The organism is Oceanobacillus aidingensis (assembly GCF_042654105.1).
Taxonomy (GTDB): domain Bacteria; phylum Bacillota; class Bacilli; order Bacillales; family Amphibacillaceae; genus Oceanobacillus; species Oceanobacillus oncorhynchi.
On the sequence record NZ_JBHSFT010000020.1, the window covers coordinates 57,246 to 172,588 of the forward strand.

102 protein-coding genes, 1 other RNA gene, 2 pseudogenes and 1 riboswitch (1 of these 106 only partly in view) are annotated in these 115,343 nt (G+C 40.6%); of the genes and pseudogenes, 19 read left to right on the forward strand and 86 right to left on the reverse strand.

All coding sequences use genetic code 11. The annotated features are described in order from the left end of the window. The 32 genes from ACFO3P_RS13460 to ACFO3P_RS13615 all read right to left on the reverse strand — a co-directional run. Positions 1-991, reverse strand: partial view of an SLC13 family permease gene (locus tag ACFO3P_RS13460; RefSeq protein ID WP_193063609.1) — the 5' portion only. 698 nt of this gene lie to the left of the window's left edge; the window shows 991 of its 1,689 coding nt (coding positions 1-991); it begins with the start codon at positions 989-991; its stop codon lies off the left edge, out of view. Positions 992-1,402: 411 nt separating this feature from the next. After that, a complete protein-coding gene (locus ACFO3P_RS13465; protein ID WP_193063607.1) occupies positions 1,403-2,104 on the reverse strand; it encodes a response regulator in 702 nt (233 codons plus the stop codon). Then, entirely contained in the window at positions 2,101-3,714 is a 1,614-nt protein-coding gene (locus ACFO3P_RS13470) for an ATP-binding protein (protein ID WP_193063605.1), read from the reverse strand. Before ACFO3P_RS13470 ends, ACFO3P_RS13465 begins: the two co-directional genes overlap by 4 nt. Before the next feature lie 330 nt (positions 3,715-4,044). After that, the gene (locus ACFO3P_RS13475; RefSeq protein ID WP_226894832.1) at positions 4,045-6,357 is read right to left on the reverse strand and encodes a polyprenyl synthetase family protein; all 2,313 of its coding nucleotides are present in this window, start codon (positions 6,355-6,357) and stop codon (positions 4,045-4,047) included. Positions 6,358-6,583: 226 nt separating this feature from the next. Continuing rightward, positions 6,584-9,220: a cation-translocating P-type ATPase gene (locus ACFO3P_RS13480; RefSeq protein WP_193063602.1), complete on the reverse strand. Its 2,637-nt coding sequence runs from the start codon at positions 9,218-9,220 to the stop codon at positions 6,584-6,586. A 387-nt stretch (positions 9,221-9,607) separates the two neighbouring features. Continuing rightward, positions 9,608-10,072 (reverse strand): anaerobic ribonucleoside-triphosphate reductase activating protein, encoded by a 465-nt coding sequence (gene nrdG / locus ACFO3P_RS13485; RefSeq protein ID WP_226894831.1) that lies wholly within the window; start codon positions 10,070-10,072, stop codon positions 9,608-9,610. Further along, positions 10,069-11,946, reverse strand: coding sequence for an anaerobic ribonucleoside triphosphate reductase (locus ACFO3P_RS13490; RefSeq protein WP_226894830.1), 1,878 nt, complete (start codon positions 11,944-11,946; stop codon positions 10,069-10,071). Before ACFO3P_RS13490 ends, nrdG begins: the two co-directional genes overlap by 4 nt. A 193-nt stretch (positions 11,947-12,139) precedes the next feature. After that, positions 12,140-12,754, reverse strand: coding sequence for a precorrin-2 dehydrogenase/sirohydrochlorin ferrochelatase family protein (locus ACFO3P_RS13495; protein ID WP_193063598.1), 615 nt, complete (start codon positions 12,752-12,754; stop codon positions 12,140-12,142). Beyond that, positions 12,754-13,530, reverse strand: coding sequence for a sirohydrochlorin chelatase (locus ACFO3P_RS13500; protein ID WP_193063596.1), 777 nt, complete (start codon positions 13,528-13,530; stop codon positions 12,754-12,756). The genes ACFO3P_RS13495 and ACFO3P_RS13500 overlap by 1 nt, the downstream gene beginning before the upstream one ends. An 84-nt stretch (positions 13,531-13,614) precedes the next feature. Further along, a complete protein-coding gene (cobA, locus tag ACFO3P_RS13505; protein ID WP_226894829.1) occupies positions 13,615-15,105 on the reverse strand; it encodes a uroporphyrinogen-III C-methyltransferase in 1,491 nt (496 codons plus the stop codon). A gap of 146 nt (positions 15,106-15,251) precedes the next feature. Then, positions 15,252-16,985 carry an assimilatory sulfite reductase (NADPH) hemoprotein subunit gene (gene cysI / locus ACFO3P_RS13510; RefSeq protein ID WP_193063594.1) on the reverse strand — a complete coding sequence of 578 codons (1,734 nt, stop codon included), beginning with the start codon at positions 16,983-16,985 and terminating at the stop codon, positions 15,252-15,254. A 20-nt stretch (positions 16,986-17,005) separates the two neighbouring features. Continuing rightward, positions 17,006-18,844, reverse strand: a complete 1,839-nt coding sequence (locus ACFO3P_RS13515) for an assimilatory sulfite reductase (NADPH) flavoprotein subunit (protein ID WP_193063592.1) — start codon at positions 18,842-18,844, stop codon at positions 17,006-17,008. Between the two features lie 82 nt (positions 18,845-18,926). Next, positions 18,927-19,535 carry an adenylyl-sulfate kinase gene (cysC, locus tag ACFO3P_RS13520; RefSeq protein WP_193063590.1) on the reverse strand — a complete coding sequence of 203 codons (609 nt, stop codon included), beginning with the start codon at positions 19,533-19,535 and terminating at the stop codon, positions 18,927-18,929. Positions 19,536-19,592: 57 nt separating this feature from the next. Further along, positions 19,593-20,669 (reverse strand): inorganic phosphate transporter, encoded by a 1,077-nt coding sequence (locus ACFO3P_RS13525; RefSeq protein WP_042530575.1) that lies wholly within the window; start codon positions 20,667-20,669, stop codon positions 19,593-19,595. Between the two features lie 28 nt (positions 20,670-20,697). Further along, positions 20,698-21,843, reverse strand: a complete 1,146-nt coding sequence (sat, locus tag ACFO3P_RS13530) for a sulfate adenylyltransferase (protein ID WP_193063588.1) — start codon at positions 21,841-21,843, stop codon at positions 20,698-20,700. 45 nt (positions 21,844-21,888) lie between these two features. Continuing rightward, complete coding sequence (locus ACFO3P_RS13535) at positions 21,889-22,602, reverse strand: phosphoadenylyl-sulfate reductase (RefSeq protein ID WP_193063586.1); 714 nt, start codon at positions 22,600-22,602, stop codon at positions 21,889-21,891. 116 nt (positions 22,603-22,718) lie between these two features. Next, positions 22,719-22,844 (reverse strand): YezD family protein, encoded by a 126-nt coding sequence (locus tag ACFO3P_RS13540; protein WP_226894844.1) that lies wholly within the window; start codon positions 22,842-22,844, stop codon positions 22,719-22,721. Between the two features lie 736 nt (positions 22,845-23,580). Next, positions 23,581-24,567 carry a TraB/GumN family protein gene (locus tag ACFO3P_RS13545; protein WP_193063585.1) on the reverse strand — a complete coding sequence of 329 codons (987 nt, stop codon included), beginning with the start codon at positions 24,565-24,567 and terminating at the stop codon, positions 23,581-23,583. Positions 24,568-24,840: 273 nt separating this feature from the next. Next, complete coding sequence (gene sufB / locus ACFO3P_RS13550; protein ID WP_193063583.1) at positions 24,841-26,238, reverse strand: Fe-S cluster assembly protein SufB; 1,398 nt, start codon at positions 26,236-26,238, stop codon at positions 24,841-24,843. Positions 26,239-26,276: 38 nt separating this feature from the next. Then, positions 26,277-26,705 carry a Fe-S cluster assembly sulfur transfer protein SufU gene (sufU, locus tag ACFO3P_RS13555; protein ID WP_042530566.1) on the reverse strand — a complete coding sequence of 143 codons (429 nt, stop codon included), beginning with the start codon at positions 26,703-26,705 and terminating at the stop codon, positions 26,277-26,279. Then, positions 26,692-27,915 carry a cysteine desulfurase gene (locus ACFO3P_RS13560; protein WP_212928770.1) on the reverse strand — a complete coding sequence of 408 codons (1,224 nt, stop codon included), beginning with the start codon at positions 27,913-27,915 and terminating at the stop codon, positions 26,692-26,694. Before ACFO3P_RS13560 ends, sufU begins: the two co-directional genes overlap by 14 nt. Further along, positions 27,915-29,225, reverse strand: a complete 1,311-nt coding sequence (gene sufD, locus ACFO3P_RS13565) for a Fe-S cluster assembly protein SufD (protein ID WP_042530562.1) — start codon at positions 29,223-29,225, stop codon at positions 27,915-27,917. The genes ACFO3P_RS13560 and sufD overlap by 1 nt, the downstream gene beginning before the upstream one ends. A gap of 17 nt (positions 29,226-29,242) precedes the next feature. Further along, positions 29,243-30,031 carry a Fe-S cluster assembly ATPase SufC gene (gene sufC / locus ACFO3P_RS13570; protein ID WP_042530560.1) on the reverse strand — a complete coding sequence of 263 codons (789 nt, stop codon included), beginning with the start codon at positions 30,029-30,031 and terminating at the stop codon, positions 29,243-29,245. A gap of 212 nt (positions 30,032-30,243) precedes the next feature. Continuing rightward, positions 30,244-30,396 (reverse strand): hypothetical protein, encoded by a 153-nt coding sequence (locus ACFO3P_RS13575; protein WP_175297017.1) that lies wholly within the window; start codon positions 30,394-30,396, stop codon positions 30,244-30,246. Positions 30,397-30,593: 197 nt separating this feature from the next. Beyond that, a complete protein-coding gene (locus ACFO3P_RS13580) occupies positions 30,594-31,451 on the reverse strand; it encodes a MetQ/NlpA family ABC transporter substrate-binding protein (RefSeq protein WP_193063579.1) in 858 nt (285 codons plus the stop codon). 61 nt (positions 31,452-31,512) lie between these two features. Beyond that, entirely contained in the window at positions 31,513-32,181 is a 669-nt protein-coding gene (locus tag ACFO3P_RS13585; protein ID WP_042530557.1) for a methionine ABC transporter permease, read from the reverse strand. Beyond that, entirely contained in the window at positions 32,174-33,196 is a 1,023-nt protein-coding gene (locus tag ACFO3P_RS13590) for a methionine ABC transporter ATP-binding protein (RefSeq protein ID WP_193063577.1), read from the reverse strand. Before ACFO3P_RS13590 ends, ACFO3P_RS13585 begins: the two co-directional genes overlap by 8 nt. 128 nt (positions 33,197-33,324) lie before the next feature. Beyond that, positions 33,325-33,424, reverse strand: a riboswitch (SAM riboswitch). Between the two features lie 140 nt (positions 33,425-33,564). After that, entirely contained in the window at positions 33,565-33,885 is a 321-nt protein-coding gene (locus tag ACFO3P_RS13595) for a thioredoxin family protein (RefSeq protein ID WP_374705738.1), read from the reverse strand. A gap of 144 nt (positions 33,886-34,029) precedes the next feature. After that, on the reverse strand, positions 34,030-34,395 hold the full coding sequence (locus ACFO3P_RS13600; protein WP_042530551.1) for a toprim domain-containing protein: 366 nt from the start codon (positions 34,393-34,395) through the stop codon (positions 34,030-34,032). Positions 34,396-34,609: 214 nt separating this feature from the next. Then, positions 34,610-34,990, reverse strand: a complete 381-nt coding sequence (gene gcvH / locus ACFO3P_RS13605) for a glycine cleavage system protein GcvH (RefSeq protein ID WP_042530549.1) — start codon at positions 34,988-34,990, stop codon at positions 34,610-34,612. 66 nt (positions 34,991-35,056) lie between these two features. Continuing rightward, positions 35,057-35,413 (reverse strand): arsenate reductase family protein, encoded by a 357-nt coding sequence (locus ACFO3P_RS13610; RefSeq protein ID WP_193063575.1) that lies wholly within the window; start codon positions 35,411-35,413, stop codon positions 35,057-35,059. Positions 35,414-35,432: 19 nt separating this feature from the next. After that, a complete protein-coding gene (locus ACFO3P_RS13615; protein WP_042530544.1) occupies positions 35,433-35,906 on the reverse strand; it encodes a DinB family protein in 474 nt (157 codons plus the stop codon). Positions 35,907-36,131: 225 nt separating this feature from the next. On the opposite strand from ACFO3P_RS13615, the gene ACFO3P_RS13620 reads away from it, so the two are divergent. Further along, positions 36,132-36,932 carry an ion transporter gene (locus tag ACFO3P_RS13620; RefSeq protein WP_193063574.1) on the forward strand — a complete coding sequence of 267 codons (801 nt, stop codon included), beginning with the start codon at positions 36,132-36,134 and terminating at the stop codon, positions 36,930-36,932. 59 nt (positions 36,933-36,991) lie between these two features. On the opposite strand, the gene ACFO3P_RS13625 is transcribed toward ACFO3P_RS13620, so the two are convergent. The 3 genes from ACFO3P_RS13625 to ACFO3P_RS13635 are packed head-to-tail and all read right to left on the reverse strand — an operon-like array spanning position 36,992 to position 42,395. Next, positions 36,992-38,776 (reverse strand): acyl-CoA dehydrogenase family protein, encoded by a 1,785-nt coding sequence (locus tag ACFO3P_RS13625; protein ID WP_193063572.1) that lies wholly within the window; start codon positions 38,774-38,776, stop codon positions 36,992-36,994. A 24-nt stretch (positions 38,777-38,800) separates the two neighbouring features. Further along, positions 38,801-39,976, reverse strand: a complete 1,176-nt coding sequence (locus tag ACFO3P_RS13630; protein WP_193063571.1) for an acetyl-CoA C-acetyltransferase — start codon at positions 39,974-39,976, stop codon at positions 38,801-38,803. A 25-nt stretch (positions 39,977-40,001) separates the two neighbouring features. After that, positions 40,002-42,395, reverse strand: coding sequence for a 3-hydroxyacyl-CoA dehydrogenase/enoyl-CoA hydratase family protein (locus ACFO3P_RS13635; protein ID WP_193063569.1), 2,394 nt, complete (start codon positions 42,393-42,395; stop codon positions 40,002-40,004). Between the two features lie 469 nt (positions 42,396-42,864). Here ACFO3P_RS13635 and ACFO3P_RS13640 point away from each other — a divergent pair, with 469 nt between their 5' ends. From ACFO3P_RS13640 to ACFO3P_RS13655, 4 genes are all read left to right on the forward strand, one after another. Then, positions 42,865-43,614 (forward strand): metal ABC transporter ATP-binding protein, encoded by a 750-nt coding sequence (locus ACFO3P_RS13640; protein WP_042530535.1) that lies wholly within the window; start codon positions 42,865-42,867, stop codon positions 43,612-43,614. 20 nt (positions 43,615-43,634) lie between these two features. Next, the gene (locus ACFO3P_RS13645) at positions 43,635-44,459 is read left to right on the forward strand and encodes a metal ABC transporter permease (protein ID WP_193063567.1); all 825 of its coding nucleotides are present in this window, start codon (positions 43,635-43,637) and stop codon (positions 44,457-44,459) included. Between the two features lie 15 nt (positions 44,460-44,474). Continuing rightward, on the forward strand, positions 44,475-44,888 hold the full coding sequence (locus tag ACFO3P_RS13650; RefSeq protein WP_042530531.1) for a Fur family transcriptional regulator: 414 nt from the start codon (positions 44,475-44,477) through the stop codon (positions 44,886-44,888). 174 nt (positions 44,889-45,062) lie between these two features. Beyond that, complete coding sequence (locus ACFO3P_RS13655) at positions 45,063-45,527, forward strand: SH3 domain-containing protein (protein ID WP_289584333.1); 465 nt, start codon at positions 45,063-45,065, stop codon at positions 45,525-45,527. Between the two features lie 173 nt (positions 45,528-45,700). On the opposite strand, the gene ACFO3P_RS13660 is transcribed toward ACFO3P_RS13655, so the two are convergent. The 4 genes from ACFO3P_RS13660 to ACFO3P_RS13675 form a co-directional block, all read right to left on the reverse strand. Further along, the gene (locus ACFO3P_RS13660) at positions 45,701-46,507 is read right to left on the reverse strand and encodes a VLRF1 family aeRF1-type release factor (protein WP_042530528.1); all 807 of its coding nucleotides are present in this window, start codon (positions 46,505-46,507) and stop codon (positions 45,701-45,703) included. Positions 46,508-46,689: 182 nt separating this feature from the next. Further along, positions 46,690-47,997, reverse strand: coding sequence for a hemolysin family protein (locus tag ACFO3P_RS13665; protein WP_175297016.1), 1,308 nt, complete (start codon positions 47,995-47,997; stop codon positions 46,690-46,692). 460 nt (positions 47,998-48,457) lie between these two features. Then, a complete protein-coding gene (locus ACFO3P_RS13670; RefSeq protein ID WP_193063563.1) occupies positions 48,458-49,963 on the reverse strand; it encodes a BCCT family transporter in 1,506 nt (501 codons plus the stop codon). Between the two features lie 321 nt (positions 49,964-50,284). Further along, entirely contained in the window at positions 50,285-51,829 is a 1,545-nt protein-coding gene (locus ACFO3P_RS13675; protein WP_193063561.1) for a C40 family peptidase, read from the reverse strand. A 413-nt stretch (positions 51,830-52,242) separates the two neighbouring features. Between ACFO3P_RS13675 and ACFO3P_RS13680 the strand changes: the two genes are divergently transcribed. Further along, complete coding sequence (locus ACFO3P_RS13680) at positions 52,243-53,253, forward strand: aromatic acid exporter family protein (protein WP_193063559.1); 1,011 nt, start codon at positions 52,243-52,245, stop codon at positions 53,251-53,253. An 85-nt stretch (positions 53,254-53,338) separates the two neighbouring features. Here ACFO3P_RS13680 and ACFO3P_RS13685 read toward each other — a convergent pair whose 3' ends face one another. The 4 genes from ACFO3P_RS13685 to ACFO3P_RS13700 all read right to left on the reverse strand — a co-directional run bounded on the left by ACFO3P_RS13685 (position 53,339) and on the right by ACFO3P_RS13700 (position 56,826). Further along, positions 53,339-54,472, reverse strand: a complete 1,134-nt coding sequence (locus tag ACFO3P_RS13685) for an Rpn family recombination-promoting nuclease/putative transposase (protein WP_193063557.1) — start codon at positions 54,470-54,472, stop codon at positions 53,339-53,341. A 115-nt stretch (positions 54,473-54,587) separates the two neighbouring features. Next, positions 54,588-55,202, reverse strand: coding sequence for a DedA family protein (locus tag ACFO3P_RS13690; RefSeq protein WP_193063672.1), 615 nt, complete (start codon positions 55,200-55,202; stop codon positions 54,588-54,590). A gap of 113 nt (positions 55,203-55,315) precedes the next feature. After that, the gene (locus tag ACFO3P_RS13695) at positions 55,316-56,251 is read right to left on the reverse strand and encodes an MsnO8 family LLM class oxidoreductase (RefSeq protein ID WP_193063555.1); all 936 of its coding nucleotides are present in this window, start codon (positions 56,249-56,251) and stop codon (positions 55,316-55,318) included. Continuing rightward, entirely contained in the window at positions 56,248-56,826 is a 579-nt protein-coding gene (locus ACFO3P_RS13700; RefSeq protein ID WP_042530516.1) for a DUF1836 domain-containing protein, read from the reverse strand. Before ACFO3P_RS13700 ends, ACFO3P_RS13695 begins: the two co-directional genes overlap by 4 nt. A gap of 186 nt (positions 56,827-57,012) precedes the next feature. Between ACFO3P_RS13700 and trhA the strand changes: the two genes are divergently transcribed. Continuing rightward, on the forward strand, positions 57,013-57,657 hold the full coding sequence (gene trhA / locus ACFO3P_RS13705) for a PAQR family membrane homeostasis protein TrhA (protein WP_042530514.1): 645 nt from the start codon (positions 57,013-57,015) through the stop codon (positions 57,655-57,657). 99 nt (positions 57,658-57,756) lie between these two features. Here the strand turns inward: trhA and ACFO3P_RS13710 are convergent, their stop codons facing one another. Both ACFO3P_RS13710 and ACFO3P_RS13715 read right to left on the reverse strand, forming a co-directional pair. After that, positions 57,757-58,353, reverse strand: a complete 597-nt coding sequence (locus ACFO3P_RS13710; RefSeq protein WP_042530512.1) for a TetR/AcrR family transcriptional regulator — start codon at positions 58,351-58,353, stop codon at positions 57,757-57,759. Between the two features lie 6 nt (positions 58,354-58,359). Then, positions 58,360-59,037, reverse strand: a complete 678-nt coding sequence (locus ACFO3P_RS13715) for a YqeB family protein (protein ID WP_193063552.1) — start codon at positions 59,035-59,037, stop codon at positions 58,360-58,362. 214 nt (positions 59,038-59,251) lie between these two features. On the opposite strand from ACFO3P_RS13715, the gene ACFO3P_RS13720 reads away from it, so the two are divergent. After that, a complete protein-coding gene (locus tag ACFO3P_RS13720; RefSeq protein WP_139089027.1) occupies positions 59,252-59,410 on the forward strand; it encodes a YfhE family protein in 159 nt (52 codons plus the stop codon). 537 nt (positions 59,411-59,947) lie between these two features. On the opposite strand, the gene ACFO3P_RS13725 is transcribed toward ACFO3P_RS13720, so the two are convergent. The 4 genes from ACFO3P_RS13725 to ACFO3P_RS13740 form a co-directional block, all read right to left on the reverse strand. Further along, a complete protein-coding gene (locus tag ACFO3P_RS13725) occupies positions 59,948-60,649 on the reverse strand; it encodes a hypothetical protein (RefSeq protein WP_042530506.1) in 702 nt (233 codons plus the stop codon). Positions 60,650-60,652: 3 nt separating this feature from the next. Then, a complete protein-coding gene (locus tag ACFO3P_RS13730) occupies positions 60,653-61,510 on the reverse strand; it encodes an ABC transporter ATP-binding protein (RefSeq protein ID WP_193063548.1) in 858 nt (285 codons plus the stop codon). Next, the gene (locus ACFO3P_RS13735) at positions 61,500-61,877 is read right to left on the reverse strand and encodes a GntR family transcriptional regulator (protein WP_042530501.1); all 378 of its coding nucleotides are present in this window, start codon (positions 61,875-61,877) and stop codon (positions 61,500-61,502) included. Before ACFO3P_RS13735 ends, ACFO3P_RS13730 begins: the two co-directional genes overlap by 11 nt. 238 nt (positions 61,878-62,115) lie before the next feature. Continuing rightward, positions 62,116-63,171 (reverse strand): M42 family metallopeptidase, encoded by a 1,056-nt coding sequence (locus ACFO3P_RS13740; protein WP_193063546.1) that lies wholly within the window; start codon positions 63,169-63,171, stop codon positions 62,116-62,118. 334 nt (positions 63,172-63,505) lie between these two features. On the opposite strand from ACFO3P_RS13740, the gene ACFO3P_RS13745 reads away from it, so the two are divergent. Both ACFO3P_RS13745 and ACFO3P_RS13750 read left to right on the forward strand, forming a co-directional pair. Beyond that, a complete protein-coding gene (locus ACFO3P_RS13745; protein WP_193063544.1) occupies positions 63,506-64,087 on the forward strand; it encodes a copper resistance CopC family protein in 582 nt (193 codons plus the stop codon). 3 nt (positions 64,088-64,090) lie between these two features. Beyond that, positions 64,091-65,191, forward strand: a complete 1,101-nt coding sequence (locus ACFO3P_RS13750) for a copper resistance D family protein (RefSeq protein ID WP_193063542.1) — start codon at positions 64,091-64,093, stop codon at positions 65,189-65,191. Between the two features lie 181 nt (positions 65,192-65,372). Here ACFO3P_RS13750 and ACFO3P_RS13755 read toward each other — a convergent pair whose 3' ends face one another. From ACFO3P_RS13755 to ACFO3P_RS13795, 9 genes and pseudogenes are all read right to left on the reverse strand, one after another. Beyond that, positions 65,373-66,686 carry a PcsB-like coiled-coil domain-containing protein gene (locus ACFO3P_RS13755; protein ID WP_193063540.1) on the reverse strand — a complete coding sequence of 438 codons (1,314 nt, stop codon included), beginning with the start codon at positions 66,684-66,686 and terminating at the stop codon, positions 65,373-65,375. A gap of 248 nt (positions 66,687-66,934) precedes the next feature. Beyond that, complete coding sequence (locus tag ACFO3P_RS13760; protein WP_289584334.1) at positions 66,935-68,626, reverse strand: DUF6044 family protein; 1,692 nt, start codon at positions 68,624-68,626, stop codon at positions 66,935-66,937. After that, positions 68,589-69,719, reverse strand: a complete 1,131-nt coding sequence (gene rffA, locus ACFO3P_RS13765) for a dTDP-4-amino-4,6-dideoxygalactose transaminase (RefSeq protein ID WP_042530487.1) — start codon at positions 69,717-69,719, stop codon at positions 68,589-68,591. The genes ACFO3P_RS13760 and rffA overlap by 38 nt, the downstream gene beginning before the upstream one ends. A 4-nt stretch (positions 69,720-69,723) precedes the next feature. After that, complete coding sequence (locus tag ACFO3P_RS13770) at positions 69,724-70,080, reverse strand: EamA family transporter (protein WP_042530485.1); 357 nt, start codon at positions 70,078-70,080, stop codon at positions 69,724-69,726. Between the two features lie 78 nt (positions 70,081-70,158). Continuing rightward, positions 70,159-70,839 (reverse strand): GNAT family N-acetyltransferase, encoded by a 681-nt coding sequence (locus ACFO3P_RS13775; protein WP_289584335.1) that lies wholly within the window; start codon positions 70,837-70,839, stop codon positions 70,159-70,161. Then, positions 70,836-71,822, reverse strand: coding sequence for a glycosyltransferase family 2 protein (locus tag ACFO3P_RS13780; protein ID WP_289584336.1), 987 nt, complete (start codon positions 71,820-71,822; stop codon positions 70,836-70,838). The genes ACFO3P_RS13775 and ACFO3P_RS13780 overlap by 4 nt, the downstream gene beginning before the upstream one ends. Next, positions 71,798-72,826 (reverse strand): dTDP-glucose 4,6-dehydratase, encoded by a 1,029-nt coding sequence (rfbB, locus tag ACFO3P_RS13785; RefSeq protein WP_289584337.1) that lies wholly within the window; start codon positions 72,824-72,826, stop codon positions 71,798-71,800. The genes ACFO3P_RS13780 and rfbB overlap by 25 nt, the downstream gene beginning before the upstream one ends. Further along, positions 72,819-73,751: a glucose-1-phosphate thymidylyltransferase RfbA gene (rfbA, locus tag ACFO3P_RS13790; protein WP_193063530.1), complete on the reverse strand. Its 933-nt coding sequence runs from the start codon at positions 73,749-73,751 to the stop codon at positions 72,819-72,821. The genes rfbB and rfbA overlap by 8 nt, the downstream gene beginning before the upstream one ends. 485 nt (positions 73,752-74,236) lie before the next feature. Next, positions 74,237-74,752 (reverse strand): annotated as a pseudogene (locus tag ACFO3P_RS13795) (IS200/IS605 family element RNA-guided endonuclease TnpB); the annotation flags it as partial. 51 nt (positions 74,753-74,803) lie between these two features. On the opposite strand from ACFO3P_RS13795, the gene ACFO3P_RS13800 reads away from it, so the two are divergent. Further along, a protein-coding gene (locus ACFO3P_RS13800; protein WP_289584339.1) for an IS3 family transposase occupies positions 74,804-76,374 on the forward strand; the annotation gives its coding sequence in 2 pieces (ribosomal slippage) (positions 74,804-75,467 and positions 75,467-76,374; 1,572 coding nt in all). Between the two features lie 20 nt (positions 76,375-76,394). On the opposite strand, the gene ACFO3P_RS13805 is transcribed toward ACFO3P_RS13800, so the two are convergent. From ACFO3P_RS13805 to ACFO3P_RS13905, 21 genes and pseudogenes are all read right to left on the reverse strand, one after another. Then, positions 76,395-76,490 carry a helix-turn-helix domain-containing protein gene (locus ACFO3P_RS13805; protein WP_212929572.1) on the reverse strand — a complete coding sequence of 32 codons (96 nt, stop codon included), beginning with the start codon at positions 76,488-76,490 and terminating at the stop codon, positions 76,395-76,397. Between the two features lie 231 nt (positions 76,491-76,721). Further along, complete coding sequence (locus ACFO3P_RS13810) at positions 76,722-77,534, reverse strand: formate/nitrite transporter family protein (RefSeq protein WP_042530469.1); 813 nt, start codon at positions 77,532-77,534, stop codon at positions 76,722-76,724. After that, positions 77,531-78,019 carry a precorrin-2 dehydrogenase/sirohydrochlorin ferrochelatase family protein gene (locus tag ACFO3P_RS13815; RefSeq protein WP_084612863.1) on the reverse strand — a complete coding sequence of 163 codons (489 nt, stop codon included), beginning with the start codon at positions 78,017-78,019 and terminating at the stop codon, positions 77,531-77,533. Before ACFO3P_RS13815 ends, ACFO3P_RS13810 begins: the two co-directional genes overlap by 4 nt. Next, a complete protein-coding gene (locus ACFO3P_RS13820; protein WP_289584340.1) occupies positions 77,937-78,728 on the reverse strand; it encodes a sirohydrochlorin chelatase in 792 nt (263 codons plus the stop codon). Before ACFO3P_RS13820 ends, ACFO3P_RS13815 begins: the two co-directional genes overlap by 83 nt. A 522-nt stretch (positions 78,729-79,250) precedes the next feature. Further along, positions 79,251-80,693 (reverse strand): SLC13 family permease, encoded by a 1,443-nt coding sequence (locus ACFO3P_RS13825; RefSeq protein WP_042530467.1) that lies wholly within the window; start codon positions 80,691-80,693, stop codon positions 79,251-79,253. 106 nt (positions 80,694-80,799) lie between these two features. Then, complete coding sequence (locus tag ACFO3P_RS13830) at positions 80,800-82,821, reverse strand: TRAP transporter permease (RefSeq protein WP_084612861.1); 2,022 nt, start codon at positions 82,819-82,821, stop codon at positions 80,800-80,802. 316 nt (positions 82,822-83,137) lie between these two features. Next, entirely contained in the window at positions 83,138-84,163 is a 1,026-nt protein-coding gene (locus ACFO3P_RS13835) for a TAXI family TRAP transporter solute-binding subunit (protein ID WP_042530465.1), read from the reverse strand. Positions 84,164-84,713: 550 nt separating this feature from the next. After that, positions 84,714-85,099: pseudogene (locus tag ACFO3P_RS13840) on the reverse strand (VOC family protein). Between the two features lie 83 nt (positions 85,100-85,182). Next, complete coding sequence (locus ACFO3P_RS13845; protein ID WP_193063523.1) at positions 85,183-85,746, reverse strand: Fe-S-containing hydro-lyase; 564 nt, start codon at positions 85,744-85,746, stop codon at positions 85,183-85,185. Between the two features lie 28 nt (positions 85,747-85,774). Then, a complete protein-coding gene (locus ACFO3P_RS13850) occupies positions 85,775-86,617 on the reverse strand; it encodes a fumarate hydratase (RefSeq protein ID WP_193063521.1) in 843 nt (280 codons plus the stop codon). A gap of 65 nt (positions 86,618-86,682) precedes the next feature. Next, the gene (locus ACFO3P_RS13855) at positions 86,683-88,032 is read right to left on the reverse strand and encodes an MmgE/PrpD family protein (protein WP_289584341.1); all 1,350 of its coding nucleotides are present in this window, start codon (positions 88,030-88,032) and stop codon (positions 86,683-86,685) included. Between the two features lie 53 nt (positions 88,033-88,085). Then, complete coding sequence (locus tag ACFO3P_RS13860) at positions 88,086-89,285, reverse strand: acyl-CoA dehydrogenase family protein (RefSeq protein WP_193063517.1); 1,200 nt, start codon at positions 89,283-89,285, stop codon at positions 88,086-88,088. Between the two features lie 65 nt (positions 89,286-89,350). Beyond that, complete coding sequence (locus ACFO3P_RS13865) at positions 89,351-89,878, reverse strand: MaoC family dehydratase (RefSeq protein WP_193063515.1); 528 nt, start codon at positions 89,876-89,878, stop codon at positions 89,351-89,353. An 18-nt stretch (positions 89,879-89,896) separates the two neighbouring features. Then, a complete protein-coding gene (locus ACFO3P_RS13870; RefSeq protein ID WP_193063513.1) occupies positions 89,897-91,048 on the reverse strand; it encodes a CaiB/BaiF CoA transferase family protein in 1,152 nt (383 codons plus the stop codon). 33 nt (positions 91,049-91,081) lie between these two features. Then, positions 91,082-91,933 carry an HpcH/HpaI aldolase/citrate lyase family protein gene (locus tag ACFO3P_RS13875; protein ID WP_193063511.1) on the reverse strand — a complete coding sequence of 284 codons (852 nt, stop codon included), beginning with the start codon at positions 91,931-91,933 and terminating at the stop codon, positions 91,082-91,084. A 395-nt stretch (positions 91,934-92,328) separates the two neighbouring features. Then, positions 92,329-93,453 carry a zinc-dependent alcohol dehydrogenase family protein gene (locus ACFO3P_RS13880; protein ID WP_042530449.1) on the reverse strand — a complete coding sequence of 375 codons (1,125 nt, stop codon included), beginning with the start codon at positions 93,451-93,453 and terminating at the stop codon, positions 92,329-92,331. A gap of 96 nt (positions 93,454-93,549) precedes the next feature. Continuing rightward, the gene (locus tag ACFO3P_RS13885) at positions 93,550-94,995 is read right to left on the reverse strand and encodes an aldehyde dehydrogenase family protein (protein ID WP_042530447.1); all 1,446 of its coding nucleotides are present in this window, start codon (positions 94,993-94,995) and stop codon (positions 93,550-93,552) included. A gap of 87 nt (positions 94,996-95,082) precedes the next feature. Continuing rightward, positions 95,083-95,916: an AhlS family quorum-quenching N-acyl homoserine lactonase gene (ahlS, locus tag ACFO3P_RS13890; protein ID WP_193063509.1), complete on the reverse strand. Its 834-nt coding sequence runs from the start codon at positions 95,914-95,916 to the stop codon at positions 95,083-95,085. A gap of 100 nt (positions 95,917-96,016) precedes the next feature. Continuing rightward, on the reverse strand, positions 96,017-96,916 hold the full coding sequence (locus ACFO3P_RS13895) for a zinc-binding dehydrogenase (RefSeq protein WP_354005202.1): 900 nt from the start codon (positions 96,914-96,916) through the stop codon (positions 96,017-96,019). Next, on the reverse strand, positions 96,868-97,134 hold the full coding sequence (locus ACFO3P_RS13900; RefSeq protein WP_264299290.1) for an alcohol dehydrogenase catalytic domain-containing protein: 267 nt from the start codon (positions 97,132-97,134) through the stop codon (positions 96,868-96,870). The genes ACFO3P_RS13895 and ACFO3P_RS13900 overlap by 49 nt, the downstream gene beginning before the upstream one ends. Before the next feature lie 309 nt (positions 97,135-97,443). Further along, on the reverse strand, positions 97,444-98,097 hold the full coding sequence (locus tag ACFO3P_RS13905) for a GntR family transcriptional regulator (RefSeq protein WP_042530443.1): 654 nt from the start codon (positions 98,095-98,097) through the stop codon (positions 97,444-97,446). Between the two features lie 299 nt (positions 98,098-98,396). Between ACFO3P_RS13905 and ACFO3P_RS13910 the strand changes: the two genes are divergently transcribed. Both ACFO3P_RS13910 and ACFO3P_RS13915 read left to right on the forward strand, forming a co-directional pair. Continuing rightward, on the forward strand, positions 98,397-99,326 hold the full coding sequence (locus tag ACFO3P_RS13910) for a DUF3592 domain-containing protein (RefSeq protein ID WP_042530441.1): 930 nt from the start codon (positions 98,397-98,399) through the stop codon (positions 99,324-99,326). Positions 99,327-99,552: 226 nt separating this feature from the next. Beyond that, positions 99,553-100,866, forward strand: a complete 1,314-nt coding sequence (locus ACFO3P_RS13915) for an LLM class flavin-dependent oxidoreductase (protein WP_193063671.1) — start codon at positions 99,553-99,555, stop codon at positions 100,864-100,866. A 284-nt stretch (positions 100,867-101,150) separates the two neighbouring features. Here the strand turns inward: ACFO3P_RS13915 and ssrA are convergent. The 5 genes from ssrA to secG form a co-directional block, all read right to left on the reverse strand. After that, positions 101,151-101,514, reverse strand: a transfer-messenger RNA (tmRNA) gene (ssrA, locus tag ACFO3P_RS13920). A gap of 152 nt (positions 101,515-101,666) precedes the next feature. Next, entirely contained in the window at positions 101,667-102,134 is a 468-nt protein-coding gene (gene smpB / locus ACFO3P_RS13925) for an SsrA-binding protein SmpB (RefSeq protein ID WP_040978930.1), read from the reverse strand. A 183-nt stretch (positions 102,135-102,317) separates the two neighbouring features. Further along, on the reverse strand, positions 102,318-104,585 hold the full coding sequence (gene rnr, locus ACFO3P_RS13930) for a ribonuclease R (protein WP_193063395.1): 2,268 nt from the start codon (positions 104,583-104,585) through the stop codon (positions 102,318-102,320). Positions 104,586-104,626: 41 nt separating this feature from the next. Then, positions 104,627-105,373: an alpha/beta hydrolase gene (locus tag ACFO3P_RS13935; protein ID WP_193063393.1), complete on the reverse strand. Its 747-nt coding sequence runs from the start codon at positions 105,371-105,373 to the stop codon at positions 104,627-104,629. Between the two features lie 149 nt (positions 105,374-105,522). After that, positions 105,523-105,759, reverse strand: coding sequence for a preprotein translocase subunit SecG (gene secG / locus ACFO3P_RS13940; protein WP_374705727.1), 237 nt, complete (start codon positions 105,757-105,759; stop codon positions 105,523-105,525). 225 nt (positions 105,760-105,984) lie between these two features. Here secG and ACFO3P_RS13945 point away from each other — a divergent pair, with 225 nt between their 5' ends. Both ACFO3P_RS13945 and ptsP read left to right on the forward strand, forming a co-directional pair. Then, positions 105,985-106,893, forward strand: a complete 909-nt coding sequence (locus ACFO3P_RS13945; protein WP_289584401.1) for an alpha/beta fold hydrolase — start codon at positions 105,985-105,987, stop codon at positions 106,891-106,893. A 123-nt stretch (positions 106,894-107,016) separates the two neighbouring features. After that, on the forward strand, positions 107,017-108,732 hold the full coding sequence (gene ptsP / locus ACFO3P_RS13950) for a phosphoenolpyruvate--protein phosphotransferase (RefSeq protein ID WP_193063389.1): 1,716 nt from the start codon (positions 107,017-107,019) through the stop codon (positions 108,730-108,732). A 53-nt stretch (positions 108,733-108,785) separates the two neighbouring features. On the opposite strand, the gene ACFO3P_RS13955 is transcribed toward ptsP, so the two are convergent. After that, a complete protein-coding gene (locus ACFO3P_RS13955; protein WP_042530430.1) occupies positions 108,786-109,196 on the reverse strand; it encodes a GNAT family N-acetyltransferase in 411 nt (136 codons plus the stop codon). Between the two features lie 161 nt (positions 109,197-109,357). Here ACFO3P_RS13955 and ACFO3P_RS13960 point away from each other — a divergent pair, with 161 nt between their 5' ends. The 4 genes from ACFO3P_RS13960 (at position 109,358) to ACFO3P_RS13975 (ending at position 114,658) form a co-directional block, all read left to right on the forward strand. Further along, the gene (locus ACFO3P_RS13960; RefSeq protein ID WP_244882334.1) at positions 109,358-110,131 is read left to right on the forward strand and encodes a class I SAM-dependent methyltransferase; all 774 of its coding nucleotides are present in this window, start codon (positions 109,358-109,360) and stop codon (positions 110,129-110,131) included. Between the two features lie 417 nt (positions 110,132-110,548). Continuing rightward, positions 110,549-111,865 carry an aspartate aminotransferase family protein gene (locus ACFO3P_RS13965; RefSeq protein ID WP_212928320.1) on the forward strand — a complete coding sequence of 439 codons (1,317 nt, stop codon included), beginning with the start codon at positions 110,549-110,551 and terminating at the stop codon, positions 111,863-111,865. Positions 111,866-111,893: 28 nt separating this feature from the next. Beyond that, a complete protein-coding gene (locus ACFO3P_RS13970; protein WP_289584402.1) occupies positions 111,894-113,267 on the forward strand; it encodes a YjiH family protein in 1,374 nt (457 codons plus the stop codon). A 32-nt stretch (positions 113,268-113,299) separates the two neighbouring features. Continuing rightward, entirely contained in the window at positions 113,300-114,658 is a 1,359-nt protein-coding gene (locus tag ACFO3P_RS13975; protein WP_289584403.1) for an FAD-binding oxidoreductase, read from the forward strand. A gap of 109 nt (positions 114,659-114,767) precedes the next feature. Here the strand turns inward: ACFO3P_RS13975 and ACFO3P_RS13980 are convergent, their stop codons facing one another. Further along, entirely contained in the window at positions 114,768-115,271 is a 504-nt protein-coding gene (locus ACFO3P_RS13980; RefSeq protein ID WP_289584404.1) for a hypothetical protein, read from the reverse strand. Positions 115,272-115,343 lie beyond the last annotated feature (72 nt).

Genomic DNA, 115,343 nt, shown 5'->3' on the forward strand with positions numbered 1-115,343 from the left:
CTGTTTTCCCCAGTTTACTTCGTTCACGCTGGATTAATTCTTTTCCGCCAGGCAGCTGCTTAATACTTGTTTTAAATGCAACCTTCCCTAAATATAACCATGTAAAGAAAAGCATAAAAACAACAACGGGAAAAGCAAACAGCATCCAGGTCGCAAAAGAAATATTTACACCAAATAATTCGTCCAGCTGCCCTGCCAGAATAATATTCGGAGGTGTTCCAATCAATGTTCCCAAACCGCCGATTGTTCCAGCGTAACCAATCCCAAAAATCAGGGATTTTTCAAACTTTGGTAATTCTTTTTCTTCCGGAGTTCCTTTTAACACACTTGCTACCTGTACTGTAATCGCCAGCCCCATTGGAACCATCATCATTACCGCAGCCGTATTGGAAACCCACATAGAAAGAAAACCGGTAGCTGCCATGAAACCAAGTAGAATTCGCTGTACACTTGTTCCAATTACCGCAATGATAAAAAGGGCAATACGCTTATGCAGATTCCACTTTTCCATGGCTGTGGCAATAAAAAATCCGCCTAAAAATAGAAAAATAATATCATTTCCATAGGCAGAAGCAACATCTCCGCCTTCCATCGCTCCCGTTATCGGGATTAATATCAATGGCAGGAGAGACGTAGCCGGGATAGGCAATGCCTCTGTGATCCACCATGTGGCTACCCATAATGTCGTAGCCAGAACAGCCTTTCCTTCGGCTGATAATCCTTCCGGCTGAAAAAATAGCATCGTTAAAACGAATAAAAGCGGTCCTAAAATTAAACCGACGATTTGTGCCCTGGAATAAGGTTTCTTTGGAGGTTCGTCTCCTGAATCTTCAGGCTGCCCCTGAACCGTGCTGTCCTTTGCAGAAGTTTGTTTATGTTTTTCAACATCTTTTTCAGTAACATTTTTATGGAGAGCAAAAATATTTAATAGACTTTTTGTGCGTTTATGCTGCCTCCAAAGTTCGTTCCATGCCGATGTTACATAGTTCATCGTTCATACCCCTCTCTGAAAACGCTTACCAAAAATGGTTATTCTTATTTTCGTCTATTTACTATGGTTTGTATATATTTTTTAACTAATCGAAACTAGAAATACGTGTTCAAAAAGTTCGATAAATAGGACCAGCCAGCTAAGAACGCGACGTCCTGTCGCAACGCCGACACTAGCACATCCTGTGCGTCGAAAGTTCAAGGCGACGAGCTATTTACGAACGGACTTTCACAGGATGTGATGACTTCTGTGTTGTCCACAGGACGTGGACGTTCTTAACAGAAGTTCTTTCGTGCTTTATAATACGTGAGTAACGGTCTTGGTGGGGCGAGTAATCGCAGACCCCATCGGAAATAGCTCGTCAACGTAGAAATTCGCCGTGTCATTTTTATTGGACTTTTTGAACATCCTCTAGAAATGACGAAAATTGTTTTTTCCTGTTTGCGAGAGTCTATACTGCTGCAGCGGACGTCCGAAGCTATGGTAAATCACATTTTTTTCAAGCAATCTTTTTTCCTCAAAAAAACGTAAATATTTACGCAGGGATACATGGGAAATGTTTGCATGAGCACTTAAATCTGCCGCTGACAGCCAATCCTCATGCTCCATCATGACCGTTAATATATTTCGACATGTTTCTTTCGTGATTCCTTTTGGCAGATCCTCCGGTTTTAACACAACAGGCTGTTCATGCGGGTGAAATAAACGATCCACTTCTGATTGATGCACCTTTCCTTCCGTCACTCTTATGGTTTGCTGATAACGTAGGAGGGACGCCTGGAAACGTTCGAAGGTAAATGGCTTCAGCAGATAATCTACGACTCCGTAGCGGTAACCAGTCTGTAACGATTGCTGATCATTGGCGGATGTGATTAAAATAACGTCCACATTTATTTCTTCTGAACGGATTTGTTTTAATACATCCAGCCCATTTTTCTGCTGTAAATAAATATCGAGTAAAATCAAATCAACATCTGGGCGCCTTGCCAGCTCAATACCCTCCTCGACCGTTTCTACACTCCCTGTACAGCAAAATCCATCAATTTTTTCAATATACTTCTGATGAAATTTAGCAATAAGCGGTTCATCTTCAATAATAGCTATCCGTATCATTGTGAATTATTCCCCTCTTTGTCGTTCCATTCATATGGCATCGTAATTTGTAAACAAACGCCTGCACCAATCTCAGATTGAATATGATAATTTCCATTGCCTGCTTTAACTGCATTAATCATAATCGTCATCCCGTAGCCGCGGTTCAATCCTTTTGTCGAATAGCCTTTTTCCAGGATAAAAGGTAAATCCTCGACATCAAATCCTTCTCCATTATCACGGATTTCATAGAATAACGCTCCGTCAAAAACATCAAAAATCAATGTGACCTTTTTTTCTTCCTGACCGACCATCGCCTCGACTGCATTTTCCAGGCTGTTTCCAATAATCGTTATCCAGCGGTCAACAGCTGTTGGATCAGAAAGGCTCGGCCATTTATTTTCCCCTTGTATATCCACATCAATTTGAAGCTGTTCCAGGCGCTCCAATTTGGTCAATAAATATCCTGCAATGGCTACATCATCAATATGAGCGGAAATAATCCCTGTTTCCCGCTGATAGATCATGGAAAGGCTATCTACATATTCCGCGAGCTCTTCATAGGATTCGGTATAGACCATTGCTCCGATAATATGAAGCTTATTCATAAACTCATGCGTCTGCATCCGTAACGTATGGGCATAGGACTCTACTCCAGAAAGCTTCTTCATCATGGCGTCCAGCTCATTTCGATCCCGGAAAGTGACAAGTGCCCCGACATTATGTTTATCCACTTGAAAGGAAACACTGTTCGTGATCATTTCTAACTCACCGAAGCGGACAGCTTTATCATAAACGGCCTTTTCCCCGTTTACGAATACTTCCAGTGACAGTTCAGGCCAGATCTCACTTATTTTTTGTCCAATAATATTCCCATGAAGCCCGGCGCGCTCCAGCATTATTTCCGCGGATGGATTCGCAATAATGATGTAACCGTCTGCATTAATAGCGATAACTCCTTCACTTACGCTGTCAAGCATTGCTTCCCGTTCCTCTATCAGATAGGCAATCTCCTGAGGCTCCAGGTTAAATAAGGTTTTCTTCAGCCTCCTTGCTAAAAGGTAAGAGCCTGCTAAACCGAGAAGAAGACTTACAGCTGTTCCGTAAATGGTTATCTTTACACTATCCCATACAGCCTGATTAATAACCTCTGTGGAAATCCCTACAGAAATAGCTCCGATCTGCATACCATCTTGATCATAAACCGGTTCAAAAGCGCGCATCGACGGTCCTAAAGTGCCAACTGCCTCAGACGTATAGCTTTTTCCTTCAAACACATCCTCAATATCCCCGCCGACAAAATGTTCTCCAATCCGCTCCGGAACAGGATGCATCAGCCGGATCCCTTCCATATTCATCAACACAATATATTGCAGATTATTATTCTCGCGAACCTCGGCTGCAATAGTGCGGAGCTCGTCATCTGCCTCCCCTTCTGCAAGCGCATCCGCAACGATAGGCATTCGGGCAAAATGACTTGCACTCAAGCTCGCTTTATCAGCAAGCGCTTCCTTTGTTCCTGTTGCTTGATTATATCCAATAAGCAGTCCTGTAACAAGCAGCGTCAGGCAGATTAATCCGCTGGTGAACAGCAGCATTTGAAGCATGAAGGGCATGTCTTTTTTCCGCATACCAGCTCGTCCTCCTCCCTGTTCAGTCAAACTGCTTCTTTTTTTACAATTGTATAATTTTTATTCATATCAAGGAGTGCAGCTTTGCCAGCACACTCCATAACTGTCCGTATATTTTAAAATAATAACACAGATTCCGTAGCTATATAAGTTGAAATAAAGATTTTAGCTTCTAGTAATCACTCCAACTTTTTATATACTCCCTCTTTTTACTAACATTTTTACCTGTTTTCTTTCTTATCCCTAAAAAAATCCAGATAACCTTCACATACAATAAAGCGTATGTAAAGACCATCCAGATTTACAAAATCGATAGTAATATGAACAAACTCAATGGTCACGCAAAATCAAATAATCTAACAGCTGATAAAAGAAAGCAATATCCGGCAGCGTTGCTAACTCTTTTCTGGCTGCCATATAATGTCTCCACATTTCCTTCTGCGCCTCTTCCTTGCCAAGGATGGACACAAAGGTCGAGCTGTTATTCCGCTCGTCTCTTCCCGGCTGTTTGCCCAACAGCTTCGCATCCCCTGTTATATCTAATAAATCATCTTTGATTTGAAAGGCAATGCCTGCGTGGTACGCGAAACGCTGGACTGCCTGTTTCCGCTCGTCCGATTCTCCAGCCATAATCATCGGCATCATCAGGGCCGCTTCAAAACCAAAGGAGGTCTTATAAACCGATAATTCTCTCAGCTCATCCAGCGTTAATTGCTTTCCTTTTGCCTGCAGATCCAAAAATTGTCCCTGACACATGTTTTGGGTGGTCCGGGTGGAATAAGCAATAAGCTCCAGCAGCCTGCCAGGTTCTTGATGTTTGATTACAGCCTGCTCTTCTACAGCGCGCTGTGTTAACCAAAGTCCAGTCAGCTCCGCCGTCGCATGATTATATTTCTCATGCAGCGTCTGCTTGCCTCTTCTTTCGGGTGCATTATCCTGTGACGGCAAATCATCAAAAATAAGCGAGGCGGTATGCATATATTCTATTGATTTTACTAAGGACAGGACCAAATGGTCTGGAAGACGAAGCCCTTCTTTTGCCAGAACCCACGTCATCATCGGGCGTAAACGCTTGGCATTGCCTGACAGGCTGTCGTTTGCCGCTTCTTCTAATGAATTTTTCGCTGACTCAAAGGGAAGCTGTTCTTCTACTTGTTCTTTGATTTCTTTCATTTTCGATACAAACTGGTTCTTTAATTGCTGATTTTGTTTTAATGTATCTAAAAATTGATCACGGATCCATTTATCAAAGAATGCTACGTTGTGCGTACGATGTACTGTTTTCTCTAAAGCTTTGTCAAAATTCGGATCAAAGGAAAACTGCTGCATCAATTTCTGATAGCGTTCTTTTCCCAATCTTGCCTTTAGCCGTTTTAAACCGTTTATTGCCCTGTCCAAAATAACATCTCTTATCTCCGGCTTTCCCGGATAGAGCTTATGAATAAAATAATAAATAACAGACCAATACATGGCAAAGGGATTGATTAAATTAGAATTCTGTTCACGATACGTCACAAAATACGTATACGGCGTGACATTCCTATTCGCCAGGTCTTCATCTAAATCTGTTAAATCATCCGCAAGCTGATTATACATCCCGTAATGAAACATATTTGCTTCGATGTTCTCGACCTCTGAAAAAGGCTTAAACGAACGGATAATCAGTCTGGAGGAAGCCGATTTTAAAATAACAGATGTATACAGGTCTTCATTGGTATACCTGTCATTATCCAAATGCTTTTGCCTGTCCAGTTCCTGTGCTTCGAAAAATAAATACGCATTTTCCAGGAAAAGCTGTCTATTCTCCTCCGGCTGGCAGGACTTTAAATAATGAAATGCTTCCGACAGCTCCTGATGCACAGCAGAAATGAATTCCCAATGATTCTTCTGCCAATCGTCAGCTTTTACTGGAAGCACCTCCCCTGTGAATAACGTCTGCCGGATAAAATAAGCGAAAGTCTTCTTCTCCGATGCCGTTAACATATCCGCATCCAGCACATCATCAATCAGCGGATAGGTCAATCCATAATAATATCCTGTACGAACAGCCTGATCTAACAGCTGCCTCCTCCGATCTTTGGACAGTTCTCCATCCAATTCTTCCAATTCATGCATAACGACACCAGCAATAATCTTCATTATTTTTCGTTTCGCTTCGTTTTTATCCAAACCATCCGGAAGTATCGCGGAGACACGTTTAAGTTTATCCGACACCCAGAAGAATACTTCTTCCAGCGATTCTTTTTGTGCCATTTGGTAAAGCTCTGTCAGATGGAACGGCACTCGCTGCTCCTTCTGATTCAAGTAATTTTTGACGCCTTCTGTGACAGCAGTTATTCTGTTCTGCATTGCTTCAGAGGTAATATCCCTTCCCAGGTCACGAAAATAAATGTACGAAATACTTCGATGCAAATAAGCATCAAGCTGGCCTGATTTCGCTAAATAAGAAATAAATAATTTGCTTGGCTGCTGCTTCCAATGATCTATATTTACCCATGTTTTCTTTTTATCTTGTTGATATTGATGAAGCGTCTCTATCAAGGCTGACGCAAAATTCTCTTCTTGTATTTGAGCCTGCAGCGTTTGAAAATATGCTTTTGCCTGCTCCTGCTTTGTCTGAAAATAATCTTTGTCCATCTGCATGTTCCGTCCTCATTTTTTTGTTAAGTAATTAAGTATACCACGATGTTCCGTACACAATAATGATGCAAGTAAAACTTAACAAAATCTTTACATTTGTTAAAAATATGCCGTTTACCTGACCTAAAAATCCCAAGTAAAACGGCATATTTTTTTAAGAGGTTATTCAAAAAGCCCGTTAAAAAATACTTTTTGAATACACACTTTAACTTATTTCTATTCATTTCGTTTATGCTCTATGAAAAATCTTTTTTGCTATTTCCATACAAACCACAGCGGCAGCTGCCAGTCCTGTTGCAATTCCCCATTCCTGGAAACCAAAGGAAGCAGGTATATTAAACACCTCTCTTGCAAAAGGAAGCAGCGTTATCCCATATAAAGCAAACCCGATTACAACTGCTCCTATCACATATTTATTAGAGAAGAAGCCAATTTTAATCGATGTCTGTGTATTCGAACGTGCAGCAAAGGTCTGCAGGGTACGTGACATAATCAACGTCGTAAATGCCATCGCCACACCCATTTCATTGGAATGGGACAAACCAATATAGAAAGAAATAACAACAGCAGCAGCAATTAAAATCCCTCTTGTCAAAACAGTCCGCAGCGTACCGCCGGCAAATATACCTTCGTTAACCGGACGCGGTTTCCGCTTCATCACGCCTGCCTCTGATTTTTCCACACCTAACGCAATTGCAGGCAGCGAGTCATTGACTAAATTAATAAACAAGAGCTGCAACGCTGTAAATGGATTCGGCAGATTGAAGATAACAGCATACAGAATCGCGAGGATGGCTCCAAGATTCCCGGCAAATAAATAACCGATTGCTTTTTTAATATTATCAAATACGGTTCTCCCGACCTGAACAGCATTAACAATAGATACAAAATTATCATCGGTCAGAATCATTGCCGACGAATCCTTGGATACATCCGTTCCGCTTCCCATCGCAATACCGATATCCGCCTGTTTTAAAGCAGGAGCGTCATTCACTCCGTCACCCGTCATGGCTGTTACAGCACCTCTTTGCTGCCAGGCTCGGACAATTCTTATTTTATTTTCAGGTGATACGCGGGCGTAAACGGAAATCTGCTCAATTTTGTCCTCTAATTCTTCCTCTGACATCTTATCGAGATCTTTTCCTGTGATTGCAATATCATCATTTTCCATTAAGCCGATATCCCGCCCAATTGCCTGGGCAGTAGTTTTATGATCGCCGGTAATCATAATGGTCCGGATCCCGGCTGCTTTTGCTTCTTCAATCGATCCGTACACCGCTTCCCTTGGCGGGTCCATCATCGCAGTCAGCCCGACTAACACAAAATCCCGCTCATCCTCATACGTAATATCTGTCTGATTATCAGGCAAGCGTTTATAACCATAAGCCAATACGCGCAGAGCCTGGTTGGAGAAGTCTTCATTGGCTCCTTCAAACCGCTCCAGCAAATCATCGGTCAATGGCTGTTCCTCACCATCGAGCAGCACATGACTTGCGCGATGAAACATTACATCTGGACCGCCCTTGGCAAATAACAGACGTTCCCCGTCCATATGGTGAACAGTGGACATCAGCTTGCGGTCAGAATCAAAGGGCAGTTCTGCTTCCCGTGGATATTTTTTTCGTAATTCCTGATAACTGTGCGCATGTTTATCCGCAAATTGAATTAAAGCAACCTCCGTCGGATCGCCAATCTCTTGGTTCTCCTGATTAATATACGAATCATTACAAAGGGCTGCAATATAGACAAGAAATCTCTCGGACTTATCCCATTCATCCGGATTCTCCGGTAAACGTTCATTTTTATGAAAAGGGATAAAATCATCGGTAACGGTCATTTTATTTTGGGTCAGTGTCCCTGTTTTGTCTGTACAAATAATCCGTGTAGATCCAAGCGTCTCTACAGCTGGCAGCTTACGAATAATGGCATGCTGCTTTGCCATTTTATTTGTGCCGACAGATAAGACAATAGTAACAATCGATTGCAAAGCCTCAGGGATAGCAGCAACTGCGATAGCTACCGAGAACATCAGCGCATTTAATAATGCAGTGGTTGTATCTGCCTCACTGTCGCCAAACCAGATACGAGCTGCCTGAACAGCAAAAATAGCAATACATAAAATCAAAATGCCGACACCGAGCTTCTTGCTGAAGCTGTTTAATTTCTGTTGTAACGGCGTTTCTTTCTGCTCTGCAGTAGAAAGCATATCGGCAATTTTACCGACCTCTGTTTGGTTTCCTGTACCGGTAACTACAAAGGTTCCCCGTCCATAAACAACCAAAGAGCTGCTGTACACCATATTTAGTCTGTCTCCTAAAGCAGCCTCGTCCTCAATGATATCGGTGTTCTTTTCTACCGCCTCCGATTCGCCGGTAAGCATTCCTTCATTTACTCGTAAAGAGCCGCTTTCCAGCATACGTCCATCCGCAGGTATATAGTCTCCCGCTTCTAAGTAGACAATATCACCGGGAACAAGCTCTTTGGCAGCGATTGTTTTTTCGGTTCCATCCCGCATCACATTCGCATCAGGGGCAGACATATCCCGTAATGCCTCCAGCGAGCTTTCCGCTTTTCTCGTCTGTACCACGCTGATTACCGAGTTAATCAGCAGAACCAAAAAGATAATAATGGATTCTACCCATTCTCCAATCAATATTTGTACTGCAGCCGCCGCTAACAGGACAATAACCATCGGATCTTTGAAGGTCTCTAAAAAAAGCTTCCACGTCGGTACTTTTTCTTTATCCGCTATCTCATTATATCCGTATTGATCCAGTCTGGATGCTGCTTCTTCGGTTGATAGCCCCTGTTGGGAAGCCTCTAATTCTTCCAAAACATCTGCAGCTTTTTTTTGATACATTTCCATTTTCAAAATCTCCCTGCTTGTTCATTTTTCAATTATAGAGTGCATTTATTGTTTATTTTGCATTCTTCAACACATTCCATCCCCATTTTCAAAATAATACAGCAATGAAAGGTTTTTCTTTATCTTGAGCTATTGCCTTTTTTCATTCGATTGAAACCTTATTACTGCAGAAAAGAAGGAATCTTTACAAAATCTTCATATTTATCTTTTAAAAATGATTTAACTTATCCTGCTGCTATGGAAGCTATTATATACTTCTTTTTCCTTTTATGCTTGCTTGGATATACTCTAATCTGCCAAAAGCCAATATAGACTTTGCAACAGTCAGTTTTTGCCCATCAAAAAAACTGACCTTGTCTCTGGTCAGTTTTTCTGCCGATGTTACTTCTACTCATTCCCCATCTCAATAATCCGCTGATTCCGGCTGCCACGAAAGGATAAGGTTAAATCCCGCTCAGCCAATATAAATGGTCCGTCCACCAGCACATCTACATAGTTAAGAAGCTCCAGCTGATGCGGATCTTTGTTCTCACGCAGCTCTTCGATCGTCCATCCAGTATACGCCCATATATTTTTCCCAAGCGCCTTCAATTGTCTGGCAATACTTGCTGCAGCCTGTGCCTGGTAAAATGGATCTCCGCCGCTTAACGTAATATCTGTCAATGGATTCCATGCCTCCTCGACAATCTGCTGCACATCCATCTCCTTGCCATTCCGTATATTCCAGGACCTTGGATTATGGCATCCCTTGCAGTAATGGGGACAGCCGGCAAAGAAAATAACCGTACGTAAGCCCTCTCCATCAACGACTGAATCATGATAAATGGATAAAATCCGTGCTGTTTCCATCATACATGCCTCACTCTGTCTCGTTCTTCCGATGCTTTTGCTGTATTCCATTTATCCATTGTTCCTACCAGATAGCCGGTAATACGGCGAATCCGGTCAAATTGTCTTTCATCCGCGATTTGACAGCTTGGACACTCGTTATCGATCGTTCCGGTATAGCCGCAGCTTTGACAGCGGTCGACCGGATGGTTTACACTGCCATAGCCAATCCCGCTTTCAGCCATGGTTTTCACAAGGGTGTCGATAGCTTTTATATTTTTGCTGACATCTCCGTCTACTTCAATATAAGTGATATGACCCGCATTGGTATATGGGTGATAGACAGCTTCCCGTTTTATTTTCTCCACAGCTCGAATCGGATAGTACACAGGAATATGAAACGAATTTGTATAATAATCTCTGTCTGTAATTCCGTCTCTTTTTCCAAAATCCTTGCAATCCTGCTTCACAAATCGGCCACTCAGCCCTTCTGCCGGTGTTGCAATCAGCGAATAATTCAAATCATAGTCTTCTGCAGCCTCGTCACATTTCTTCCGTAAAAAGGCAACAATCTCTTCTCCCAGCTCCTGCGCCTGTTCTGATTCTCCATGATGCTTACCTGTCAATGCTTTTAAACACTCCGCCAGGCCAATAAAACCAACACTTAAACTCCCCTGCTTCAATACCTCTTCCAATGTATCCTCTGGATTTAATTCGTCACTGCCTGTCCAGACGCCTTCTCCATGCAAAAAAGTGAAGTTATTCACAAGTTTATTTGCCTGAAATACATACCGTTCATACAATTGACGAATGACCATTTCCGTATAGACCTCTAATTTCGCCATAAATGCCTCGACGGTTGATGAGGTCAGCGCTATTTTCACTAAATTAATACTGGTAAAGGAGATATTGCCGCGCCCGAGACTATTTTCTTCTCCATGACGATTAGCCATAATACGCGTACGGCAGCCCATATAAGCTACTTCCGAATCCGGATTTCCTTCTTCATAATAAACGAAGTTGAATGGCGCATCGATAAAGCTGAAGTTTGGAAAAAGCCTTTTTGCTGTTGTTTCCAAAGCCAGCTGATACAAATCATAGTTTGGATCCGCTTTATAAAAATTAACGTCTTTTTTCATTTTAAAAATTTGAATCGGAAAAATTGGTGTCTCCCCTTTTCCTAAACCAGCCTGTGTAGCTAAAAGAAGATTTTTTATAATCAGTCTTCCTTCTCTGCTTGTATCTGTTCCATAATTGATTGACGTAAATGGAACCTGACCGCCGCTTCTGGAATGGAGGCTGTTCAAATTATGAATAAACGCTTCACAGGCCTGGTAGCATTCCCGGTCCGTTTCCTCCCAAGCTAACTTCTCCAATTCCTGTGGAGCAAGGGGAAGCTGATATTGCTGTAATCTATGCAGCCGCTTTTGATAGGACTTCTTCACAAACGGCGCTAAATCATAATCAAACGCCTGGAAGCTCTGTCCACCATGCTGCTGATTTTGGTTGCTTTGAAAAACGATTGCCGCTAATGCCATCGCACTCAGAATGCTTTGTGGGGAGCGCATATGTCCATGCCCTGTGTTAAACCCTTTTTCCAACAATTTTCCTAAAGGAATTTGGCAGCAGGTCGCTGTCCCCGTGGGCATATAATCTAAATCATGAATATGAATATAATTATCCTCCATTGCCTGCTTCGCTTCTCGGCTCAACATCTTTTCTTTCGCATAAAGTTTTGCACTTTCACTAGCAAACTTGTTCATCTGCCCGCATGGTGATTTCCCGTCCACATTGGCATTCTCCTGTATTAAATCCTGATTGGTGCTGGATACAATCTCTTGAAAATCCTGCATTAAATCTGCTTCTGTACTTTCAGGAGCAGTCATTACTTCCGCCATCTTCTATTCCTCCTTCTTCGTCTCCGCAAATACGTTTCAACGCACTCAAAAACTATATATAGTATGTTTAAAAACAAAGCAGAACTATATATAGTTCTATGGTAAAGGAGGTTAGAAAGAAGTTCAAATGGATATTTTATGACTTTTACCACTTTTTCTTCTCATTCTCTATCCCGATTATGAATTTTTTAAGTCATTTTTGAACCGTTTCAAGCATTTCTTCCAGAAGCTGCTGCCGGTTACCCTGCCGCAGGAATTCCTCTTCTGTAATTTTCTGCAGAATCTGCTTTTTTTGCTCGGGTGTTAAAGGCAGGGTGAGGATTCTTTTTCTTGCCTGATCAAGAAAGATAAGATCAGCTTCTATTTCTGCTGGCAGCTGATCCGCCAGCTTATTTTTTAACTGTTTTGCATAAATTGGACTCGCACCGCCGGTGGACAACGCAAGGCTTAGCGCTCCCCTTTGTAGAACAGCAGGAAAGGATACATCACTTTTCATGGCATCATTTGCAACATAAGCCAGCTGATGCGGCTGTTTGTTTTCATAAAGGGACACATTCAGTTCTTTCTTATCTGTCATCAATAAAAGAAATAGACAATTAAAATGTTCTCCCTCGTGAACCTCTCTTTCCTGCCACTTGATTTTTCCTTTTTGATAAAGCTGCTGCAAAAATGGATGAAGCTTCGGCGCAATGATAGTGATAGCAGCTCCAGCATCTAAAAAATGACGTATTTTTCTCGCTGCAACAGCTCCTCCGCCGACTGCAATGACGGTCTGATTCTTCACCTCTAAAAAAAGCGGCATGTGCATCAGCTGACTCTTCCTTTCAGCAATGTATTGACTCGATCGACTAGGACTGTAACGAGCTGATCATCAAATCCTAAGTACGGACAAAGAATAAATTGTTTATCTGTCCGTTCAGACAGTTCATCTAATTTCTGGCGCAGCTCCCTCATTAATACACCGGAGAATAGCAAATAGGGGACAACATACACCACCGAATTAGGACTTTTAAGCAATTGCTCCAGCCCCTCATCCAATGTAGGACGGGTTGCTGCCAGATAACATGTATTTACTTCATTTACCGGAGCTGCCTCCCATAATAAGCGTGCAATTTTGGCAAGGTCGCTATTGGCATCCGGATCACTGCTGCCCCGCCCGACAAGTAATACAGAAGCAGGTTCGCGTTCTTCATACACAGGCGGTTTACCGGTTTGCTTCAGTCCTCCCATTTCCAGGCGTTTGTTTAGTAAATCAATGATTGTCGGATCTACTCCCATCACCTTTCCATAGGTAAAGGTTACGTCTGGATAGCGTTTTTCTGCCTGCCCTATTTCTTTTGGGATATCCTGCTTTGCATGCCCAGCTGAAAGCAATAGAACCGGCACAACTGCAATCTGTGCTGCTCCCTGCCGGACACAGCTGTCGATGCCTGTTTGGATGGATGGTGAAGCAAGTTCAATAAAGCAGGTTTCCTGTATCTGAATCTGCGGATTTTTTTTCTTCGCTCTGTCTACAAAAGCCAGAAGCTCCTCATTCCCCCGTTGTACCCGGCTTCCATGCCCGATATATAAAATAGCCTGCATCCTGTATTCCCCTTCCTCTCATTCTCTTTCAAGTCTAGCAAATTTCTGCTTAATGAACGATATTAATTGTAAAACTTAAAAATTTTAAGAAAAGGCCGCTGCAGCCAGCGGAGCTTCTTTTTGCAAAAGAACTTCCTGCAGTGCTTCTTCGGTCGGTTCAGATAATACCTCCGAAACAGCATACCCTGCTTTGACAGCAGCCTGCTTTGATTTTTCTCCAAAACAAATCACGCGTGCATAGGTACTAATGTTTTCTGGCGTTTCTCCACAAGCTTGAAACCCTTCCGTCACTGTTTTCACAGAACGCGCATTAGGAAAAATGATCGTTTCGATACGCTCCTCCTCCTGAAGACGGCTGAACGTTTGCTCCGTCTGCTGCACACGAATAAAGCTATGCGTAGCAATGAAATCAGGCTCAAATACGAATGGATAACGCTGCTCTTTTCGATGGAAGCCTTCCGGGTCTCCTAATATTACCAGCGGGGAAGCGTCGGGGCTCCGTTCTGCTATTTCTTTTCCAAAACAATGATAGGATTCTATGGCCTTTACTGTTTTTTTAGAAATTCCATAGAATTCACCTTGAATCCTTCGAATATCGATTTTATTTGCCTGCAGAGACTCGAAGAAAATGTCCACACTTGCCGGTGATAAAAAAAGAAGATCCCGATTTGCCGGAATATCGGCTTTTTTCAACAGATGCTTTTTCTTTTGCATCCGCGGAAATTCAAAAACCTCTGCTCCCTGCTCCCGTAAATGCCGGGCCATTTCACTCGGTTCTTCACCAGCCCGCCCGAGAAGCAAATGCTGACTAAACAGCGGCTTGCTTTCAAACCAGCTTTCTCCTTTTTTCAGTGTGCTTACATCTCCTACTAAGATGATAGCTGGATTTTTAAACTGTGCCGCTTTTGCTTTCTGTACAATAGTTGCAAGATTTCCCTGCAGCGTTCTCTGTTTTCCGGTCGTGCCCCATTGAATTAATAAAACTGGCGTATCCGAAGACCGCCCATATGAGATGAGCTGTTCTGAAATGTAAGGCAGATTGCCCAATCCCATATAGAACGCAATGGTGTCGATCCCGTTCGCTAAAGCATGCCAGTCAATCAGCGGTTCACCTGAAGGCGACTTATCATGACCTGTAATAACAGCAAAGGATAAGCTATGCTCACGATGTGTAACAGGCACGCCCGCATAAGCAGCAGCTCCGATTCCCGCCGTTATCCCTGGAACAATCTCGTAAGGCACACCGGCCTGTTCCAGTGCAGCTGTCTCCTCGCCTACCCGGCCAAATACGCTTGGGTCGCCGCCTTTCAAACGCACAACATTCTTTCCTTCTAAGCCATGCTTTACTAATAACTCATTAATTGCTTCCTGACGCAGTATATGTTTTTTAGGCATTTTACCACAATATATAAATTCTGCTTGCGGTGAAGCATATTCCAGTAAGAGAGGGTTAACCAGCCTATCGTATAAAACAACTTCTGCCTGCTGCAAATACGTATAACCTTTTAAAGTCATTAACCCAATATCTCCAGGACCAGCTCCGACTAAGTACACACATCCTGGTTTTGTCATCATTCGTCACCCTCATTTCATCCATTTCTAAGCTTTTTCGTATCAAATCGGCTTTTCAAGTCAATAGCCCTGCTTTTCTTAAAGTTAAAGAAGAGCAGGGCGATAACCGCAGCCCTGTCTCTTCTTTAAAGTTTTCAACCTTAAAACGTTTAATCATGAAAGTTTACTCCAGAAGTAACAGCCTTCACATACTCTTTTCGAACTACAAAATCACCGAAGTGTTCGCCATCCAGACGTTCCTTTGCATAATGCCGAATAATCGGCTGCAGCGTTTCTAAAATTTCTTTTTCTCCAATGCTTTCCCGGTAAATCTTGCTTAAACGCTGTCCGGCAAATCCTGCTCCTAGATACATATTATATTTTCCTGGGGCTTTCCCAATAAAGCCAATTTCTCCTAATGCTGCTCGTGAGCATCCGTTCGGGCAGCCAGACATCCGAATGACAATTTCTTCATCACGTAGCCCTTCTTCTTCCAGCAGTGTTTCCAGTTTCTCAATCAAGGAAGGCAGATAACGCTCTGATTCAGCCATCGCCAAGCCGCAGGTCGGAAAAGCAACACAAGCCATGGAATTACGGCGTAATGCAGATTGCTCCTTTCCATCTGACAGTCCATACTGCTCGATAAGTGCGATGATTTCCTTTTTCTTCTGACTGGTGACATTTCCGATTACCAGGTTTTGGTTTGCCGTTAAACGGAAATCTCCGGTATGAATTTTGGCAATTTCCCGCAGTCCCGTCATCAGCTGATAGTCTTCTTTATCCTGAATACGTCCATTTTGAATAAAAAGCGTAAAATTCCAGCGATTCTTCGTCCCTTTCACCCAGCCATAGCGGTCGCCGTTATGGTCAAAATGAAAGTCGTGTGCTTCGTCCAGCTGCCAGCCTAAACGTTCCGTCAGCTCATTTTTAAGCCAATCAATCCCTCTGGCATCAATCGTATATTTAAAACGTGCGTATTTTCGTTCGGAACGGTTTCCATAATCCCGCTGGATGGTAATGATTTTTTCAGCAACATCCGTGATTTGGTCCGGCTTACAGAAACCAATCACTCTTCCCAGCTGCGGATACGTATTGGTATCGCCATGTGTCATGCCCATACCGCCGCCAACCGATACATTGAATCCTTGAAGCTGTCCATCCTCCAGAACAGCAATAAAACCTAAATCCTGCGAAAAGATATCTACATCATTGGATGGCGGAACTGCAATTCCAATCTTAAACTTTCTTGGCAGATAAACCGTTCCATACATTGGCTCTACTTCATCAGTTTCTTTAGAATCAACCACCTTATCCCCATCAAGCCAAATTTCATGGTACGCATTTGTGCGCGGAGATAAATAGTCACTCAATACTTTTGACCACTCGTGGACTTCTGCATGCACCTCCGATTGATCCGGGTTAGGATTACACATAACATTCCTGTTAACGTCTCCGCAGGCTGCAAGGGTATCCATCAAAGCATCATTAATCCCTTTGATACTTGCTTTCATATTCCACTTTAAAATGCCATGCATCTGAAACGCCTGTCTGGTAGTCAATTTAATCGTCTGATTCCCGTAGGTGTTAGCCAATTCATCAATAACCAGCCATTGCTCCGGTGTAGCAACTCCTCCGGGTACACGGACCCGCACCATAAATTGATAGGCAGGCTCAAGCTTCTGCCGCTGCCGTTCGGTACGCAGATCCCGGTCATCCTGTAAATAGCTTCCATGGAATTTCATTAACCGGTTATCGTCATCCGGGATACCTGCACTTAACGGATCACTCAGCGTTTCTTCCAATGTCCCGCGTAAATAATTACTCTCTTTTTTGATTCTTTCTACATCGCTTGGCGGTCCATCCTGAATATGGACCGGTTTATGAACTGTTTTACTATCTGACATTTCTGATTCTCCTTTACTTACTAATAGACATCCCGCTGGTAGCGTTTCTCCTGCTGCATCTCCATTAAATAATGCTGCGCATCTTCTGTACTGAGATTTCCTTCCCGTTCCAGGATAGTCACTAGCGTATCGTGGACATCACTTGCCATGTTTTTCTCATCACCGCATACGTAGACGACTGCGCCTTCTTTCAGCCATTCATAAAGCTCCTTGCTTTGCTCCAGCATACGATGCTGTACATAGACTTTTTCTGCTTTATCCCGCGAAAAAGCCACATCTACTTTAGATAAAACGCCGCTCTTCAACCAGCGCTGCCAATCTGTCTGATAAAGAAAATCGGTAACAAAATGCTGGTCTCCAAAGAACAGCCATGACTTTCCGTTTGCTTCCATTATTTCACGTTCTTCTACGAAGGAGCGGAATGGGGCGATTCCAGTTCCCGGGCCAATCATGATAATTGGTTTATCCGGATCAGCCGGCAGCTTGAAATTCGGGTTTTTATGAACATAAACGGAAAGGGTCTGCCCCGGCTCTTTTCGATCTGCGCATTGCACAGAGCAAACGCCGCTCCGCTCTCTGCCATAAGTTTGGTAACGTACTGCTCCAACCGTCAAATGAACCTCCTCCGGATTTGCTTTGTAGCTGCTTGCTACAGAATATAGTCTCGGTGGCATTTTTCGTAACAGCGCAATAAATTCCTTTGCCGGAAGATCCTTTATCTGATAATCACGAATCAAATCTAATAAATCACGTCCGTATATATATTCTGTTACCGCTTCTTCGTTCCCCTGCTCCAGTAATTGCTGTAATTCCGGAATTTGTGTGAATTCCGCTATTTTTTTCAGCAATGGCTTTGTCAGTACAGTGATTTCATAATTTTTTTGCAATGCTTCTTGCAGAGGAACTTCATCCCCTTTTTTATTCACTGGAATCAGCTCATTCGGAGCCCACCCTGTTTCTTTGATAAGCTCTTCGACAATGACCGGATCGTTTTCAGGATAAATTCCAATGCTGTCTCCTGGCTCATACTCCAGGTTCGACCCTTCCAGCGACAATTCCATATGATAGGTTTCTTTATTCGAGCCGCGCCCATTTATATTCAGACTTTCAAAGATTTCTGCTTCAAATGGATTCGTTCTTGAAAATGCGGAAGCTTGTGTTTCTACGGCAGCAGCTGCTTCAGCTATTGTCGGAGCCTGAGCCGTTTCCTGTGACTCAGACAGCTTATTTAATACATTTTCCAGCCATTCCTCAGCCGCTTCATCATAATCCAAATCACAATCCACACGGTCGATAATTCGATTTCCTCCCAATTCTGCCAATCTCTCATCAAACTGTCTGCCAGTTTCACAGAAAAGGTCATAAGAGCTGTCTCCGAGCGCCAATACGGAATAATTCAAGTCCTCCAGCTTTGGAGCCCGGCGTCCGTGGAGAAATTCATGAAATTGAAGCGCTGTATCCGGCGGATCTCCTTCTCCCTGTGTACTGATTACAACCAGCAGGTTTTGAAGGTTTTTCAGTTTATTGGGTTTAAAATCAGCCATAGAGGCAAGGGTAACCTTCATTCCTTTTTCTTTTAGCTTTCCTGACACCTCTGTTGCCAATCCTTGACAATTCCCTGTCTGTGACCCGAAAAGAACCGTCACCTCTACCGGGGAAGCTTCTGTTACAGCAGCGGTTGGCAATTGCGCTGTGACTGCTTCTGCGACAGGTGCAGCCGGGGCGGCGCCGGCATTTTGTAAAGCAGAAAGATAACCGCCAAGCCATATTTGTTGAGTTTCCGTCAATGTTGGAAATAGACGATTGAGCAGCTCAACCTGCTCTTGATTAAATGGACTATTATTCACTTGAAATTGCAACGCTATCTACCTCTCAAAATTAATTTTAAATTTAAAGGATGTGTTCAAATTAAATATCTTCTTAATGTGTTATGCGAACCTATTAATCTGGCAAATAATTTCTTTCTCGTAAGAATGCAATCATCTGATCAACGCATGCTTCAATAGAATGCTGGTCGGAATCAACAACCAATTCCGGCTGCAGCGGTTCCTCATAAGGAGAACTGATACCGGTAAAATTACTGATTTCTCCTGTACGTGCTTTTTTATACAACCCTTTCGGATCGCGGTCTTCACAGGCTTCTAAGGAGCACCGTACATAAATTTCCACAAATTCATCCTCTTGAACCAGCGCTCTCACCCGATTTCGATCCTCTGCAAATGGAGAAATAAATGCTGTGCAGACAATCAACCCTGCATCTACAAACAGCTTCGCCACCTCGCCGATTCGGCGGATATTTTCCTTTCGATCTTCTTCACCGAAGCCAAGTCCTTTATTCAGGCCGTGCCGGACATTATCGCCATCCAGCACATAGCTGTTTAAACCTTGCTCAAATAAACGATGCTCCAATGCATTAGCTAGTGTTGACTTCCCTGCTCCGGAAAGTCCGGTAAACCATAAAATACAGCTTTTATGCTGATTTCTCTGCTGCCGTTCTTGTTTCTGTACAGCAGTATCATGCCAAACGATATGTTTTGTTTCTTGTTTCAAATAAACACCATCCTTCTATAACTGTTCATTCTGATGTATTTACTAAGGTTTAACGCATTAAATGCCTCCGCCTTCGTCATACGTGGAACGACGCTCTGCTCTTGTAGACAAATAAAGACTGTAGACACCTGCTGTGGCAATAAAAACGGAAAGGATTACGAAAAGCGTATAATAATCCGTTGTTTTAAATAAAAGAATAAGACCGTACGACAGTACTAATGAAATAACCGGTGAAACAACCCAGACTTTAATAATTTGTTTCACAATGCTCTGCTGCCACATTTGAAATCCTTTGTCTGCTGTTCCAACGCCAACGATGGCAGAGGTTGTTATTTGTGTCAGCGGCACCGGCAAGCCAAAAATGGATGCCGTTATCACCAGACTGCCTCCCGTCAAAGAAACAGCACTCCCCTGCAGCAAGGACAGCCGCGTAATTTTTTTCCCATTTGTTTCTAACACGCGGCCTCCCAGTAACACTGCTCCAAGAGATACGAAAAGTCCGCCAAGCAATACTGCCATAGTCACATCAAGCAGCCCGACACCAACTAACGGGCCGACAGCATTAGCTACATTATTCATTCCAGCAGCATATGCCTCGATACAGCCGGCCGCGATGAGCAAAAAAGCCAGTGGTTTTTTCCATTTACCAAGCTCTGTAAGCTCCTTCCAGCGATTTTCCGCATAGCGTATCCATTTCCCTAACACCAATCCAAGCAAAAAAGCGGTAATAGGAGTAATCAGCCAAAATGCAATGATGATAATCAACTGATCGAATAAAAGTGCCTGATAAGCGATACCTGCTCCAATAATTGCACCGACAACCACTTCACTCGTAGATAGCGGAATTCCTAATACGTTGGCAAAGAATAAAGTCAGACAAGCTGCCGCTAAAATAATAATGACAATTTCTACATCAAGGACCCCTGGGGAAATGATTCCATTTCCAATCGTGCGGACAACCTCGCCTCCAGATAAGGCGCCCAATAAAGCAAAAATACTAACCAGGATCATTGCCGTTCTTTTCTTGGGGATAGCACCGCTCCCATAAGCCGGCCCCATCGAAGCAGCCGTTCCGCTGGCTCCAATGTTCATCGCAAAAAATAAAGCAATTATAAAAGCAACAGCAACCAGCATAATTCTAAAACACCTCTCTCTTTCTTACTTACACACTTGCTTGCTGCTGCATCCCCCGGATAAGCACCTCGACAACCTCTTTCCGGCTGAATTCAGGAGGTGGAGTAATTCCATTGGTCAACATCTCTCGTACCTTTGTTCCAGACAAGATCACATGGCTTTCTTTGTCATGAGGACATGTTTTCGTCGATGCCATATTCCCGCATGCTTTGCAATAAAAGCTATGCTCAAAAAATAATGGCGTAATCTCGAGATCTTCTTCTGAAAATTGCTGGAAGATAACCTGCGCATCATAGGTTCCATAATAGTCGCCTACCCCTGCATGGTCGCGCCCGACAATAAAATGGGTACAGCCATAATTTTTTCGGACTAATGCATGAAAAATCGCTTCTCTTGGCCCGGCATAACGCATCGCTGCTGGAAATACAGCGAGAAATACCCGGTTTCGCGGATAATATTTGGACAATAGCACTTCATAGCTTTCCATTCTGACATCTGCCGGAATATCATCTGCTTTCGTATCTCCTACCAATGGGTTTAAGAATAACCCATCCACAATTTCGAGTGCTGATTTCTGAATATATTCATGAGCCCGGTGAACCGGATTCCTCGTTTGAAAGCCGACTACCTTTTTCCAGCCTTGTTTTTCAAAATGCGCTCTGGTTTCTTTTGGATCGAGATAATAGGCTTGAAAACGATCACGCTGCAGCCGCTTAGTTAATGTAATTGGACCAGCTGCATAATAATCAGGACGTTCAAACAGCTTCTTCACACCTGGATGCGCCTGATCATCCGTCCGGTATACCTGTTTTGCCTCTTTCCATTTATTTGGTTCATACACCTCGGTAATATCGATGACACCATACACTTCGTTGTTAAAAGTTAACTTAGCGCGTGTTCCGATTTCCAATGTGTTTGCTGCTGTCTCTGAAATTGGCAATGTGATTGGTATACTCCAAACCGTTCCATCTGCTAGGCGCATATCGCTGACTACCGATTCGTAATCTGCTTTTCCCATAAAACCTGTTAACGGGCTGAATCCCCCAATACCAATCAGCTCTAAATCGGAAAGAGCAAAGGAATCCAGCTCTATTTCCTGTGTGATTCCCTGTGTATCATAGTCTGGCTCATACTGTTGAATCAATGTTCCTCCATGTGGAGCAATGGTTGTCATAACGTTTACCTCCAATAATATTCAATTTCATCCTGGCTAGATTGCTTATTTATCCAGATGTAAGCCGCATTCTGTTTTGTTTGTGTCTGCCCATCTACCGCTTCTTGCGTCTTCCCCTGCCAACACCGCTTTTGTACAATGTTCACAGCCAATGCTCGGGTAATTTTTATCATGAAGCTCATTATAAGGCAGCTGATGCAGACGGATATACATCCAGATTTCTTCTTCTGTCCAATGAATCAAAGGACAAATTTTAATCGAGTGAAACCGTCTGTCTTGATTAACAAATTCCGTATTAGCTCTTGTGGGGGATTGCTCCCGCCGTAAGCCGGATATCCAGGCAGTGTATTGATTTAATTGCTGCTCCAAAGGAATCAGCTTACGAATGCTGCAGCATAAATCAGGATTCACCTTCCATAGCTCAGGACCATGAACTTCCGCCTGCTCCTCCGGTGTCAGCTCCGGTTTCGTCATTTCAATCCGTAAACTCGGATACCGTTCTTTTACTCGATCAATGAGTTCGTAGGTTTCTTTAAAATGAAAATCGGTATCCAGAAAAACGATGACAGCATCTTTTTTTACCTTATGGATCATATCAATCAAAACAATACCTTCCGCCCCAAAGCTGCAGGCGTAGACAAGCTCATCACCATAGGTCTGATATGCCCATTTCAATATCTCCAGGCTGTCTTTCTTTTTAAGCTTTTGATTCAGAGATTCATAATCCTCTGCCGCAGCTTTTTGATAGGTTAATTGCATGCATAAACCTTCTTTCTCAGATAATACTTGACCATTAAAAAAGACGCCGCTCCTCCAGATTTTCTTCTGAACAGAACGCCGCCTCTAGTTGTCTAGTCAGCAGTGTTTTTTCGTGTTTACTTTAATCTTACTTTTTCATTTTTCTCTAATTGGATTACCTTTCCATCTTGAACCACAATCGTTATGGTGCCATAATTCAAGTCATTTAATAATTCCTTCAACTTCACATAAAAATCATCCATTTCATGCTCTTTTGACATGTTATCTTCCCCCTAATTATTTTTCGTTGCTTGAGGAAGTTCAATTCCCTGTAATTTGATAAGATTTATTAGTATTCTATCCATATTTCTGCCTTTTGTCAATCACTCATTTAAAAATTTTTAAATGTAATGAAAATTGCTTTGATTTTCTGTTAAAAAACCAGGAAAATCACTTTGTCTTTAAAACATCGGTGCCCTTGCCAAAGAGATGTCCGCTGCGACGTTTTTCGATGGGGCGAGTAATCGCAATGGTTTTGGGTGGGGCGAGTAACCGCAGTCCCAGCCCCTGTGGGAAGAACCCCGCAGGAAATAAGCGTGACTTTAGCTCTGTCTGCGCCTGTCGGCTTGCCAATCAGCAAGTCTTCTTTAAAGAATGCTGAGCTCGGGGCCCACCGAAAGCTTAGTGTATTTCTGGGACCTAAGATTACTCACCCCATGAAACCCGTTGGAGCGGCTATCCTTAACATTTTATTTCTTACTCTTTAAAAAACTTTATATGAGCTTCAATTCTTTTTGATTAATTACTTATTATACTATCAAACTTCATAAAAAAAGTATTCTTATCTTAATGATATGATTTATTTTCAAAAAAGACACTTTTTCAGTTATTATATTTTAATAAAAAACACGAAATAATGGCTCACACTGCGAATGGTTTCGCTCCAAGCCACTATTTCGTGCCTAAAAAGTTAATTTACTTTAAGCTGACAAATTTTCCTTAATACACATGCTCCACTTCATAGCCTTTGTCTTCAAGCTCTGTGATAATACTTGGTTCTACGGTAAAGTGTGCTGTGCCTACGAAAACAAAATACACCTGACCGCTATCCTCCTGTAAAATATCATCCAGGCTATTTGCCATGTCAATATTCCGGTTATCATTTAATTCTTCCATATACTCCGCATTGATTCCAGCTTCTCCATAGTCATCAGACATCGTTTCCATCGCTTCAATGTCTCCTTCAAGCCAAGCTTCAGCAAGCTCCTCCATCTCTTCTGGAGCCTCTTCATAGCCATCAATCGCTAGTTCCAATGTCTGTATTTGCGTTTCCATCGAATAACCGCTCAGCACTTCAAATTGTTCCTCTGCACTTTCTAATGAAATAATTTCCTTCTCATCCTCTGTTGCTTTTTCAAGGAAGTATAAATCAACAGCTTCTTGTGAATCAACGTCGCTGGACATGGTTGTAAATTCAAGCAGCATCATCTCTACGAACCATGGCTGAAATTCATTCATTGTTTCCAAATCTAATCCATTCTCTTCAAAAATAGAAGCAAGCTCTTCATATGTCTCATCGGAAAGTTCATCTTCCAATGTTGTCCCCTCTTCCAGCATGGCATACTCTAAGACCTCTTCCTGAGCTGGCATTTCCTCCAGCAGATTAAATTCTGGCAGTACCACATCCGCACTGTCAAACGCTTCTTCAATCGCTGGATCTAATGGATAAAAGTCATCCGTTCCTAAATGGATGGTTCCTTGTAAGTACATTTCGGTATCACCGGATTCTACCTTCCATAAGAAACCGCCTTTTCCTTCACCGCTCTCTGCTTCTTCTTTCTCTGCTTCATCAGCACCAGCCTCATCCTCTTCTGTTGCCGGCTCCTCTGCAGGATTTTCTGTTTCAGACGCGTCCTCATCCCCGCTGCATGCCGTAAGCATACCAGCAAGCAGAAGCGTGAATAATGCTAATAAAAGTTTTTTCATTCCCATTTTCCTCCTTAGTCTGCCTCATCATTTTTATTTATAAAAAATACAATACGTTCATTCTAACAGAATAACTTGAGTATTTGGAAAGCTTTTGAAATAATTCTATATTTTACTCACAAAGAATTGCTCCTAAAGATTTACTAAGTATGATTATTTATGTACAAACTCGTTTACTAAAATACTTTTTATCATATAAATCATACGCATCAATGTACAAAAAAAAGTGACTTCCGCAGAAGCCACTTTTTTTATTCAATCTTTTTAGCATACTTAACCGATAGAACCTTCCATTTCGAAGCTGATCAATCGATTCATCTCAACCGCATATTCCATTGGAAGTTCTTTTGTAAATGGTTCAATGAAGCCCATAACGATCATTTCTGTTGCTTCTTCCTCTGATAAGCCGCGGCTCATTAGATAGAAGAGCTGTTCCTCAGATACTTTCGAAACTTTTGCTTCGTGCTCTAAGGAAATGTTGTCGTTTAGAATTTCATTGTACGGAATCGTATCTGAAGTAGACTCGTTATCCATAATCAGCGTATCACACTCAATATTGGAACGAGCTCCGTCTGCTTTACGTCCAAAGTGTACCAGTCCGCGGTAAGATACTTTTCCGCCTTGTTTAGAGATAGACTTCGAAACAATGGTAGAAGACGTATTTGGAGCCAAGTGATGCATTTTCGCACCAGCATCCTGTAATTGTCCTTTTCCAGCTAAAGCGATAGAAAGCGTATTTCCGCGTGCGCCTTCTCCTTTGAGCAGGATAGCAGGATATTTCATCGTTAACTTCGAACCAATGTTTCCGTCAATCCATTCCATGGTTGCATTCGCATCACAGGTCGCACGTTTCGTAACCAGATTATAAACGTTATTTGCCCAGTTTTGAATCGTTGTATAACGGCAGTAGGCATCCTTTTTAACAATAATCTCAACAACAGCACTGTGAAGCGAGTTCGTTGTATAAACAGGTGCTGTACAGCCTTCGACATAGTGTACAGATGCGCCTTCGTCTACAATAATCAGCGTACGTTCAAACTGTCCCATATTTTCAGAGTTAATACGGAAGTAAGCTTGTAATGGCGTTGTTGCTTCCACGCCTTTTGGCACATAGATAAATGAGCCGCCGGACCAAACTGCCGAGTTTAATGCAGAAAACTTATTGTCTGAGTAAGGAATAACCTTACCAAAATATTCTTTAAACAGCTCTTCATTTTCTTTAAGTGCTGTATCTGTGTCCTTAAAGACGATGCCAAGCTCTTGAAGATCTTCTTTCAAGCTGTGGTAAACAACTTCTGATTCATACTGTGCAGATACACCGGCAAGATATTTTTGTTCTGCCTCCGGGATACCTAATTTATCAAACGTCTGCTTGATTTCATCAGGCACTTCATCCCATGTTCTGCCTTGTTTCTCAGAAGGTTTTACATAATAAACAATCTCATCGAAGTCTAAACCTGTAAGGTCTCCGCCCCATTGCGGCATTGGACGGCTATAGAAATGCTCCAGTGCCTTCAAGCGATAATCCAGCATCCACTGCGGCTCTTCCTTCATTTTCGAAATTTCTTTAACAATATTTGGCGTTAATCCTTTTTCTGTACGGAAAATAGATACGTCTTTATCGTGAAATCCATATTTATACTCTTCCATTTCCGGCATATTTTTTGCCATTGTTAATAACCTCCCTCTGACAGATTAAAAGCTCTGTCTTATTCGTTGTGTACACCCTTTTCCATGGCTTTCCAAGCGAGTGTTGCACATTTGATCCGTGCAGGAAATTTGGAAACTCCCTGAAGTGCTTCAATATCTCCCATCTCCTCTGAATCGACGTCATGTCCTAACATCATTTCAGAGAAGGCTTCTGACATTTTCAATGCTGCTTCCACTTCCATTCCCTTGATTGCCTGTGTCATCATCGATGCGGATGCCATACTGATCGAACAGCCTTCTCCCTGGAATTTCGCGTCCTTTACAATGCCATCTTGTACATCTAATTGTAATTGAATACGATCCCCGCAGGTCGGATTGTTCATATCTACTGTCACAGATTCTTTCTCCAGGGTTCCTTTGTTACGCGGATTTTTATAATGATCCATAATAACTTGTCTATAAAGTGTATCGAGGTTATTCAAAGCCATTCCCAAAATACTCCTTTGTCTTTAACAGCCCAGCTACTAAAAGGTCAATATCCTCTTTGGTATTATAAAGATAGAAACTCGCTCTGGCTGTTGCTGTTACATCCAGCCATTTCATCAAAGGCTGAGCACAATGATGTCCGGCACGAACAGCGATTCCTTCTGCATCAAGCACGGTTGCTGTATCATGCGGATGTACATCATCCAGATTAAACGTAACCAGCCCGGCTCGTTTCTCCGGTCCATAGAGCTGAATACCATCGATGGTGCGCATCTGTTCCAGTGCGTAGGCTGCCAGCTCTGTTTCATGAGCTAGTATTTCATCTTGACCGACTTCTTGAAGAAAGTCGATTGCTGCTGCAAGTCCAATTGCTCCTGCAATGATAGGTGTACCGCCTTCGAATTTCCAAGGCAGCTCCTTCCATGTAGAATCGTATAGATTTACAAAATCAATCATCTCTCCGCCAAATTCAATCGGCTCCATGTTTTCTAAAAGCTCCTGCTTCCCATAAAGAACGCCAATGCCGGTCGGCCCGCACATCTTATGCCCTGAGAAAGCATAGAAATCGCAATCGATATCCTGCACATCCACGTTGATATGTGGAGCACCCTGTGCGCCATCCACAACCATCACAGCTTGATGCTGGTGTGCAATTTCGGCTATTTCTTTTATTGGGTTAATCGTTCCAAGAACATTGGAAACATGTGTTATCGCAACGATTTTTGTTTTTTCATTCACTATATTCTTTACATCGTCTAATAAAATCGAGCCGTCTTCCTGTAATGGCAGATATACCAGACGGGCTCCAGTTACTTTAGCAACCTGCTGCCACGGTATCAAATTACTATGATGCTCCATTGGCGTAATCACTATTTCATCATCCGGGCCGACGTTATCTCTGGCATAGCTTGATGCTACCAAGTTGAGTCCCGCGGTGGTACCCCGGTTAAAGATAATTTCTTTCGTGCTTCCCGCATTGATAAACTCCCGGACCTTTTCGCGTGCTCCTTCGTATTGATCGGTTGCTCTTGACCCGAGGGTATGGACCCCGCGATGAACGTTGGAATTATTTTGCTTATAATAATCATTCACCGCTTCAATCACCTGAATCGGCTTTTGCGACGTCGCAGAAGAATCCAAATATACTAAGGGGTGTCCATTTACTTCCTGTTGAAGGATTGGAAATTGTTCTTTAATGGCCTTGATATCCATTAATAAACTTTCCTTTCAATCACTTGTGTTAATTGCTTACGTACTGACTCAATTGGAATTTGAGCTACCACAGGAGCCAAGAAACCATGAATAACCAGGCGTTCTGCTTCTTCACGCTCTAACCCTCTGCTCATAAGATAATACATTTGCAGCGGATCCACACGGCCTACAGAAGCAGCGTGACCTGCTGTTACGTCATCCTCATCAATAAGAAGAATTGGATTGGCATCTCCACGGGATTTTTCACTCAGCATCAATACACGGGACTCCTGCTCAGAGTTCGATTTTGTGCCGCCATGTTCAATTTTACCGATAGCATTGAAAATCGTAGAGGCAGAACCCTTCATCACACCGCGCTGTAAAATATACGCATCGGTTTCTTTTCCGAATTGGCGAATGCTTGACGTGAAGTTCTGTGTCTGCTTTCCGCGTCCGACAGATACTGCTTTTGCTTCGGAAGCTGAATTATCCTCCATAAGGTAGGTAATGTTTTCAGAAACCGTATTTCCATCGTTCATTTGTCCAAGTGCCCAGTCAATTCTTGCATCACGTTTAGCAACACCGCGACGGTTCACATACGTAGTTGTGCCGGCAGCAAAGTTATCTACTGCACCGTAAGCAACCTGTGCGTTATCATGCGCAAATACTTCCGTTACAAGGTTCGCAACGTTTTCTTCTGTATCATTATGAGAAATATAGTTTTCTACATAGGTTAATGAGCTGCCTTCTTCTGCTACAACAAGCACGTGATTCAATAATGCGCTGCTGTTATCTTCCTGCCAGAAGATTGCTTGAAGCGGTTCTTCCACCTGTACATTTTTAGGAACATATACAAATACGCCGCCGTTCATCAGTGCTGCATGAAGCGCTGTTAAACGGTTCTGATCAACAGCAACTGCATCATTCATATAATATTTTTCAACCAGCTCGCTGTGCTCTCTGACTGCTGTAAAAATATCTGTGAAAATAACCCCTTTATCCTGAAGCTTCTGCGCAAGGCTGTTATATGCAGCTGTCTGATTACGCTGAATATATAGATTCTCCATGCTGGCATCTTCATCGAAGTATTCTTTTAATTCTTCAGGCAGTTCATCAAGAGAAGCGATTTTTGCCGCTTCTTTATAGGAATGCTGGAAATCTGTAAAATTCCAGTTTGAAATCTTTGTTTTATCTGGTTTTGGCATTTCTAGCGAATCAGCCATTTCCAAAGCTTTGGAACGAAGCGTAGCCATCCAGCCGGGTTCATTTCGTTCTTTGGAAAATGCCTGGATATATTCTTGATTGAATGAAAGCTTTGTTTCTACAGTCATGATTATCCCTCCTTACATTACGCGTTTTGTTCTGCAGTTTCTTCGTCTTCGATTCCTAATTCTTCTTTAATCCACTCGTAACCTTCTGCTTCAAGACGTTTTGCTAACTCTGGTCCGCCAGACTTCACAACGCGTCCCTGCATCATTACGTGTACGAAATCAGGTGTAATATAGTTTAATAGACGTTGATAGTGAGTAATAATCAAGCAGCCAAAATTATCCGAACGCATTTGGTTGATTCCTTTTGATACTACTTTTAATGCGTCGATATCCAGCCCTGAATCAATTTCATCAAGGATAGCAATGTTTGGCTCCAGCTGCATTAATTGCAGGATTTCGTTACGCTTTTTCTCCCCGCCGGAGAAACCTTCATTAAGGTAACGTGTTGCCATATTTTGATCAATATCAAGGTAATCTAAGTCCTTATCCAATTTTTTGATGAATTTCATCAATGGAATTTCATCGCCTTCTTCGCGTTTTGCATTAATCGCAGAACGTAAGAAGTCAGAAGTAGTTACACCGCTGATTTCACTTGGGTACTGCATTGCTAAAAACAGACCGGCACGGGCACGTTCGTCTACTTCCATCTCTAAAACATCTTCCCCGTCGAGGGTGATGGATCCTTCTGTTATTTCATATTTAGGGTGACCCATAATGGCAGATGCCAATGTGGATTTACCTGTACCATTCGGTCCCATGACAGCATGGAATTCTCCACCTTTAATGGTTAGGTCTACCCCTTTTAATATCTCCTTATCTTCAATAGATACGTGAAGATTCTTAACTTCTAATACTGAGCCTGACATAAATCATACCTCCAAAAACTGTATTTTAAATGAAATGAATATGATATCCATTCTCAATTTATTCTCATTACAATCTTAAAGCATTTCAAATTAATTCGCAACTGTTATCATTCGTCTTTAAAAAGCTTTTAACTATGCTTCTTTAGACACTTTTTTCATGATCTGTTCCCATTTAAAAAGCTGATGCCCCGTGACATCAGCTTTTGTTATTTTTATCTTAAATTACCAGAAACTGCTTCTGTAGAAAGTCTCTTCGCCTTCTGGTATTCCTGTTCTCTTTCTTTTTCCACTTTTAACTTTTTATTCAAGCTTCGGTCATATTCCTCGTAATTGACACCTCTTGATTGACCAATTCCTTTTTCCATTTCCGAAGTGTAGCTTAAACCATTTTCAGTGGTAATAATAAATCATCCTTTCGGTTTGTTTAACACATTCAATATGCTAACACAGGTATGATTCCCGCTCAAAATCGATTTAAACTTATATTTTCGGATAATTTATGAAAATCTTTCGCTATAGGTGGATATACTCTCACATTCTTAGTATTCTTCGGAAATGCTCTTTATTCTGCATCAGTTGGTGTTGGAATTACAGCACCATCATAGTTATCCGTAATAAAATCCTGTATTTCTTGAGATTGCAGTACCTCTACTAATGTATTTAATGCTTCGCTGTCTTTGTCTTCTGAACGTACAGCTATAACATTTACATAATCTGATTCATCGCCTTCAATGAAAAGCGCATCTTCAAGTGGATTTAATCCTGCTCCGATAGCAAAGTTGGTGTTAATAACCACTAATGAATCTTCTTCACTATTATAAATATCCGGTGTAATCTCAGGAGCAACGTCCGGGTGGAAGGATAAATCTTTCGGATTTTCCTCAATATCGTCTATTGTTGCAGCAACTTTATCCACATCTTCATTTAATGTAATTAATCCATTTGCTTCAAATAAAGATAAAATTCTCCCCTGATCTGATACAGAGTTACTTAATACTACCTCTGTTCCATCTGGAATATCATCAATACTTTCAATACCTTGAGAATAGACTCCCATTGGTTCTACATGAACCCCGCCAATAGATTCGATCTCATATCCGGCATCCTCTATCGTTTGGTCAAGAAACGGCTGATGCTGGAAGAAATTCGCATCCAGTGTTCCATTATCTAAATCATCATTCGGTAAAACATAGTCTTCATACTGTTCAATTTCTAATGTAATTCCTTCTTCTTCTAATAATGGTGCTGCTTCTTCTAAGATTTCAGCATGCGGGATACTGGAAGCACCAACTGTAATTTCAGCCGGCTCGTCCCCATCACTGCCTGTACCTTCTTCGTTGTTGGAAGAATCATCATTTCCTCCGCATGCTGCTAAGAATAAAATCAAACTCGCAGCTGCTAAAAACCAAAGCTTTTTCATGTTGAACGCCCCTTTTTATTTTTTATTATGTGAATCAAGAAATTCTTGAATAGCACCTTTCTTAACGCTTGTCTATCTTTCTGGTTATAGCATCCCCAATAAACTGGAAGATAAATACGATAATCACAATGATGACTGTGCTGACAAATACAACATCCCAGCTTTTCCGCTGAAATCCGAAATAGTAAGCATGGTTCCCTAGTCCTCCTGCTCCAATCGCACCTGCCATCGCAGTATAACCGATTAAAGCAATCGCTGTAACCGTCAGCCCCGATACAAGTGCAGGCTTGGACTCCGGAAGCAGCACCTTAAAAATAATCGTACTTGCTTTAGCTCCCATTGCTTTTGCAGCTTCTACAACTCCTTTGTCTACTTCTTTCAATGCAATCTCCACTAATCTTGCATAGAAAGGTGCAGATCCGAGGATTAAAGCCGGCAGTGCAGCATTAGGACCGCGCAATGTCCCTACTACAAAATCGGTGAAAGGAAATAACAGCAGGATTAATATAATAAACGGAACGGCACGAAATACATTGACAAATGTTGCAACAACAAAATTAATCAATCGATTTTCCCAAAAGTTCCCTTTCGACGTTAAAAATAACAGCAGCCCTAAAAGTAAGCCAATAATGGCTGTGCCGACTAAAGCTATAATGGTCATGTAAAGTGTTTCTTGAGAAGCTTCTACTAAATCTTCTATCGTAACGTTTGGAAATAATTCCTCAAGCATGCTGAATTACCTCCAATTCAATAACATCCTGTTCCTCCAGGTACTGCATTGCCTCTTTCAGCTGATTTCCAATCAGCTGAACAATCAATGTCCCATAGCTCCCGACCTGTGTCTGGGTGATTTTCCCCTGCAAAATATTAACATGGATATCAAAATTCTTCACAAGCTGGCTGATTACGGTCTGATTTGCACTTTCTCCTAAAAACTGAATCCGTAATAACGCGCCCTCTTGATATCTTTCCTTCAACTCTGTCATGTCTTCCTCTTCCTCATCCGGACCAGTCAGCTGTTCAACAAACTTCTGCGTTACCGGCTGCTTTGGTCTGGTAAATACATCGAGAACCGTTCCTTCTTCTACCACTTTCCCTTGTTCCATCACAGCAACCCGATTACAAATTTTGCGGATAACATGCATTTCATGGGTAATCAAAATAATGGTTAGACCCAGCTTTTCATTAATATCCTGCAATAAACGCAGGATTTGATTCGTTGTTTCCGGATCAAGTGCGGAGGTCGCTTCATCACAAAGCAGGACTTTCGGTGAATTCGCCAATGCTCTTGCAATTCCGACCCGCTGCTTTTGTCCGCCGCTTAACTGTGCCGGATAGGCATTTTCCTTTCCTGCCAAGCCTACTAATTCAATCAATTCCAGCACCCGCTTTTTCCGGTCGCTTTTCTCCACACCGGAAATCTCAAGCGGAAATTCTATATTTTCAGCGACTGTCCGGGACCAGAGCAGATTAAAATGCTGGAATATCATTCCAATATCCTGCCTGGCGATACGCAAATCCTTTTTCGATAAGGAGGTAATAACCTGATCACCGATTTTTATCGTACCTGTCGTCGGTTCTTCCAGCCTGTTAATCAAGCGGACAAAAGTACTTTTCCCTGCCCCGCTGTATCCGATGACGCCATAGATATCTCCATCTGCTACGTTAAGATTTAAATTATCAACAGCGACAATATCTTTTTTTTCTAAAGAGAATATTTTCTTCAATCCTTCAATGGATATCACTTTATTTCACTCCTATATGTGTACAAACCTATTTTATTGTGTACGATTTACTTTTCTCTTCATTGAAAAAGCGTCTTTCTGCAAGAGAACAGAAAGACGCTTTATTATACACAATATCGTCCATTGCTCCCTTATCTTTACAGTTTCCTGCAGGAATTGGCACCTTTTCAATGATTGAAGGTTGCCGCGGTTTCAATGGGCCAGTCCCTCCACCGCTCTTGATAAGAGTTTGCCTATTTTTAAATGAAGTGCCATTATAGTAGCATGCCATTTGTGCCTTGTCAATCACAATCCCTAGCCATTCACTCAGGTTTCTGTGGAATCTGCTGCTTCTCGTATATTGAACCGTCCTCTTGTACAGAAAAAACTTAGTTGTTTATTGCTGTGAATAATTCCGGTTTGTATTTCATCAAATACTGATAAATATTTGCTGTCGATTGAAACGTGTACACTTTCTCAATCATTTTACCGTTTTCCATAAATGCAAGACATGGCACGCTTTCGACTTGATGAGACTGCATAAAATCAGGGTGCATGGACGCGTTCATCTCCGTAAATATATCAGTTTTATGCAGTCTTTCTATTTTTTCAAGCATAGCGCGGGCTACCGTACATGTCCCGCAAAATGGTGTATAAATATATAGTATGAATCGTTGATGATTCTTTTCTTCTCCACTAAACTGTTTCAAGTTCATTCCCCTCAATCTTTTTCTTCCCATAAAATAATATATGCTGAGTGAAAGGATTACACTGATTGCGTATAAAACGACTTCGCATCTTTCCTTATTTATTTCCTCGGCGAATAGAATCCATTCTTATTTTAACGTTTTACGTTACCATTTTGCAAGGTAATTGAGATTGATTCCAATGCGTTTTCCTGCCAGAATACTTGCCAACATTCTTTTTGGGGTGGCGGCAACCTCACGAAATTCACTGCTTACATAAATATGCTCTGCGTGCGGCAGTTCCCTGGCTAGCTGTTTTCGGAGTTTCATTCCCGAATCATCCTCGTCCACCAGAATAAATACATCTGTATCGTCCAAATGATAATATTCCAACAGCTCTTCAAATTTTTCTACACCGATGGTTCCATTTGTACAAACAATGGTGATGGTATTGTCGTCAAGAATTTTTTCTAGATGCTTTTTATCAGATAACCCTTCAACGATTATGACTTTGTTGTAATCATCTTCCATCATCGTTTTGCACTCCTTATCGAAGTGATTAGGTAAACATCTTTTTTAACCTAATCCTATCCTATGCTTTTTCTATATTATATGAAAAGAAAAGAGCTAACTATACACGAATGTGGAAAAGTCAGCTCTTTTTCACCTATTTTTAGAGCCTTTTTTGAAAATTCAGGAGCAGCGCCTGTATTTTCTCTTTCTCTAAAATAGGTGTAATGTAATTTTATTATCCTTCGATAAATTCCTGGTATGCTTTCGAATCTAATAATTCCTCTAAATCTGCTTCATTCTCAAGTTCAATAACAATCATCCATGCTTTTTCATGCGGTGATTCATTCACAAGCTCTGGGCTGTCTTCCAGTTCTTCATTTACTTCTACCACTTTTCCGCTGACTGGAGCATACAGCTCGGATACCGTTTTAACAGATTCCACACTTCCAAATGGCTCTTCCAGCTCTAAAGAATCGCCGACTTCCGGTAATTCTACGAAAACAATATCGCCAAGCTCATCCTGTGCAAAGTCTGTAATTCCTATACGAACTTTTCCATCTTCTTTTTTTACCCATTCATGTTCTTTTGAATATAAATAATCATTTGGCAAGCTCATTTCGTATCCCTCCAACAAAACTTTATTCTCTTCAACTATACATGGAAGTCAGTTACATTTCTAGCACTATTTCCAGACAGATTCATAGGTTTCTTCTTTAAATCCGACAGTTACTTTCTTGCCGTCGGTTAAGACCGGTCTTTTGATGAGCATACCATCAGAAGCTAAAATCTCCGCCATTTCCTGCGGCGATAAATCATTTATTCTTTCTTTCAAATTTAATTCCCGATATTTTTTACCGCTGGTATTAAAGAATTTTTTAGGCGGCAGGTCGCTTGTTTCCATCCAAGACAGCAGTTCATTCGCACTTGGAGGCTCTTCAGCAATCGGAATCGCCTTATAATCAATTTGGTTTGCATCCAGCCATTTTTTTGCATTTCGACAGGTGCCGCATTTCGAATACCAATAAAAAGATAATGTCATTATTCTTCCTCCGCTTCTTCTATTGATCCTCTTTCGTTGGTCCCATAACGCCGGGCACCTCTAGGCCAGCCTGTCTAAGCAGCACAGTCATCTGACCGCGATGATGGATTTGATGACTGACCAGCATACGTAAAATACTTCCTTTCGGAGCAGGTCCGCCGAAATCACCTACTTCATTTACTAATGCTTCATCCGTCAGCTGCTCTTTTGCTTTCTCTGCAACGCTAGTTGAGATATCCTCATATGCTTCCAGTATGTCACTTGCTTTTGTTGGAACGGCGTCTGGATCATAAGAAGAGTCTAAATCAATTCCGACCAGGCTCATAAAGAAAACAGGACTATTCACCAAATGCCAGCCCAGCCAGCCAAGGCTGTTATGTCCTTCTACTATTGACTGATTTAATTTGTCATCCTCTAAAGCTTTTAATACAGATTTTGTACCATCAGCAGACTGTGACCATTCTGTTAAAAAATCATTTAAATTTCGATACATGCTAGTCCCTCCTAAGATAATGTTTCTTTTTTATTAGCGTACCACGAAACTTCTGCTTTAATCCAATATATTGAATCCATATCTGCTGGCCGTAAATGTAATCAGAAGTGACAAAATAAAAAAGTATTCGTACAATAATAGTTGTGGAAAAAAGAGGTCTTTTAAATTGTAATTCAAATTATTTTACATATCGGATGAACACTTAATAGAGAGAGGATATTTATTATGATAAAAAATTCTTTTCAAGCAAAATGTGCTGCGATTGCAGAAAACAAAATATTTACGAACACGATTATCGGATTAATTATCTTTAATGCTATTATTGTAGGCTTTGAAACGTACCCTGCTATTTCCAATCAATTCCCTTCTATCATTTATTGGCTGGATACTTTATTATTAGCTGTATTTACAATTGAAATTATTATTAGATTAATAGGAAGCTCTTCTCTTACAGCTTTTTTTAAGAGCCCGTGGAATGTGTTCGATTTCATCATTATATCGGCCAGTTTCGTATTCCTCGGCTCAAGTTACATCATGGTATTACGTATCCTGAGAGTTCTTCGTGTATTAAGAGCGATATCGATTATTCCGTCCTTAAGAAAAATGGTTAATGCGTTACTGCTGACGATACCTTCGATGGGAACAATCATGATTCTTTTAGGGCTGTTCTTCTATGTCTATGCCGTTATTGGTACCACTCTTTTTGCATCCATTTCTCCTGAATACTTCGGTTCTTTGCATCGAACCCTGCTCACCTTATTTCAGGTAATTACATTAGAGTCATGGGCAAGTGGTGTGATGTACCCTATTTTAGAACAAGATCCTTCCTCCTGGTGGTATTTTGTAACCTTTATTTTAATTGGCGCATTCGTTATTATTAATTTATTTGTCGGGGTTGTTGTCAATAATGTGGAAGAAGCAAGCCGGGAAGAGACACCATCGCCAACTGATTTAAAGTTGGAAGAAATGGAAAAAGAGCTGAAAGAAATTAAAGCTTTATTAAAAGAAAAATCCACGAGGGATTAGAACACGGGAGCTGTCATCAAATGCATCCTATGCATTTTGCGACAGCTCCTTTGTGTTAGTTAAACAATATATTTTTCTTCCTCAATAATCTTCGCAGCAATGTCACGTTTCTTCTTAACTACATTGATTGGTGTATGCCTTGTCAGCTTACGTAAAGAAGATAGCATGACGCGCAGTGAATCCCCTTCTTCCGCAGTAATCAGAATTTCTTTTGCTGCTGCTTCCATTCTGTTAAATGCTTCCTGTACATACACTTCCGTATATAGTAATTTCAGCTGTGCTTTTTCTGAACCGGCATTGGAAATGGCTTTTTCCGTACGAAGGATAGCAGATTCCATATTAAATACCTCTGCTGTCATGTCTGCTAATTTAACAAGGATTTCCTGCTCCCGGTCTAATTTTTTGCCGTATTTCTGTGCTGCCAATCCAGCTCCGAGCAAGATGAGCTTTTTCGCGTTCCTCAATAAATATTTTTCCTGCTCTAAGGCTTCTGTGCCGACTTCCTCCGGCATCATCATCATTAATTCTTCCTGCAGTCCCTGTGCCTTTTCCAATAATGGCAGCTCACCTTTCATTGCTTTTTTCAGCAATGTTCCCGGCACAAGCAGGCGATTGATTTCATTCGTTCCTTCAAAAATACGGTTAATACGGGAATCGCGATAAATTCTTTCTACTTCGTATTCCTGCATAAATCCGTATCCGCCATGGAGCTGAACGGCTTCGTCCACTGCATAATCCAACAATTCAGAAACCATGTATTTTGCCATCGAGCATTCAATTTGATACTCCGCGATTGCCCTGGCAACCTCACGTCCATCCTGCAGCTGCTCTTCAGATAATGCGCCCATCCGCTGTTCAAATAATCCGACAATCCGGTAAACGGCACTTTCATTGGCATACAGTTTGGAAGCAATCGTTGCTAATTTTTCCTGAGTCAGCGAAAAGCTTGAAATCGGTGTTTGGAACTGCTTGCGCTCACTTGCATATTTTACAGCTAATTCCAGAGTACGCTTCGATGCTCCGATACCGCCGACAGCCAATTTATAGCGGCCGACATTCAAAATATTAAAAGCAATCACGTGTCCGCGGCCTTTTTCACCAAGCAGATTTTCTACTGGAACCTCGGCATCCTCTAAGACCAGTGTTCTTGTAGAAGAGCTCTTGATTCCCATTTTCTTTTCTTCCGGCCCTGTAGATACACCCGGATATTCTCTTTCCACAATAAAGGCGCTGAAATGCTCGCCGTCAATTTTAGCGTAGACGATAAAGACATCTGCAAAAGCAGAGTTGGTAATCCACTGCTTCTCGCCATTTAAAATATAATGCGTGCCGGCATCATTTAGTTTGGCTGTTGCTTTTGCACCAAGCGCATCAGAACCTGAACTTGGCTCAGTCAGTGCATACGCAGCAATTAACTCACCTGTGGCTAATTTAGGAAGATATTTTTCCTTCTGTGCATCGTTCCCAAAGAAGACGATTGGCAGCGAGCCGATTCCGACATGTGCGCCATGCGTAATAGAGAAACCGCCGGCGCGGGAGAACTTCTCTGCAATCAAGGAAGAACTGATTTTATCTAATGCGAGTCCTCCATATGCCTCCGGAACATCAGCACCTAATAAGCCTAATTCCCCGGCTTTTTTCAGCAAATCCACGGAATGCTCAAATTCTTGATTTTCCAGATTATCGATTTTAGGAACGACCTCTCCTAATACAAAATCCTCCGTTGTTTTCGCAATCATCTTGTGCTCATCGGTAAAATCTTCCGGTGTGATAATGTCTTCTGCCGTAATATCCTCTACTAAAAAACCGCCGCCTTTAAATAGTCTTTCTTTTGTTTCACTCATCGCAATTTCCCCTTTTCAAATAGATTATAGAAGTTCAAATACACCGGCTGCTCCCATCCCGCCGCCAATACACATCGTTACAATTCCGAATTGCTCGTTTCTCCGCTTCATTTCATGCATTAAACTGACTGTCAGCTTGGTTCCTGTACAGCCCAGCGGATGCCCTAATGCAATGGCACCGCCATTTACATTCACTTTAGCCGTATCTAGATCTAACGCCCGGATAACTCGAAGTGCCTGGGAAGCAAAAGCTTCATTTAATTCAAATAAACCGATATCCGATAATTCCAACCCTGCCATTTTCACTGCTTTCGGAATCGCCTCCACCGGTCCGACTCCCATGATTTCCGGTGCTACGCCAGCTACTGCAAAGGAGCGGAATTTTAAAATCGGTGTGAGTCCTTCCGCTTCTGCTTTCTCTTTATCCATCAATAAAACAGAGGCTGCTCCGTCACTCATTTGAGAAGCATTCCCGGCCGTGACACTGCCTTTTATATGGAAGGCTGGACGCAGGGAACGGAGTGTCTCTGCATTCGTTCCTGCCCGGACGCCCTCATCCATTTCAAAGGAAAATGATTTCTCTTCAATCTTATTGTTCTTCCCGACATAGCGCTCCTTCACCTCTACTGGAACGATCTCCTCTTGAAATAAACCGTCCTCTATGGCTTTAGCAGCACGTGCATGACTCTGTACTGCAAAAGCATCCTGATCGCTTCTTGAAATCTCGAAACGGTTGGCTACTTCTTCGGCAGTATGCCCCATGTTCATATAATATTCTGGTGCATGTTCCACCAAGGCCGGATTAGGCTTAATCACATGTCCGCCCATTGGGATCATCGACATCGATTCAGCCCCGCCAGCGATAATCGTATCTGCAGCGCCAACCATAATTCGTTCCGCACCGTAAGCAATCGTCTGTAATCCGGAAGCACAGTAACGATTTACTGTGATGCCCGGTACATCCTGGCTTAATCCGGCAAGTCCGGCAATATTCCGGGCCATATTCATTCCCTGCTCTGCTTCCGGCATCGCACAGCCAATAATCACATCATCGATCGAACCCTGATAATCGCCAGCTCGTTTTAACGTTTCTTTCACCGTAAGCGCTGCCAAATCATCTGGTCTGACATTCCGCAATGAACCTTTATTTGCTTTTCCTACTGGTGTTCTTGCACCAGCTACAATCACTGCTTCTTTCACGGATGTATCCTCCTTTGAACTTTCTTTAATTCCGTAATGGCTTTCCTTTCACAAGCATATGCTGCATCCTCTGCTGAGTCAGCGGTTCGGCAATAAGACTTAAGAAGGCCTCTCTTTCTAAATCCAGCATGACCTGTTCATCAATCTCCGTACCTTCTTTTATTCTTCCGCCAGATAAGACATAGGCCAGTTTTTCAGCAATTTTTAAATCATGCTCCGAAGCATAGCCGCTGTAATGCAGCGATTTAGCTCCCATGACCATGGCTGCATAGCCCGCCTCTCCGACAACTGGAATTTTCTCACGCGCAGGTTTCTCATATCCCTCATCGGCTAAAGCTAATACACGTTTTTTCGCATCATGGAGAACATGATCCGGATTCCTGCTGATACGGTCATTTTTATTGAGATAGCCATTCTCCATTGCTTCTCTTGCAGAAGTAGAAACTTTTGCTGTTGCTACTTTTTCAAATACATCATTCGCTACCTTGGTTAAATCAATATCTACACCTTCTGGGATATTACGAAGCTCTTTTAAATAAAGCTCTTTCGTTCCTCCCCCTCCAGGAATAAGACCGACACCAAATTCAACCAGCCCCATATATGTTTCCGGAGAAGCCTGAATCGCAGCAGCCGGCAAGGATACTTCTGCCCCTCCGCCTAATGTCATATTAAATGGAGCAGCCACCACAGGTTTATCAGCATATTTAATATTCATCGCCATGTTTTGAAATTGACGGACAACGAGATCTAATTCAAATATATTATCATCCTGTGCCTCCATCAGCATCATTGCTAAATTGGCGCCAACACAGAAATTCTTGCCCTGGTTTCCAATCACCAGCCCTCTGTAATTTTTATTTACTTCCTCAATGGATTCATTGACCATCTGGATAATATCAAGACCGATCGCATTACTTCTGGAATGAAATTCTAATAAAGCAACATCATCCCCGATATCGATTAGACTGGCGCCGGTATTTTTCTTGATGACACCTTTTTGCTCCTTGATTGCCGCTAAGGAGATTTCTTTCTTATTGACGTCCTTTTGTTTATAGGCATCTTCATGAAAGAAGTAAATAGCTCCATTTTCTTTTTTATAGAAGGTTTCGTCCCCTTCCTCCAGCATATCCAGCACCCAGCTTGGCACCGCTGTCTCTTCATCCTGTATTCGTTCCACTGCAGCCCTTACGCCAATTGCATCCCATATTTCAAATGGTCCTGACTCCCAGCCAAATCCCCATTTCATCGCATCATCAATGGAGACGACATCATCGGCAATCTCTCCGACTAAATCAGCAGAATATAATAATACCGGCTTGATAATAGACCAAATAAAATCGGAAGCTTTATCTCCCTTTTGATTAATAAGCGCTTTCATTTTTCTGTTTAATCCTTTTTCCTGCTTAGCTAATTCAACAGCAGCTGTTTTCAGCTTCTTTCTTTCCTGATACTCCAGCGTGCTTGGATTTATTTCTACAATGCTTTTATCCCTCTTCTTTTCATAGAATCCCTTCCCGCTTTTCGCACCAATCCATCCTTTTTCAATCATTTGCTTTAAAAAGTCCGGAACCGTAAAAATGGCTTTCTCTTTCGGGTCGGATACATGGTGGTAAACATTATTCGCAACATGGTAAAAGGTATCAATTCCAACGACATCCAGCGTCCGGAACGTAGCGCTTTTGGGTCTGCCAATAAGCGGGCCGGTAACCGAATCTACTTCACCGACACTTAATCCCTGCTTCTCCATTTCCTGGACAGTTACTAACAGTCCGTAAGTTCCAATCCGGTTTGCAATAAAGTTTGGCGTATCCTTCGCTTCGACAACACCCTTGCCTAATACATCCTCTCCAAATGTTTTCATGAAGGAAAGCACTTCTGCCTTCGTTTTTTCTGTCGGTATAACTTCTAACAGCTTTAAGTATCGCGGCGGATTAAAAAAGTGCGTCCCTAAAAAATGCTCCTGCATATCTTCTGAGGAATCTGCAATCATGGCGTCCACAGAAATCCCGGATGTATTAGAGGTAACCAGGCTACCTTCCCTGCGATGTGCATCCACCTTTTTAAACAGCTCTTTTTTCGCCTCTAAATTCTCAACAATCACCTCGACGATCCAATCTGCTTCAGATAATAATGCCAAATCATCCTCCAAATTGGCAATCCGAATCAAATCTAAGCTTTTTTTTGATGTAATCGGTGACGGCTTTTGTTTTAATAATTTCTTTTTACTCTCACTCACAAGCCGATTCCTGACCTGCCTGTCTTCTAAGGTAAAGCCCTGCTTCTTTTCCTTGTCTGTCAAGGAATCTGGTACTCTGTCAAACATTGTTACAGATATTCCCGCATTTGCTAAATGAGCGGCAATTCCAGAACCCATCACACCTGAACCTATTACTGCTGCATGTTTAATCGAATAAGTCATTTCACAATCCTCCAGCCTCTCTTGAATGAATGCTCATTCATTTTTAAGCCAAAAAATAAAGATATTGGCAAATCGCATATCTCACGTTACTTATACTATAACGGATTATTAATTTTTTGGCAATATATTTAGCAATTTTTTGTAAGGGGTTTCAAAGTGAAAGTTTATTATTTTCTTTTTCAAAATAAGGCCTACTCCTGAAAACTGCTGACATGCTCTTCCTTTCATACAGCTTTTATATAAAACCGTTATTCAAAATAAGCGTGAAAAGAATTCCATTGCTATTCCAGCAGTAATAATCGCAGCTAAACATAACGTGTTCCTTCTATATTAATATGCATTTTCATTCAGGTGTTTCTAAAAATCGTAATCGTTCCTATTTACAAACAGAAATCCTTACGATATCATAGGTAGAGTACGAACTTGAAAGTACGTTCCATTATTATTTTAAAATGAATGGGGGAATACGATGACAACACCAGTTGTGTCTATGTCAAATATTAACTTCCATTATGAATCTCGTAAAGTCTTAGATAATATAAACTTTGAAATCCCTCAAGGAGCTTTCATGGGATTAGTCGGACCGAATGGCGGCGGAAAAACAACATTGATCCGGCTCATTCTCGGCCTGGAAAGACCGGAAACGGGAGAAATAATGGTTTTCGGACAATCGATTCAAAAGCTTAAAAATAGAGATCGAATCGGCTTTGTCTCGCAAAAAGCAAATGCATTTAATAAAGGATTTCCTGCAACCGTATATGAAGTAGTTGCTTCCGGGCTTACTGCACAGCTTGGTTATTTAAAATTCTTAACCAAAAAAGATAAGCAAAAAATTCATGGAGCAATTGCCCAGGTTGGTATGACAGAGTATACCAAACAGAACATCGGGAATCTGTCAGGTGGTCAGCAGCAGCGCATCTTTATCGCACGCGCTCTGGTCAGCGACCCTGAGCTGATTATTTTGGACGAACCTACTGTAGGAATCGACTATGAAAATGTAAAAATTTTTTATGAGCTGCTTTATAAGCTTAATACAGAATTCAAGAAAACATTACTGCTGGTAACACATGATACAGGCACAATGACCCAATATGCGACAGATATTGTTTGTTTAAATAAAACACTGCATTTTCACGGAAATCCGGATGAATATGCATCACTTACAGAAGCAGACTTTTCTCAAATATATGGTCATCCAGTCAGCCTGGTTACGCATTAATTATCGTTGGAGGAAAGACAATGCTTTTGGATTTTTTAACTTACCCCTTTTTAAGATATACGTTTCTCACAGGTATCTTAATCGGTATCATCGCACCATTACTAGGAACTTTTATTGTTGTCAGAAGACAATCATTAATAGCAGATGCTTTATCGCACGTTACTTTAGCCGGAATTTCATTTGGGCTGATGACTGAGAAGGTATACGGCTGGATTATCTCACCGATATACAGCGGCATGTTTTTTTCCGTACTCGGCTCTATCTTTATTGAAAAGCTGCGTACCGTGTATAAAGCGTATCAGGAAATTTCCATTCCTATCATTTTGTCGGCCGGCGTCGGCTTGAGTGTTATCTTCATTTCCGTTGCAGACGGGTTTAATACGGATTTATTCAACTATCTATTCGGATCTGTATCTGCCGTAACGGTTAATGATTTTTACGTCATTTCTGGAGTCGCCGCCTTTGTACTTGTCATTATCTGGCTTTTCTTTAAAGAACTATTTACCATGTCCTTTGATGAAGAGCAAGCAACGATTGCCGGACTGCATGTCAAATGGATCAATATGCTGTTTATTGTATTAACAGCGCTTGTCATTGCTGCTTCCATTCGTATCGTCGGCGTGCTGCTGGTTTCCGCTTTGATGACACTCCCTGTTGCAGCAAGCATGCGAATCGCTAAAGGATTTAAACAAATGATATTCCTGTCAATTCTCTTTGGTGAAATTGCCGTGATATTTGGAATTATTTCAGGCTATTATTTAGATATTCCACCTGGCGGAACAATTGTCATGACGTCGTTAATTTTATTATTAATTGCTATAGGAATGAAAAAACTACGAAAGTAAACGGAGGTTTTTTCGATGAATCTTCAAGATGCCATCACTGTTTTAAAAGAAAAAGGATATAAAACTACCGGAAAACGGAAGGATATCTTAGAATTTTTTGCATCCGAGGATGGATATCGTCCTGCTAAGGATTTAATTGTCCATCTCGAAAAAAAATATGGGACAATCAGCTTCGATACCATTTATCGGAACCTGCACCTATATTATGATTTAGGGATATTAGAAAAAACAGATTTAGAAGGTGAAAAGCATTTCCGCCTAAGCTGCAGCCATCATCATCATCACCATTTTATCTGCAAGGATTGCGGTAAAACAAAAGAAATTGAAGTATGTCCAATGGATTCTGCTTCTGCGGAGCTGTCAAATTATGAAATTGAAGATCATAAATTTGAGATTTATGGCAAATGCCCGGAATGCCTTCACGCTTAACATGTTTCAATTAATATAAGAATAAAACATCAGAAAAAAACTGCGGATTCGCTATTGTACGAGCAAACCCGCAGTTTTTCTCATGATTTACACATTTTTTTGGAAATTCTATTTCTTTATGTCGAAAAGTTATGTATACTACTTTTAGAACAATTATATTAGGAGCAGAGTAGTATGCGTAAAAGTAGTAAATTTCGATTATTGTTATTATTCATCGCAGGAATTATCTTTATTGTATTTGTTTTAGTGATGCAAAGACAATTTAACAATCCAGATTTCGACTTTCAAAATGAAGCATCTGAAGTAAACGAATTGGAAAATGATGAAGAAACGGAAAAAGCAGATGCAGCAGATGAGGATGCAGATACAGATGAGGAATCGGGGGATTCTGAATCGGAGGAGGAATCTGAAGAAACGGATGCGGACACTGGCGACTCCAATGAAGAGGAGTATGAGGTTACTGCAGAGGTATTAAATATCCGAAGCAGCCCCAACGCAGACAGTGAGGTTGTAGAAACGCTGGTTAACGGGGATATTGTCCAGCTTATCGGTGAAGAAGACGAGTATGAATGGGTTGAGATTTCTTATCAAGACGTCACTGGCTATGCAAATGCCGGATACCTGGAAGCTGTTGAGTGATTAAAAAGATTTTTTCTCTTGACTGAAATTATTAAATGGATTATCTAAGCTTCCTATCCTCATAAAAAAAAACGAACTTAAATCTCCTTTTCATTTATGGAATGGATAGAGATTTAAGTTCGTTTTTTTATTTATAGAGAAGATAGTTTAAGAGATTTTGCATCATTATCTATTTAATCGAGTACAGTATCTAAAACCTTACTCTCCTCGTGATCCAGCATATTCTTTAAGATGACCTCTTCTACCTCTTTATTCATTTCTGTTTCCAGTGTTTTGGAAGCAGGTGCCTCGCCGACAATGAAAATACGTTTCCATTCTCTGTCTTTTGCCTGCTTATCCAGTTTAGGCGCAATACTTTTATACCATCGATATTGGTTCGCTTCATAGCGGTCATTGAATAGATCTTTTTGTACACTGCTTGCTCCAAGTCCCTGCTTCGCTCTGCCATGACGAGGGCCTTGTTTCATCTTCCATGTATCCTCCTCCACATCCAGTTCATATTCTGCTGTATCCTTTACCTGATTTAGATTGGTGTCCATCAGTTTGACCTGATTTTGCTGCACTAGAATAATTCCTGTTTTCGGATACTTTTCAGACAGTGTCTTTAATTGATCTAATACAGGTGTCTCCTGCCACTCAAATTCATTTTGCAGATGCATTTGTACACGCTCAGCAAACCAGACCTCGCCGTCAGCTGAAGCAATAATGATAACTCCGCGCATGAGATCTCTTTCTATTTCTCCCATAAAATCTTTCACACGCTGTTTTATTTGCCTAAAATTTTTGAGTTCTTCCTGATCATCTGCTTCTTTTAAATAATGCTCAAAATTATTCAAACCATTTTTCAGATGAATCTTCCACTCCCCGCTTTGCTGATCCGGGTCGCTTAAATCTGTATTTAGGTACATGGTAAATATCTTATTTGCTCCTGTTCCTCTCACATTCTCTAACTCTTTCACAATATCTTGAATATCCTTCATGATAAGCCTCCTCGAAAATCAGTATCTATTTAGTGTGTAACCAAAATAAAAGGAGTTTAAACTTTAATATCTGAATAAAGGATATGATAGAGTTATTTTAAGCTATAAAAAAGGAAAGAGCTTCATCACTCTTTCCTTCTTCACCATCAAACTTTATTGTTTCAACTTTTTTTATTTACGTTCTAATCTTGTTCCATTTCTTCTTCTGATAAGGTTTTAGTGATTCTCACTCTTTTAATCTGATACCCGTCTTTTTCAATCAGAGTAAATTCATACCCCTCAACCTCCATCACCGTTCCTACATCCGCTTCAAGGTTATGGGTGAAGAACCAGCCGCCGATGGTGTCCACTTCATCATCTTCCAAAGTAATACCCAGCTTTTGATTGATATCATCCAAGCTGACACGGCCTGCTACTAAATAAGTAGTATCATCAATCGTTTCAAAATCAGGTACTTCGTCTTCATCAAATTCATCCCGGATATCGCCAACGATTTCTTCCAGTATATCCTCAACCGTTACTAACCCGGCCGTACCGCCATATTCATCATTGACAATCGCCATATGGATGCGCTCCTTTTGCATTTTTAAAAGGAGATGACGAATTGGGGTAGCTTCGGATACATGAATAATTGGCCGAATATAATCTTCAATCGTCGCAGGTTCATCCTTGCTCAGCTTTCCAGTAAACACTTCTTTTAAATTTACCAGACCGATAATATTGTCCTTATCCTGATCAGCAACCGGGTACCGGGTAAACTGGCCTTGATGAATCGTTTCTAAGTTTTCTTCAAAACTGGCTTCTGTCGAGAAATAAATCATTTCTGTTCTCGGTGTCATAATTTCTCTGGCTACCCGTTCATCAAATTCAAATATATTGTTTACATACATCATTTCAGATTGATTGATTTCACCACTTTTATAGCTGTCAGCCAGAATTAAACGCAGCTCCTCTTCTGTATGTGTTTCCTCATGCCCGCTCATTGGCTGTAAGCCAACTGCTTTGGTTAATAATCGTGCGGATCCATTTAATAACCAGATAAACGGAAACAACAGGCGATAGAACCAGGTCAGCGGTCTGGCTACAGCCAATGTGACCTGTTCTGCTTTTTGAATTGCTAATGTTTTCGGCGCAAGCTCCCCGACAACCACGTGCAAGAACGTTGCAATCAGGAAGGAAATAAAAATGGAAAGGGTTGTAACAAGACCTGCTCCAAGATTAAATTCCTCCAAAAGGGGATGTAACATTCTCTCAAATGTCGGTTCGGCTAAGCGCCCAATTCCAAGTGCTGTAATTGTAATCCCCAATTGACAGGCAGATAAATACTCATCAAGATGGGTAATGACTTTCTTAGCTGAAGCAGCTGAACCTCTTCCCGCTGCAATATGAGGCTCCAGCTGAGTACTTCGAATTTTTACTATAGCAAATTCTGACATAACAAAAAAAGCAGTTAATGCGATTAAAATAGCAACCGCAAATAAATTAATCATGGTCGATATGTCCAATTAAGATCCTTGTGTAACATTACACAAGGATTTCACCTCCTGAAATTTTAAAAATTATTATAAGTTCATGTTCAAAAGTATCCAATTGTGTTTGAAAATCAAGAAGCTTCTTAATACAGGACGGCGATTGCAATTATTCGTCTCACTGAAAATTAATTTACTCCTTCCGCAATTCCATTGGATAAAAACTTTTTGAACATCCTCTTATTATCTTTTCTGCACGCAGATAATCCAAATGATTAGGCGCAATGGATAGTCCTGCATGATAAACATATATAAAGTTCCATATTACCTTCCCATCGAATCACCCTTTCTCTTATTCTTTATTATAATGGAAAGGGGCACACTGTGTCTACTTGACTATGAAAGTGCTGCAGATAAATATTAATACAATAAAATAAACCGGCTGTTATCAAAAAACAGCCGGTTTATTTTATTTCACAGATTATTTTTTTAGCTTGTCGTTCTCTTCTCTCTGCAATATTTTAATAAAGGAAATCATCAGCATGATAATAATTATGACAAAAGGAAGCGCTGATGTGAGAGATGCTGTCTGCAGCGCTTCTAACCCTCCAGCAACTAAAAGGACGACTGCAATAGCTGTAATGAGTCCTCCCCAGATAAATTTTGTGATCAATGCCGGATTCAAACTTCCTCTTGATGTCATGCTTCCTAAAATATACGTTGCAGAATCTGCTGAAGTAACTAGGAACGTAAAAATCAATACTATCGCCATCAACGAAGTGATGGTACTTAATGGCAAGGTACCAAACGTTTCAAATAAGGCGACAGCTAAATCTTGATCAACAGCTTCAGCAATCATCGTTCCATTTTTCAAATCACTATATAAGCTGGTTCCTCCAAAGACAGCGATCCAAATACAGGCAATGGCAGGAGAGGTGACAAGTACGCCAAAGATATACTGACGGATAGTACGCCCTCTCGATACACGAGCGACAAAAGCTCCCACAAATGGCGACCATGAAATTGCCCAAGCCCAATAGAAAATAGTCCAATCTACTACCCAGGTGTCTCCAGTATACGGAGTTAAACGTAAGCTGTATTCGACAAAGTTAGTTAAATAATCTCCTAATCCCAGCACAAAGGTTTCTAATATAAATACAGTTGGTCCCATCAGAAAAACAAAGACAAGCAGAATTAAACAAAAGGATAAGTTAATGCTGCTTAACCATTTCATTCCGCGGTTTAAACCACTGACAGATGAACCTAAATAAACAAGAAGCATAGCTAATGCAATTGCAATTTGCATCCATACCCCGTCTGGCAGCCCAAAAACAGATGACAGACCGCCGCTCATTTGCATAATTCCTAATCCTAGAGAAGTCGCTACTCCCATAACAGTAGCAATTACAGCAAGCGAGTTGATAGAAGTGGCCGTAATAGGGTTATTTCCGACAACGGGCTTTACTGCTGTTGAAATTAACCCGTCTTTTCCTTTGCGAAATTGTAAGTATGCAATAACCAGTCCGACTAACGCAAAAACAGACCATTGGCTAATGCCCCAGTTAAAGAAAGCATATCCCATAGCCACCCTCGCAGCTTCTTCTGTTTGCGGTTCCAAGCCTGGAAATGGTGTATTAAAAAAGTGACTCATTGGCTCTGCTACGCCCCAGAATACCAGTCCAGAGCCGAAGCCTGTGGAAAATAGCATTCCAATCCAAGGAAAGAAACCGAATTCTGGTTTCGAATTTTTTGAACCTAATTTTATTTTACCGTATTTACTAATCGATAAGCCAATTAGAAAGAGGACAAACACAAAAACGGATATTAAATAGAGCCATCCAAAATTCTGTGTCGTCAAATCAAATAATAGAGTTGCTACACTTTGAAAGCCTGTAGAATTAAACGCACCAATTATAACGAATGCTAAAATTACTGATGCAGAAATAAAAAATACAGGATTTAAAAAACGTTTATTTCTTTTTTTCATACCTCTATCCTTTCTATGTTTATTTACTGCGAAAATGGGATATATAATTCTATACCCATTAGCCGAGATAGTAAACGATTTAAATGAAGTGGTTAGATTGGTTATTGAAATAGTCTCTTATGAAGGAAGATTATTACCGCATTCATTCAGATAAAATTCAATAACCGCTTGAAATAAATAAATAGATTTAAGGGAGTTTATTTCCATTCATACAGGGAATGGATACATAAAAGAGCCACTTGTCATTAGTTTTTAATTTATTATATAAAAAAGCCCTCACATGAAGCTTATCTTCATGCAAGGACCCTTGGGATTAAATATTTATTGTACGCGGCGTACTGTTCCGCTAAATTCTCCGCCCCAGTAGCTTCCTGGTGACATATCAGCAACAGCAACTCCTGTACTGCTTTGTGAACCGATAAATTTATTTCCGCCAAGATAAATACCAACATGGCCATTTGTTCCATTCGTATTGAAGAATACTAAGTCTCCAGGCTGCATATTACTTGCAGATACAGATGTACCTGTATTAACTAATGCACCTGTGTAAGACGGGATGGAATATCCAGCTTGAGCGAATGCCCAAGATACAAATCCGGAGCAGTCAAAACCAGTGCTAGGGCTTTTTCCTCCCCAAACATACGTGTTTTGGTGTGTTTGGCTCTGTGCAGCACTAAGCACTCCACTGATTCCAGAACCGGTTGATGGTGCAGGCTCTTCTGCTTTTTCTTCTTTAGGTTCTGATTTATTTTGATCAGAATTGCTGGAACTACTGTTGGACCCGCTATTAGAGCTTGTATTAGAGCTTGATTCATTTGAGCTCGCAGTGCTACTACTGCTTTCAGAATTGTTATTGCTGCTATTATTACTGCTGCTATTGTTGTTATTGCTGCTGTTATTATTGCTTTCGCTATTTGAAGAAGTTTCTTCTTGGTCTTCATTGGAAGAAGTTTCTTGCTGTTCTGGTTCACTTGCTTCTTCTTCAGCTTCATTTGCAGATTCAGTTTCTTCTTCAACCTCTGCTTCTGCTTCTTCATTGCTGCTTTCATCGCTAGAGCCTACGCTGACACTTGCTACCAATGTTTCTGGTGCTGGAGCAGTTGCTACTTCCAAACGATCTGCTACATCCTGCTCAATAGCAGCCAAGCGAGAATCTTCAATTTCTAAATCTTCAATAAGTGCTGTTAAATCTGCTTCTTTATCTTTTAATGAAGCTTCTTTATCCTCAGCAGCATCTTTTTGCTCTGTAATTGTATTATTAATTCCTGTTAAATCTGTTTTCAATTGTGTTAATTCATCCAATTTTGTTTCAACTGCTTCTTGTTTATCTGCAACTTCTTGTTTATCTGCTTCTTGCTGTTCAAGTAAAGCTAAATCTGAATCAGTAATTTTATTCACTGCAGAAACACGATTTACAAAATCACTGAAATCCTGTGCTCCGAACAATACCTCAATATAGCTAATATCTCCGCCATTTTGCTGTAAAGCAACCGCACGTTCTTTTAAGATATCCGTACGTTTTTCAATTGCTTCTTCTAATTCTTTGATTGCATCTTCCAATTCACTAACTTCATCTTCCGTAGTTGAAATATTTTCTTCTGTTTCATCTAATTTCTGTTCATTTTGTTGAAGAGCAGAATTTAAATCATCAATTTCTTTCTGTAAATCTTGTAAATCAACTAAAACATCTGCTACTTGATTTTCAGCATCTGATAGATTAGATTGAACAGAATCACGATCATCCTGTACTTCAGTCTGTCTGTTTTCCAGGTCTTCTACTGATTCTGCTTTTACCGGCCCTGCAAAAAATACACTGCTCAAACCTACTACGGAAGCCGCAGTCAATGTCATTACTGTCTTTTTCAACTTCTATTCCCCGCTTTCAAATTTTGCACCGCAAATATATTATCTATGTATTTGAGTTCCCGAACATTTGCGATTAGTTTTTTATATTAATATTTTTTATATTCTTCTTCTAATTTGTAACTTTGTAAAGCTTAACATAAGAAAATGTCATGCATATTATAGAAATATTACATTTATGTTTCAATAACGACAAAACTCTTTCAAAATCGTCATAGAATACGCAATAACACCCGTCTGACAATGTTTTTCATTTTAGTAGATTTGTCTGGTGCTCCCCAATAAATATACCTAATCTAATTTTTTTCGTCATTTAATTTACGCAATAAATGATACAATACAATATAATAAATGAAAATATCTTATTAAATTTATTTGTTACAAATTATTTAACATGAGGAAAAGTAGGGATTGACGTGAAGGTTCAAACTATCATTGGAAATAGAGTGATTAAAACGGGGATTGCTGTATTTTTCACAGCGCTTATTTGTAAATGGTTCAATTTCCCGCCGACATTTGCCGTTATTACAGCTATCGTTACAATTGAACCAACTGTGACAGATTCTATTAAGAAAGGACTTGTCCGTTTTCCTGCCTCGGCGATTGGCGCTGCCTATGCCGTTATATTTCTGGCTATATTCGGTAATTCACCGTCTACTTATATGTTAGCTGCAATACTTACTATTTTCACTTGCTTTCGCTTAAACCTTCATGCAGGGTTACTGGTTGCAACCTTAACAGCAATTGCAATGATTGAATTAGTGGACGACAGTTATTTTCTTAGCTTTCTTATTCGACTGGCAACAACAACAATTGGATTGTCTGTCTCCACACTGGTAAATATGTTTGTTTTTCCGCCAAATTACCATCGTTCGATTGATAAACAGATTGTACCTATCCGCAAGCAATTAAGTAATCATATGAAGCGATGTTATTATGAATTGATTTTCACAAAAACACCTCTAGATTTTGGTGTAAATGAAAAAGTCGGCAGTGTATACAAAGAACTTGAAAGAGTAGAGTTGCTTTCACTCTACCAAAAGAAGGATTTGAAATTCCATCATATTTTAGAAAAACGCGAGGATGAATTAACACAATTAAGACAGCAGATTCATTATCTGCGAATGATTCAATATCATGTTACTAATATAGCAGAGCAGCCTACAATGAAATTTGAATGGGATGCACTGAAACAAAAACACGCTTTTGAAACAGTATGTTATTTTGCAAATGTGCTGGCTGGCAAAATCGACTTTGAGAAAGAAGAATGGATTGCTAAACGCGGACAGCTCAATCAGCTATTTCAAGAAATGTTAAAATCCAATCAAATGAGCAGTACAGAAAAATTGCCGATAGAATTAGTTGCTATCTATGAGTTGATTTCTATTGTGGAAATTATAGAAGATTATTTCTCATTGGATGAATAATTTATGAAAAAGAAACAAAGTTTTTCAGATAACTTTGTTTCTTTTTCTAATACTTTACCCAAAGATAAAGAGCATAATAATGTTTCTACTCTCTGTCTAATTCTTCTTTTATCATCGCTGTTTCCTTATCTGACATTCCAGTTATATTTTTTACAAATAAATTATCCATCCCTTGTTCAAATAAGTTACGTGCAACGACTTTTCCATAACGGATAACCACCTTCGCCGCTTCCCGATTAGCAAGCACTGCATTTTCTTCTGCTTTTATTCTTTTCTCTCTCTCCTCTATCAGTTTAATTTTTTGCTGTTTATATTGATTTTTCATTTGATTATAATTCAGCTCTGCAACTGTTGCTCTTTCTTCTGCTTCCTGTCTTTTTTCTTCTGATTTTTCTATCTCTTTTAAAAAGTGCTGTTCTATCATATGTCGATACCTGTCCTGATAGGTCAATTGATTTTTTTCCGTATTGCTGATATCTCCCCAGTATTTCATAGCGATATTTAAATCTTGATCAACCATTGCCAGTTTCTCCAGTTCTTTATAGATATCCAGATGAAAATAATTATTACCTGCATCCACCGCAGCTAAAAGCAATAACCATCTCGCTAAAGTATCTTTCTCCAGATTTAACTTTCCTTGTTTCCAGCTGCGGATCAGCTTAGGTATCTCAACAAATTGATTTTCCTGCAGATTGGTCAGCGGGATATTTTTATCTTTATCTGACAATCTGAATACGCTATGGAATTCATCACTTTCATGGAATATTTCAAAATTCATGATGCTTATGGTTACCACGGAATGCTGGCTTTCCAAATCTGAATCTGCTTCAAATTGCCGGCGGTACATTTTTGACCAAAAATATAAAGATTGATTTTCCGGGGTATCTTGATCCGGGAAAAGTATTTCTACAAAAACCGCTTCTTTATCTTCTGTCTCAACAAACAATGATAAAGAAGTGTTCTCGCCTTCGTCAGCTGCATTCTTATTTTGAAATTCAAGATTCTGGATTTGTGCTCTGTCGGAATTGGTAAAAAAAGCATTTAAAAAGGCTATTATAATCTTCTTATTGCGCTCATCACCAAACAGCATTTTAAAGGCATAATCAATTTTTAAGTCCATCAGTCGATTTGGACCATTTTTAGGAATAGCATTTTTGTATACTTCGCCATTTTCGCATATCTGAGGGAATAATAGTGTTGCGTTGCGAGGATAAATCATGGAAACACATCCTTATGTTTTAGTAGAGGACTTACCAAGAAGAGGTTCTAAATACAGTTAACCAAACATATGTTCTTTTGTCAACAAAAAACTTAAAAAAACTGCAGGAACATCCCTACAGTTTTTCTTTCTTTCTTTTCCTGATATACCAGGCAATGAAAATGAATATTCCTGCAATGATAAAGGTATAGACAACATTAGAATAGATATCCATAAAAGCTGCTACACGATGCCAATTCTCTCCCAAAATGGTTCCAATACCGATGAGGATACTGTTCCAAATAATAGAACCTGCTGCTGTTAATAGCATAAACATCCAGAAGTTCATTCTTGCCATCCCTGCTGGAATAGAGATTAAGCTCCGCAGCAGCGGCACCATCCGGCAAAAAAATACAGTCCAATAGCCATACTTTCCGAACCATTCATCTGCCTTATAAATATCTGTTTTTTTCAAACGCAATAGATGCCCGTACCGGTCAACAATTTTCTCCAGCCGCTCCACATCGAGTATCATCCCAATACAATATAAAAGCATGGCGCCAATCAGCGCTCCTAATGTGGCTGCTGTTAATACACCGGTATAGGTTAATGTACTGCCTATTGTCATGAATCCTCCAAAAGGCAGGATGATTTCAGATGGTATCGGCGGGAATAAATTCTCTAACGTCATCATCAGAAAAATTCCAAAATACCCAAATTGCTCCATCATGGCTGTAACCCATTGTCCCATAATATCCTCCATTTACGCTTGTCCTCTTTATTAAGGTATATTCTATCATGCTGCAGCCTATGATTTTTATTTCATTTTGAAAACAAGTGTTAAGAATTTAAGGGATGGCAGCTTTATTTGGTCTGGTTCATTATTTCTGCCAGCTGACGGTAAGAATATTCTCTTGCTTTATACGTTGGCGCCATCGTGAGCACCATTATTTCATCACATTGATATGCTTCCTGCAGTTTCGTGAGTTTTTCTTGTACGAGGGCTTTATCTCCAATAATTTGTTTATCGGCAAATTGGGCTTGCTCCTCCTGATCTGCCTGCGGAGATGGATCCTGCTCTTCTCTTTTGCGCTTTGCTTCTTCTGCTAATTCCAAAGCTTCCTTTTCTGTTTCAGCGCACAGAACAGATACCGCAACGATAGCGGAGGGACTCTCAGCTTGTCTCAGGTAGCCGGCCATAATTTCCGGTCCATTATCAGCGCCCATAAAGTGACCAAAAACATAAGGCAGTTTTTTAGTTACGGCCAGCTGAGCACTCCGCTGGCTTGTCCCCAACAGCCAAGGCACAGGCTGAACAGGAGGTACGGGGGCAGCGGTCACACGTGAATAAAGATGCTCCGGCGAAAAGTCATCCTGAAGGAAATGAAGCAATTCATCTATATAATCCGGCATTGCTTTCACCTTTTCCAAAAAGTTTCCAGCAAGGGCTATAGAAGCTTCTGCGGAACCGCCCGGCGCCCGGCCGATTCCTAAATCTACCCGGTTCGGATACAATGCAGCCAGCATCCGGTAGCGCTCAGCAATATTAAACGGCCGGTAATTCGGCAATAGCACTGCTCCTGAACCGATTCGGATTCTTTCTGTTCTGCTGCCGATAATCCCCAGCAATATATCCGGAGCAGGGCTCGCCAAGCCTTGCATGTCATGATGCTCCGCAACCCAATAACGTTCATAGCCTAATTGGTCGGCCAGGACTGCCAGATCCATACTTGCTTCCAGCGCCTGCTTTGCGTCCGCATCTGCAAATAATGGAGATTGATCCAAGATACTTAATTTCATTCTTCGTGCTCCCCTTTCTGCTCTAATTGATCTACCAGGTTTTCCGCTGCCCTGCGGTAAAAGTTACTCATCCCTGTCAGACTGGTAATCAGTAATACTTGTTTTAGATATTCATCATCTACAATATCTTTGTCCAATTCTGTCTCAAATATTTCTTCCTGGTTCTTCATATGTTCTTCAAAACTCGCTGCGTTTCTATCCATTAACTGAATGTAATTGGTATAAAAATTCGCCAGGTCAAAATCATCATCCTGCACTCTCTGATTCATCTCTTCAAATGTTTTCCCGATATCCTTTATAGATAACACACTTTTCATTTGATAAATCATACTAATCAGCAGCAAATGCTCTTTCGAATATTTTTTATTATTGATAGGGAAGAATAACTTAGCCTTCGCATAATTGTTAATCATGGTTTTCGTTAACACTTTATCTTCTTCATACCGCTTGGAAGAAGCAAATTTACTTTCAAAAAGCTGAATAACCTGATCCATATATAAATCTAAATCGGGTATTTCTTCCGATTTCAACTGGTTCTCTAAATGAAGTCCTTCTAATTGCTTTTGTATATCCACGAAATGACCTCTCTCTCATAATATAAAGATAGTAAGCAAAGCAAGAAATTTAATTATTTATCGTTCAGCTATCTACTTTTCATTATAGACGTAATTCGTTAAATTTCAAACATTGACTACTTGATGAAACAGGTATATAGTTATTACATAGTATTTGAAACTACATAACGGATTGGAGATGTTTTTTTGAATAAATTTATTCGGGAACCAATGAATGCTTTTACTCATTTTATTGGGATTGTTTTATCTATCGTCGGACTGATATTACTTGTTGTCAAAGCAGCACGGGTCGGAACGCCATTAGACGTCGGTGCTGTCGCAGCTTTTGGTATTAGTTTAATTCTATTATATACTGCTTCAACGGTTTATCATTCTGTGATTGCCGGTCCAAAAACAATTGCTTTTTTGAGAAGAATGGATCATTCCATGATTTATGTACTGATTGCCGGCACGTATATTCCACTATGTCTGATTGCTCTCGAGGGAACGGTTGGCTGGGTACTATTCTGGGTAGTTACGGGATTGGCAGTCCTTGGCGTTCTATTTAAATTAATATGGTTCCATTCCCCGAGATGGCTGTCTACCCTTCTCTATGTTTTAATGGGATGGATTGCCATATTTTATACAGGCCCGCTTGCTCCAATTATCGGGACTGGCGGAATAACCTGCTTAATTGTGGGAGGAATATTTTATACGATTGGGGCATTTATTTACTGGTTAAAGCCGGAGTTTCTGCGTTCCCGCTATTTCGGCTTCCATGAGATATTTCATATTTTCATCCTGCTTGGCAGTATTTCACACTTCTTGTGTATTTATCTGTACGTCATTTAAATAGGCTAAAACCTCGAATTCATTCTTGGAGAATTCGAGGTTTTTTTCGAGTTTATTCGAATATATTTATTCAAGCACTCTTACTTTATAATACAACTTCTACTTTACTATTTTCGTAACCATTTTAATTAATTCCTGCTGATAATTCTTTATATCAAAGCTTTCACTTTGCAGCAGCATACTCTCACTCGCAGCGCCATTTATCAGTATAGCCGTTGCTTTGGGGTCAAAGTCAGCTGAAAAGATACGTTTCTCCTGTCCTTCTGACAAAATGGTTTCTAATCGCAGGTAAAGCGGATCTTCTTCCTCTTCATTCAATTTATAGTAAGGAATATTATCCTCCGTCCGGGCATTAAAGATGATTTCAATCAGTGCTACATTATTTTCAACATATTCATTTTGGTACGTGAGCGTTGCTGTTATATAAGCCAGCAGCTGCTCAAAGATATCTGTCTCTGCCTTCATCCGTTCTTCAATAAATTCGAGCTGGGCACCAATTAAGTAATTTAAGGTATGCTGGATCAGCTCTTCTTTATCGGCAAAATGATAGGAAATCAATCCCGTGCTGATTTTCGCTTGTTTTGCTATTTTAGCAAGACTTAATTTGACATAGCCAATATCATTCAACACATCAATCGTCGCTTTTAAAATTTGTTCTCTCCGCGCTTCAGAGATAAATGTTTTCTCCTTCGTCACTTCATATCACCCTCTTATCATTCGGACATACTGCCGCTTGTCCTCATCACGAATCACAGCTCCCTTAGCCGCTAAATCCTTCCGCAGCACCGCTGCTTCTTTTACATTATCTTCCCTCAGCACCTTTTCTCTCGCAGCAAGCAAACTGTTCACAGAAGCAGGAAAATCAGGATGCTCCGGAATCCAGCGCTGGTAATCCGCTTGATAAGGATCCTGAGACTTCCAGGGAAAATAGTGTTCCAAAAAAGCTGCTTTTATTTTCGGCTGCTTTACATCTGTTTGCGACCGATACAGCTCCTCTCCTTTTTGGCCTAAAACGACAATATCCTTTCTATCCATATAAATTGCTGAAATATCATTTTTTTGCAAGGTAACTTCTTGATCATACCTTTTCATTGTAACTTCTTGATCTGCAATCGTCATTTTTAATGATTCACTGAAGGCATACACCGCAAAGAGAATTCCTGCAATCAAACCAACAATTACTCCGATAATCGATACCCAGGAGCTATTCCAGGATACAATCCATTCAAAAAACGGACCAAACGGGACAAATGGAATTTTAATCAGCCAGCTCGAAATAATTTGAATAAACCAGCCAATAATTGCTCCAAGAAGCGGACCTCCTATAATAATAATCGCTTTATCCATTTTTGATAAACCAAGTACGGTTTCATTTTGCATATTTTATATTCTCCTCTGGATATAGTTTATTTTTTGATTGGTTAATCAAATTCTAACATAAATAATTAAATTTCACTAGTTAAGAGGAAGCAATCCGTATTTTAAAATAGAATAAAAGGTTAAATTGATTTCAGCCATAAATGGATATGTTTTAATTCACTTAAACCGGGAAAACACATGATAGAACAAACATTAACAGGAAGGATGATTATTCATGAGAAATACACAATATCAGCCAGCAAAAAAGAGAGACATTGCTGACGCTCAAGAGGTCCATTACTCTAAAGAATTTAAGCAGGCAGATATTGCTGGCGGCTATCGGAAACCTCGTGTTAATGAGGCAAAATCCGAGAACCCTAAATTAAAACAATAACTAGTTACCTTATTGACAATATAAAATTTTTAAAAGGAGCTGCAGCACAATCAGTAACTGATTGTGCTGCAGCTCCTTGATTTTTATCTTAAACTCTGAATTCTTGCATCCCCTTCATGCACCACTATATTTTCGCGAGAATGATAAAGAAAAACCAGAATACCGCTTGGTCTTTAAATCACAGGTGTCCTCGCCAAAGCGATGTCCGCTGCGGGAAGTCGCTTTCCGCGGGCAACGCTTCAGTCTCCTCGGAAGAAAACCGCTTCCTGCGGGGCATAAGTGCGACTATGCTTGTGTCTGTTCCTGCCGGCTTGCCAATCAGCAAGTCTTCTTTAAAGGAGATGAGCTCGGGGCCTATGGAAAGCGTAGTATTTTTCCGCAGCGGCTATATTCAGCTTTTTTTATATACTTTCTTATTCTTTGAAAAAAACAATATTCACGATCAGATTGATCTTTTCTTCATTCTTCCTATCGATTCATTCTTACAATTGCCAAAAAGCTGCCTTTTGCGTTGAACAAAAGACAGCTTCCTGCTTCTTAACGTCTATTAACAATAGTGATTTTCCGCATAAACGGAAAACCTATCAAGTAAAAAACAATACCGATGAAAAACATGCTTACAAAGGTCATTATAGTCACATCAGAGAACAGATTGACAACGGCATCAACCAGCCAGCCTTCAAAAGCACCATATAGGGTAACAACCATCAGGACTCCCAGCACAGTTCCTCCACCGACTAATCCCGTCCGGTAAAATAGTAATGCAATGTAATACAATACAGCCATAATTAGGAACATGACAAGGGCATCCACGACAATCCGCATAATCCAGTTATCTGTCAAAAACATAGCCGGATGAACATAAATATAGTTTGTCACACCAACTGCCTGGAATAACCATTCTGTTACCTGCTGCAGCGTGCTTCCAATAAAAGCTATCGCCAAGGAGTATGCAAACATAAAATACAGCTGCATGACATACATGTTTTTACGGGTAGCTCCCATTTTTAATCCAAACGGAACATTGCCTTTCACTAATTGAAACCCGACAATACCAACGTTAAAGTATGTTGCAAACGGGATGGCGAAATACATTTTAAATTCATCGACTCCCAATAATAAATAACAAATAATAGCTGATGCAATGATGATACCTGTTAATATGGAAAAAAATATTTTAGCGGTTCGAACCACATCAACCGTATAATAATAAAACATGCCTTTTATTTGATTGTTCATGGATTAAGCCCCTTTCTTCTTCTCTGTTAAATGAATCATCAGCTCCTGCACCGGAACACCTTCCACTTCTAGACCGGCTTCTTCTGCTTCTTTCCTGCTGCCGAAAGCATATGCCATGGAGCTGCCTGCTAAATCCGTACGCTGGATAATATCCTTATCCACTAAATAAGCATCCACTTTATCCTTTGGTCCAGAAACAGCGACTGTCTTTGCCCGCAATTCTTCCGATCTTTCCTGGAGCACGACAGCACCCTTTTTAAGAATAATAACCTCTTCAAACATTAAACTGACTTCATCAATCAAATGCGTAGAAAAAATGATTGTCCGGGGGTTTTCCTGATAATCATCCAATAGGATGTCATAAAACATTTTACGGGAAGGAGCATCCATACCGATATAGGGCTCATCAAATACAGTGATAGGTGCTCTGCTTGCCAGACCGGTTGTAATTCCTAACGCAGACTCCATTCCTTTTGATAACGTCTTTACTTTTGCAGATTGCTTCAAATTAAACGTCTCTAATAATTCTTCCGCCATTTCCTGGTCCCAGTTCGGGTAAAAATAAGCAAAAATCTTCAATACTTGCTTTATCTTTAACTCTGGACTGAAATTATTCGCTTCTTTGATCAGACAGATGGATTCTGTGAGCCGCTGATTTTCAAATGGGTTCTCTCCATCAATGGTGATATCTCCCGAAGATGCTAACATTTGACCACTTAAAATATCCATGAAAGTCGTCTTTCCTGCTCCATTTCTGCCAAGCAGACCATAGATTTTATTTCCTTCCAAAGTAAAGGAAACCTGATCCAAAGCATGATTGTCACCATAGGTTTTACTTAATTGATTCACTTTAATTTCCATGTGCCTCATCCTCTCGATTAAGCATATTAATTAGTTCCTGTCTATCCATTTCCAGCTTCTCCGCTTCCCTTTTCATTGGAAGCAGGTAATTCTCATAAAATGTCTGCTTTCTTTTTTCAATCACAATGCTTTTCGCTTCCTCTGTCACAAACATGCCAACGCCCCGTTTCTTGATTAAAATACCTTCCAGGACAAGCTCATTGATTCCCTTGCCTGCTGTAGCCGGATTAATCTGATAAAATTTCGCAAATTCGTTGGTGGAAGGCGCCCTTTCTCCGCCATTCAATGAGCCATCGATAATGGAATCTTCAATTTGCTCTTTTATCTGCAGGAAAATCGGTTTGTTTTCATCTAATTCTTTTTTCATTAGCCTCATTCCTTAATTGGTTAATTACTTATGTAACTAACCCTATAACATAATCAGTATAAAGTCAACTTGTTTATTTAAAAATAATCTGCTTATATTCGTAGTGAAACCTTGTGTACAAAGGGTGATTTACACACTTTTATTTTTCATTTTGAATTGTACAGTTTTGTTAGAGAGGTCTATTTTTCACGCAAAAAAATAAGACCAGGTAAGGTACCCGGTCTTATTCTTCATTCCATTATTCCTCTGCCATTTCCGACTGCACATAATGATAAACCAAATTCTCCGTATGTTTAAGAGATAATTCGTGTGTGCGTTCGAACGCATGCGATGCATCAATTCCCGGTCCAATTAAGCCATGAACGACATCATATCCAGCTCGGATAGCTGCTGATGCATCGGATTGATAGTACGGATAAATATCTAATTGATATTCGATGCCGTTCGCCTTAGCAATTTCTGTAAGATGATTGCGCAGACCGTAATGGTACGGCCCGGAAGCATCCTTCACACAAATCGATACTGTATATTCATCGGTTCTCTGTCCGTCTCCGATAGCCCCCATATCAACCGCTAGGTATTCTACCGTTTCCGGCGGGATATTCGAATTGCCGCCATAGCCGATTTCTTCATTATTGGAAAAGAGAAAATGTGTTGTGTAAGGCAGCTCTGTCAGATCTGCTGCCAGCTTTTCAATCACGTTAATTAAGATTGCTGCACTTGCTTTATCATCCAAATGACGCGATTTAATAAAGCCGGATTCTGTTAATTCTACTCGCGGGTCAAAGGAAATAAAATCGCCTACTTCTATTCCCAATTTACGGGTGTCTTCTTCATTCTTCACCACTTCGTCAATACGCACTTCCATATTTTCCGTATCTCTTTTCAGTTCGCCTGCTTTTCGATACACATGGACAGCGGTTTGATGCATTAAAATCGTTCCCGTATATTTTTCTCCGCTCACGGTATGGATGGTACAATATTCCCCTTCCACAAAATTTAGCGGGAAGCCGCCGATGACTTGTATTTTCAGGCGGCCGTCTGCTTTGATTTCTTTAACAATGGCTCCTAGTGTGTCTACATGCGCTGTCAAGAAGCGATGTTTTGAAGTATCCTTCCCTGGCAGCGTTGCAATCAGACCGCCTTTATTGTTGCGTTTGGTTTGTACGTTACTTTTCGCTAATCGGTTTTCAATAAATTGAATGGCATCTTTAGTATAGCCGCTTGGACTTGCTATTTTCACTAAATCTTTAATTAGTGTTTTTGTTTCCTCTACATTGGGAAAACTACTCATTATATTACCTCCTCCAGGTTTTGAAATGAAGATGAACTTGTCTATTACAGTTTATCAGAAAACGCAGCGTTCGATAAAGCGCATCTCAACAGCTCATTTCACTTTCTTAGCGGCCTTACGCACAAGTCTTCAGGTGCGCACAAAATTACATTTATACCAAAATAGAAAAGCCTTCCTTTTATGTTTGCCTGGAAATTGCATTGTCATGAATTGTTCATAGTTCAAGGAAATGTTACTTTTTTGATTTGACTATACTTGTCTTACACTTTATTCTGCTATAAGCTTAAATCTGGAGAAATTATACTGAATTCAATAAATAGAAGGAGGAAAAACGATGAAAAAACTTACAGGGGCGTTCGCTTTTGTTGTCTTACTTTTCGCATTTAGTGCAAGTCCTGTCTTTGCACATACACATCTTGATACGTCTGATCCAGAGGAAGGCTCAACGGTAACAGATACGTTAGACGATATTACGCTATATTTTGAAACAGTGATTGAAGATAGTGCTGTGATGGAGCTTCATGCTGAGGACGGCACAGAAATCGCGCTTGATAATCTGACTGTCAATGAAGATGAGTTTTCTGCTGATGTCACGGAGCCTTTAGAAAATGGAACATATACCCTCAGCTGGGATATTATCGGTGTAGATGGTCATCCAATGGAAGACTCTATTTCATTCGAAGTGGACATAGAGGAATCTGCCGTTGAGGAAGAGGAAGACACCAATACTGCGGAAGATGAAGAGAATACAGCGGATACACCCGAAGAGCAGGCTGATGAAAATGAAGCAGCCGCAGAAAATAATGTGCAGGAAGAAGCTGCAGATGATACGAATTCCAATACCTTGCTAATTGCTGTGCTGGTTATTGCTATTGTCGCTGTCATCGCCATTGTACTACTAAAAAGGAAGAAATAATGTATGTTTTATGTAACCATTTTTACAGAAACGTTCTTATATCTTTGCCTTGCATTTTTAGCGGGAAGCTTTCTGATTCGACTGCTTCCTGCCACTTCTCATATCAGGGTTAACATATCTTCCAATCTGCAGCTTGCTGCAGTCTGGGGGATTGCTTTATTTGCATTTGTCCCTCTTATCCAGTTAATAACTCATATCGCAGGCCGTTCTACCTTAGGCTCCGCGTTTGAAGATGTTCTATTATCCTTTCGAATTGGAAATGCATGGCTATTCTTATTTATTATTTGTATTCTTTTCAGTGTTTATATTGCTTATATCAAAAATACAGACAGTAAACAGGCAGCTTGGGTCGGAATGGTGTTCACAGGCTTTGCGGCATTTGGAGTCGGCTGGGCAAGCCACGCAGGTTCTTTCGAGGGATTTCTTGGCGTCTTCACACATGGCGTACACATGCTGGCAGTCAGCGCGTGGATTGGAACGCTGTTGATGGCCTCGTGGTTTGTACCAAAGTCTATGGATTGGCAGCGTTTTGTCACCAGCTACCATCCCTTTGCACTTATCTGTTTTGTCATTGTTGTCTTAAGCGGTATTTTATTAGCCCAATTCACCGTGGATTTCAGACAGTATGATGAAGCCCTGCTCGTTTCTTACGGCCAAAGTTTATTCTTAAAACAATTATTTATCATTCCATTAGTCATATACGCTATCTTTAACGGGATTTGGATGAAACGGCGTTTACAGGCCGATGCAAGCCTTCAGGCAAGACCTTGGATACGTGTAGAGTTCTTTATTATTTTATTTATCCTGCTGCTGACAGGCATCATGAATGAGCAATCACCGCCGCTTTACATGGAAAGCCTTATCGAACATAGCGGTTACGCTCCTATTTTAAATATGTTTTATGATGGAACCATGGATGGCGCAGCAATTAGCTTAGCTTTAGACGGCTCTGTTTTCTTCTTTATTGCCTTAGCACTTGCTTGTATTGCCGGCAGTATCTATATTTTTAAAGCTAAAAAACACCCGGCGCTTTCTTGGCTGACCTCGCTGCTCTTTGTCGTCATGGGATACTTTGCTTTTATTCAAAGCATTGTAATCAACTGATTGTCTTTTATTAAACTGAAAAAAGTCTCAAAATGGATAGAAGTGCATTTTGCGACTTTTTTTGATGATAAAAATTTACCTAGATGCAGGTTCTTATTAAAAGTACTCTGACTGCTGATATATCCCTAACAAAAACGCATGTGTTCCAAATAGTATTCAGAACACATGCGTTATATTTACATTATCTCAGTATCGTAACTTTTACATCTTTTCTTCCCCAGCTGAGTGCTTGAGATTGATCCGATACGAATACATCAATTTTATTTCCATTGATTGCTCCGCCGGTATCACGTGCTACAGCTACACCATAGCCTTCCACCTCTACCACACTGCCAAGCGGAATAACGCTAGGGTCAACAGCGATTACTTTTGCACCTGGATTGTTCTTTAAATTAAATCCAGTTGTTGTAATGCCGGTACATCCGCTGCAATCAGCTGTATAAGCTGTTGATGAAACGGTAAATGTTTTACCTGAGCTTTCTTCCTTACTTGAACTCTCTTCTTTTTCTGCAGAATCTTCTTTCGGCTTAGAAGTCTCTTCCTTCGATTCTTCTTTCTTTTCAGGCTCTTCTTTTTCTGCAGGAGCCTCTTCTTCTTCCGGGTCATTTGTGATTGTTTTTGATGCTACACTTGTCTCTTTTTCTTGATGGACTTTAGTTTCTTCTTCCTCTGCTGCTTCCGCTTCTTTAGCTGCTTTTTCTTCTGCGGCTGCGAGCTTAGCCGCTTCCTCTTCTTTTGCTTTTTCTTCCGCCGCAGCAATTTCTGCTTGCGTATCCGCTTCTAAAGAGGCTAATTGGGAATCTGTGATTTCCAGTTCATCTACAAGCGCTTCTAGGTCTGCCTGCTTCGTTTCCAGTTCATCCTTTTGTGCATTGCTGTCAGCAAGTGCAACTTCTACGTTATCTTTTGCAGCGCTTTGCTCTTCTTTTAAGTCATTCAAAGCATTCATTTTTTCAGTTTCTTCTTTTTGCTTGTCTTCTAAAGAAGCAATATCTGTTTCCTGCTGTTCAATTAACTTCGCATCGGAATCTGCTATTTTATTCACTGCATTTGCGCGTGAAATAAAATCTTCAAAGCTCTGTGCGCCGAAGAGAACTTCCAGATAATTGATGTCTCCGCCGGATTGCTGAACAGATACCATCCGCTCTTGTAATAGTTCAAAACGTTCCTCTATCTTTTGTTCAAGCTCTTGCATTTCATCTTCTAAAACAACAATATCGTCTAATAAAGCATCAATCTGTTGATCTGTTTCATCAATCTCCTGCTGCTTTGCTTCTAATTCATTTTCAGTACTTGCGATCTCACTCTTTAACTGCTCCAGTTCTTCTAATACGGAAGCAATCTGTTGTTCAGAATCAGATAACTCTGTTTTAACATCTGAACGCTGATCGCGAATTTCTTCAAGATCATCAGCAGTTTCTGCTTGAACTGGTATAATACTTGAACTCATGAAACCAACTATCATTACTATCGCTAGCAAAAATGATTTCTTCAATTCTACTCCCCCTGTTCCTGCATCACTACTACATAGCTCTCTCTCTGTAAAAGGACATTGATCCTTTTGCTATTATGCAGCTTTGTGAATCATAGGATAAATTTAACACTATATAAATTCCTAATGAAGTGTAACATCTACAGATTGCAGAAAGGTTATAGAAATATTACAGTTTTGTATCGCCGGAAGCTGATTTTCACCTTAAAGCCTGTCATACGAATGCTTATGGGTGTAATATTACATTCTAATTACAATACAGAATATAAATGAATTTCCCATGGTGAATCCTGGTCTTCAAATGTTTCCTCCAACGATAATCCGATATCTTCCGCATTTTCAATCGGGACAGCAGACAGGATGTAATCTCCTCCCAGATCCTTCAGTGCGTCTGTATCAATAGCCAAGTCCTGAATCGGTTCATTTTTGTTTCTAGTATACATATAATCCTTTCCATGCTCGGCTACATACATGTACAGCCTTCCGCCCCATGTATCAAAATAGTGTTCTAATGTCGGACTCTTATCCAACTCTCCGGCAATTACTTCGCGAAAAAGATGCTTATAATCCAGCGGGAAGCTATTGTTATACGTATCCAACGTGTAGAAGCCATTAAATTGAGCGATGGTCGGATGTAATCCGATGCTGACCACGCGGTAATCACTCGGATCTTCTCCAATATAATCTTGAATCGATGTAAACAGGTCCTCTGAATAAAACTCTTTAAAGGTCGGTGTGTTTACTTCCCGGTACTTAAACTCTTCTGACTGCCCGAAAAGCAGTATACTCTGCCAGATAATCAGGACGGCAACAAGAACCTTCCCGACTTTTTTCAGCTGCCACAAAATAAGTAAGGCTAGTGCAAAGGCAATATACCAGATTGGCGGATCCATAAAATGAATCCGTGCAAAATTAAATGTATTCAAAACAGAAATGCTCTCTTTTAATGGCTGCCAGCCTTCCCAATACCAGAAAGCGTACCAGAAGGAGAGGGCTAAATTAATCAAAAACAGGGTGAAGAGCCATTTTGGCTGCCTGTTTTTAAATAAGGCAAGCAAGATAGCTATTAAAATAACCGGAATAATAATATAAGCCTGTACGGCCTCGTCATGGGTGTGCCCATATAAAAAATTCTCCCATGCTAATTCATAGCTTCGTTCAAAGGTATTTCCGCTTAACTCCAGCTCCTCCCGGTGAGAAGTAAAGCTGTCATCGAAAAACATGGAGGTAATCAATAAATAATCCTTCATCACAAAGATACCTGCCATGATGGCAATGGCAGCAAAAAAAGCACCATTCCATTTTTTATTGCGAATCCAGTCAATCAGCCACAGCAAGCCAATAACTGCTAAAAAGAAAACAAAGCTGAGGACAAAATTAGCAAAAAACGGAATCAGGCATAGCAGTATCCATGTATGCTTCGGCGCCTCTGTCCGGTATTTGCGAATCATTAAAAAGACATATAAAGCAAGCGGCATCCCTGCAATGGAAAGAACTCCCGAAGGCCAGTAAGGAAGCATCGCAAAAGCAAGCGAAACGCCTACCGTTATCCAAGGTGCTGTCTCTTTTTTCACAATAAAACGCGTTAATAATAAATACATGCCAAAAAACGCTGCAAAGCGCATAATAGTCTGGCTGATGGTATAGGCTGTGATTGGTTCAAACAGTACATAGAGCCAAAGCGCCGCATCAAAAGCAGACGGCAATGCACTTCTCGGCAATCCGTCAATCGCATACGGCAGCGGCACGTCTGTTAACGTGAAAATAGACCCGCTCTCTGCAAGTACTTTATACCAGACAATATTAGAGTCCATGTTGTCATGGACTCTAATATGTACATCTTCTCCATAAATCACATAAGGAGATAAGTAGGCAAGCAAAACAAGGCAGCCCACCCATATCCATTTATTGTGCATAAAATTGCTGAATGCTTTGAATGACATATGCTACATCCCCTTTACTTATTCCATAGTAAAGTGGTAATCGTATCAAACGTTCACTTTCTATCGTTGTATATCTGTCTTCTCCAGAGAAGACGCCGCATGCTTTTCCTGCGACAGATGAATGCAGCGGGACATAGTGCGTTGCTGTCATAATACCAAGCTGCTTTAAATAACGGATCAATTGACTCCGCACTTCTATATTTCTTGTTTTAATAAAGAATATGTGTCCATTGAAGGCTCTACCTTCTGGAATATAAGGAAGCTCTATCTTTCCTGCATCTGCAAGATCAGCCAATCCTTCTTTATACATTTGCCAGGTTCCGAGACGATTATCATTTATTTCCTTCGCATGCTCCAGCTGTACAGACAGATAAGCTGCATTCAGCTCGCTGAGCAGATACGAGGAACCAATGTCTCTCCAAGAATATTTATCCACTTCTCCACGGATAAACTGTGAACGGTCCGTCCCTTTCTCTTGAATCATCTCCGCACGCTCAACGAGAGAAGGATCATTAATATATAATGCCCCTCCCTCCCCGCAAACATAATTTTTGGTTTCATGAAAGCTGATCGTTCCCATGTGGCCAATCGTTCCCAATGCTTTTCCTTTATAAAAGCTCATTAATCCTTGTGCAGCATCTTCGACCACCCATAGGTTATGTTTCTCTGCAAGCTCCATAATCCGGTCCATATCACAGGATACGCCGGCGTAATGAACGACCACGATGACTTTTGTCTTTTCGGTAATTGCCGCTGCAATTTGTTCCGGGTCGACATTCATTGTCCTTGGTTCGACATCTGCAAAGACAATGTTCGCGCCTCGGAGGGCAAATGCATTTGCTGTCGAAACAAAGGTGTATGAAGGCATAATGACTTCATCTCCTTCTCCAACCTCTGTGAGCAGCGCAGTCATTTCCAGTGCCGCTGTGCAGGATGGAGTAAGCATGACTTTTTTCACGCCCATATTTTCTTCCATCCATTGCACACACTTTTTCCCGTAAGGGCCGTTTCCTGATAATTTCTTTCCTGCGATGGCATCTTTGATTGCTGTATTTTCTTTTCCTATATAACATGGTACATTGAATGGTATCATGGTATCACCTCATTATCAGAATACCTGCTACTACAAAAGCAAAGCCGATGATTTTCTGTGTACTGATTGGTTCTCCAAATAAAAAAACCGAGAATATAAAAACAAGAATAAAAGAAAGACTCATAAATGGATAGGCATAGCTGATATCAAATTTAGTCATCGCAGCCATCCAGCTTAATGCCGCTAAGAAAGCAGCAATAAAACCGGAGAGTATCCAGGGGTTCCAGACAAGCTGAAATAAAAATAGAAATTTATCAAAGAGCCCATCCGGCAATTCCCCTTGCCGATCCATTGTCCACTTAATAATTAATTGTCCATAAACGGTAAACAAAACGGTTCCAGCAATATAAAAATAACCCAAACCTCTCTCCCCCTGACATTCCTTTGTATACTTCTACCGCGATACAAAATAAATGGATATGTGTTTAATAGTATCTGTTTAATAGAAGGAACCGTTCACCTTATGATAAATATCCTTCCCAGCCCGCAACCGGAATCCTAAGCCGATGAAAACATTTAATGACGCCGGATTGCTGGGTGAAATCGATGTAACCAGTTGCTCCCTGCCAGTACGCTCAAATTGCTCTTTGACGCATGCAGCTGTAAAAGGTTTAGCAAATCCCTGTCCGCGAATGTCCTTATGCATTGCTAAAAGCAATACATTTTCTTCCTGATAAGCAAAGAATCCTTTCACACGGCCATCCTGCTTATAAGCAAGAATCAGCTCCTGATCAATCAAGTCCTTTACCCAATTTCGGTAGCGGAGATCGGCCATTTCATTCGGAACATGAAAATCACGGTGATACCTACCGCCTTGAAATGCTTCTTCGGCAATCGTTAAAATGTCAGCTGCATCATAATTTTCATGGAAGGTAACATCTCCAGCTTCTTCTTCTAAAAATTTATTGCGGTAACAATAGGGCTCCATTAATGTATCTGCATAATAAAAACCATATTTGTGAAGCAATGCCTTATCAGCCAGCGGATCTACTTTAACGGTAAAATGCCCCTCGACATCTGCTGCAGCCTGCAGCGCAGCTTCACTATATTCGGTTAATTGAAAGGTATCAAGCGGGAAATTCCGGCTGTCCCAAGGCGTCGGCTTTAAATATTCACTCATTTTCCTCTTCCTCCCTGTTTCACTTCTAACGTTTCATTTTTTTGGATTTCCCCTTTTATGTCCTTAATTAAATAAATAGGACGGTTCTTCGCTTCGTTGAAAATTTTCCCAAGGTAGAGACCAATAATTCCAAGCTGGAAGAATAGTAAACCGCCAATAAAAAAGATGGACACCATCACACTGGTCCAGCCTTGAACAGGCTCATCCAAAAAGAAATAGCGGGAAAATAAATACAGCGCATAGATAAACGAAGCGAATGCCATCAGAAAGCCTACACCAATCGAAAGCCGGAGCGGTTTATTCGATTGGGAGACAATCGCATCTGTTGCTAAAGCGAATAATTTTTTCAATTGATAGGAGGACTTTCCTTCTTTTCTGGCATCATGCTGTACTTCTATTTTTGTCTGCTGATATCCCATCCATTGAATAAAGAAAGGAAAATAACGATTTTGCTCGCGCAGTTTACGAAAGCTCTCCACTACTTTTTTTCGGGATATACTGAAATTGGCGATTGTTGCATCTGTCTTCTTCCCGGTAAAATAATCATAGACTTTATAGAAGGCTTTTGATGTGAGTTTTTTTACATTCTTATCCTGCCTTTGCATGCGCTGTGCAAAGACAACATCATAGCCGTCCTGGGCCCGTTCGTACAGCGAAGCAATTTCTTCCGGGCGGTCCTGCAAATCACAATCCATCACAACCACCCAGTCTCCTGAGGTAAAGTCAAGACCTGCCGTGATGGCATGATGCTGTCCAAAATTACGGGACAAATTAATTCCTTTTATTTTTTTATCTTTCTGATGAAGCTTAAGCATTGTTTCCCAGGCATGGTCCGGGCTCGCATCATTTACCATAATGATTTCATAATCTGCCGGAATGGACTGGATAGTTTGAATAATGCGTTCTGCGAGCTCGACAAGGCAGCGTTCACAGCCATAGACCGGGACAACAACTGAAATCAAATCGGTACGTTTGTTTTCCATTTTGCTACATACCATTCCACGGTTTTTCTCAGTCCATCCTCTAAATCAACTTGCGGCTGCCAGCCTAGTTCCCTTTGAATTTTACTTGCATCGATGGCGTATCTCTTATCATGTCCTTTTCGATCCGTCACAAAGGTAATCAAATCAGAAAAATGCGCTAAACGATACTTTTGCAGTAAATCTGGTCTTTGCTCGTCTAATAAATAACAAACGGCATTGGTGATGGTGATATTTTCCTGTTCATTATTTCCGCCGACATTATAGGTTTCCATCGTTTTACCCTGATGATAAACCATATCGATTGCTCGGCAGTGGTCCTCAACAAACAGCCAGTCACGGATATTCTTCCCATCCCCGTAAATCGGTATCGGCTCATTTGCCAAAGCCTGCCGGATAATCGTAGGCAGAAGCTTCTCATCATGCTGTCTTGGTCCATAATTATTCGAGCAGGAGGAAATAATCACATTCATCCCATACGTATGACCAAAGCTTTTTACTAAAAAGTTCGCTCCAGCTTTCGATGCGCTGTATGGATTTCTTGGGTCATATGGCGTGTCCTCTGTAAATTTTCCAGATTCACCTAATGAGCCATAAATTTCATCCGTGGATATGTGATGAAATCTGCGCTCACCAAGCTCTCCTTTTTCCTCCCAATCTGCTCTCGCCGCCTGCAAAAGATTCAACGTACCAACGACATTTGTATCGATGAACGGGCTCGCATCATGAATCGAACGGTCTACATGGGATTCTGCAGCAAAATGAATAACCCCTTCAATATCATACTCTTTGAAAATCGCTGCTACGGTTTTCATATCTGCAATATCGCCATGAATAAATTGATAATTCCCGTTATTCTCGACTTCAGTTAAATTAGCTAAAGAGCCGGCATAGGTTAGCTTATCTACATTAATCAATTGCTGATCAGGATATTTCTGCTGGTAATAGTGGATGAAGTTGGAGCCGATAAAGCCAGCTCCGCCAGTAATTAAGATAGCCCTACTCATTTTCAACCAGTCCTAACATCGGATGATGGTCGATGGTATCCCAGTATTGCTGGCTATGCTTGCGATTGGCAATTTCTATTAAATATTGCCCATAATCGGTTTTTTCCATCGACTTTCCTTTTTCATATAATACATCTCTTGATATATATCCCAGATAGAAAGCAATCTCTTCCAGGCAGGCAATTTTAAATCCTTGGCGCTGCTGGGTCGTTTTGATAAATTCCGCTGCATCAAACAACGACTCCTGGGTGCCTGTATCCATCCACGCAAAGCCTCTGCCTAACAGCTCTACATGAAGCTGATTCCATTTTAAATATTCTTTATTTAAGTCGGTAATTTCTAATTCCCCTCGTTCTGAAGGTTTGAGCTTTTTAGCAATCTTCACTGCTCTGGAATCATATATATACAGCCCTGTTACGGCAAAGTCTGATTTTGGATCATCTGGTTTTTCCTCAATCGAAATTGCTTTTTGATGATGATCAAATTCAACCACACCAAAGCGCTCGGGGTCTTTAACCCGATATCCAAATACAGTCGCATGCTGATGGTTCTTTATCGCATTCCGCAATAAGGTGGTAAACCCTTGGCCATAGAAAATATTATCCGCAAGAATCAGCGTAACATTATCCTTTCCGATGAATTCTTCAGCAAGAATAAAGGCTTCAGGAATTCCTTTTGGTTCAGCCTGTTCTTTATAGACAATTTGAATACCTAATGCCGATCCGTCTCCCAGTAATGTCTCGAAACGAGCAATATCTTCTGGTGTACTAATAATCATCACTTCTTTAATACCACCCAGCATCAAGACAGATAGCGGATAATAAATCATCGGCTTGTCATAAACAGGCAGCAGGTGCTTATTCATACTATCTGTACTCGGAGACAGACGTGTTCCACTTCCTCCAGCCAGAATAATTCCTTTCATGATACACACCCTCCATCAAAATATATTTTTATTGTTTTTAAAACATAGGTCTTGTTATTATCTACATTATTCCTTTAAAGACCGTTTTGTAAACTTACATTCTTGTTTCAAATTTATTTCGTGAATAGAAAAGCTGTTGCAGATTTACCATGAAATTGCCACAATTGTATAGAAACAGGAAATGATGCGGATTTATTTTATCGCAGGTGCCTGTTTTTAATATAATAAACCATCTCTATGTTTGCTAAAAATGTGTATGCGAATAATTTAAAACGCACTATTACAAACAGAAATCTGTTAGAGTAATAGCTAAAATAGAAATAGATTAAGTAAGGAAGATTTTAAATGAACAGACAGCAATTAGAGAAAAACATATACAAATATGCCTCTGAGTTACTTACGGAGAAAGGTTATGTCAGTCCAATCGATGTTTTGATGAAAATGGAGAAATTATCAAAGAAGCAAGCTGAGGATTGGCACTTTAAACGGACTTCCGTTTCCGCCACAATCGAAACAAAGTATTTTCCTGATGCGTTGCGCCTAACTGTTACATTGATAATACGCCCTTCCACTTCCCGACTTTTGGCAAAACGGACAAGCCCGAGTTTGGGCAGTTTGATATGTTTATCCAATACAGCAATATTTCCATTGACATGTTTGGTTGTATACGATTGAATAAGGTTCTTCTTTGATTTAAAACGAGGAGCCTTGTTCTGTTTCTTGTAATAACGTGTATAGGAATCATTCACGTTTTCAACAGCTTTTTGAAGGGCAATACTATCGACTTCTTTGAGGAAGGGATAGGTTTTCTTCAATTCTGGAACCGCTTTGATTGCCTTATTTTTATTGAAAAATTCGCTCTTCCAATTATTTTGAAGAAGCTGTCCGTTTTGTACCATTTCATTCACCGTATGCCAATAGTGGTCTTTTTCTTTTTGTTTTCCTGTAAAATAGTTGTAGACAAAGCGGGAGCAGCCGATTGTGATATGCTCCCAATACAGTGGACAGAGAAATAATAAAAATTCTCTACTACTGTATTGGGGGCATTTTCTATGTCTAAAAGGAGAAGTAAACATACTTTAAATGAAAGGATAGAGGCAGTATTACGTGTGATGGAGGGGAGCGTGTCTGTAAGCAGGATTGCTAAAGAATACGCTGTCGACCGAACGACGATTAACGTATGGGTTCGCAAGTACAAAGAAAATGGGGGCGATGGTTTAAAGGATTTGAGGACATGGAAGGGATATTCCAGCGAGCTGAAAAGGGAAGCTGTTGAATTTTATTTAAATGGAGAAGGCAGTTTGAGAACGACTTGTGAAAAGTTCAATATTTCATCTCATTCGGTTTTACGTCAATGGATAAATCAGTATACTAGTGGGAAAGAGATAAAATCTACTAGTAAAGGAAGAGGAACCGTGACTAAAGGGCGTAAAACCAACTTTCAAGAGCGTATCGAAATTGTACAATATACGATTGCCAACGACCGCGACTATCATAAGGCAGCTGAAAAGTATAACGTTTCTTATCAACAAGTATATAGCTGGGTACGCAAGTATGAAAAAGATGGGGAACAAGGCCTTCAGGATCGTCGTGGAAAGTCCCTGGAGTCAAAGCCTACACTTACAGAAGAGGAAGAATTACAGCTTCGTATTAAAGAGCTGGAACACCGTAATCAGTATTTAGAGGCGGAGAATGGCTTATTAAAAAAGTTGAAGGAAATCGAAAGGGGGATGGGACCGCGCGACTAGGAACACATTTAGCTAAATTCCAAGCAATTCATGATTACCAACAGGAGACAGACACTCCGATTCTATTACTCTGTGAAATCTTAGTTGTATCACGCTCCGGATACTATAAATGGTTGAACTATGACCCAACAGAATCCGAAAAAGAAAATGAATGGCTCATGAAAGTAGTGAAAGAAGAATTTAAAAAGTATCACGGTAACTTTGGTTATCGTCGAATAACCATGGTGATCAACCGCAAATATAAGAAGCAGTATAACGAGAAAAGAATTCGACGCTTAATGGATCAAATGGGCCTAAAATCGCATATTCGCCGGTCGAATGGTTATTCAACGAAGACAAGTCACGAAAATATTGAAGAAAATATTTTAAACCGAGAATTTACCGCAGAGAAGCCGAATGAGAAGTGGGTAACGGATATTACGCACATGCATTATGGTTTTGGTAGTAAAGCTTATTTAAGTGCCATTAAGGACCTTTATGACGGCTCAATCATTGCTTACCAGGTTGGACGCTATAATGACAACCCTCTAGTTATGGATACCATCAAAGCGGCTATACAAGCAAATCCTGACACAACTCCATTGATTCATAGTGATCGAGGTTCGCAGTATACATCAAAGGAGTATCGTTATATTACTACAGAAGCTGGCATGACGCGCAGTATGTCTCGTGTCGGTAACTGTATTGACAATGCTCCGATTGAGAGCTTTTTCGGTCACTTTAAATGTGAATGTTACAACCTAAAGCAGTATAAGTCGTTTGAGGAGCTAAAGGAAGATATTGACGAATATATAACGTTTTATAATGAAGAACGATATCAAGCAAAATTAAACAGCCTAGCACCGTTAGAATTCCGGCACCAGGCTGTCGCATAGATTTTTTGTTTTTTCACTGTCTACTTGACAGGGCGCAGTTCAATTGTCTTATGGATGAAGGTGATTTGTTTTTTGTTCGGATAGATACGAAAACGAAATGCTTTTTTTACTTTCATGGCTTCTTACCTCCTCCTGTCTATTATATCAGAAGAAGGATATTTTTGGAACGTTTGTTCGATTCGATGTTGAACAATTGAGACACTCTAAAGCAAGCTTTTGTGCATAGGAAATTCACCTCCCCCTTACCTCTACGCGCTTGAAGAGGGAGTTTTCCCTCCTTTTTTTGATAAATAAAAGGCATGACGCTCATCTCTTAAAGAGCAACATACCTTTTATTCAACATCTATCTATGCTTCCCTCTTGTATTTCTTATCCGCAGCTGACTGCAAAGTTGATTTTTTCTCTGTTATTCCATACCAATAAGCTGCACCAATGAAAACTGCCCCGCCGACAAGATTTCCAAGGGATACCGGAATCAAGTTAGCAGCAAGACCTGCAAAAGTAATTGTTTCCGGATGCGGGATCATTAAAGCAGTTGACAGCACAGTCATATTTGCCACACTATGCTCAAAGCCAGATGTGATAAAAGCGAATAAACACCAGAAAATCATGATGAGCTTTGCTGTTTCATCCTTTAATTTAACAGAGCACCAGACGGCCAGACAGACCAGAATATTACAGAGAATCCCGCGAACAAACAGCTCCATAAATGGTCCGCTCATCTTGGCGCTTGCAGAGGAAATAATGAAATCTGCCGTTCCTCCCGTAGCCAATCCCGAATAAAAGAATAATCCAGCTACAACAATAGACCCGGCAAAGTTGCCAAAATAACTGAATACCCATATCCGCAGCACATCTAAAACCCTTGTTTTCTTTGTTAAAAAGCCAATTGTCATTATCATATTATTTCCCGTAAACAAGTCAGATCCGGCCATAATGACCAGACTCAAAGCAATCCCAAAGGAAACACCCATGACAATCGATGTTCCGGCAAACTCTGTCGGAGCAAGCATCCCGCCGATAGTAAAAATTAAAATAATTCCTAGACCGACAAAAAATCCTGCCAGCATCGTCATGATGAGATATTTGCTTTTACTATGATTCAATTGTTTTACCTTGGAAACAGCTGTGTTACTGAAAGTGGTTATGGTCTCCATCATTTTTTGTTCCTCCTCTTTGCATCCCATTCTATCGCATTCTCAGTCCTACTTCTATCCTGTTTTTCCAGCTTCTCTTTCAACTCTTTGGTAAGTACCAGGCCGGCGTCAGATGTTGAAAGTGCCACTGTCAATTTTTCCTGACTGAGTCCTGCTAAAGCAATAAAATTAGATAGCTCATTTTGACTTGTATCATGGACCCACTGGTTATCTGCCGCACATCGGCAAACATACGCGTTGACTGCTTGATTATCCGTTGCCGCAAAAATGAGATGTGCATTTTTTATGTCTTGTGCTTCAAATTTTTTCTGCTTCCAGACCACATCATGCATTTTAAATAGCTCCTCCCGTATCCCCGGACTGATTACGGTGATTTTGGCTCCTGTTCCTGCCAGTTCTTTTGCCTTACGCAGAGCTGTCTCCCCGCCCCCGATAATTGCCACCCTTTTTCTGTCGAGGTTCATCATCACCGGATACATCTTCTCCATCACACGCTTCCTCCATTCGCTTGATTAACGTTTTTTTCATCAGCTCATCAAATTCTAATTTTGGGCAAATAACAAAAGTATCCTTTGAAGAGAAAACAATCTGTTCTATTTTTTCAAGCTGCAGACCAGTAAATAACAAATATGGCATCACATAAACTTTTTTATATCGATAAGGAAGAAATTCCAATGTTTCTTCCAGGCTGGGTTTCCCCAGCTGCAGGAATGCTGTATACACCGGAATATCCAATTTCTGCTCAACGCTCTTTCCAATCTGCTGCAGCTCTTGAATAGGCCTGAGATGACTGCTCCCGCCGCCAACAAGCATAATTGCTGTATCCTTTTCATTTTTTTCAGCTCCGATACGTTTCACCACAAGATCAACCATATATGGATGCGTTCCAAACGGCTCCGAGATTTCAAACGAAATAAAGGGATATTTCCTTTGAACCGCACGCAGCTCCTCCGGAATATCCAATTGGTGTTGAATTGCTGAAAAAAGAAGAACAGGCACAATCAAAAACCGCTTTGCCCCATCAGCAATTAACTTTTTCATTGTCTCTGCAATGGTCGGAGCGATTAATTCCAAAAAAGCTATTTCCTGGTTTGGAGAAGCAACCTCCTCCTTCACAGATTCAATAAATCTCTTAAACTGAGCTTCTCCTTCTTCACAACGGCTTCCATGACCAATATAAACCACTGCATCAAACATGTGTATCCCTCCCATTTATTCGATTTATTTTTGGCTGTATCCGCTTCTCCAGTTTTATAGAATCTTTGTTACATCATGTATTCTAATATTCTCACATTTATCAACCTGCTTTTTAGCAGCGATTACACGTCCCGCCAAGATCATTTCGCTTATTCCTTACATTCTTTATACATTATTAAATCTGTAAAATTATTTGTGAATAAATTCACAAATGTAGTTAAAAAAAGATACCTTCCAGTTTTTCTTTCCAGAGAATAACTCCCTCACTGTTAGTGTAGCACATTCTATTTTTGAATTGCGTTGATTTTTTGAACAGTTTGTGTCTGGTTTAGTAATGTTGGGTGAATCAGCGGAAAATGCCAGCTGCCAAACAAGCAAGATGCTTCATTCTGATTTCCGGGACACAGATATGTTTAACATCGTGTTTCATATATTCGGCAGGAAAGAAGCATTTCTTCCCTGTCGAAATACAATGCAAATCATCTATTTGCGGATAATAAATACATTCTCATACAGGAACATTTAAGGCCAAAACCCCAGCCATTTCCACCACGTAAAAGCAACAAGAAGCGTTATGAGCGTGCTGGCAAGCGTGGATAATAAACCAGGCAGGTAAAAGTCCTGTTGATTTATCATTCCGGTTCCGTGAACGACAACGTTGGGCATCGTTTCTACAATTAACACATATCCGAATAAAATGGTTAGTGCAGAAGTAAAAGCAATCACTACCGGATCAAGATTTGCCTGAAACGACAGACTGATAAGCACAGGAAGTAATGTAACTACCGCTGTTGATACATTCGTAACCCCTAAATGGTAAAGCTGCGATATTAAAATAACGATAAGTATCGCGAGCCATGGATTCGCAAATATATTTACGATTTGTTCCGAGGTAATCAGCACCTCCAGGATTTCAATGGCTCCGGATTCAATTAAGGCGAAACCTAAAGAGAGCGTTGCTCCAATTAATAGAACTAAATCAAAATTGACACCGACCAGCTTCCGCCATTCTACAAAACCTATTTTAGGCATTGCCATTAAAACGACCGCCATTAAAGCCGGGACGGTGGGGTGATAGCCATGGAGCGGCTCTGTCATCCAGAGAATAACTGTTACCAACAGGATAATCATACATTTCAGTTCTGCACCGTTTATCCTCCCTAATTCTTTCTTTTTCTGTTTCATTTCGTTCGATAAGGTTTCAAAAGAAAAATTTTCAGGCGGGTAGCATTTCCAAACAATATACGGAATAACGATAATTAATAAAGTCCATATTGGAAAAGCATATAACAGCCAGTCTAAATACGATAGGGTGCGCCCTGTATATAATTGTAAAATTTCGATGGTCAAAATATTCCCGATAGCTGCTGTTAAAATGGCTGTCCCGCTGACATTCCCTGCATAAGCTGTTCCTACCAGCATCAGCTTGCTAAAGTTGCTCCCCTTTTTCGCACCTACGGATTTCAAAATAGACAGAACAACTGGAACCATCAGCGAGGCGCGCACTGCAGTTGCAGGTATAAAAAAAGCCTGGATTTGCATAAGTAAAAACAAGCCCATAAAAATCCCTTTAGCTGAAGCTCCCCACTTAGCCAGCAATATGTAAGTAATCCTGTCCATCAAAGAAGTTTCGTTTACTCCTTTGGCAATCATCATGCCAGCCACAATTAAAAATACCGCCGGAGACCCGAAGCCGCTTAAGACAACATCAATGGAGACAGCGTGTAAAAATAGTAATAATACCATGGTAAGAACAGATGTCATTCCAAGCGGAAGGGACTCAAAAGCCCATAACAAAATTCCATACACCATGATGCTGATTGTAGCTTTTGCAGACCAGGGAATCTCTGCCGGCAAAAAAATCAATAAGCCGATAAAAATAATCGTAGATATCAAAAACGTTATAATTTTTCCATTTACATGGATTCGACCTCTTGGTTGGTTCGTTTTTTTCCTGAATAACATAAGAGCAGCCTTCTTTTTATCATTTTAATTTTTCCTATCTCAATGAGCTAAAAACTATTTTAACAGGAAATCCATACCATAACAGTACGGATTTCCAATTTACTAGTCAAGATGAGGCACTGATATCTTCATGTGTCACAGCTTGCCGAGGGTCAGACTTATTAATAAACTTTTGAATACCTATTAATGCAATTGTAAGAATAATCCCAATCACATCTGTCTGAATCCCGGAAAGCATAAACATAATTGCTGCACCTAAAAGAATGATTCGGCTATACCAGCTGGCCGTTTTTCCAAAAAACCATCCCTGAACAGCAGCAGATAATAAATATACTCCTATCAATGCTGTAATAACCGCCAGGATAATGGAGCCGGTTGTCCCGCTTTCCAGCAATAATTCTGGGCTGAAGAAAAACATAAACGGCACAATAAAGGCAGCAAGTCCAATTTTAAATGCTTCTACACTTGTTTTCATAGGATCTGTCCCTGATATACCAGCCGCTGCAAATGCTGCCAGCGCAACTGGCGGTGTAATGGCAGAAATAACAGCATAATAGAAGACAAACATATGTGCAATAATCGGTTCTATTCCTAGATTCACTAATCCCGGGGCAATTACAGAAGCGGCGACAGCATAAGCCGCTGTTGTCGGCATCCCCATGCCTAGAATAATAGAAATGGCCATGGCAAAAATTAAAGCGATAAGAAGATTATTATCTGCTATCGTAAGCAGCATCGAACTAAATCGCTGACCAACCCCCGTTAACGCGATGACACCCACAATAATCCCGGCTGTAGCTACAATGGCAATCAGTTGAATGGCATTTTTCATGCCTAATTCTAGTGCTTCTAAGATCTTCATCAGACCCATTCTATTTTCTTTACTAAATAGACTTAAAATAAAACAAGCCACGATTCCAACAGTACCTGCAAAGATTACAGAAAATCCATTTACTAACAGATAGATTAATAAAACTACTGGCGTAAATAGATAGAATTTCTTCATTAATTTTTTTAAGTTAGGCAGCCGGTCCCGAGATAAACCAACCATTCCACTTTTCACAGCCTGGAAATCTACCATAAAATAAACGGACACAAAATATAAAATCGCTGGAATGGTTGCCGCTATAATAATACTTGAGTAAGGCATTCCAGTAATTTCCGCCATCAAAAATGCGCCAGCTCCCATAATCGGCGGCAGCAGCTGACCCCCTGAGGAGGCAGTTGCTTCTGTTGCTGCGGCAAACATGGGGCGGTATCCAGTCTTTCTCATCAGAGGTATTGTCAAAGATCCAGTCGCAACAACATTACCTGCTGAAGTTCCGTTTATCATCCCCATGAGGCCCGAAGAAACCACAGCAACCTTTGCCGGCCCGCCTCTGAGTCCGCCTGCTATCCTGAAGGCTACATCAATAAAATACTGGCCGACACCAGACATTTGCAAGAATGCGCCAAAGATGATAAAAAGAATAATATATTTGGAGGAGACATCTGTCGTTACCCCAAATACCCCATCTAAACCATATACATATGTTGCGAACCTCTCCAATGAATAACCATTATGATTTAAAATCCCTGGCAAATACGGTCCTGCAAAAGAATACAGAATAAACACAAACGCCAATATAGGTAAAATCCAGCCGCTCGCCCGACGAGTTATTTCTAAAACTAACAATAAACCAAGAGCTGCAACAATAAAGTCCATCGTAGTAGGCGCTACTCCAAACCGAAAGACAAGCTGACTCAAATTGATATAAATATATAAAGCAACGAAAATAGCAACTGCAATAAGCAGCCAATCTATAATAGACACTTTATTTGACTTTGTCTTCCAGCCTTTGTAAAGCATTAAGGCAAGTACTGTGCCAAAAGCCAGATGCGTACTTCGGAATACCCAAGGGTCAATTGGATTAAAATTAAGTATATACAAATGATAGAGTGCTCCAATAACAGCAATAGCTAAAAACAGGTAGCGTACAAATCCAGATAGATTTCGTATCTGCTCTGAAGTTTCTATCTCATCTTCTCCAAGCGTGGTATCTATTTTTTTATTTTCGTTTTCCTCTTTTTTTTCTACCTGCTTTTCACCTTCTTTATTCCAATTTTTTTGTTTTTTCTCTTTTGACATATATTGCCCTCCTTGTTAACACGCCGAAATGATAATATTGAAACTTTATGATAGCTTTTTATTCAAATGGATATTATCTATTGAGCAGGGATATAGGTGGGACTTGGAGGCCCAACCATCCCTTCATGTATATGAAGTACCCTTCTCCCGCTGTTTTATTTAAGCGAATTAACCCTTCCGATAAAACGCTTTCATCCAATTCATCATTGTTTTAAACCTTATTACAATAAAAGCGTGTTTAAGATTTGCTATAACAAAGGCTAGTTATCATTGTGTCAATAAATAAAATTCATATTTTCCTTTTCCTCGCCCGCATTTATTCCCACTCGGGCGGATAAACAGCTTCTGGAAGTTCAATACCAATCTCCTCATAATAGCGAATTGCTCCAGGATGCATCGGATACTCTTCATTTCTCAGAATTGTTTCCGGATCTTCAGATTCTTGAGCTGATGCGTGGGTAGAAATCATTTGATCAATATTCTCATGATATGCTTTCACCAAATCATAGACAAATTCCTCATTCGCATCTTTTTGAACAACACCAAAATTAAACTGAGCTATGGTCTCCTCATCACTATCCAAGGAATCATACGTACCGGCCGGAATGACAAAATCCTCGAAATAAGGCAGTGCTTCTTTTACTGTTTCACGTTCTTCCCCATCGATACCATAAATGTTAATATCCATCTGTGTTTCTACCTCTGTTACCGCAGCAATTGGCATTCCTGCTGAAAAACCAATATGATCTAACTGCCCGTCAAGCATTTGAGATGCTAAATCACTTGCTCCTGCTGCAACCTGTTCACCTGTTTCAATACCAAGCGCATCATAAATCAATGGATTATATGTGCCCGGTGTACCGCCGGAAGGGCCTATACCAACCCGCTCTCCTTCATGTTCTGTAATGCTTGTGACGTCAGAATCTGCGCTGGACCACCAATGGAACGGTGTATCATACATTGGGAAGATAACACGAATATCATCATATTCTTTTTCAGCCCAATCCCCCTCATTATAATATCCTTCAAACAATGGTCCGGTTGTAACCATGCCAAGTTGAACATCGTCCACATCCAAAAGTTGAATATTGTGTACTGGTCCGCCTGTTACTTCTACATTTGACGTAACATCCAGATGATTTTCCAGCAATGTAGCTAAGCCGCCTCCCCAAATGTAATAGGTTCCGCCTTGTGAAGCTGTCCCAATAGTTACCGTAGATGGATAATCTTTTTCTTCAAACTCTCCATTATCTTCTCCACTTGCTTCTTCATCCCCACATGCCGCTAAAAATATAAGTCCTAATATAAATGCGAATAGATATAGCTTTTTTAAACCTTTCATAAGAAATCCCCCTTATATTTTTAAATATTCTGTCAAAAAAACTCAAAAATCTGGCTGTCGTACTTCTTCATTATCAGCTAACTCCAAGGTACTACGAAATAAATTTTCCAACTTAATTTTATTCCGCTTTGAAATCCAGTTCTAGAAAATCTAAGGATCAGATGGCGGTCTCTAAGAAGGCGTCCTTTACTTAAACTGCATGTTCAAAAAACTGCCCGCAGGTAATAGGTCTTTTTGATTAACTTCTTCAAACATTTCGACATTCTTCATCATGCAAATGGTATTCTATTAACTTCCCCCTTTATTCATACCTAAAATAGAATTGATGATATAAAGTGCTTACATTATTATAGGAAATATTTTCGGGATATTGTAGAACTGGATACAATTAATTGTAGAGCATAATAACTATTTTGTAAACTATTTTTAGAATTATTTGTTTTTATTAACTTAACTTGAAAATCTTATTATAGCACCGTTTGATATGCCTTCATCCTTTCATGAAATTAAAATCAATTTCTTTTACATATCAATTCATGGACCATTTCAATCATTCGGTTATATAATTCGAAATCTCTATTAAATTATTATCCGGATCTCGAATGTAAGAAGAAGTTATCGCTCCTAAAGCTCCTGTTCTTTTTACCGGACCTTCTTCAACTATCACTTCATAACTCTTCAAATGCTCTATCACATCTGAAATCGGCACATCGGTGATAAAACATAAATCAGCCGAGCCAGGCATAGGGTTTTTGCTTTTGGTTCAAATTCTTTACCAGCTTCATGCAGATTTATTTTCTGTCCCCCAAAACGCAGTGCTTTTCTTCCCTCTCCAAATGTAATAACTTCCATTCCTAGAACCTGGCTGTAAAATGCACAGGTTTTATCCATATTCTTTACAGTCAGCACTAAATGATCTAATTTAGAAATTTTCATTGCATCCTTCTTTTTTTCTATTTAAATACATGCTTCAAAAGCAGCTAAAGATTTCCTGGCCAATTAAACCGACTAACGCCAAATCATTCGGCACTGCTTTTAAATGCAGCTTGTGATTCCTTATACCAATCCCTTCCCTCTGCATCATTAATAACCATACAAGGGAAATCTTCTACTTCTAATTTCCGGATTGCTTCCGTACCTAAGTCTTCATATGCTACTAATTCAACAGCTCGGATGCGCTTGGCTAATAAAGCTCCTGATCCGCCTATTGCGGCAAAGTAAACAGCCTGTTTAGCAGAAATGGCATCTATCACTTCCTGACTGCGGTAACCCTTTCCAACCATTCCTTTTAATCCTTTTTCAAGCAAAAATGGTGTATACTTATCCATCCTGCTGCTGGTTGTCGGTCCGGCCGCCCCAATAACTTCTCCCTCTCGTGCCGGAGTCGGGCCAACATAGTAAATAACCTGATTGGTTAAATCTACAGGAAGTTTTTCTCCCTTCTCCAATTGCTCTGCCATCCGTTTATGTGCAGCATCTCTCGCAGTAAAAATGGTGCCGGTCAGCAATACCTGATCGCCGGCCTGCAGTGATTGGATGATTGTTTCATCTTGAAATGGCACATATATTTTTTTCGGAACCATACGCTCCCTCCTAAGTAAAAATAACGAATCAGATAACCAAATGCTTATGTCTGCTTGCATGACAATTTAAATTAACAGCGACTGGCAAAGCAGCAATATGGCAGGGGGCTGTTTCAATCTTTACATCTAATGTCGTTGTATTGCCGCCTAACCCCTGAGGTCCAATTCCTAATGCATTAATCGATTGAATTAATTCTTCTTCCAATTGAGCAATTTCTCTCTCCCTATGCCGTTCTCCAACTGGTTTAAATAAAGACTTTTTAGCCAGATACGCACAGCTTTCAAAATTTCCGCCGATGCCAATCCCTACCACTAAAGGCGGGCAAGCATTCGGCCCGGCATGCTTTACCGTATCCAGGATAAAGTTTTTTACTCCCTCCAGCCCATCACTTGGTGTAAGCATTTTAAGTGCACTCATATTTTCTGCTCCGCCGCCTTTCGCAGTCATTTGAATTTCTAATTTGTCTCCTTCTGTTAATTCAATATGAATCACAGCAGGTGTATTGTCTCCCGTATTTTTTCTGCTTAAAGGGTCATCCACAATCGAATATCGCAAGTCCCCCTCTTCATACCCTTGTTTAACCCCTTCATTAATTGCCTGATATAAGCTGCCGCCTGCAATATGACAATCCTGTCCAAGCTTTACAATAAATACGGAAACGCCCGTGTCCTGACACATTGGAACCCGATTTTCACTGGCAATATTGGCATTTTCAATTAATTGTGTCAGTACACCTTTACCTATATCTGAGGATTCTGTTTGAACTGCTTGCTCAAACGCCTGGATAACATCCTGCCCTAAATCATAATTCGCTTCCTGACAGAGCTCTTTTACACGATCAACAATCTCTTGGTAATGAATTTGTCTCAAGAGCAAGCCACTCCTTTTTATTTTCAATCCGGTTTCGCATCATTTCGCTGTCCTTTTTAATGGATTTATTTCACTTTTGCGAATTCAAATAGAGGCTCTATCGATTCAGCATTCTCTAATTGTAATAGGTTAGTGGATAGAACATGCTGCTCGTTCTCTGTTAAATCCGTTGTCAGGGACCGAAACTTCTCTAGAATCTCATCTACAGATAACTTATTCTCCGGATCTCCTTTTGGAAAGTCGATTTCCTTTTGAACCCGTTCTCCAGAGGTTAAATTCACTTCTGCGATGGCTCCCCATTTTCCGGGATAATGGTTTTGAATATCCTCATCTACGCTTACCTCGATACGCTGCATCAGAGCACGAACCGTTTTATCCCAAAGGGCGTCTTCATTAAACGTATCAACACTTCCCTTGCCTTTCAGCAAACTTACAGCTGTACAGAATTGCATGCTGAATTTAGAAGCATATATCGTATCTGGTTCAGGATTATCTGTAATATCGATGGCTACCTGATATGTTTTGACACGGATACTCTCCACATCCTCCAAACGAATATGCCGTTCTTTAGCCAAATCTATCATTAAATCCATCACATGATGTGTGTGCCTGCAGGAAGCATGGACCTTAAAGGAGTTTTCTAAGATTTTAAATTCCTCTCCCAGGCTCTCTGTTACGTTTGAAAGGGTATATTCCTCACTCATCGCTTCAAAAAAACCGCGTTTCCCTTCTAAAATCTGACTAGCTCCAGTAAAGTTTTTTTCTCCCAAAAGCGCACTGATGACACCATTCATTGCAGCTTTCCCTGGATGCAGCTGCTTTGACATCGCTCCATCCTCTATAAATTCCCATAAACCGGCAGCCTGTGTTCCTGCACTCCCAAGCGCATGAATAATTTGCTTTTTATCTAATCCCAGTAATTTGGCTGCCGCCGCTGCTGCGCCAAATGTCCCGCACGTTGCGGTATTATGCCAGTAATAATAATGTGACGGGGTAACCGCTTCCCCAATCCGGTAGCATACTTCATAGCCTATCACGATAGATTCAATAACATCTTTGCCAGAAAGATTTTTCCATTCCGCTACTGCTAATGCAGACGGGATGACAACTGTAGCTGCATGAATAATAGAGGCTTTATGAATATCGTCCTGCTCCATGATGTGACTTGCCGCTCCGTTCAATAATGCTGCATGCGTTACTGATGTTTCCCCACCTGTTATTAAAGAAGCCTGAGGCGTTCCTCCAAGTTCTTTTACCAATTCATCGATTTTTTGCACGGGATATTGGCTTGCTCCTGCAATCGCAGACGAAAAGTAATCTATGATGCATAGCTTGGTAAATTCAACCACTTCCTTTGGCAAATCCTCATAATCTGTATCAATAATATAGTCTGCAAGTTTTTCGCTTAATCCCACAGGAATAACCTCCTACTTTTTTATTTATCACACTTACTATTCAAAAAAAGGGGTTAATATGACCTCGGCATTCCAAGCACATGCTGTCCAAGGTAAGCGAGAATCAGATTATTGTTCACCGGGGCTACCTGATACATCCGCGTCTCCCTGAATTTACGCTCGACATCATATTCATCAACAAAACCGTTTCCTCCGAATGTATTGATGCAAACATTTGCTGCTTCCCAGCTTGCTTCACTGGACAAGAGCTTTGCCATATTGGCTTCTTCTCCGCAGACTTCGCCGGAATCAAATTTCTCTGCAGCTTCATAACGCAGAAGATCAGCTGCTTTAATAGATGCATAGGCACGTGCAATCGGAAATTGAACACCCTGATTCTGGCCGATTTTTCTGTCAAAGACTTCCCGTTCGTTTGCATAATCTACCGCTTTATCAATGAAAAAGTAACCGTCTCCAATCGTTTCTGCAGCAAGCAGAATTCGTTCTGCATTCATCCCGTCAAGTACGTATTTAAAACCTTTTCCTTCTTCCCCGATAATACAGTCATGCGGAACCTTCATCTCCTTATACCATACCTTATTGGTGGCGTAGTTGAACATGGTACGCACAGGTTCAACGACAAAGGAATCGGGCTGATTTTCTCTGACTTCACGTAAATCGACTAAAAAGAGGCTGATTCCATTTGATTTTTTATCTACCTGCCCGAGTGGCGTTGTTCTGGCTAATACGAGTATTAAATCAGATTGTAAAACACGGCTGGTCCAGTTTTTATGGCCCGTAATCACGTAGCCGTCCTCTGTTTTTTCAGCGAAGGTTTTGATTCCGGTCGTATTCGATCCTGCTTCCGGCTCGGTTATGGAAAAAGCCTGTAACCGAAGTTCTCCTTTGGCAATCCCAGGCAAGTATCTTTCCTTCTGATCCGGGCTTCCATGTCTTAATAATGCTCCCATCGTATACATCTGCGCATGACAAGCAGCTGCATGCCCGCCGGCCCGATGGATTTCTTCCAAAATAATGGTTGCTTCAGCAATCCCATATCCTTTTCCGCCATACTCCTGAGGAATCAATACGGATAAATAGCCTTCTTTGGTTAAGGCATCTACAAATTCATGCGGGTATTCATGAGGGACATCTAATTTTCTCCAATAAGCGTTTCCGAAAGATTCGCATAATTCACGTACAGATTCTCTTAATTCTTGTCGTTCTGTTTCATTCAATTGAATCGGCTTATCTGTTTGTTGTGCATCAATCATTCCGAACATCTCCTTTATACTTTTACACACTATCGAAACGCAGCTGTTCTATTTCTCCATACTTACTATTTGTTTTGCAGTTCTTTTTCCAGTACCTGTTCCAATAATTTATTCTCCCTTATCGGGGCAGAATCCTTTTTATAAATCATAAATGTTCGTTTAAATGTAATCACAACTTCTCCCCTTTGGTTATAACCGCTTGTTTTAACATTGACAATGCCAACATTGGGCCGGGATTTCGATTCACGTTTATCCTGCACTTCCGAATAGGAATAAATCGTATCTCCCTCAAACACCGGATTAGGCAGACGAACTTCATCCCAGCCTAAGTTTGCCATGGCATTCTGGGAGAGATCCGTCACAGACTGTCCTGTTACCAAAGCTATGGTAAATGTAGAATCGACTAGCGGTTTTCCAAATTCAGTCTGCTCCGAATAATAATCATCAAAATGAATCGGGTTTGTATTCTGTGTCAATAAGGTCATATAAATATTATCTGTTTTTGTTACCGTTCTTCCTAATGGATGCGAATAAATATCTCCTACTTCAAAATCCTCATAAAATCTGCCTTTCCAGCCTTCCTTTATACTCATTGTTATTCCTCCATTTTATTATATTTTTGATTGTGCCAATCCCAGCTCTTCTAAAATAGCTTCGGTATGCTCGCCAAGGTCTGGTATCGGATTCATCACATAATCTATTCCAGCCATAGTCACCGGCGGTTTTAGTGCAACAATTTCTCCTTGCGGTGTCTGGACCTGCTTCCAACGCTTGCGTGCTGTAAGCTGTGGATGCGCGAAGAAATCCTTCATCGTATTTAACCGTGCATTGGCTATTTTGGCCTCTTCTACCCTTTCAATAATTTGATCGGATGTAAATGCTTCAAACTTTGCTTCAATAATCTGTTTTAATTCGTCTTTGTTTGTTGACCGATCCGTATTTGTAATAAATCTAGCGTCTTCACTTAAAGCGGAATCTTCTAAAACAAACTCGCAAAAGCGCTTCCATTCTCTTTCATTTTGTAATCCAATAAATACAGTTTTGTTATCTCCGCATAGAAATGGTCCATACGGATAAATCGTTGCGTGGCTGGCTCCGGACCGTTGAGGCTCTTTTCCGCCATATGCCGCATAATAAGCAGGATAGCCCATCCACTCACCAAGTGCTTCAAGCATCGATACCTCCATAACAGTTCCTTTTCCTGTTTTCATCCGATTAAATAAAGCAGTCAGAACACCCGTATAGGCATACATTCCAGCAGCAATATCCGCGATTGAAATCCCTGCTTTTGACGGTGTTTCTTCACTGCCAGTTATTGAAACAAGTCCCGCCTCACATTGAACCAAGAGGTCGTATGCTTTCTTCTGTTCATAAGTACCGCCTTTTCCATATCCTGATATACTGCACACAATCAATTCGGGATGCTTCGCAGTTAACTCTTCCGGTGCAAAGCCCATTCTTTCAATTGCTCCAGGAGCTAAATTTTGAATCAATACATCCGCTTTTTTTATTAAACTGCCAAGTATCTCTTTTCCTTCATCTGATTTCAAATCAAGCTCCATTGACTCTTTTGAACGGTTGCACCAAACAAAATGGCTGGACATTCCATTCACCGTAGAATCATAGCCCCTGGCAAAGTCCCCGACATCCGGTCTTTCTATTTTAATGACCCTCGCTCCTAAATCTGCCAATTGCCTCGTAGCAAATGGAGCGGCGATTGCCTGCTCTAAAGCAACAACGGTGATTCCTTCTAATGGCACCATATCCTTCTCCCCCATTTCAAAAACATTCGTTCATTACATGTCAGCATGCGATAGTACCTTTCTTGCCCGTTCAACCACGGGAGCGTCAATCATCTTTCCATCTATCTCAAGCGCACCTTTTCCATTTTTTAAAGATTCTCCATACAAAGCAATAATTTTTTCTGCTTCTTTCACCTGCTCACGTGTAGGTGAAAAAGCATGATGTACAGGCGCAATTTGTTTTGGATGAATAAGCAGCTTCCCTTGGAATCCAGCACACTTTGCACGTTCCGTTTCCTTTTCTAATCCTGCTTCATCTTTAAAATCGACAAAAACAGAATCAACCGGCGGTTCTTTTCCCGCCGCTTTGGAAGCAATCACCAGCTGTGTTCGGGCATACATTAAATTTTCTCCCATTTCCCCTGCATCGATATGAAGGTCAAGCATAAAATCCTCCGCTCCGAAACAGAGACATAAAATCCGATTACTCGCACAGACGATTTCTTGGACATTCTGAATTCCGGAAGCGGTTTCAATTAATGGTACGATAGCAAGCGAGCCTTGTTCTAAACCATACTTTTCCTCCATTTGTCCAAGCAAATAAGCTGCGATGATAATATCGTGTTGATTATTCACTTTAGGCAGAACGATTCCAGAAAGATTCTCTGCGATAATTCCATCTAAGTCTTCTATAAAATAGGGTGTAGTTAAATCATTCACACGTACAAAATTCACTTGGTGACTTATCTTACAAATTGCTTCTTTCACTTTTTGTCTGGCTATTACTTTTTCATTCACTGGTACAGCATCTTCCAAATCATAAATAATCACATCGGCCTGAAAATCCTTTACTTTGTTCAGATTTTTTTCTTGATTTCCCGGAACAAATAGCCAAGATCTGTACATCAGAATCTCTCCTTTCCACGTATGTTTCATGGAAACTAATAAATAAGCATTTTCTATATTGGATATTGGATACAATTTAATAATAATATATACAATGCTTTCTGTAAATGTATTTTTTGATTTTTTTAAAATTTAAGTCTATGTTAACGACTCCCTATACTCTCTTATTCAAGCATACCTGTAATTTTCAGCAATAAGAAATTCAAGTCTGATTATGTATACGGGACAGAACAGAGTTAAACTTTTTCGTTCATCTATCCTTTAACGCTGCTTCTGTCCCTGCTTTTATCATGATATATGCAATAAACTAAATAGATTTTTTTAATGACAACCTTTTTACCATGGAGAAGAACAAAAACTCACACTGAATGAAGTTTCGTTTTATGGAAACTTCATTATATCTTAATAATAATTCTGGATGACTCCCCTTTCGCCAGCTTATCAAATCCTTCATTTATCTCTTCCAGCTTAATAATATCAGTAAGCAATTTATCAACCGGCAGCCTCCCTTGATTAAATAAGCGAATATAATTCGGAATATCCCGATCTGGAACACAGCTTCCTACATAGGATCCTTTAATACTTTTTTCTTCTGCAGTTAAACTCACATACGGAAAGGAAAAATGATGGTCCGGATGCGGTAATCCTGTTGTAACTGTCGTTCCGCCGCGTTTTGTTATTCCATAAGCCACCTCCATCGCTGGAACGGCTCCAGCAGTTTCAAATGCAAAATCCAGTCCACCATTCGTTGCTTCACGGATCTGTTCGATGACATCAGGGTCCTTCGAATTAAATGTATCCGTTGCACCCAGCTCCTTCGCTTGTTTTAATTTGGATTCATTGATATCTACAGCAACCACTCTGCTCGCACCTGCAGAGATTGCTCCCAGCAAAGCACTTAATCCAATTCCTCCAAGACCAATAATCGCAACAGTACTCCCTAATTTAATATTAGCCGTATTGACAACAGCACCCACGCCGGTAATCACAGCACAACCAAATAGTGCTAGTTTCTCAAAAGGAATCTCTTTAGGGACTTTAATTAATGAATTTCTTGATACGACGGCATATTCGGCAAAAGCGGATACGCCAACATGATGATGGATGGTTTCTTCCTTTTCGTGCATGCGAATTCCTCCGCCAATCAAGGTTCCTGCTGTATTGGATTCCGCTCCAGGTTCACATAATGCCGGACGGCCTTCCTTACAAGGGATACAGTGGCCACAGCTGGGGACGAAGACACAGACGATATGATCCCCTGCTTCTAAATCTGTTACCCCTTCTCCTGCTTCTACAACAACACCGGACGCTTCATGCCCCAGCGCCATCGGCAATGGTCTTGGTCTGCTGCCGTTAATAACCGATAAATCAGAGTGACAAAGGCTGGCCGCTTTTATTTGAATCAATACTTCTCCTAATTCTGGAGCATCTAATTCGACCGTTTCAATTTTAATTGGTTTGCTTTCTGCATAGGGTGTTTCAGCTCCAGAGGTTCGTAACACTGCTGTTTTCACATTCATGATTATCTACCCCTCATTCTATTTTTGTAAATTAGAACATTATATAGTTGTTCGATGCATCCGCGGGTATTGATAAGCCAATCATAAATACTAAAATCAATAGAGCTTTATACCAACAAATTTTGTATCCAGCATGTCTTCTATCGCATATTTAATTCCTTCTTTTCCAATCCCGCTATCTTTGATGCCTCCGTATGGCATATGGTCATAACGCCTGACGGATACTTCATTAATCCAGACTCCTCCTGTTTCAATGGCATCCGCCATACGCATGGCACGGTTGATATCACGTGTAAATACGCCGGCATGCAGCCCTAAATCCGTATCATTTGCATAGGCAACGACTTCTTCTTCCGTAGAAAAGGGAATGACACTTACAATTGGAGCAAAGACTTCCATGCAAACGACCTTCATATTGGGAGTAGTGCTTCCAATGATTGTCGGCTCTAAAACTGCTCCTTTTCGATGTCCTCCGGTTAATAATGCCGCGCCTTGTGCCACAGCTTCTTCTATCCACGACTGTGCCCGTTCTGCTGCTTCTTCTGTAATCATCGGGCCTAATTCTGTCGACTCTTCACGTGGATCGCCAAGCTTTAGAGCTTCTGCTGCTGCAACTAATTTTTCTGTAAATGCCTGATAGACACTGTCGTGGACATACACCCTCTGTGCAGAAACACATGCCTGACCGGCAAAGGTATAACCGCCTTGCAGGATGGATTGGACAGCAATATCTAAATCCCCATCCTCAAAAATAATATTGGGAGCATTGGATCCTAATTCAAGTGTTACTTTTTTCTTTTTCGCCATTTCGTGAATTTTCCAGCCGACTGCTCCGCTTCCCGTAAACGTCACTTTTTTTACATCTTTATGGGTTACCAGCGGTTCTACAAGCTGCTGTCCCGGCCCCATCACAATATTCAACGCCCCTTTCGGCAGCCCTGCCTCTTCCAATACGTGATAAAGCATCATCGAAGATAACGGTGTTTTTTCTGCTGGTTTAAGAACGACTGTATTCCCGGCTGCTATGGCAGGTGCAATCTTATGAAGCGCAAGATTTAATGGAAAGTTAAAGGGAGTAATTGCTGCAACTACCCCTAGCGGTACACGCTTTGTGATCCCGATTTGATGTTCTCCGCCGATGGCACTATCCATTGGAATCTGTTCACCATAAATCGACTTTGCCCCTTCTGATGCAAAGCGCAGCACTTGAATCGCCCGAATAACCTCCCCGCGGCTTTCGTTGATTGGTTTCCCAGCCTCCAGCGTCAATATATCAGCAAATGCTCCTTCTTGTTCTTCCAAGCGTTCAGCAGCTTTCCGCAAAATAGCAGAGCGTTCATGTGCCGGCATCTTCTTCATAATTTGAACAAAAGTCTGCTGTGCAGTATCAATGGCGTCATGCACATCCTCTGTGGTTGCACATGCTATTTTTCCAATAACCTCCCCATTATATGGATTGGTTACAGCCAGTTCTTCTCTTTCTCCATTTCTTTCTTCTCCATTAATGATGGACCCGGTAATATTTTCATGGATATCAATCATCGTCGTCCCCTCCTTGCCATGCTTTCATAAACAAGCCTCATGACGTTGCTGCATACAGGTCATAAGGCTGTTTATTCTGATTATCGATTACTCATAAAATCCTTCTGTCGATTTTACAAACTCCCTAAATTGCTTGGCATCATGCCCAAACCAGACCTGAGAATTTGTCCTTTCCGCATATTTTCTAATTTTTTCTACCGCATTTAAATATCCGACTGAATCATAAATAATTCCTGGCGGCTTTACAGGAGGACCAAAGCTTTCCGAGGTATAGACTGCATCGGAAGCTAAAATAATTCCTCCCTCACCCGGTAATTCTACATGCAGGCCAAGCAAGCCCCATGCATGTCCGGGACCAAAGTTCAGAATTTTAACCCCTTTCGCCAGCTCCAGTTCATCTTCATTCGGCATAACCGTTTTCCATTTTAAATCATTGGTAATCCAGGCATTGATATCTGCCCAAATGTAAGCTCCCATGTCTTTGGTCATCGCATACTGCTTCATGGTTTTCGAGAGCTCTGTGTCATGGACGATAATGGTTGCATTTGTAAATAATTCCAAACACCCTGCATGGTCTAAATGTAAATGCGAAGCAACTACATATTTAATATCCTCCGGGCGGGTGTTCAATTGTTCTAACCGGTTGATTAAATAGCAGGATTCATCCTGAAAGGACGGAAACATTTTTTGCACGCCCTCCGGCCAGCGCCCCTCTTCTCCCATACCGTCCGGATTACATCCCGTGTCAAACAGGATTTTACCTTCCGGATGATCAATTAACACTGCATATACTGGAAATTCCACAAACTCGGCTGGCGGACTGGGATTATCCACGCTTGCCGGATTGTGCATGGCAATCATATAATTTTTATCCATTTTCATGGTGCCTGTGTCCAAAACAAATAACTTTGGTTTACTCATAAGTCACCCTCCATGTGTTAAATAGATTTTTATTTCTCACCTGATTCTGTTGACTGTTAAAACCAAAATCCAGACGCATAACCCAGCAGTACATTTATATTTAGCCGCTATCACCACCCATAATAATGGTTCCTCTCGTTACCTCTCTTGCTGCCGATTTATCCAATGCTGTTTTAATATCTTCTAATGTAAACGCGGCATCCAGCAATTTATCAAAAGGATATATATCCTTTGTCTGTGAAAGAAATAGCAGAGCCTTACTTAAATACCAAGGGTTATACCTGACAACAGGGATAATCTGAATCGATTTTCTGGTTAGCAGACCTGGATCAAACTCGACCAGCTTTCCAGGTGTTATATTTCCAATCGTGACATATTTACCTCCTGGTCTGATAAAGTGGATACCTTCTGCAAAGGCGGCAGGAACGCCGGCGACTTCTAAAGCAACATCAGCTCCTATTCCATTGGTTAAATCTAAAATAGCATTCGTTCGGTCTTCCACCGTCTCATAGTCATTTATATTTATTGTATAATCCGCTCCAAATTTCTTTGCCTGCTGTAATCTGCTCTCTACTCCATCTATCACAATCACCGTTGCTCCCCGTTCTTTTGCAACAGCTGCCGCATTTAAACCAAGTCCTCCAGCCCCTTGAATGACAATCGATTGATTAAAGGAAATACCAGACTTATCTAAGCCAAAATAAACCTGCGATAAGGCACAGTTGGCACTTGCAGCTGCGGCATCGGATACATCGTCAGGGACTTTATAAAAATACTGATTCGGATGAATATAATAATGGGACGCGAATGTACCATGGAAATGCGGCATTGCCTCTGGCTGCATATTCCAGAAATCATAGGCATGCTCACATAAATGAAAGTGTCCCTCCCGGCAGGCAGCGCATTTTAGACACGTAATATAATAGGCGGAAACAATACGGTCACCTATTTTTACGGGACTGCCTGCATAATCGTTTCCACGCCTTCTCCAAGCGCATATACTTCCCCAACCATTTCATGCCCGAGCACGCCCCGTTTCTTCGTCGGATGCAGCCCTTTCCATATATGCAATTCAGAACCACAGATATTGGACCGCCGTACCTTTAATAAAACCGCTCCTTTCTCTACCTTTGGAAGCTTATATTCCTTATAGCTTAACTTTTCCGGCTCTTCCATCACAGCTACTCTTCCGTATTGCTCCTCCGATTCCTGTCCCATTATTCATATCCTCCTTTGTAATAGATGAATTTACTTCATAACTGCTAATAAAACAGGTATTCCATTTTTTGAAGCGCTTTCATTTACAAACAACAAAACTTTTTGGATATTGTAACTTTGGATACAATTAAATTCTATGATATATTATTTGATTTGTAAACTATCTTTTGAATTTTTTGTTTTTATTTTACTCTATGGCAAACGATTCTCTTTGAATACAAAAAAGAGTGAAGTTTATCCTCTCTGATATTCTCCACTCTTTGAATCTATTAATGGCTCTGATTTCATGCTTTTATAAATGTTGTTATTTTATTTCTCCAATATAGCAAGCAGCTCTTCCCCAGTCCGTTGAATGTGCTTTGCAAGTGCGTCCGAAGCCTTTTCAGCATCTCCGTTTTCAATTGCTTCTAAAATCGTCGCATGTTCTTTATTTGATTTTTGAATTTGACCGGGAATGATTTGCGGCGTATCCAATGCAAAGCCCATGGAAATGGTATCAATAAAGCTTACTAAGCGGGAGCTGTCACAACGGCTGATCAACACTTTATGAAATTTCGCATTATTTTCGACATAGGCTTCATTGGATGCAGTATTCAGCATCGATTGATGAAATTCCGATAAGGTTTTGAGATCTGCTTGGGTAAAATGCTCCATACTTTTCTTTAATGCCAACGCTTCTAGAACGGAGCGTAATTCATATATCTCTTGAATATCCGCTTTCTTTATCTCCCGGACGACCGCTCCCTTATGCGGCTCCATGGTAATAAGTCCCTCCAGCTCTAATGTTCGAAGCGCCTCTCTAATTGGCATACGACTTACCCCAATAAGTGAAGCAAGCTCGGTTTGCACCAAACGTTCTCCCGGTTTAAAGTCTCCTTTAAGGATTGCTTGCCGTAACACACTGCATACACGATTATGCAGCATTTCTCTATCACCGATTTCTAAATTTATATGATCAGGCATAAGCTTATCTCCTATTCTCCATTTTGAATATTGTATCCACATATTATAGCAAATGAAGAATCTAAATAAAAGATTTTACTTTTTTAAAAATTTACTAAACTAAAATTAAATAAAAGAAATGAAACAACGATTAAGTTTTCCACTGTGAAATCTTCGTTCTCGTACATATCAGAAAATCTTAACAGAGCATCTTAATCTCCAATAATACTCAACGAAAAATTCCCACACTTTCCCAAATACCAAGGAAATTTATGTTATGATTAGTAGATTATTATAGTTACAGAAAGAGAGGCGGAGATATGGGCGAAATACCAACTAATTCTAAAAGTATTTTTGTTTTGATCACATTTCTTTTCATAACAATCGGTTTTACATGGCTGTATATCCATTTCAGCAGCACTATTAAAGATGAACCAGTGGAAGAAACGATTGAATTAAAATACAGCAAAAAAGGATTGTATTTATACCCGCGTTATGAAATCCTTGTCTCCAATTCAGATCGGCCAAGCACCGTATCTAAAGAGCAATTTGAATCGATTGAAGCAGGAGATACGATTTCTGGATACATGAAAAACAAAGATACCTTTGTAACAGAAAAAGACATTCAGTTTGAAAAACTATTAGGGATTCCGATTCTTATTGCTTTATATCTAGTTGTGTTCATCTTTGGTGCTGGCTTACTGAAAAATACAACATTTATTAAAAATAAGCTGGCCTATAAAAACATCGTGCAAAAAATATTTATGACAAGCCTTTTAACGCTTTTAGGGCTCTATCTTCTGACAGGGTTAATTCTCATTGCACTAATAACAACAAATATTTTTCATAAAATAAATCCATGGAATCAAACAGAAGTAACAGCGACTGTTTTAGGCGGAGACCATAATGAAACACGATCACAAAGAGGTGCTTCTTACACAACATATGAGCTATTCCTTCATTTTCAAGATCAAGAAGGGAACGATTACATAACCAAAAAAGCAGTCACCGGTACGACATATAATAAATATGATTTGGGCGAAAGCATTCCACTGATTTATCGTAATAATAACGCAGATGATACCTTTATCGCTACGAAAAGTGCCAACGAAATCTGGCCTGCCTTTTTGAATTTATATACTTTTTTTATCGGCTTTTATTTATTTTCCGTATTTGCCATGATTAGAGGATGGCGTAAAAAGAAAAAACGGCAGCAAGAGAAGGATACTGCGCTTCATAATACGATTTGAGACTTGCATGGAATAACTTGACAAGGCTGGTTAGCCAGCTTTATCAAGTCATTCTGCAAATACTTCTCCCTTTGATTTTTTTATTGTATAATAAAGCGTAATCCTATCTATACTCAACTGCCAGGACAGTAGTTTTAATCAATTTACGCTTATATCAATAAATTCGTATTTATTTGTGAATCACGTCACAAATAAATGGAAGGGGAGAAGATAAGTGCAACGACAAATGAAAATGGGGACGATGATTCATGGTGTAGGAGAAAAAATGTCTGATTGGAGACATCCTGAGCTACCGTCAGATGCAAGTGTCAGCCTTAAATTTTATATAGAACAGGCGCAAAAGGCTGAAGAAGGTAAATTTGATTTTGTTTTTATTGCGGATGCGTTACACATTAATGAGCATTCTAATCCACATTATTTGAATCGTTTCGAGCCGCTTACGATTTTATCTGCGCTGGCAGCTGTTACCTCACATATTGGATTGGTTGGCACATTATCAACAACCTATAGCGAGCCTTTTTCAGCAGCACGCCAGTTTGCCTCTCTGGATATGATCAGCGGTGGCAGAGCGGGCTGGAATGTGGTCACATCAGGCCTTGAAAAAACAGCCTTGAATTTTAGCCAAGAGGTAAAAGATCATCCTGATCATGCGGCGCGTTATAGAAAGGCATCAGAATATATCGATGTGATGCAAGGGTTATGGAAAAGCTGGGAAGATGACGCGTTTATAAGGGATAAAGAAACAGGAATATTTATGTATAAGGAAAAAATGCATGAATTAAACCATGCTGGAGAGTTTTTCTCGGTTAAAGGGCCGTTGAATATCGGCCGCTCTAGACAAGGTGAACCAGTGATTTTTCAGGCAGGCTCTTCTGCTGATGGGAAGGATTTAGCAGCGAAAAAAGCGGATACCGTATTTGCAATCATCCCATCTATAACAAAAGCTCAAAACTATTACCATGATTTGAAACAGCGCGTCGAACAATATGGAAGAAATCCAGAAGATGTGTTTGTCATGCAAGGAATCTCACCTATTATTGGCAAAACAGATAAGGAAGCTGAGGCAAAATATCAAGAACTCGCTCGTTTAGTAGAGATAGACCAGGCACTGGCATTTCTCAGCAGACTGTTTGAATTTCATGATTTTTCAACATATCCGCTAGACGAACTCTTCCCTGATGTCGGAGATCTAGGGAAGAACAGTTTTAGAAGTGATACAGACCGAATCAAGCAGGAGGCAATCGAGGAAAGCCTTACGCTGCGTGAAGTAGCTTTACGTGAAGCAACACCTCGGCCGCTTTTTATGGGAACGCCTGAAAAAGTAGCGGACCTGATGGAAGAATGGTTTGAATCACGTGCGACTGATGGATTTATCATTATTGCTAATTTGCCAAGTTATCTGGGAGACTTTATTGATGCGGTTGTGCCTATTCTGCAGGAACGGGGCCTTTTTCGAAAGAACTATGAAGCAAATACATTGCGTGAAAATCTTGGACTACGTATTCCAAGACACTGTTCTATGACAGAGATTTCCAGATAAGGGTAGATTTATATTCGATGCTTCATTTGTAACACTGCTTTTTTACGCTTTTAATGAATGAAGAAGCAAAACAGATTTATAAATAAATTGGAATAAAGAGGAAGATATAGGCAGATACACTGTGCTTGTCTTCCCCTTTATATACTTCACGCTCATAGAGGGCAATTTAAAGAAAATGACTGTGGATAGAATTCAGCATGCTCACTGTTTATTATTAAAATAAAAAGTGCCAAAACCCTATTATCAAGGATTTTGACACTTCATGAAACTAGTCGATAAAACTAAAATGGAGACGGAGGGAGTCGAACCCTCGTCCAGAGATATCGCCACTCAAGTATCTACACGCTTAGTTGGTATATTATCATTCGCTCACATGTCGGCCTGCCAACAGGCTTCCATGGAGCTAGTCTGATTCAGTTCTTCTGCCCATCCTCAGACGGTGGATAGCAGTATAGCCCGCTTCATTTGAGACCCTTCAATCTGCCACACGGGCGATGGCAGGAAGGATCGTTTTAGGCTACTTACGCAGCTGCTAAAACAGGTTGATTGTTTTCTTTGCCAGTTATATTTAGGCGTAACGTTTTACGAGCCGTAACCTCGACGTGCAACTTGAGCTCAATCTATCCCTGTCGAATCCGTAACGTCCCCGTATCATAAAAAACACAGGGAATAATTAAGCAAACTTAAATTATTCAACTGTACCCTGCTATCCTGATAGCAGCTGTTTTTTTCACAGCATACCACGAATAGGGTACCTTTCATTATAACAAACCATACCTAATTGTCAAGTATGCTCCGGATTACCGCATATGATCTTTAATGGCCCTGTCCACATCCCGTTTCATTTGTTTACGTTTCAGGTCTTCACGCTTGTCGTATTTCTTTTTCCCTCTTCCAAGACCAATTAATACTTTTGCATAGCCATTTTTAATATAAATCTTTAATGGAACTAATGCATAGCCCTGCTGCTGGGTTAAGCCGATTAATTTATCAATTTCCTTCCGATGAAGCAGCAGCTTTCTTGAACGGGTCGGGTCGTGATTATACCGGTTCCCCTGCTCATATTCGGCAATATGCAGGTTCACTAATTGCACTTCCCCTTTTCTGTCGATTCGCGCATGGGCGTCCTTAATATTTACTCTGCCATTCCGAATAGACTTGATTTCTGTCCCCTGCAGGACAATGCCTGCCTCGTAGGTTTCTTCAATAAAATAATCGTGGGAAGCTTTTTTATTTTGTGCAATGGTTTTTCCATTTCCTTTTGGCATTTGAAATCATCCTCTTCCATCGAACTTTGAAAAGTTCTTATTCACTCAAAAAGAAATTCATTTCTCCATGAATGAATCCTCATTATAGTTTACCAAAAAATACGCCTTATCTCAAAGCTTTCACATAATTAAAACGTTTCTATCGCTGTGCGAAAAAAACGATAAAATCTCCTGAAAGAGATTCTATCGTTTCGGTTTATTCTTTTTCTTGTTTTTGGGTTTTGCTTTGCCTTTGCCCTTTGGCTTGCTTTTGGATTTTTCGTTGTTCTTTCCAGGAGATTGGATAACTCTTCCTGCGGGCTTCTGCTTTCTTTCCTTCCGGCGCGGAGAACCTAAGGATGTCAATTCGAAGTCGACCGTGTATTCTTCTAAGTTTACATCAGCCACTTTAATATCGACCTCATCGCCGACGCGGAATACTTTGGCCGTCCGCTCGCCGATCATCGCCTGACTGCGTTCATCATAATGATAATAATCATCTGTCAAATAGCTGACATGAACCAGTCCTTCTACCGTATTTTCCAGTTCCACAAACATGCCAAAATTCGTTACCGAGCTGATAATACCAGTAAATTCTTCGCCGATTTTATCTTTCATAAATTCCGCTTTCTTCATATTATCGGTATCACGCTCTGCATCGACAGCCCGGCGTTCCATTTCAGAAGTATGACGGGCGATTTCCGGCATTCTGTCCTTCCAGTGCATCATCGTTTTCTTATCGATTTTCTTCTCAATCAAATAAGTGCGGATTAACCGATGCACAATTAAATCTGGGTAACGACGGATTGGCGACGTGAAATGGGTATAAAAATCCGTTGCCAGGCCAAAGTGACCCACGCTTTGCGGAGAATATTTTGCCTGCTGCATCGAACGCAGCATTAATTTAGATACAATCATTTCCTCAGGGTCATCTTTAATTGATTCTAATACCTTTTGCAGCTGCTGAGGATGAACCTCGTTAGCCGTTCCTTTGACAGAAATGCCCAGACCAGCTAAGAATTCATAGAATTTCTCCAGCTTCCCTTCATCCGGCTCCTCATGGATACGGTGGATAAATGGGACATCCATCCAATGGAAATGCTCTGCAATTGTTTCATTCGCTGCCAGCATAAATTCTTCAATTAATTTTTCTCCGACAGAACGCTCACGAATAACCACATCGGTCGGATGGCCTTTTTCATCAACGAGTACCTTTGCTTCTTTAAAATCAAAGTCAATGGCGCCGCGGCCAAAGCGTTTTCCGCGTAAAATAGCTGCCAGCTTTTCCATATTCTCAAACATTGGAACAAGCGGCTCATATTTTTGGCGCAGCTCTTCATCCTTGTCGACTAAAATTTTGTTTACATCGGTGTAAGTCATTCGCTCATTCGAATTAATCACACTTTGGAAAATTTCATGGTTAACGACTTGTCCGCTTGTATTGATTTCCATCTGACAGCCAAGTGTCAGCCTGTCCACCTGGGGATTAAGCGAGCATATCCCATTTGATAAACGGTGAGGAATCATCGGAATCACGCGGTCAACTAAATAAACACTTGTTCCCCGCTCAAAGGCTTCCTTATCCAGTGGCGTACCTTCTTCCACATAATGACTGACATCAGCAATATAAACCCCAAGCTGGTAATTTCCATTATCAAGACGTTTGACGCTTACCGCATCATCTAAATCCTTGGCATCTGCACCGTCAATCGTAACGACGACCTCATCGCGCAGATCCTTTCTCCCTTGGATATCATCCGGGTCAATTTCTTCAGGAACTTTATTTGCCTGCTCGATAACTTCTTCTGGAAAATCAATCGGGATTCCATGCTTATAAATAATGGAGAGAATATCAATTCCCGGATCATTTTTATGACCAAGAATCTGGATAATTTCTCCTTCTGCACTTTTTCTTCCCTCCGGATATTTGGTAATGCGGGCGAGTACTTTATGACCGTCAATCGCTCCATGGGTATGTCCTTTAGAAATAAAAATATCATTTGGAATCCGCTTGTCATCCGCGATAACAAATCCAAAGGAACGATTATCTTCAAATGTACCGACTACGGTGACGACTGCTCGTTCCAGAATACGAATAACCTTTCCTTCCGGGCGCGTGTCCTCCGTATCCTTTTTTTCCAGGCGGACGAGCACTTTATCCTTATTCATGGCAGAGCCCATATCATTTGCATGGATATACACATCTGTTTGGTCTTCATCTTCCGGAATCAGAAAAGCAAAGCCCTTGGCATGCATTTGGAGAGTTCCTTTGACCAAATTCATTTTATCCGGCAGTCCAAATCGATTTTTTCTGGTACGGACAAGGTCTCCCTCTAATTCCAGTTCATTTAAAGCGACAACCAGCTCCTTAAACGCCTCTGCGTTTTCTAAAGCCAGCGCCTCTTCTAATTCTTGGACAGACAAGGGTTTCGTGCTGTTCTCTTTAATATAATCTAAAATGCGTTCTTTCATAACGTTCACCTTCTTTCTGTTTATCTTTCCATCTTTCTACTTTATACTTCCCAATCCAGGCTCTCTAAAAACGCATAAATATCTTCGTGAAGCTGATCTTTTTCTTTATCCATTGTAATCACGTGGCCTGAATTAGCATACCATTTGATTTCTTTTTGTGTGGATTCGACATTGTCATAAATATAATTCGCACTGTCTGTATTAATCATTTGATCTTTTTCAGCCTGTACGACTAAGGTAGGTGTGTAAATCATATCAATATTTGATTTTACTTCCTTCACTGTGTCCCTGACACCGATAAAGAGGTTTTTGGAATTATCCATAATCGTATCAACTTCTTCTTTTATAACCGCTTCGTCCTTTTGTTCCAGCTGTTTAAACTCTTTAGAGAATTCCCGGAATCCTTTGGTCAGTTCTTCCTCATTATCAAAAAACATTGGAGCACACATGGATACCATACCTTTAATTTTCTCCGAATAGGCAAGTTTTAAACCTAATACGCCTCCAAGAGACAGACCGGCAACTGCAATTTCCTGATATCCAAGTTCCTTCAGATGGTTAAAAGCAGCTTTCACATCTGCCCACCATTGATCCGGATTACTTTTGATCAATTCCTCCGGCGGCAGTCCATGTCCGCGATAAATCGGCGCATGGCTTGTGTAGCCTTTCTTTTCTAGAAACCGCCCAAGCATGCGGACATCTGCAGAGTGCCCGGTAAATCCATGCAGTAATAATACAGCACGTTCTCCTGCTTCAAATGTAAACGGCTGTGGTAACTTTATTTTCACAATCATCCATTCCTTTCATCTTCTTGAAAAATAAAACTGTCCGTTAAATTGTGGGAAATCATTTTTCCCAATTCATTTCTAGTATACCCTGTATTATGAAAAGCGAAAATAAAAAAACCTTACCACACTACTGTGATAAGGAATATCATTTATTGTAATACGTACGCTGCCAAGAAAGCTAATAAAAAGAACAGCACCGCTGTAACAATTGTCATACGATGAAGCACCAGATCAATTCCGCGTGCTTTCTGTTTTCCAAATAACTGCTCTGCACCGCCGGAAATCGCTCCTGAAAGACCAGCGCTTTTTCCAGACTGCAATAAGACAAGTGCAATCATCACGATAACGTCAATTACTAATATCACATTAACCACAGTTAACAACATGTTTTCATACTCCTCCTATGTTCCGACAATCCCTATCTTATACTTTATCATACTTTGAATTTGTTGTGCAAGATTGATTTGTGAAATACTTCTTTACTATACACCCCTCGTGATTCATCCCTTATTTGAATTTGTCCAACAACCCGTCTTCAACGTATAATGAATGTAGCAGTCCCGCGTAAATAAAAAAGCATCGTGATTAATGATACCAAGGGGGAAGAAAACATGGAGATGAAAACAGATTGGCTGACAGTGTCTGACGGAACCCGCATCTATATCAAACAATGGCTTCCGGAAAGAAGACCTATTGGCATCCTGCAGATTGCCCACGGCATGGTGGAACATATTGAACGCTATCATGATTTCGCTTCCTGCTGCACTTCTTTAGGTTACATCGTGATCGGCAATGACCATCGCGGACATGGGAAAACAGGTGATTTAGGAATACAAGGCTACTTTACAGAGAAAAATGGTTTTCAACGCGTCGTGATAGATTTGTATGAAATCATGCAATATGGAAAAAAAGCTTTTCCTCATCTTCCCTATTACTTCTTGGGGCATAGCATGGGTTCTTTTTTAATGCGGAATTTCATTCAGCATTATAGTAATGAAATGGATGGATTAATATTAACCGGTACAGGACATTATTCCAGACTTCTTGCCACCGCAGGAAAAACAGCAGCATCCCTCCTGCCGTCAAGGAAACCTTCTCCTCTCATGAATCAGCTCGTTTTAGGGAACAGTATGAAACAGGATAAGCATTACAAACACGAATGGCTTACAAGAGAAAAAGCATATGCAGACGCTTATGAAGCAGACTCCTATACCGGCTTTATTCCGACAGCCCGTTTCTTCTATGATTTATTGGAAGGTATCTATCAGACCAGAAAGCAAAGTCTCAATCAAAACATATGTAAAAATCTTCCGCTTCTCCTTATCAGCGGTGACGAGGATCCTATTGGTCAATATGGAAAGGGAGTATGGAAAACAGCTTCTCTCTTTCAAAAAAATGGCCTGGAGAATATTGTCGTTCAGGTTTACGAGGGTGGAAAGCATGAATTATTAAATGATACCTGCCGGGAGGAAGTATATGCGTTTATCGGAGATTGGCTGAAGAATGCTGGTAAAAAATAACGGATTATATTGATTTTAACAATTGAAGAAAACCCTTTAAACTTGCACCTCAGCCCACGCTAATTTAGTATAGATATGTTATAATTAATAAGATAGTTTTATTAAAGAAAGGATGCTCTCATAATGAAAAAATTGAATGGAATTGCTGCATCTAGTGGAATTGCCATTGCGAAAGTATACGAACTGAAAGACCCGGATTTAAATTTTGAAAAAACGTCTATTGATAATCCAGGACAAGAGATTGAGCGTCTTGAAAGCGCATTAGAAGTTTCTAGACAGGAACTGGAAAAAATCAAAGCACATACATTAAAAGAACTCGGGGAAGAGCATGCAGAAATTTTCTCTGCGCATTTGCTTGTATTAGGAGACCCAGAGCTGATTAATCCGATTAAAGATAAAATCAACGATGATAAAGTAAACGCAGAAGCTGCCTTGGACGAAGTTGCTACGATGTTTATCGACATGTTTAAAGCCATGGATAACGAATATATGCGCGAACGTGCAGCAGATATCCATGATGTAACCAAACGTGTCATGTCTCACCTGCTTCAGGTTACCTTCCCGGACCCTGCTTTAATTGATGAGCAAGTGATTGTTATCGCAAGAGATTTAACACCATCTGACACCGCTCAGTTAAACCGTGAATTTGTAAAAGGGTTTGCAACCGATATCGGCGGCAGAACTTCTCACTCTGCTATCATGGCCCGCTCCTTAGAAATTCCTGCTGTGGTAGGTACAAAAGAAATTACCGGCGCTGTGAAAAAGGACGACCAGATTATTGTCGATGGCATTGAAGGTACAGTTATCATCAATCCGACAGAAGAAGAGATTAAAGTATATGAAGCGAAACAAGCTGCATTTGCTAAGCAGCAGGAAGAATGGGCAAAATTAAAGGATGAGCCTACTTTCTCTGCAGACGGTGAACAAGTTGAGCTTGCTGCAAACATCGGTACACCGAATGATGTAGAAGGTGTTCTTAATAATGGCGGCGAGGGCGTCGGACTTTATCGTACCGAATTCCTTTATATGGGTAACTCTGAATTGCCTTCCGAAGATGTTCAATTTGAAGCTTATAAAGCTGTATTAGAAAAAATGGGAGACAAGCCTGTCGTTGTAAGAACACTTGATGTCGGCGGCGATAAGGAAATCAGCTACTTAGATATGCCGCATGAAATGAACCCGTTCTTAGGATTCCGTGCAATTCGTTTCTGTCTGGAAAATGAACATGTCTTCCGCCCGCAATTACGTGCATTACTGCGTGCGAGTGCTTACGGCAACCTGAAAATCATGTTCCCGATGATTGCTACATTGGAAGAATTCCGTCAGGCAAAAGCGTTATTGCTAGAAGAAACAGACAATCTTAAAAAAGATGGCGTTAAAGTTTCCGACAACATTGAAGTAGGAATCATGGTAGAAATTCCATCTACTGCAGTGATTGCAAAACAATTTGCGAAGGAAGTCGATTTCTTCAGTATCGGAACAAATGACTTAATCCAATATACGATGGCTGCTGACCGTATGAATGAACAGGTTTCTTATCTGTATCAGCCATATCACCCAGCTATCCTGAATCTGGTAAACAATGTCATCGAAGCTGCTCACGCAGAAGGCAAATGGGCAGGCATGTGCGGTGAAATGGCAGGAGATTCTACTGCTATTCCATTGCTTCTTGCTCTTGGACTGGATGAATTCAGCATGAGCGCAACTTCTATCTTACCGGCAAGAACTCAGATTCTTAGCTTGAACAAAAAAGAGCTTGCAGCACTTAAAGATGAATTCCTTTCCTTAAGCACTGCAGAAGAAGTGGTTGCATTAGCGGAGAAGACGATTAATAAATAAGTATACTGAAAAACCCTGATTATTGTTTGCACAACAATAATCAGGGTTTTTTATTAATACATCCGCGCCATTCCCGCAGAATTCGGGGCCGTATGACGAAAGCCGAACTGTTCATATAATTTATCAGCGGGAATATCTGCAATCAAGCTGACATAAGAGCCTTTGTAGGTATGGTTATCTAAATAAGCCATAATCTCCTGCATAATGACCTTCCCAAGCCCTTGTCCCTGATAGCTTGGTTTGACCACGATATCTACTACGTGAAAAACAATTCCCCCATCTCCCACTACTCTGCCCATCCCAATCAACGTATCACCGTCATAGATGGATACAGCAAATAACGTATTAGGAAGCCCAATTTCAATCGCTGCTTTTTCTTTATTGCTTAATCCAGCCTCGACACGAAGCTCATTAAATGCTTCGACTGCTGGTGTTTGATGACTGATCTGATAACGTTCATTCATTGATTCCCATCCTTTTCATCCTATTTATTTCTTCTATTTTACCATCTAAGTCTATTTCCTATCATATTTTCTTATCTCCTTTGATTAAAAAACACGATTATCCACAGATAACAAAGAAGACTATAATGAATGATAACAACACCATTCAAGGAGGGAATGCTTTGGATTTTCACAGTAAAGATAATATGTACAGCTATACTGGCCGGGACGCGGATGCAGCGTGGAAAGAAAAAATCAGAGAACTCATTGATATTTCATCCATTCACCATGCTGCGGACATAGGCTGCGGAGGCGGAATTTATTCAAGAGCTTTAGCTGCTATTGGGATACCATCTATCCTAGCCATCGATTCTTCCAAGCCAATATTAGAAGGTGCGAAGAAAGACTGCAGCAGGTACCCGAATATTTCTTTTCAGCTTGGGCTGGCAGACAAAACCGGCCTGGAATCGGAAAGTGTTGATTTGATACTAAGCAGAGCATTGGTCCATCATCTTAAAAATCTTGATTCCGTATTTGCAGAAGCATACAGGGTATTAAACAGCAATGGCTATTATCTTATTCAAGACCGGACATTGGACGATTGTTTACTGGAAGGGAGTAAAGAGCACATCCGCGGATACTTTTTTGAAGCTTTTCCGAAATTAAGAGAATTTGAAAAGAAACGGAGATACTCCAGTGATGATATAAAAATAAGTCTTCAGCAGGCTGGTTTTAAAGAGATAACAGCGCATCGCCTCTGGGAGATTAGAAAAACATATCCAAACAAACGAGCACTTCTCGCTGATATTCAATCCAGAACGGGACGAAGTATTTTACATGAATTATCAGATGAGGAGCTGCAGTATTTAAGCGATTATATCGATTATTCGATTGGGGATGATATGGAAGAAGTTGTTGAAAAAGACAGATGGACATTGATTAAAGCAGTGAAATAACTATACTGAATCGTTGAATCTCTATTACTCGAATGCCCGACATAATATCCCCTTTATTCTCTTTCAAAAAACCATTAAATACGTATTGTATATTTATACAATACGTATTATAATTAACCGAAGCTATTTTTCATCTAACCTTAAAAATAACTATAAACAGCTTAGATAAATTATATTTTATGTCTTTTATAATAATGTATATTTATCATACATCTTATGCAATAATTGTTTTATCACGGAGAACCGCCCGTAAAACTCCCGCCTCAAAATAAAGAGCGAAAATAAATTTATTTAGGCGGGAGATAACGGGCGCTAACTCCCTGAATCACTTAACTAATCATTCAGCGGGAGAAGGGCGAAAACTCCCACTGAATGAAGTTTCGTTTTATCGCAATGTAATGAAATGGAGGATTTAAAATGGAAAGAAAGCAAAAAGATTGGGAGCATTTAGTTGATTCGATTGGAAACTTCCTTGCTCCGAGTATGGCAAAAGACCATCCTAACTTGCCTGTTGTAAAGGCAGAGGGCTGTTATTACTATGGGACAGACGGCAAAAAATACTTAGATTTCACTTCAGGGATCGCTGTTGAAAATGTTGGACACCGTCACCCCAAAGTCGTGCAGGCTATCAAAGACAGCGCGGATCATTTGATTCATGGACCATCCGGCGTGATTATCTATGAATCTATTTTAAAATTGGCAGAAGAGCTTCAGGAAATACTTCCGCCCAAGCTGGATAATTTCTTTTTTGGAAATAGCGGAACAGAAGCAATTGAGGGAGCCCTAAAACTCGCAAAGCATGTATCTAATCGTCCTTATGTAATTTCTTTCACAGGCGGATTCCACGGACGGACCATCGGCTCACTCAGTGTTTCTACCTCTAAAAGTAAATATAGAAAACACCTTCAGCCTTCCTGGTTAACTTACCAGCTTCCATACGCACATTCGGAAGACTGTCCGGCCGGGGAAGATCCGGAGGTATTTTTTGCAGAAAAGCTTGAAAAAGAAGCAGCGAATTTATTCCGTCATCAGGTTGACCCGGAAGAAGTTGCCTGTATGATTGTAGAGCCTGTGTTAGGTGAAGGCGGCTATGTTATCCCGCCTAAATCATGGCTGAAGAAAATGCGGGAGATTTGTGACCGGCATGGGATTTTATTAATTTTTGATGAAGTACAGACCGGGTTTGGCAGGACAGGAAACTGGTTTGCAGCCCAAACCTTTGACGTGACACCAGATATCATGGCTGTTGCAAAAGGAATTGCAGCAGGGATGCCGCTTGGCGTAACAATTGCTTCCAAGGAATTAATGGACCAATGGCCAATGGGGTCCCACGCAACGACTTTCGGCGGAAATCCTATCGCCTGCGCAGCAGCACGGGCATCCATTGAAGTCATCAAGGAAGAAAAACTTCTTGAAAATGCACGTACTGTCGGGGATTACGCCCTTAACCAGCTGATACAGTTAAAAGATAAATTTTCGATTATTCATGATGTTCGCGGTGTTGGATTAATGATTGGAATTGCGCTAAAAGATGCAGAAACCGGTGAACCTGACGGAGAAGCCGTGATGAATGTATTAAACAGCTGTCTAGAGAAAGGTGTTCTCTTCTATTTATGCGGAAATGCCGGGGAAATTATCCGGATGATTCCTCCATTAACGGTAACAAAAGCACAAGTAGATGAAGGAATAAAAGTACTTGAAGAGGCATTGACTGCTGTTCAAAACGAAAAATAAGCTCACGTTTTTATAAGGAGGTAGACCATTGAACCATAATAGTGAACAAACAGAAGAGCATACCGTGTCCGAAAAACATTCCAAAAAAGATTTCCTGAAATTTTTGCTGCCCTCCTTATTTGGTATTTTTATATTTCTTTTTCCCATCGTCGATGGAGATACGTTTAATATACCGCTGGGCATTATAACTGAATTTCTTATTGAACAGCTGGAGAACCTCCTGCCTGGTATCATTACATTTACAATGGTTATTTCTACTGTTCTTACGCTCATTGCAATGCTGCTAAAGCCAGCATTTATCGTAAATTCAGAGTTTCTTTCATCCTTATTTAATGTATCTTTTTTCTGGATGGTTGTCCGAGTGCTCGGAACTATTTTCGCTGTGATGACATTCTTCGGAGCCGGGATTACATTTATCCATTCCGAAATTACCGGGCAAGTGATGTTCGGATTATTGACAACCTTGATTGTCTGGTTTTTTGTAGCCTCCTATCTCTTGCCTTATCTCATTAATTTTGGGGCGATGGAATTTGTAGGGACATTACTTCGGAAAGTCATTAAACCATTATTTACACTGCCGGGCCGTTCTGCCATTGATTTATTGGCGTCATGGGTCGGAAATGTCAATGTTGGAGTTGTTCTTACAAGAGAGCAATATCAGGATGGATTTTATACAGGACGTGAAGCAGCAGCAATTACAACCTGCTTCTCAACCGTCTCTCTGCCATTCTGTCTCGTCATCGCGAATATGCTGAATGTTGGACATATGTTTCCTGTCTTTTATTTAACGATTGTCATTGCAGGAGTCGTAAGTGCCATCATTATTCCGAGAATTCCGCCTGTTTCCAGAATTCCGGATACGTATTATAAAGAAAGTCATTTCCAAGAAGAAATTCCAGCAAACACTTCCCCGCTTAAATGGGGAGTTGATCAGGCTGTCAGAAGAGCAAAAAAAGCAGGCACGTTAACAGATCAATTAAAGCAGGGCTCTGAAATATTTCTGGGAATTATTTTCGTTTTATTGCCGCAAGTCATGGCGATTGGAACCATAGCTCTTATTATTGCTGAATTCACACCTGTTTTCCATTGGATTTCCCAGCCGATGATTCCGCTTTTACATCTATTGCAGATTCCTGAAGCGGCAGCTGCTGCACCAGCATCCATTATTGGCTTTATTGATATGTTTTTACCAGCTGTGCTGGCCTCTGGAATTGAAGCCGAGATAACACGATTTGTGATTGGTGCTTTATCGTTAGTTCAAATCATTTATTTAACAGAGATGGGCACCCTGTTGCTGATTTCAAAAATACCGGTTAAATTATGGCACTTACTCGTTATTTTTATTGAACGTACCCTTATTTCATTACCGATTATTGCTTTAATCGCACATATGATTTATTAATTTTTAGTGAACAACTGGCAGGTGGATAGATTTTGTTATATGTTGAAAAACTTTACGAACAATTAGGCAGGGAAAAAGTAACGCAGCAGGAATCCGAATTAAAAAAGCACAGCAAGGATGAATCGATTCATGAAGCAGTGACCCCGGATGTGGTATGTTTTCCGGAATCAAAGAAAGATATACAAATGATCCTTCGTATCGCTTCCAAATATCAGATAGCTGTGACCGCCTATGGGGCAGGCTCCGGTTTGGAAGGACAGGCTATTCCTGTACAAAAAGGAATCAGTCTCGATTTTCGAAACATGAATCAGATTTTGGACTTTTCTCCAGAGGATATGCGTATTACCGTACAGCCGGGATTGATGAAAAGTGAATTGAATCAGTTTGTCCGTCAGCAAGGATTATTTTTTGCAGGAGGTCCTGATTACGATGCAACCATCGGCGGCATGGCAGCTACAAATGCGAGCGGAACCAGAGCTGTACGATACGGGGTAATGAGAGATCAATTACTGGATTTAGAGGTGGTACTGGCTGATGGAATGACCTTTCATACCGGAACAAAAGCAAAAAAATCCTCTTCCGGGTATCATTTAACCAGCCTTTTTGCCGGCTCAGAAGGCACATTGGGGATTATTACAGAAATCACCTTAAAACTCTATGGCATCCCGGAATATTCAACCGTAGCAAGATGTACCTTTGAAACACCGGAGCTATGTGCGATTGCAGCGCAAACCATACAATTAAAAGGCATCCCGGTTATGCGGATGGAATTGATAGATTCTGTCAGCATCGGTATCATCAATGAGCAATGCGGACTTGATTTCCCTGTAAACCATTCTTTATTTTTAGAGTTTGCCGGGCCAAAAAATACGGTTGCGGAAGAGGTAAAGCTCGCTTCCGAAATCATGCATGAGCTTGGCTGCGAGGACTGGGCAGCAGCAAGTGATCCGATCGAGAAAGAGAAGCTTTGGGAAGCGCGGGTAAAATTAGCTGTTTCCTTTCAACATTTAAAAGAATTAAAGGAAATTGGCGGAGATGTATGTGTTCCTATTTCTCAGCTCCCAAAGCTTGTTTCTTTCACCCGTCACAGCATGGATACAAGCGGATTAAAAGGAGCAATCTGGGGGCATATTGGAGATGGTAATTTCCATACCAGCATTATGTTTAATCCAAATGCAGATGGAGAACAAGCATTGGCAGAGCAAACCAATGATGCCATTGTCAAGCTGGCCATTGAATCAGGCGGAACCTGTACTGGTGAACATGGAGTTGGTCTTGGCAAGAAGAAATTTCAGGAAGCGGAGCACGGCACCGCTTTAGAAATGATGCGGCGCACGAAGCAGCTTTATGACCCTAAAGGGATTTTAAATCCAGGAAAGATTTTTTCTTAAACATAAACCTTTTTACCGTAAATGACTAAAATAAGGCAGTTATTCTTTTGAACCCTTTTAGAGAATAGCTGCTTTTATTCGTGATAACCGTGCTGATTCCTATAAGTTTTTAGTGTTCAAATAACGATATTACGTTTCTGTATAATGCATTTTTATCATCTAAAACCTCATAAGGAACGCCTTCATTGTCAATCACATAGCCTTTTCCTACTGTATAGGATAAACTGTCCCCATTTCTTAATTCTACCTCTATCAGATACTCGTTTTCTTTGTCATCTTTCACCCTATCTACACTATTTATCTGATATATCCTGTAATCGCTATTAATATATTTGCTTATTTGCTCAGACCCTTCCATCACAAATCTTCTCTCATCCTCTGGAGGGATATAATCCGATAGATTATTAAAATCTTCTGGTATTTCACCAGTCATTTCAATCTCTATTTTTTCAATGTCATTTACGGTAGTTCCCGCGTTATCCTCAACCACCTTATCGAAGGTAGTCGGTAAAGAAAAAGATAAATTAAATATCCACATAATGACTGTTACAACGATTGCCAGTAATAAGATAATATCAAATAACTTATTTAACCTGGACTTTGGCTCACGCAAGTTATACCTCCTTTGTTTTCAAATTTTAAATAAATTTATTTATACGAAACGCTAACTTCATACCCTTGCTAC

Excerpts from the sequence above, each read along its gene's own strand:
- ACFO3P_RS13465 (WP_193063607.1), bottom strand. The coding sequence starts at position 2,104 with ATGATACGGATAGCTATTATTGAAGATGAACCGCTTATTGCTAAATTT.
- ACFO3P_RS13470 (WP_193063605.1), bottom strand. The coding sequence starts at position 3,714 with ATGCGGAAAAAAGACATGCCCTTCATGCTTCAAATGCTGCTGTTCACC.
- ACFO3P_RS13475 (WP_226894832.1), bottom strand. The coding sequence starts at position 6,357 with ATGCAGATGGACAAAGATTATTTTCAGACAAAGCAGGAGCAGGCAAAA.
- ACFO3P_RS13480 (WP_193063602.1), bottom strand. The coding sequence starts at position 9,220 with ATGGAAATGTATCAAAAAAAAGCTGCAGATGTTTTGGAAGAATTAGAG.
- nrdG (WP_226894831.1), bottom strand. The coding sequence starts at position 10,072 with ATGATGGAAACAGCACGGATTTTATCCATTTATCATGATTCAGTCGTT.
- ACFO3P_RS13490 (WP_226894830.1), bottom strand. The coding sequence starts at position 11,946 with ATGGCGGAAGTAATGACTGCTCCTGAAAGTACAGAAGCAGATTTAATG.
- ACFO3P_RS13495 (WP_193063598.1), bottom strand. The coding sequence starts at position 12,754 with ATGCACATGCCGCTTTTTTTAGAGGTGAAGAATCAGACCGTCATTGCA.
- ACFO3P_RS13500 (WP_193063596.1), bottom strand. The coding sequence starts at position 13,530 with ATGCAGGCTATTTTATATATCGGGCATGGAAGCCGGGTACAACGGGGG.
- cobA (WP_226894829.1), bottom strand. The coding sequence starts at position 15,105 with ATGATGACAAAACCAGGATGTGTGTACTTAGTCGGAGCTGGTCCTGGA.
- cysI (WP_193063594.1), bottom strand. The coding sequence starts at position 16,985 with ATGTCAGATAGTAAAACAGTTCATAAACCGGTCCATATTCAGGATGGA.
- ACFO3P_RS13525 (WP_042530575.1), bottom strand. The coding sequence starts at position 20,669 with ATGCTGGTTGCTGTTGCTTTTATAATTGCTTTATTTTTTGCGATGAAC.
- sat (WP_193063588.1), bottom strand. The coding sequence starts at position 21,843 with ATGACAACCATTGCTCCACATGGAGGAACATTGATTCAACAGTATGAG.
- ACFO3P_RS13535 (WP_193063586.1), bottom strand. The coding sequence starts at position 22,602 with ATGCAATTAACCTATCAAAAAGCTGCGGCAGAGGATTATGAATCTCTG.
- ACFO3P_RS13540 (WP_226894844.1), bottom strand. The coding sequence starts at position 22,844 with ATGGATGATTTTTATGTGAAGTTGAAGGAATTATTAAATGACTTGAAT.
- ACFO3P_RS13545 (WP_193063585.1), bottom strand. The coding sequence starts at position 24,567 with ATGAAAAAACTTTTATTAGCATTATTCACGCTTCTGCTTGCTGGTATG.
- sufB (WP_193063583.1), bottom strand. The coding sequence starts at position 26,238 with ATGGCAAAAAATATGCCGGAAATGGAAGAGTATAAATATGGATTTCAC.
- sufU (WP_042530566.1), bottom strand. The coding sequence starts at position 26,705 with ATGGCTTTGAATAACCTCGATACACTTTATAGACAAGTTATTATGGAT.
- ACFO3P_RS13560 (WP_212928770.1), bottom strand. The coding sequence starts at position 27,915 with ATGGATATCAAGGCCATTAAAGAACAATTTCCAATCCTTCAACAGGAA.
- sufD (WP_042530562.1), bottom strand. The coding sequence starts at position 29,225 with ATGACTGTAGAAACAAAGCTTTCATTCAATCAAGAATATATCCAGGCA.
- sufC (WP_042530560.1), bottom strand. The coding sequence starts at position 30,031 with ATGTCAGGCTCAGTATTAGAAGTTAAGAATCTTCACGTATCTATTGAA.
- ACFO3P_RS13575 (WP_175297017.1), bottom strand. The coding sequence starts at position 30,396 with ATGGAAAAAGGAATTGGTCAATCAAGAGGTGTCAATTACGAGGAATAT.
- ACFO3P_RS13580 (WP_193063579.1), bottom strand. The coding sequence starts at position 31,451 with ATGAAAAAGCTTTGGTTTTTAGCAGCTGCGAGTTTGATTTTATTCTTA.
- ACFO3P_RS13585 (WP_042530557.1), bottom strand. The coding sequence starts at position 32,181 with ATGCTTGAGGAATTATTTCCAAACGTTACGATAGAAGATTTAGTAGAA.
- ACFO3P_RS13600 (WP_042530551.1), bottom strand. The coding sequence starts at position 34,395 with ATGATGGAAGATGATTACAACAAAGTCATAATCGTTGAAGGGTTATCT.
- gcvH (WP_042530549.1), bottom strand. The coding sequence starts at position 34,990 with ATGAGCTTGCCAAATGATTATTTATATTCAAAAGAACATGAATGGGTA.
- ACFO3P_RS13610 (WP_193063575.1), bottom strand. The coding sequence starts at position 35,413 with ATGACATTATCTTTTTATTGGTATTCGAAATGCGGCACCTGTCGAAAT.
- ACFO3P_RS13615 (WP_042530544.1), bottom strand. The coding sequence starts at position 35,906 with ATGTATCGAAATTTAAATGATTTTTTAACAGAATGGTCACAGTCTGCT.
- ACFO3P_RS13620 (WP_193063574.1), top strand. The coding sequence starts at position 36,132 with ATGATAAAAAATTCTTTTCAAGCAAAATGTGCTGCGATTGCAGAAAAC.
- ACFO3P_RS13625 (WP_193063572.1), bottom strand. The coding sequence starts at position 38,776 with ATGAGTGAAACAAAAGAAAGACTATTTAAAGGCGGCGGTTTTTTAGTA.
- ACFO3P_RS13635 (WP_193063569.1), bottom strand. The coding sequence starts at position 42,395 with ATGACTTATTCGATTAAACATGCAGCAGTAATAGGTTCAGGTGTGATG.
- ACFO3P_RS13640 (WP_042530535.1), top strand. The coding sequence starts at position 42,865 with ATGACAACACCAGTTGTGTCTATGTCAAATATTAACTTCCATTATGAA.
- ACFO3P_RS13645 (WP_193063567.1), top strand. The coding sequence starts at position 43,635 with ATGCTTTTGGATTTTTTAACTTACCCCTTTTTAAGATATACGTTTCTC.
- ACFO3P_RS13650 (WP_042530531.1), top strand. The coding sequence starts at position 44,475 with ATGAATCTTCAAGATGCCATCACTGTTTTAAAAGAAAAAGGATATAAA.
- ACFO3P_RS13655 (WP_289584333.1), top strand. The coding sequence starts at position 45,063 with ATGCGTAAAAGTAGTAAATTTCGATTATTGTTATTATTCATCGCAGGA.
- ACFO3P_RS13660 (WP_042530528.1), bottom strand. The coding sequence starts at position 46,507 with ATGAAGGATATTCAAGATATTGTGAAAGAGTTAGAGAATGTGAGAGGA.
- ACFO3P_RS13665 (WP_175297016.1), bottom strand. The coding sequence starts at position 47,997 with ATGATTAATTTATTTGCGGTTGCTATTTTAATCGCATTAACTGCTTTT.
- ACFO3P_RS13670 (WP_193063563.1), bottom strand. The coding sequence starts at position 49,963 with ATGAAAAAAAGAAATAAACGTTTTTTAAATCCTGTATTTTTTATTTCT.
- ACFO3P_RS13685 (WP_193063557.1), bottom strand. The coding sequence starts at position 54,472 with ATGATTTATCCTCGCAACGCAACACTATTATTCCCTCAGATATGCGAA.
- ACFO3P_RS13690 (WP_193063672.1), bottom strand. The coding sequence starts at position 55,202 with ATGGGACAATGGGTTACAGCCATGATGGAGCAATTTGGGTATTTTGGA.
- ACFO3P_RS13695 (WP_193063555.1), bottom strand. The coding sequence starts at position 56,251 with ATGAAATTAAGTATCTTGGATCAATCTCCATTATTTGCAGATGCGGAC.
- ACFO3P_RS13715 (WP_193063552.1), bottom strand. The coding sequence starts at position 59,037 with ATGCAAAATGAAACCGTACTTGGTTTATCAAAAATGGATAAAGCGATT.
- ACFO3P_RS13720 (WP_139089027.1), top strand. The coding sequence starts at position 59,252 with ATGAGAAATACACAATATCAGCCAGCAAAAAAGAGAGACATTGCTGAC.
- ACFO3P_RS13725 (WP_042530506.1), bottom strand. The coding sequence starts at position 60,649 with ATGAACAATCAAATAAAAGGCATGTTTTATTATTATACGGTTGATGTG.
- ACFO3P_RS13730 (WP_193063548.1), bottom strand. The coding sequence starts at position 61,510 with ATGGAAATTAAAGTGAATCAATTAAGTAAAACCTATGGTGACAATCAT.
- ACFO3P_RS13735 (WP_042530501.1), bottom strand. The coding sequence starts at position 61,877 with ATGAAAAAAGAATTAGATGAAAACAAACCGATTTTCCTGCAGATAAAA.
- ACFO3P_RS13740 (WP_193063546.1), bottom strand. The coding sequence starts at position 63,171 with ATGAGTAGTTTTCCCAATGTAGAGGAAACAAAAACACTAATTAAAGAT.
- ACFO3P_RS13745 (WP_193063544.1), top strand. The coding sequence starts at position 63,506 with ATGAAAAAACTTACAGGGGCGTTCGCTTTTGTTGTCTTACTTTTCGCA.
- ACFO3P_RS13750 (WP_193063542.1), top strand. The coding sequence starts at position 64,091 with ATGTTTTATGTAACCATTTTTACAGAAACGTTCTTATATCTTTGCCTT.
- ACFO3P_RS13760 (WP_289584334.1), bottom strand. The coding sequence starts at position 68,626 with ATGTCATTCAAAGCATTCAGCAATTTTATGCACAATAAATGGATATGG.
- rffA (WP_042530487.1), bottom strand. The coding sequence starts at position 69,719 with ATGATACCATTCAATGTACCATGTTATATAGGAAAAGAAAATACAGCA.
- ACFO3P_RS13775 (WP_289584335.1), bottom strand. The coding sequence starts at position 70,839 with ATGAGTGAATATTTAAAGCCGACGCCTTGGGACAGCCGGAATTTCCCG.
- ACFO3P_RS13780 (WP_289584336.1), bottom strand. The coding sequence starts at position 71,822 with ATGGAAAACAAACGTACCGATTTGATTTCAGTTGTTGTCCCGGTCTAT.
- rfbB (WP_289584337.1), bottom strand. The coding sequence starts at position 72,826 with ATGAGTAGGGCTATCTTAATTACTGGCGGAGCTGGCTTTATCGGCTCC.
- rfbA (WP_193063530.1), bottom strand. The coding sequence starts at position 73,751 with ATGAAAGGAATTATTCTGGCTGGAGGAAGTGGAACACGTCTGTCTCCG.
- ACFO3P_RS13805 (WP_212929572.1), bottom strand. The coding sequence starts at position 76,490 with ATGAAAGTAAAAAAAGCATTTCGTTTTCGTATCTATCCGAACAAAAAA.
- ACFO3P_RS13810 (WP_042530469.1), bottom strand. The coding sequence starts at position 77,534 with ATGATGGAGACCATAACCACTTTCAGTAACACAGCTGTTTCCAAGGTA.
- ACFO3P_RS13815 (WP_084612863.1), bottom strand. The coding sequence starts at position 78,019 with ATGGAGAAGATGTATCCGGTGATGATGAACCTCGACAGAAAAAGGGTG.
- ACFO3P_RS13820 (WP_289584340.1), bottom strand. The coding sequence starts at position 78,728 with ATGTTTGATGCAGTGGTTTATATTGGTCATGGAAGCCGTTGTGAAGAA.
- ACFO3P_RS13825 (WP_042530467.1), bottom strand. The coding sequence starts at position 80,693 with ATGTTATTCAGGAAAAAAACGAACCAACCAAGAGGTCGAATCCATGTA.
- ACFO3P_RS13830 (WP_084612861.1), bottom strand. The coding sequence starts at position 82,821 with ATGTCAAAAGAGAAAAAACAAAAAAATTGGAATAAAGAAGGTGAAAAG.
- ACFO3P_RS13835 (WP_042530465.1), bottom strand. The coding sequence starts at position 84,163 with ATGAAAGGTTTAAAAAAGCTATATCTATTCGCATTTATATTAGGACTT.
- ACFO3P_RS13845 (WP_193063523.1), bottom strand. The coding sequence starts at position 85,746 with ATGGTTCCGAAAAAAATATATGTGCCATTTCAAGATGAAACAATCATC.
- ACFO3P_RS13860 (WP_193063517.1), bottom strand. The coding sequence starts at position 89,285 with ATGATTGATGCACAACAAACAGATAAGCCGATTCAATTGAATGAAACA.
- ACFO3P_RS13865 (WP_193063515.1), bottom strand. The coding sequence starts at position 89,878 with ATGAGTATAAAGGAAGGCTGGAAAGGCAGATTTTATGAGGATTTTGAA.
- ACFO3P_RS13870 (WP_193063513.1), bottom strand. The coding sequence starts at position 91,048 with ATGGTGCCATTAGAAGGAATCACCGTTGTTGCTTTAGAGCAGGCAATC.
- ACFO3P_RS13875 (WP_193063511.1), bottom strand. The coding sequence starts at position 91,933 with ATGTACAGATCTTGGCTATTTGTTCCGGGAAATCAAGAAAAAAATCTG.
- ACFO3P_RS13880 (WP_042530449.1), bottom strand. The coding sequence starts at position 93,453 with ATGAATGTGAAAACAGCAGTGTTACGAACCTCTGGAGCTGAAACACCC.
- ACFO3P_RS13885 (WP_042530447.1), bottom strand. The coding sequence starts at position 94,995 with ATGATTGATATCCATGAAAATATTACCGGGTCCATCATTAATGGAGAA.
- ahlS (WP_193063509.1), bottom strand. The coding sequence starts at position 95,916 with ATGAGTAAACCAAAGTTATTTGTTTTGGACACAGGCACCATGAAAATG.
- ACFO3P_RS13900 (WP_264299290.1), bottom strand. The coding sequence starts at position 97,134 with ATGGGACAGGAATCGGAGGAGCAATACGGAAGAGTAGCTGTGATGGAA.
- ACFO3P_RS13905 (WP_042530443.1), bottom strand. The coding sequence starts at position 98,097 with ATGCCTGATCATATAAATTTAGAAATCGGTGATAGAGAAATGCTGCAT.
- ACFO3P_RS13910 (WP_042530441.1), top strand. The coding sequence starts at position 98,397 with ATGGGCGAAATACCAACTAATTCTAAAAGTATTTTTGTTTTGATCACA.
- ACFO3P_RS13915 (WP_193063671.1), top strand. The coding sequence starts at position 99,553 with ATGAAAATGGGGACGATGATTCATGGTGTAGGAGAAAAAATGTCTGAT.
- smpB (WP_040978930.1), bottom strand. The coding sequence starts at position 102,134 with ATGCCAAAAGGAAATGGAAAAACCATTGCACAAAATAAAAAAGCTTCC.
- rnr (WP_193063395.1), bottom strand. The coding sequence starts at position 104,585 with ATGAAAGAACGCATTTTAGATTATATTAAAGAGAACAGCACGAAACCC.
- secG (WP_374705727.1), bottom strand. The coding sequence starts at position 105,759 with ATGTTGTTAACTGTGGTTAATGTGATATTAGTAATTGACGTTATCGTG.
- ACFO3P_RS13945 (WP_289584401.1), top strand. The coding sequence starts at position 105,985 with ATGGAGATGAAAACAGATTGGCTGACAGTGTCTGACGGAACCCGCATC.
- ptsP (WP_193063389.1), top strand. The coding sequence starts at position 107,017 with ATGAAAAAATTGAATGGAATTGCTGCATCTAGTGGAATTGCCATTGCG.
- ACFO3P_RS13955 (WP_042530430.1), bottom strand. The coding sequence starts at position 109,196 with ATGAATGAACGTTATCAGATCAGTCATCAAACACCAGCAGTCGAAGCA.
- ACFO3P_RS13965 (WP_212928320.1), top strand. The coding sequence starts at position 110,549 with ATGGAAAGAAAGCAAAAAGATTGGGAGCATTTAGTTGATTCGATTGGA.